The sequence below is a fragment of the Yersinia thracica genome, from assembly GCF_902170565.1.
Classification (GTDB): domain Bacteria; phylum Pseudomonadota; class Gammaproteobacteria; order Enterobacterales; family Enterobacteriaceae; genus Yersinia; species Yersinia thracica.
The window spans coordinates 1-82,610 of sequence record NZ_CABHXX010000008.1 but is presented as its reverse complement, the minus strand read 5'-3'; the positions used below and the strand labels follow the sequence as shown (position 1 = coordinate 82,610).

Sequence of the window (82,610 nt, the reverse complement as noted above, 5' to 3'; positions counted from 1 at the left end):
CTTTTAGCGCTTTTTCAAAATCGAAAGATTGAGTCATATGTCATTCCTCTTTTTAAATACTTTAGCGGAATGACACAGAATTTCTAATACTCCCAAGAGCAATTCAAATGCTACATAGATAATTATCTACTTGTTTATTTAATCGATATTAATGGGTTACCCATAGCCGTCATAACGCAACATAAAAACATCTCAATAAGTCCCCTATTGGATTCGCTTCTTGGCAATATCATAAGCTTTTTCAGCTTCCCGTTTACCAACAGCAACGATCCAAATCACAATCTCCTCATCGATAACTTGGTAAATTAACCGAAAGCCAGATGCGCGTAATTTTATTTTGAAACAACCAGCCAGATCACCGTGCAAACGTGCTGACTCAATATAGGGATTTTCCTGTAATTTTCTTAGTTTCTTTTTAAATTGCTCTCGGATAGTTTTATCTAGTTTGTGCCATTCTTTTAATGCCCGTTCGTCAAAGTCGATATTAAAGGTCATCAATATTTACTCTGATACGCTTTGCAGGATTTTTCAAACGTTCACGGACAACAGCCAAAATATCAGCATCCTCATCTTGATTACTGACCATGACGGATACTTCTGAAAAAGGCAGCTTTTCGTTCTCTGCAACATAACGTAGGAACAGGCGTAATGCATCAGAAGGCGAAAGATTCAGTTTTTCAAACGCCTGATATGCACTTTTCTTCAGTTCATCATCCACACGAATTTGGATAGTACCCATTTTAAAAATCTCCTGTAATGACATTTGTAATGCAGTATAGCGCATTACAAATGTAGTGCAATAGATGAGGCTACACCCAATATTGTTCATACTTATTACTCGGGCGATATCCGTGTGTTAAACATAATAGTGAACACCACACCTGTAACGCCTTTATAAACATTAATATATTATCATTCCGGAGAATCCTTTCCGCTGAAATGATAAGGCACCACATACCCATCGCGGCACCTATCCAAATAATCCGCCCACCATTGCACCATGAGTCTTCTTTCATCCATATGTTCGGCTTTGTGGATATAGGCCGCACGGACATTGTTACGTTCCTGATGGCTCATCTGCCGTTCTACTGCATCACGTGACCACATACCTGATTCAACCAAAGCACTACAGGCCATTGTTCTGAAGCCATGACCGCAAACTTCTGTTTTGGTATCGTATCCCATACGGCGTAACGCATTATTAATGGTATTTTCACTCATGGGTCGGTTGGGATAGTGATCACCAGGGAACACCAGATTTTCATCTTGGGTTAATGTCTTAATTTTCTCAAGAACGGCAATAGCTTGCCTGGATAATGGCACCAAGTGAGGAGTTTTCATTTTTGAGCCTCGGTGCGAGTATCTAACCTTATCGATAACTTCCCTCTCTGCCGGTAGTGTCCATAAGGCTCTTTCCAAATCGATTTCATCCCATCTGGCAAACCGCAGTTCACTTGAACGAATAAATACCAACAGACATAGCTTTACCGCCATCCGGGTCAATGGCCTGCCACAGTAGTAATCCATGCGTAATAACAACTCAGGGAGACGTTCTAGCGGGAGCTCCGCACGGTGAGTTGCCTTACGGGTAACTAAAGCACCTGCGAGGTCTTGTGCCGGGTTATATTCGATTAAACCGTTCTGGACAGCGTAGCGCATCACACAGGTAATCCGTTGTTGCAGTCGTGCGGCCACATCTAATTTTCTCGTCTGCTCAACCACTCTTAAAGGGGCAAGTAGATCACGGATTTTTAGCTCATCGATATTTCGCTGACCAATAGCAGGAAACAAATACATCTCGAAGTAGCGCAGAACGCGCTCAGAATGCTGTGCAGACCATTTCTTGTTACTGGCATGCCAGTCGCGTGCAACCAACTCAAAGGTATGCGTATTTTGTATAATATCTTTTTCTTGTTCACGCTTGTTTGTCGGGCTAATGCCTTGCGCGATCAGTGCTTTCGCTTTATCACACTCAGCTCGAGCCTGCCCTAAGCTGATGGCAGGATAACCACCAAAAGCAATGCGGCTTTCCTTTCCATTGATACGGAATTTAAGGTACCAGAGCTTAGTTCCACGAGGTTGTATCTGTAGATAGAGTCCTTGAGCATCAGTGAGTTTATAAGCTTTATCGCGAGGTTTGGCATTTCGAATTGCGGCATCAGTCAGCGCCATTGGGGGTCACATCCATATAGAACCCAGAAAGCGCTCACTATGCTATTGGAGTGTTATGGCTGTCAACGGGTGATAAAGGCAAAATTTAAACTGACTTTCCTACAAAAAAATTATGTTAATCAATGATATTACTAAAAACGATAGTGCCTAATTATCTCTGCACAAAGGACACCCCAAAAATGTCCTTTGTAAAGAGATACTCCCCGATGCTACAACCTACCCCGCTAAGATCTTCACAAAGGCTGATACCACCTATATCTGACGCATATTTGGGGGTCACAAATTTTCCGAACCGAGCTGACCCCCATTTTGACCCCCAGTGATGATGGCTGCTAATGGACGTAGAAATACCAGAATGGAGAAGTGGCAAAAATCACCAGAATGTTAGATGCTGTTTTATATAGACTTTTACGGAAGATAATGGACTTTGCTGAACGACAGGCAAAAAAAAGCCACCTTGCGGTGACTTGATTTTCATACTAATGGTGCCGAAGGCCGGAATCGAACCGGCATGCCTCGCGGCGGTTGATTTTGAGTCAACTGCGTCTACCGATTTCGCCACTTCGGCACTGAAGTAGTATGCGGAGAACGAGGTGAATTATACCTACCCGAAGTCCGCATGCAACTGTTATCCCACCAAGTTTAGTCTAAGTGTTGAAAAAACCACCATCAACGCCGTTTTAGCAGCAAATAAACACTGATTAGGAGGAAAAGTATACTCGGTAACAGCGCGCCGATGACCGGAGGGATGCTGTAAACTAAGCTAAGTGGGCCGAAAATTTGATCCAATACATAGAAAACAAAACCAAAGAAGATACCGGTAACCACCCGAACCCCCATTGGCACACTGCGTAATGGACCAAAAATAAATGACAGCGCCATCAGCATCATCACGGCAACCGAGAATGGCGCAAATATCTTGCCCCACATATTTAGTTCATATCGGCTCGACTCTTGCCCACTTTGTCGCAGGTATTTGCTGTAATCATGCAATCCGCTGATAGAAAGCGAATCCGGATTCATAGCGACCACCCCCAACTTCTCTGGTGTTAGGTTAGTTTTCCACTCACCGGTTAGTGTCTGTGAGCCAGTCACTTTATTTGGATTGCTTAAATCAGATTCATCAACCTGCGATAAGCGCCACAGATTGTCTTCAAACGTTGCCGTGGCGGCATAACGAACCGAAAGCAGACGATCCTGTTGATCAAAATGATAAATATTGACCCCTGTTAGCTCGTTATCACCCGACACTCGCTGGATATAAATAAAGTCGGAACCGTCTTTCGCCCATAAACCAGTTTGCGTCGATAATAATGACCCCCCGTACATCTGCTGTGCACGGAAGTTACGCGCCATCTGCTCACCTTGCGGGGCAACCCATTCACCAATAGCCATAGTCAGTAACACTAATGGAATCGCGGTCTTCATTACCGAAGCGGCGATTTGCATGCGGGTAAAACCTGATGCTTGCATCACCACCAATTCACTGCGCGTAGCTAAAGTGCCCAGGCCCAACAATGCACCTAACAGCGCCGCCATCGGGAAGAATATCTCGATATCCTTAGGGATACTTAGCAAAGTGTACATGCCCGCAGAAACCGCAGAGTAATCGCCCTGCCCGACTTTGCGTAACTGATCGACAAACTTGATAATGCCGGACAACGATACCAGCATGAATAAGGTCATCAGGATGGTATTGAGGATAGTCCGTCCGATATAGCGGTCTAATACACCAAACATCAGGCAGCACCTCTCAATCGAGCACGTAACTTACGAGCCGGCAGGCCATCCCACAGGTTCAATATCACCGCCACCGCAAAGTACACACCGTTCACAGTCCACATCCAAATCAAGGGGTCCAACTTGCCACCACTTGCATTAGAGCGCAGGGAGCTTTGTAACAAGAAGAAAATCAAATAGAGCAGCATGGCGGGCAACATACTCAGAACACGGCCCTGACGCGGGTTGACTACACTGAGCGGCACCACCAGCAATGCCATAATGATCACCGATACAATAAGCGTCAGACGCCAATGAAACTCCGCACGCGCATCAAGTTTGCTCGAGTCCCACAGCTGTTTCATGGTCATCTGCTCAGCGACATTATTGTTTTGCTGTACTTCCTGATGACCAATAATAGCCTGGTAATCGACAAAATCGGTGATACGGAAGTCGCGCAACAATGCCGTGCCTTCATAGCGGGTGCCTTTGTTTAGGATAACCACTTGTGAGCCGTCCGGCCGTTCGGTCATATGGCCGCTGTCTGCTACCACGACAGAGGGGCGTTGATTACCGTTTGGCCGCAATTGTGCCAAAAATACACGGTTAAACTCTTTGCCCGTCACATTACCGATAAATAAGGCTGAATTGCCATCTGTTGAAGACTTAAACTGCCCACCAGCCAGAGCAGCCAGGCTAGGGTTAGCTCTGGCGTCATTCAGTACTTCGTCTTGATGTTTAGAAGACCAAGGGCCAAGCCAGATAGTGTTGACCGCTGCCAGCGCTGAAGTTATCAGTGCCAGAATTAATGCAGCCATAATCAAGGATTTTTTGCCCATGCCGCAGGCATGCATTACGGTGATTTCACTCTCCGTGTACAATTTACCTAGCGTCATCAATAAGCCAAGGAATAAGCTTAATGGTAGGATAAGTTGTGCCATTTCCGGCACACCGAGCCCTAAAAGGGATAAAACCAAGTTTGTGGGGATTTCACCGTCGACCGCAGCGCCCAATATCCGTACTAACTTCTGGCTAAAGAAGATTAATAGCAGGATGAACAGAATCGCAATTTGGCTCTTAAGTGTTTCCCGTACCAGATATCTAATGATGATCACGCTAATACGCCTGTGAAAACTTGTCTTTTTGCAGGAAAATCGATAGTTTCATCGTTAATCCGCCATTTATTCTCATCATATGGCAACCTTCACAGCTAAAATAGTATTACAGCATCTAGCGTTTAGGTGTCCTATAGGAACATGCTTATAGTCGCCAAAACAAAACAACTTATGCCGTTAAGGTTAACACACGTCGTTAACACAACGGAGAGAGATCGTTGCGGAGTGCTACATTCTAGCGGTAGCTCCCGCCTTTGTCTTTAAGATTCAGGAGAGTGCATGGAGTTCAGTGTAAAGAGCGGCAGCCCGGAAAAACAGCGCAGTGCCTGTATTGTAGTCGGCGTTTTCGAACCCCGCCGTCTATCTCCCATTGCCGAACAACTCGACAAAATTAGTGATGGCTACATCAGCGCTTTACTGCGCCGTGGTGAACTTGAAGGCAAAGTCGGGCAGACGCTGTTACTGCACCATGTGCCGAATATTCTCTCCGAGCGCATCTTGTTAATTGGCTGTGGCAAAGAGCGAGAGCTTGATGAGCGCCAGTACAAGCAAGTGATCCAGAAGACCATCAATACCCTTAATGACACCGGCTCAATGGAGGCTGTTTGCTTCCTCACTGAACTGCATGTTAAAGGCCGCAATACTTACTGGAAAGTGCGCCAAGCGGTAGAAACAGCGAAAGAAACGCTTTATACCTTTGATCAGCTTAAAAGCAATAAAACCGAGCCTCGTCGTCCGTTGCGCAAAATGGTGTTCAATGTGCCAACCCGCCGCGAACTGACCAGCGGTGAGCGCGCCATCCAGCATGGTCTGGCAGTGGCATCTGGCATTAAAGCGGCTAAAGATTTGGGTAATATGCCACCCAATATTTGTAATGCCGCCTATCTGGCCTCGCAAGCGCGCCAGTTGGCCGATGCATTCAGCACCAACATCATCACCCGCGTGATTGGTGAGCAGCAAATGAAAGAGCTGGGAATGCACTCTTATCTCGCTGTTGGCCATGGTTCGCAGAATGAATCATTGATGTCAGTGATAGAATATAAAGGTAATCCAAACCCGGACGCTAAGCCAATTGTGCTGGTGGGCAAAGGGTTGACCTTCGACTCCGGCGGTATTTCGATTAAACCTGCCGAAGGTATGGACGAAATGAAATACGACATGTGCGGCGCGGCAACTGTCTATGGCGTGATGCGCGTGGTGGCTGAGCTGCAATTGCCATTGAATGTCATTGGTGTGCTGGCGGGCTGTGAAAACATGCCGGGTGGCCGTGCTTATCGCCCAGGTGATATCCTCACCACCATGTCTGGCCAGACTGTTGAAGTGTTGAATACTGATGCCGAAGGCCGCCTGGTGCTGTGTGATGCATTGACCTATGTCGAGCGTTTCGATCCAGAACTGGTGATTGATATCGCGACACTGACGGGTGCTTGTGTTGTGGCATTAGGCCATCACATCACCGGTTTGATGTCGAATCACAATCCATTGGCTCACGAACTGATTGGGGCGTCTGAACAGGCCGGTGACCGCGCATGGCGCTTGCCGCTGGGTGATGAGTTCTATGAGCAGTTGGATTCCAATTTTGCCGACATGGCGAATATTGGTGGCCGTGCTGGTGGCGCCATTACCGCGGGCTGTTTCTTGTCGCGCTTTACTCGTAAATATAGCTGGGCGCATCTGGATATCGCGGGTACAGCATGGCGTTCGGGCAAGAACAAAGGCGCAACTGGCCGGCCGGTCGCGTTGTTATCCCAGTTCTTGCTTAACCGCGCAGGGCTAAACGGCGACGATTAATCGTTTGATGTATTCCATTTGATATACACCCAAAGTAATTGGGGTTGCAGGTAGGCGGCAAACGAACTCATCCCGATGAGCTTACATCAGTAAGTGATTCGGGTGAGTGAGTGCAGCCAACACCCCTGCGGCGTCAAGGACGAAGGGTGCTGAGAACCTATGAAGAACGCCACCTTTTATCTGCTTGAACACGACACGCCCGCGGGTGAGCTGCGCGCTCATGAAGCGTTGGCCTGCGAGATCGCGGCTGAACGTTGGCGGGCAGGCAAACGGGTGCTGATCGCCTGTGAAAATCAGGAGCAAGCCCAACGGCTAGATGAAGCCCTGTGGCAACGGGCACCTGAGCAATTTGTGCCCCATAATCTGGCCGGTGAAGGGCCAAAGTATGGTGCGCCAGTCGAACTGGCGTGGCCGGAACGACGCGGAAATTCTCCTCGCGACCTCCTGATTAGCCTGCTGCCTGAGTTCGCAGGTTTTGCCACCGCTTTCCATGAAGTGGTAGACTTCGTTCCTTACGAAGAAAATTTGAAACAGTTGGCGCGCGACCGATATAAGTCTTATCGCAGCGTCGGCTTCCACTTGACCACGGCAACGCCGCCAACTAATTGAAATAAAAAGAAAATGGAAAACACACCTTCTAATATCGACAAAACTGAGCCGTCCCTCGATAAAACATACAGCCCACAGGAAATCGAACAGCCGCTGTATGAACACTGGGAAAAACAGGGTTATTTCAAGCCGAACGGCGATACCAGCAAAGAAAGCTACTGCATCATGATCCCGCCGCCGAACGTCACCGGCAGTCTGCATATGGGCCATGCGTTCCAACAAACCATCATGGATACCTTGATTCGCTACCAACGCATGCAGGGCAAAAATACCTTGTGGCAAGCCGGAACCGACCATGCCGGTATCGCGACCCAAATGGTGGTTGAGCGCAAAATTGCTGCTGAAGAAGGCAAAACTCGCCACGATTACGGCCGTGAAGCGTTTATCGACAAAATTTGGCAGTGGAAAGGCGAATCTGGCGGCACCATTACTCGCCAAATGCGCCGTCTGGGTAACTCTGTGGATTGGGAGCGCGAGCGTTTCACCATGGATGATGGCCTGTCCAATGCGGTTAAAGAAGTGTTTGTCCGCCTGCATAAAGAAGATCTGATTTACCGTGGCAAGCGCCTGGTGAATTGGGATCCGAAACTGCGCACCGCTATTTCTGATTTGGAAGTGGAAAACCGCGAATCCAAAGGCTCTATGTGGCATCTGCGTTATCCGCTGGCCGATGGTGCCAAAACAGCCGAAGGCAAAGATTATCTGGTGGTCGCCACCACCCGTCCGGAAACGGTGCTGGGTGATACCGGCGTGGCGGTAAACCCAGAAGATCCGCGTTATAAAGATCTGATCGGCAAAGAAGTGATCCTGCCACTGGTGGGCCGCCGCATTCCGATCCTCGGTGATGAACACGCCGATATGGAAAAAGGCACCGGCTGTGTGAAAATCACGCCAGCGCATGACTTTAATGACTATGAAGTGGGTAAGCGCCACGCGCTGCCGATGATCAACATTCTGACTTTCGACGGCGATATCCGTACAGAAGCCGAAGTCTTTGATACCAATGGCGAAGCGTCCGATGCTTGCAGCGGCGCAATTCCAGAACAGTTCCAAGGTTTGGAGCGCTTTGCTGCCCGTAAAGCCGTGGTGGCTGAATTCGATAAACTCGGCCTGCTGGAAGAAGTTAAAGCGCACGACCTGACGGTGCCTTATGGCGACCGTGGCGGCGTAGTTATTGAGCCGATGCTGACCGACCAATGGTATGTTCGCACCGCTCCACTGGCTAAAGTGGCCATCGAAGCTGTCGAAAACGGCGAGATCCAATTCGTACCGAAACAGTACGAAAATATGTATTACTCATGGATGCGCGACATTCAGGATTGGTGTATTTCCCGCCAATTGTGGTGGGGTCACCGCATTCCGGCCTGGTATGACGAGCAGGGTAAAGTTTACGTCGGCCGCGATGAAGCCGAAGTGCGCCGCGAAAATAATCTGGGCGCCGATGTGGCCTTGCGTCAAGATGAAGATGTACTGGATACCTGGTTCTCATCTGGCCTGTGGACTTTCTCCACACTGGGCTGGCCAGAGCAAACCGAAGCACTGAAAACTTTCCACCCGACCAGTGTTGTGGTCAGTGGCTTCGACATTATTTTCTTCTGGATTGCCCGCATGATCATGCTGACCATGCACTTTATGAAGGATGAAAATGGTAAGCCGCAGGTGCCGTTTAAAACCGTGTATATGACCGGCCTTATCCGCGATGACGAAGGGCAGAAAATGTCCAAGTCGAAAGGTAACGTTATCGACCCACTGGATATGGTTGACGGCATATCACTGGAAGAGTTGCTGGAAAAACGTACCGGCAACATGATGCAGCCGCAACTGGCAGAGAAAATCCGCAAGCGCACCGAGAAGCAGTTCCCGAACGGCATTGAGCCGCACGGTACTGACGCCCTGCGCTTTACGCTGGCAGCTTTGGCCTCGACTGGCCGTGATATCAACTGGGATATGAAGCGCCTGGAAGGTTATCGCAACTTCTGCAACAAGCTGTGGAACGCCAGCCGTTTCGTGCTGATGAACACCGAAGGGCAAGATTGCGGGCAGAATGGCGGCGAGATGGTGCTGTCACTGGCTGACCGTTGGATTCTGGCCGAATTTAATCAGACGATCAAAGCCTACCGCGAAGCAATGGACACTTACCGCTTCGATTTGGCGGCCGGTATTCTGTATGAATTTACCTGGAATCAGTTCTGTGACTGGTATTTGGAACTGACCAAGCCGGTGATGAACAGCGGTTCTGAAGCTGAACTGCGTGGAACTCGCCATACTCTGATTGAAGTTCTGGAAGCCCTGCTGCGTCTGGCACACCCAATCATTCCTTACATCACAGAGACTATTTGGCAGCGGGTTAAAACCCTGAAAGGCATTACTGCGGATACTATTATGTTGCAGCCTTTCCCGGAATATGACGCCAGCCAGGTGGATGAAAAAGCCCTAAGCGATTTGGAATGGATCAAGCAAACCATTATTGCGGTGCGTAATATCCGGGCTGAAATGAACATCGCGCCAGGTAAACCGCTGGAAGTGATGCTGCGCGGAGCCAGTGCTGAAGCTCAGCGCCGTGTGCTGGAAAACCAGAGTTTCATCCAGTCGCTAGCCCGTTTGTCTTCTCTCACTCTGTTAGCTGACGGTGATAAAGGCCCGGTATCTGTGACCAAATTGGTTGAAGGTGCAGAGGTGTTGATCCCAATGGCTGGCCTGATTGATAAGGCCACCGAACTGGAGAGGCTGGCAAAAGAAGTGGCGAAGCTGGAAGCCGAGATTGAGCGCATCGAAAGTAAATTGAGTAATGAAGGTTTTGTGGCGCGCGCGCCAGAAGCCGTGGTTGCCAAAGAGCGCGAAAGAATGGCGGCCTGTGCTGAAGCCAAGCAGAAGTTAATTGAACAACAGGCGACTATCGCCGCACTGTAATTCAATCTGACATGAAGTAAGCACTCACTGGGGGCCATAATCATTTGGTCTCCAGTTTTTTTTACCATTGCATTTAATTCGAGTTGTCGGAAGGCGGCCAATGCACATACAGCTTGAAGTATGGCGGGTATAGATGGTATTACAGATTATAACTAAGTTATTACCTTTGGGTTTATAGAGCATGACCACAGCCACACCTATCCGCCTGTTGGTGCGCCCCATCCTCGCCGCAGACAATCTCGCTATCGCCAATGTCATCCGCGAAGTTTCAGCTGAGTTCGGCTTAACCGCCGATAAAGGCTATACCGTGTCGGACCCTAATTTGGATCACTTGTATGAGCTGTACAGCCAGCCACGCAGTGCTTACTGGGTGATTGAAGTGGATGGAAATATTGCGGGCGGCGGTGGCGTGGCACCTTTGTCTGGTGGCGAAGCTTCCCTTTGTGAGTTGCAGAAAATGTATTTTCTACCCATATTGCGCGGTAAAGGGTTAGCAAAACAATTGGCATTACAAGCGCTTGAGTTTGCCCGCCAGCAGGATTTTAGTCACTGCTATCTGGAAACGACAGCGAGCCTGACCAGTGCTGTAGGTTTATACGAAAGATTAGGTTTTGAGCATATCAATGGCCCGATGGGAAACACCGGTCATGTTGATTGCGAAGTCACGATGTTGAAAACATTATGATAATTCAGGGCGCATTAAGCGCCCTGATAATATTAACTGGCAAATGCCGCTAACACAGCTATAGCGCCGACAACAAAAGGGATTCCTCAACGTCATTGGCGCTACAGCAAGGCAGCAAACGAGCAAATCCCGATGAGCTGACTCAAGTCAGTGACTCGGGTGAGTGAGAGCAGCTAACACAGCTATAGTGTCAAGGACGAAGAGGAATTTAGTGGCGCTTGCCGTCGTCATCTTCATCCACTAAGTCTTCGTCGTCAAACTCGCCGTCTTCATCATCTTCGCCGTTTGGATCTTCGTAGTAAGTGCCCCAACCGTCGTAATTCACACCACAAGTTTCAGCCAAAGCAATCAGCTGTTCAACCTGCGCATCAATAATTTCAGCATTGAGAGCAACTTCGCTGATCACATCACAGCACATCACCATTGAGCCGTCTTCTATTTCCAGCTCTTCAGCATCGGTCACTTCATAACCCAGCTTGAATGCTTCAACAGCCGCTTTCTCCAGAACTTCGAATTTCTCAGCAGAAAGATGGTGTTCAATGGTGTACAGCGCATCAGGATCACTGCCATCGTCCAGCAGTTCTTCGATGATCAGGCGGGTCTCGTCACGTTGTTCGTCCAGCATTTCGCGGTTTGCCATGCCTTTATCCTCAGTCAATGGGCTTAGTATGGCGCTATTTTCCCACACCCACGCTATTGCCTCCACTATAAACGAGAAAGATTTATTGATTAGGGTTGTATTTGAATATTTATACGTATAAATTGAATTTAAATTCAGATTAACCCTTCGGGATGAAAAAGATGAACACGATAAGTCAGTTCTATAAACGTCACTTTCTAAGGTTATTAGATTTTACTCCCACCGAGATTATAGCTCTGCTCGATTTGGCCGTTGAGCTGAAGAAAGCCAAGAAATCCGGCTGTGAGCAACAAAAACTGGTCGGTAAGAATATCGCGCTCATCTTCGAAAAAGACTCGACTCGTACTCGATGCTCTTTCGAAGTTGCCGCATATGATCAAGGTGCGCGCGTGACTTACCTCGGCCCGGGGGGAAGCCAAATTGGGCATAAAGAATCAATTAAAGATACTGCCCGAGTATTAGGCCGCATGTATGACGGCATTCAGTATCGTGGTCACGGCCAAAAGGTGGTTGAAACACTGGCAGAATTTGCGGGCGTACCGGTATGGAATGGCCTGACAAATGAATTTCACCCAACCCAATTACTGGCCGACTTGCTGACCATGCAGGAGCACTTACCGGGTAAGCCATTGAGTGAAATGACATTTACTTACTTGGGTGATGCCCGCAACAATATGGGTAACACGATGTTGGAAGCTGCTGCACTGGTCGGGATGGATTTGCGGTTAGTCGCGCCAAAAGCATGTTGGCCGGAGGCCGAGCTGGTGGCGGTTTGTCAGGAACAGGCCAAAAAGACTGGCGGTAAAATCACACTGACAGAAGATATTGCCGAGGGCGTAAAAGGTGCCGACTTCCTGTATACCGATGTTTGGGTCTCGATGGGCGAACCGAAAGAAGTGTGGCAAGAGCGTGTTGCCCTCTTAAAACCTTACCAAATCAATATGAATGTAGTGAAACTGACCGGCAATCCGCAGGTTAAATTCCTGCACTGCTTACCCGCATTTCACGATGACCAAACCACCGTCGGCAAACAAATGGCGGAACTTTATGACTTACCGGGCGGCATGGAAGTCACTAACGAAGTGTTTGAATCCGCGCATAGTATTGTGTTCTCTCAAGCAGAAAACCGCCTGCACACCATCAAAGCCGTGATGGTCGCGACATTGGGCAAGGCATAAAAACACTCAATTTTTTGCTGATGAATCGCTCCATCAATAGGCGTTATTGGCGCAGATAGTTTGGGCGCAACCAGCGCGGAGAAAACGGAGCGTACACGTAGTACGTGAGTATTTCGAGCACTGCTTGCGTCCAAAATAGCAAGTAAAATAGCCTATTTTACAGATACCTTCACAACAGCTTTGCGCACGTTTGCAGGCTCACCCACCGCACATAATGGCTTATGCACTTCGCCTGGGTAAAACACCACAAAATCACCGGTTTTCATCACAAACTGCTTCTCATCAACCCCCGCCGGTAAAAAGGCGATATCTTTATCTGCTAACCAGTCGGTGTCGGGTTTGCCAGCAGGTAAGTTACTGAAAGTCATCCCCTCGACACCCGCCAGGATTATCTGAATATCCAGATACTTAGCATGATATTCCGCCCGGCGATTTTCCAGATAGTCGGTGCAGTCATTGGAAATCAATACAAACATATTATTACCATCAATATCGTGTTTGCCCAATGGGGTTTCTGCGGTGATGTGGCTTTTCACATATTCAATAGCTTCTTTTAATTGCGCAGGTAAATAAGGCACTAATTCCAAATGATGAATGTTTCCGGTGATCATGCTGTTCCCTTTCTTATAAATTAAATGAAATGACGTTTCATTATAACCATTTCATTCTTTATTGAGTGAGAAGTCTCTGACATTTATTCATACCGACCACGGGTTTAAATCACCTCAGAATCATTACTTTTTTATAAAGTTTTTTTATCACTAATTGTTATAACAAATAACTGTTGAGACTTTGACCACAGACAGCAAAGCTATTATCGTGAGAAAATGCGATGAAATAGTTTTAAAAACAATAATTTCCGCGCAATGTTTACAATTTTAACCCGCTATCCATACTCAATATATCGATAGTCATGATCCATTTCAGGGAGTCCCAATGAAAGCTAAAATTCTGTCATTATTGGTTTTGACAGCACTATCTGGCAGTGCCTTTGCGGCAACACCGCCAGATACGCTGGTTGTCGTGCAATCCCTGGATGATATCGTTAGCCTTGATCCGGCTGAAAGTAATGAACTCTCCAGTATTCAGACCGTGCCAAGTCTCTACCAACGCCTGGTACAGGCCGATCGTGATAATCCGGCAAAAGTCGTGCCTATTCTTGCTGAAAGTTGGCAGGGTGATGCCGCCGCCAAAACTCTTACAGTGAAATTGCGTCCAGACGCGGTATTCTCATCCGGTAATCCGGTGAAAGCGGATGACGTGATTTTCTCCTTTACTCGCGCGGTCAAAATGAACCGTTCACCTGCCTTTATCCTGAATGTATTGGGCTGGGATCCGAGTAATATCGATCAACACGTGAAAAAGATCGATAACAATACCGTGCAACTGAGCTGGGGCGCAGATGTCAGCCCTGCGGTGGCACTGAATATTTTATCAACGCCGATCGCCTCCATTGTTGATAAAAAAGCCGTGACCGCTAATGTTAAAGATGACGATTACGGCAATGCCTGGTTGAAAATGCATTCAGCCGGTAGTGGCCCATTCAAAATGCGTGTTTATCAGCCGCATCAGGCCATCGTACTGGATGCTAACCCGACGTCACCTGGCGATAAGCCACTGATTAAAAATATCATTATTAAAAACGTGCCCGATCCAAGTGCTCGCCGTTTGCTGATTCAGCAAGGTGATGCTGATATCGCCCGTGAATTAGGGCCAGACCAAACTGCGGCACTGAAAACTCAGGCGGGTGTTAAAGTTGTCGAAATCCCGTCTGCCGAACAAAACTATTTGGTCTTTAACACCGCCAACCAAGCGAATCCGCTGTTAAGTAGACCTGAATTCTGGCAGGCTGCCCGCTATTTGGTTGATTATCAAGGCATTACCAAAGATTTGCTGAAAGGCCAGTATTTCGTGCATCAAAGCTTCCTGCCGGTCGGTTTGCCGGGCGCGTTGGAAAGCAATCCGTACACCTTTGACCCGGCTAAAGCCAAAGATATTCTGACAAAAGCCGGAATTAAAGATGCCACGCTGACTCTGGATGTGGAGAACAAACCGCCATTCATTACCATTGCACAGTCGTTGCAAGCCAGCTTTGCTCAAGGTGGTGTGAAATTGGTATTACTGCCAGCCGCAGGTAGCCAGGTTTATGGCCGCGTGCGTGCCAAACAGCATCAGTCGGCTATCCGTCTGTGGATCCCAGATTATTTTGATGCGCACTCTAACGCCAGCGCCTTTGCCTATAATGACGGCAAGAGCAGCACTGTGGCCGGTTTGAATGGCTGGGTTATTCCTGAGCTGAATAAACAAACACTGGCGGCAGTCGCTGAGTCCGATCCGGCCAAACGCATCGAGCTTTACACTCAGTTGCAGGAAGAACTGCAAAAGAACTCGCCATATATCTTTATTGATCAAGCCAAAGCACAAGTTGTGCTGCGAGATAATGTAAAAGGCTACCAACAAGGTCTAAATGCCGATATGGTCTATTATGATCGAGTGAGCAAATAGTCCTGATATATCGATAAATATATTTATAAATAGTGAGTTGCTCGTTAATGTCTGTAGCACTAAATCAAACGCCGGGAACCTTATCTCGGCGTCGTCTTTGGGGGTTTTTACAGGGATTATTGACCCTGGCCCTGACCTTGTTCGGTCTACTGGTTATCACCTTTTTCCTGTCGGCGCTGTCGCCGGTGGACCGGGTGTTGCAAATCGTGGGCGACCACGCCAGTGAGGCCACTTATCAACAAGTTAAACAACAACTTGGGCTGGATAAATCTTTGCCAGTGCAGTTCTGGCATTATCTGGAGCGGCTGGCCCATGGTGATCTGGGTATCGCCAGCGCCAGCGGTCAGCCGGTATTGCAAGATCTGCTAACGGTTTTCCCGGCCTCATTGGAACTGGCAACATTATCGCTGGTGATTGGCGCGGCACTGGGGGTTATCCTCGGCTTGTTGTGCGCCCGCTGGGCCGGTAGCAAACTGGATGCCACGATCCGCTTTATCACATTGCTGGGGAACTCGGTGCCTATCTTCTGGCTCGGTCTGTTGATGCTGTTGCTGTTTTATGCACGGCTGCAATGGAGCCCCGGCCCTGGCCGCCTCGATGATATTTATCAATATACCGTGGAAGCCAAAACCGGTTTTGCCCTGATTGATACCTGGCGCTCCGGTGATGCCGGTGCCTTTGGCAATGCCGTCGCCCATTTGATCTTGCCGGTTGCCCTGCTCTCTTACTACGCGCTTGCCAGTATTACTCGCCTGACGCGCTCGGCCTGTCTGAGTGAGTTGAATAAAGAATACATCACGCTGGCAAGAGCCAAAGGCGCGGGTGAGATGCGTATTTTACTCACCCACGTGCTGCCGAATATCCGCGGCACTTTGCTGACAGTGATTGCGCTGGCCTATACCAGCATGTTGGAGGGTGCAGTGTTAACCGAAACTGTCTTTGCCTGGCCGGGCATTGGCCGCTACCTCACCAGCGCGCTGTTTGCCGGCGATACCACCGCCATTATGGGCGGGACACTGCTGCTCGGTATGTGCTTTATTTTGATTAACAATGTAACGGATCTGCTGGTCCGCTTGCTGGATCCGAGAACGCGCTGATATGCCAATGACAAAATTCTTCCATGCGCTGAAACGTTCGCCCTCCACCAGCATCGGGCTGTTTATTCTCTCCTTGCTGGTGTTCATCGCGATTTTCGCCCCGTGGCTGGCGCCCTTTGATCCCAACTGGCAAAACGCGGCTGACCGCCTGCTAGCGCCGGGTCGCGGCCATTGGTTGGGGACTGACAGCTATGGCCGCGATATGCTGTCGCGCCTGATTTACGGCACGCGCCCAACCTTGGGGCTAGTGCTGCTGGTGACCGTGATAACCCTGCCGCTGGGTTTGCTGGTCGGAGTGCTTTCCGGCTATTACGGCGGCTGGCTCGAACGTATTCTGATGCGCGTCACTGATGTGGTGATGTCGATGCCGCGTCTGATTCTGGCTTTTGCTTTCGTCGCCATGCTCGGCCCCGGTTTAATTAACGGCGCACTGGCATTGGCGCTGACCACCTGGCCGGCCTATGCCCGTCAGGCCAGAGCCGAGATTCAATTACTGCGTAAAAGTGATTATCTGGCCGCCGCTGAAATGATGGGAATCAAAGGGTTGCGGCTGCTGTGGGGCCATATTCTGCCGATGTGCCTCCCCTCGGCGGTGGTGCGGCTGGCATTGGATTTAGCGGGTATTATCCTGGCTGCGGCAGGTCTTGGCTTCCTCGGGTTAGGTGCTCGCCCGCCCATGTCAGAATGGGGATCTATGGTCGCCGATGGCATGCAGGTTATTTTTGACCAATGGTGGATTGCCGCTATTCCGGGCTGCGCTATCTTACTGAGCAGTATGGCATTTAATCTGTTAGGCGACGGCCTGCGCGATATTTTGGACCCTCACCATGACTGATAAAATTTTTGCCGTCGACAACCTCTGTGTCGATTTCCAACAACAGCGGGTGGTGGATAATATTTCATTCCATCTCGGCCACGAGCGGGTTGCGCTGGTGGGTGAGTCCGGTTCGGGCAAATCCATTACCGCCCGAGCTTTGATGGGGTTAGTGCGCGCGCCGGGCAAAGTCAGTGCCAAAAAGCTGAGTTATTATGCGGATAATACCGACGAACAAGGCAATTCTGGTCAAGTTATTGAACACGATTTATTGCAGTTGAAACCGAAGCAATGGGGCGCATTACGTGGCAGTGAAATTGCCATGGTGCTGCAAGACCCGCGCTATGCACTGAATCCGGTACGCACCGTGGGGAAACAAATTGAAGAATCTCTGCTGCTGCATAATGCGCTTTCTGGTGCGGATACGCGCGAGCGGGTGTTAAATGCGCTCGCCTCGGTCGGGCTAAATGCCAGTGCCTGGCACAGTTATCCCGGCCAACTTTCGGGTGGCATGGGCCAACGCGCGATGTTAGCCATCGCTTTGGTGAATAACCCACGGGTATTGATTGCTGATGAACCCACCTCCGCATTGGATGCCAAACTGCGCAACCAAATATTGGAGTTAATTGTCGAGCAAACTGAGCAGCGCAATATGAGTTTGTTGCTAATCAGCCACGATCTTCCGCTCGTTGCCGAGCATTGCCATCGGGTGTTGGTGATGTATCAGGGGAAACTGGTGGATCAAGGCGCGGCGGCTGACTTACCCCATTCAACTCACCCTTATACCCATACTTTGTGGGCTTGCCGCCCGAATGCCAGCACCTATGGCACTGATTTGCCAGTATTAGATCGCAGCGCTGATTTCTCTGGAGGTTCCCGTGGCACTGATTGAAGTCAAAAATTTACAGGTCAGTTTTGCCCAAAAAAATCAGTTGAAAACGGCGGTTGAGTCGGTCAGTTTTACCGTTGAAGAGGGTGAGACTTTCAGTCTGATTGGCGCATCTGGCTGTGGTAAATCCACCGTGTTACGCACTCTGGCGGGTTTGCAGCGCGAGTGGCAAGGCGAGATAACCTTGCTGGGCCAACCTTTGCAACCAGGGCATCGTTTTACCGGCCAACTGCGCAAAGAGGTGCAGATGGTGTTCCAAGACCCTTATGCTTCTCTCCATCCCCAGCATAATATTCAGCGTACACTGGGTGAGCCGCTAAAGATTCATGGCGAGCAACATATTCAGCAGCGAATTGATCAAGCTTTAGAGCTAGTGGGCCTACCGGCTTCGGCGGCACAGCGCTACCCTCATCAATTCTCCGGCGGCCAGCGCCAGCGGATTGCCATCGCCCGCGCCCTGTTATTGCGGCCCAAGCTGCTGTTGCTGGATGAGCCGACCTCAGCATTAGATATGTCAGTTCAGGCGGAAATTCTCAACCTACTCAATCACTTGAAACGCGAACACGGCATGACTTATTTGTTGGTCAGCCACGACAGTGATGTGGTCGCACATATGTCCGAGCGCGCAGCCATGATGGAAAGTGGGAAGATTGTGAGGGAGTTTACGCGGCGGGATCTTGAGTTAGCGGAACATTTTATGGGGTAGCACTTTATAGGACAACAAAGGTCATTCAGTCCCCGGCAAAACCGGGTGCAGAATGCTATCGAAACATAAGATAGCGGTAAAGAACCCGTTCCAAATCTTGTTTCATACTGACAAAAGCCAGTATTTCCACTGTTTGCCCGTCATAGTCATAGATGACGCGGTACTCACTGTCGGGATCCAGCCGCTCACGCAATTGCACACCGCTATCTGATAGCATTGAGTTAAAACGATAGCGGGCCGGATCTTCATTGATTGCTGTTATTGACGATATCAATAAATTATCAACAAACTCCCCAGCCTCGACGGCCCCCATAGTGCCGCTTTTAAAAGATTCGATGTCCTTAAGAGTCCATTCTGCTGCCGGTGATATAATTATTTGGGGCATTCCTAACCTCAATATTATTTACTTGCGCGCAGCACACAGCTTTCTTAGCGTTTCTTCCGGTGACATCCCTTGCTGGTTTTTAATATCCTGTTTAGCCAACATAACCAGCTTCAGCAGGGCATTTGATTGGCGCTCAAGATGACGTTCCCTCATCTCCGCCTCCCTTTCTGCTGCGGGTTGGACAAACAGCTCAGCAACGCCATTTTTTGTGACGAAAACGCCACCGTCAAAAAGTTCAGGCGATCCCAGCCCCTCTCTCGCTGCTTTTTGAGACATTGTGGTGGCCATAGTCATTTCTCCTTCAATTGCCAATCATGCTTCAAGCAAGCTAACATCCGCTCAGCGAAATATCAAATTTATACTAAATTTGTACACGCACAATACCATCAACTAAAACCCTTTAATCACCGCCACCACATCCTGAACATAGCGATCCAGAGTTTCCTCCTCCATGGCATTGGCTCCTTGCACCAACAATGGCGGGAGGAAATCCATGCCCGTCATATTGGCCATTGCGTGGAAGGGCAATAACAAATCCAAGGCCGGGTAACGGTTATAACCCTGTGAGCTGTAAGCCTGTTCATTGCCACCGGTCGACACCACCAGTTGCAATGGCTTGCCGCGCAATTTGTCCCCGCTACTGCCATAAGCAAAGCCGTAAGTTAACACCGCGTCCTGCCATTCACTTAAAATGGCCGGTGAGCTATACCAGTAAAACGGAAACATCATCACAATCACATCATGGGATTCCAGTAGTTGCTGTTCACGCGCCACATCAATGTGAAAATCCGGATACTCACGAATCAGCTCATGCACAGTGAGATTCGGTAGCGGGCGAAGGGTCTCTATTAACCGGTGGTTGATACGGGATTCATCCGGCTTACGATGGGCTGTCAACACTAAAATACGCGGCATAACACATTCTCCAACAGGTTTAATAACGCTATCTTTTCATTTTCAGTGCCGTCAGTGTAGGCTGTTATCTGTCACATCAATTTCAATCTAAGGTATCAACCCATGTCGCTGCCTGTTGATATTCACCGTTTATTGCCCGCATTTCTAAGCGCCGCCCAAAGCGAGAATTTTTCTGTCGCCGCCCGCCAATTAGGAGTCACCCCCGCCGCTGTCAGTAAGAATATCCGCGTGCTAGAAGAAAAATTGGCGCTGCGCCTGTTTCAACGCAATACCCATAGCGTGGTGCTGACTGATGAGGGTAAAACCTTATTAGCGCGGGTTGCCCCCCTTTGGCAGGCGCTTTCACACACTCTGGACACAGCACGCAATGATGAACAACATCCCAGCGGCACGGTTCGGGTCAGTTTAATCCCCGGTTTTGGCCGCCAACGATTAATGCCGCTGATTCCCGAATTTATGGCGCGCTATCCGCTGATTGATTTAGATCTCTCACTGGAGGCCAGAGTGGTTAATTTGGTCGGAGAAGGATTTGATGTGGGGATCGGCACCCATATTGATCCCGATAGTCGCTTGATTGCCCGTCAGTTTTACCCAATGCAAATGGTGCTGGCAGCCAGCCCCGCTTATCTGGCGCGCTATGGCACCCCCAGCAGCCCGCAGGATCTCTATCAACATCAGTGTTTGCTACACCGCAACCCATCAACAGGCCGAATAGTTAAATGGCTGCTGCAACACAATAATGAAGTGCAGTCTATTGAGCCATCGGGCCGTTTGGTGATTTCACAACCCGAGGTATTAATGAATGCTGCGCTGGCCGATATGGGAATAACCTATGTGGCACAGTGGCATGCAGAACCCCATTTTGCCGACGGTAGTTTGGTGCCAGTGTTAGCTAATGACTGGCCCGCGCCGGTTCCCCTGTGGCTTTATTATGCCTCTGCTGATTTACCTTCGCGGGTGCGAGTTTGGGTCGATTTTCTGCTTGAGCATTTCCGCCCACAGAATCTCTGACTCATGTCGTTTTGTGCAAGAAATCGGCATAAAAATGCCTATTTTTAAGTGCTATGAACAGGGAGTAACCTAACGCCGCTTTCCTTGTCCTAAGTCAAACTTGTTTACCACCACCTATATATAGTGCTTATGTTGAGTGAAACACCTATATGTAGTAGTTATCCACAAAATCATCCACACCCCCTCGCAGCCCTTATGTGCTGCGGGTTGCCTTGTGGATAAGATTGTATTGTTGATAATCCTACGCGGCAGGATACAGGAGCGACATCGTGAAAACAGTAGTGATTAAACGGGACGGTTGTCAGGTACCTTTTGATGAGGTGCGAATCAAGGAAGCGGTCGAGCGCGCAGCGCTGGCGGTTGGCGTGGTAGACGTAGATTATTGTGCAACTGTTGCTCGTGTGGTCGCTCAGACGATGGAGAACCAGCCGAAAGTTGATATCCGCGACATCCAAACTGCGGTAGAAAACCAACTGATGGCCGGTCAATATAAGCAACTCGCCCGAGCTTATATCGAGTATCGCCATGACCGGGATATCTCGCGCGAACTACGTGGTCGCCTAAATCAGGAAATTCGCGGTCTGGTAGAGCAAAGTAACCAAGCGCTGCTGAACGAAAATGCCAATAAAGACAGCAAAGTCATCCCCACTCAGCGGGATCTGCTGGCCGGTATTGTCGCGAAACATTACGCCAAACAACATATTTTGCCACGGGATGTGGTCTTGGCTCATGAACGGGGTGAAATTCACTATCATGACCTGGATTACGCGCCATTCTTCCCAATGTTTAACTGCATGCTGATTGACCTTGATGGCATGCTGACACAGGGCTTTAAAATGGGTAACGCGGAAATTGAGCCGCCAAAATCCATTTCTACCGCCACCGCTGTGACCGCTCAGATTATTGCGCAGGTCGCCAGCCATATTTATGGCGGCACAACCATCAACCGTATTGATGAAGTCCTTGCGCCATTTGTCACTGAAAGCTTTAACAAACATAAGGCTGTCGCCGAAGAGTGGCAGATCCCCGATGCCGCCGGTTATGCTATGTCGCGCACTGAAAAAGAGTGCTATGACGCATTCCAATCACTGGAATATGAAGTCAATACCCTGCATACCGCCAATGGTCAGACGCCGTTTGTCACTTTCGGCTTCGGGCTGGGCACTAGCTGGCAATCGCGCATGATTCAGCAGGCGATTCTGCGTAATCGCATTGCCGGTTTGGGCAAAAATCGCAAAACCGCGGTGTTCCCGAAACTGGTTTTTGCTATCCGTGATGGTCTGAACCATAAATTTGGCGATGCCAACTACGATATCAAACAGTTGGCGCTGGAGTGCGCAACCAAGCGCATGTATCCGGACATTCTCAATTATGATCAAGTGGTTAAAGTTACTGGCTCTTTCAAAACGCCCATGGGTTGCCGCAGCTTCTTGGGGGTGTATGAAGAAGATGGCAAGCAAATCCACGATGGCCGCAACAATCTTGGAGTGATTAGTCTTAACCTGCCGCGTATTGCATTGGAAGCCCAGGGCGATGAAGAAAAATTCTGGCAATTGCTGGATGAGCGCCTGTTGTTAGCCAAGAAAGCCCTGATGACCCGCATTGCACGTCTGGAAGGGATCAAAGCCCGCGTGGCACCTATCCTCTATATGGAGGGAGCCTGTGGGGTGCGCTTGCAAGCGGATGATAATATTTCAGAAATCTTTAAAAATGGCCGTGCATCTATCTCTCTGGGCTTTATTGGTATTCATGAAACAGTTAATGCCCTGTTTGGTCATCAGGCACATGTCTTTGATGACGAAAAATTACGTGAAAAAGGCGTGGCTATCGTCGAACGCATGAGACAAGCCACTGATAACTGGAAAGAAGAAACCGGCTACGCCTTTAGTTTGTACAGCACGCCAAGTGAAAACCTGTGTGACCGCTTCTGCCGCCTGGATACCGCAGAATTTGGCGTAGTCGAGGGTGTCACCGACAAAGGCTATTACACCAACAGCTTCCATCTGGATGTTGAAAAGAAAGTTAACCCGTATGACAAGCTGGACTTCGAAGCACCTTATCCACCATTGGCTAACGGCGGTTTCATTTGTTACGGCGAATACCCGAACTTGCAGCACAACCTCAGAGCGCTGGAGGATGTCTGGGATTACAGCTACAGCCGAGTGCCTTATTACGGCACCAATACGCCGATTGATGAATGTTATGAATGCGGTTTTACCGGCGAATTCTCCTGCACCAGCAAGGGTTTCACTTGCCCGAAATGTGGTAATCATGAGCCGTCGAAAGTGTCGGTCACCCGCCGGGTGTGCGGTTATTTGGGCAGCCCGGATGCGCGGCCCTTTAACGCCGGTAAGCAGGAAGAAGTGAAGCGCCGCGTTAAGCATTTGGCGAACGGACAACTGGGCTGATTACTCTATTAGGTTTATTAACACATTGAATTATCATCAATATTATAGTGTCGATGTCATCAACGGCCCTGGCACCCGCTGCACGCTGTTTGTCTCCGGCTGTGTGCACGAGTGTGTGGGCTGTTATAACAAAAGCACCTGGCGACTGAATTCGGGTAAACCCTTTACCCAAGAAATGGAAGATCGGATTGTTGTGGATCTGAATGACTCGCGCATCCGTCGGCAAGGGCTATCCCTCTCCGGCGGTGATCCGCTACATCCGCAAAATCTGCCCGCCATTCTGCAACTGGTAAAACGTGTGCGCCAAGAGTGCGACGGCAAAGATATTTGGGTCTGGACCGGCTATACACTGGCTGAACTGACCACCGAACAGCAGCAAGTGGTTGATTTAATTAATGTGCTGGTCGATGGTAAATTTGTGCAAGATCTCAAAGACCCTTCACTTATCTGGCGCGGCAGCGGTAATCAGGTTATTCATCATTTACGGTAATGTATTTTCGCCATTCTGCGCACTGCCCGAGTCCAGAATGGCGACCCATCTTTCCTCTTAATATCCGCCCAAAATACACTTCCCCTGCGAAAACCGCGTTATCAACCCGGTAAAACTTCATCATTCCGCCATCTCAGCTTAACCCTACTGTCATTAAAAACCGCCAGCATAGCGGTGAGAAAACTTACGGGCTATCACCATGACACTCCGCCACCTGCTCATCAATATTGTGACTTTTGTTGTTTCAGTGTGGATGGCTGACGGGAGTGTTGATACACAGAGAAGGGTTATCTGCCATGTACTTATCTAGACCACCGACCAGCTATCCCACCCGCTATCAACAAATTGCGGCCCAGTTAGAGCAAGAGTTGCGCGGCGCTTATCGCTGTGGCGACTATCTGCCTTCCGAGCAACAATTGGCCGAGCGCTATCAGGTGAATCGCCATACTCTGCGCCGCGCCGTCGATGAACTGGTCGAGCGCGGCTGGCTGCAACGCCGGCAGGGCATCGGCATTCTGGTGTTGATGCGCCCTTATGATTATCCGCTGCATGCCAATGCGCGCTTTAGCCAAAACTTATTGGATCAGGGCAGTGACCCCACCAGTGAGCGCTTACTCGCAGTTTTACGCCCCTGTATTGAGCATGTCGCCAAAGCGCTGTCTTTGGATGAAGGGACGACAGTGATTCATTTGCGCACCTTACGCCGAGTCAATGGGGTCCCAGTCTGTGTTATTGATCACTACCTGCCAGACCTGAATTGGTGGCCCGCATTACAGCAGTTTAACTCTGGCTCACTGCATCAATTCATCAGCCAGCATCTGCAACAGCCATTAAGCCGTAGCCAAACTCGCATTAGCGCCCGCCGTGCTCAAGCCAAAGAGAGCCGCTTGCTGGAAATTGCTACCCACGCCCCATTGCTCTGTGTGCGCACCTTGAATATTGGTGTTGCTAGCCGGCAGGTGGCGGAGTACTCCGTCAGTCTGACCCGCGCTGACATGATTGAACTGACTATGGAGCACTAAATGGAAAGTACCTCGAGCACGCGGCAGGGCTGGATGTCAGTGTTGGCCCACAGCCAACCGGCGCAATTGCTTGCCCATTGGCAACCTTTGAATCTGTCGCCGCAATATCAAGTGATTCGCGCCCCCGAGATGGGTTTAAACCAATTGCAGGCGCGGATGGGCGGCACTGGCCGCCGGTTTATTCTGGGCGATATGACCATCACCCGCGCGGTTATCAAACTCGATGATAGCGCGGACACCTACGGCTACAGCTACATTGCCGGGCGCAATAAGCCCCATGCAGAACTTTGCGCCCTGCTGGATGCGTTATTACAGCTTTCAAGGGTTAACGGCAAACCGGCTGGCCTGAGTGAATTGCTACTCAAAACCGTTATTCACCCGCTGGCGGCGATACAGCAAGAACGGCGGGAATTACGCGCCCAAGCTATCGCCACCAGCAAAGTTGATTTCTTCACCTTAGTGCGAGGAGAGGATTAATGAGTTTATTAACCCATTTCGACCAGCCGGTTGATGATGCCCAGCACGCTTTTCGCCGTATTCTCAAAGCGTTAAGTGAGCCTGGGGTCTTGATTTCGCTACCCCATAGTCGCGGCTGGTCACCATTAAATCCCGCCACCACCAGTATTTTGCTGACTCTGGCGGATCAGGAAACGCCGCTCTATTTAGCACCAGCACTTAACAGTGATGCCGTGCAGCAGAATGTACGCTTTCATTGCGGAGCACCCCTGACGGCTAGCATCAATGCTGCCAGTTTTGCCTTATTTGACCATGAGATAACAGAAGATTTGCTGGCTAACTGCCCAGCGGGTAACGAACTTTCGCCGGAGCACTCCACCACGGTCATTCTTCAGGTAGCAAACCTGCATCACGGCGTACCTCTGCGCCTACGCGGACCGGGAATTGAACACTACCGCAGGGTCGCGCCGCAATTACCCTCTGCCGTGCTGAATGACTTGCTTAACCGCCCCGCCGCCTTCCCCGCGGGCCTCGATTTTCTACTCACCTGTGGCGAGAACCTGATGGCAATCCCACGCACTACCCATGTGGAGGTGTGCTGATGTACGTTGCCGTCAAAGGGGGCGAAAAAGCCATTGCCGCCGCCCATCAATTACTGGAACACCAGCGCCGTGGCGCTACACAAATCCCGGCGGTCGATTGCGAACAAATTGAGCAACAGCTCGGGCTGGCGGTGGATCGGGTGATGACTGAGGGCGGTATTTATGACAGGGAATTGGCCGCATTGGCCATCAAACAGGCCAGCGGTGATTTGGTGGAGGCGATTTTCCTGCTGCGCGCCTACCGCACCACCTTACCGCGTCTGGCAGTCAGCCAACCGCTGACCACTGGCAATATGCGGCTGGAGCGGCGTATCTCCGCCATTTACAAAGATTTGCCCGGCGGGCAAGTGCTTGGCCCGACTTACGATTACACCCACCGGCTACTGGATTTCACCCTGCTGGCCGCAGGAGATGCGCCGCGCACCCCCAATGGCAGGGCAGCATCGTTAGAAGATTTATCGCCAAATAATTGCGCCCATGTATTTGATTTATTGGCCCAAGAGCAATTAGCAAAAGTTGAGCAAGATGACGAGACCCCGCCGGAAGATATCACCCGCCATCCGCCGGTTTACCCGTGCAATCGCTCGGCACGGCTGCAACAACTGGTGCGTGGTGATGAGGGTTTCCTGCTGGCGCTAGGATATTCCACCCAGCGCGGTTATGGCCGCACTCACCCATTCGCCGCTGAGATCCGCACGGGCTACCTGACAATTTCCATTGAGCCGGAAGAACTGGGATTTGCCATTGATATCGGCGAAATCCTGCTGACCGAATGTGAAATGGTGAATGGTTTTGTCAGTCCAGAGTCAGAACCGCCGCACTTTACCCGCGGTTATGGGCTGGTGTTTGGCCGTGGAGAGCGCAAAGCCATGTCGATGGCTCTGATGGACCGCGCCCTGCAAAGCCGGGAATATGCCGAAGAGGTCGCCAGCCCGGCGCAGGATGAAGAATTTGTATTATCCCACGCCGATAATGTCGAAGCCGCCGGTTTTGTCTCTCACCTCAAACTGCCCCATTACGTGGATTTCCAGGCCGAACTCGAGTTACTCAAGCGCCTGCGGCGTGAGCATTTATCCGCAGCTACAGAACAACAGGAGCCGCGCCATGACTGAAATCCTCGCCGGTTATAATCTGGGCTATCTGGATGAGCAAACCAAACGCACCCTGCGCCGCGCACTACTGAAAGCCGTGGCCATTCCCGGCTATCAGGTGCCATTTGGCGGGCGCGAGATGCCGATGCCCTATGGCTGGGGCACTGGTGGCATTCAGCTAACCGCCTGTTTGATTGGCCGCTATGACGTGCTGAAAGTGATCGACCAAGGGGCCGATGACACCACCAACGCGGTGTCGATCCGCCGCTTCTTCCAGCGGGTCAGCGGGGTCGCCACCACGGAAAAAACCACTGACGCCACCTTGATCCAGACCCGGCACCGCATTCCAGAAACAGCGCTGACTGAAGATCAAATTATTATCTATCAAGTACCTATCCCTGAGCCGCTACGCTTTATTGAACCGCGCGAAACTGAAACCCGCAAAATGCATGCTTTGGAGGAGTATGGCGTGATGCAGGTAAAGCTGTATGAAGATATCGCCCGCTACGGCCATATCGCCACCACCTATGCCTATCCGGTGAAAGTGAATGACCGCTACGTGATGGACCCGTCGCCAATCCCGAAATTTGATAACCCCAAGATGCACATGATGCCCGCACTGCAACTGTTTGGCGCCGGTCGGGAAAAGCGCCTTTATGCCCTGCCGCCCTTTACCAAGGTAGAAAGTCTGGATTTCGACGACCACCCGTTTACCGTGCAGCAATGGGATGAGCCTTGCGCCCTGTGCGGCTCGCGCCACAGTTATCTTGATGAAGTGGTGATGGATGATAAAGGCAGCCGGATGTTTGTTTGCTCGGATACTGATTATTGCCAGCAGCAATTGGCTCAGGCCGCTGCACCAGAGGTGAATATCCCATGATTTCACAAGCCGCTATTTTAACCTCCACCGCCGCCCATCCGCTGCTGTCGGTGGAGAATCTCACCCATTTGTATGCGCCGGGTAAGGGGTTCAGCGAGGTCTCTTTCCAACTGTATCCCGGCGAAGTATTAGGGATTGTTGGCGAATCTGGCTCGGGGAAAACCACTTTGCTGAAATCCATTTCAGCCCGCCTGACGCCGCAACAGGGACAAATTATTTACCGCCCAGATGCACAGCAAGCGCTTGATTTATATCAGATGGCAGAAAGCCAACGCCGCCGCTTACTGCGCACTGAATGGGGCGTGGTTCATCAGCATCCGCTGGATGGATTGCGGCCACAAGTCTCGGCGGGCGGCAATATCGGCGAACGGCTGATGGCTATCGGACAGCGCCATTATGGCGAAATTCGCCAACAAGCAGGCCGCTGGCTGGAAGATGTTGAGATCCCCTTATCCCGTCTGGATGACCTGCCCACCACCTTCTCCGGCGGGATGCAACAGCGATTGCAAATTGCTCGCAATCTGGTGACTCATCCAAAGCTGGTGTTTATGGACGAACCGACTGGCGGTCTGGATGTGTCAGTGCAAGCACGGTTACTGGATTTACTGCGCAATCTGGTGGTGGAAATGCAACTGGCGGTGGTGATTGTCACCCATGACTTGGGGGTCGCCCGCCTATTGGCTAACCGCCTGCTGGTGATGAAAGAGGGCCGGGTTATCGAAAGCGGCCTCACTGACCGGGTGCTGGATGATCCTCACCATCCTTATACCCAATTACTGGTTTCATCCGTGCTGCAAAACTGATTGAGAGCTGACTATGAACTCCCTGCAACTGTCCATCAAACCCTTAAAACTGTCTATCAAACCCCTACAGCTGCCTATGAAATCCTTACAACTCAAAGTTGAAAATCTCAGTAAAACCTTTGTATTACACCACCAGCACGGCATTCGTCTGCCGGTGCTGCATCAAACTTCGCTGGAAGTCAGCAGTGGAGAATGTGTGGTGCTACACGGCCATTCCGGCAGCGGAAAATCGACCTTACTGCGCTCTTTATATGCCAATTATTTACCCGACAGCGGCCATATCTGGGTGAAACATCAGGGCGAATGGCTGGATATGGTGAGCGCCGAAGCCCGGCAGATTATGGCGGTGCGCCGCCATACCGTGGGTTGGGTCAGCCAATTTTTGCGGGTGATCCCGCGGATCAGTGCATTAAATGTGGTGATGCAGCCCTTGCTGGAGCTGGGGTTTGATCGGCAAATCTGCCAACAGCGGGCGCAAGACTTGCTAACTCGCCTCAATGTGCCGCCGAGATTGTGGGATTTGGCCCCCTCCACCTTTTCCGGCGGCGAACAACAGCGGGTCAATATCGCCCGTGGTTTTATCGTCGATTACCCTATTTTACTGCTGGATGAGCCGACCGCCTCACTGGACAGCACCAATAGCGCGGCGGTGGTTAGCTTGATTGATGAAGCCAAACAGCGCGGAGCGGCGATTGTCGGGATTTTCCACGATGAAAATGTGCGCAATCATGTCAGTGACCGCCTACTTACCATGACCCCACCGCCGTCTAATGTCAGCACGGAGATCCCATCATGATCCTCAATAACATTAATCTTATTCTTGAGGATCAAGTGGTCAGCGGATCGCTAGAAATCCACCAGGGCGTGATCCGCAGTTTCAGTGATCGCCCGACGCAACTTTCAGCGGCTCTTGATGGACAAAATAGCTGGTTATTGCCGGGGTTGATCGAGCTGCATACTGATAATCTCGACAAGTTTTTCACCCCGCGCCCCAATGTGGATTGGCCCGCACATTCAGCAATGAGCAGCCACGATGCGCTGATGGTGGCCAGCGGCATCACCACGGTGTTAGATGCCGTGGCTGTCGGCGATGTGCGCGATGGCGGTCATCGGCTGGATAATCTGCAAAAAATGATTAATGCGGTGGTCGAGAGTCAGCGGGCGGGATTAAATCGAGCTGAACACCGGATTCATTTACGCTGTGAATTACCCCATGACAGCACCTTGCCACTGTTTGAAGAACTGATGATGCAGCCAGAGCTTTCATTGGTTTCTTTGATGGATCACTCGCCGGGCCAGCGCCAGTTTGCTTCACGGGCCAAGTATCGTGAATATTATCAGGGGAAATATCACCTTAACGACCGGCAGATGGCGGAATTTGAAGAAGAGCAAATCAGCCTTTCAGCCCGCTGGTCAGGGCAAAACCGGCAGGCTATCGCCGCACACTGCCGCCAACGAGGCATTGCGCTAGCCAGCCATGACGATGCCACCGCCGAACATGTGGCGGAATCACAACAATTGGGCAGTGTGATTGCCGAATTTCCCACCACCGAAGTGGCGGCCAGGGCTTCGCACCAGCATGGGTTACAGGTTTTGATGGGCGCGCCCAATATTGTGCGCGGTGGCTCCCATTCCGGTAATGTGGCGGCACACCAACTGGCGACACTGGGCGTATTGGATATTTTGTCTTCCGACTATTACCCCGCCAGCTTGCTGGATGCGGCATTTCGTATCGCGCAGGACTCGACCAACAGTTTTACTTTGCCGCAAGCGGTCAATCTGGTGACACGCAATCCCGCCCGGGCCTTGGGGCTGGAGGATCGCGGTGTGATTGCCGAGGGAAAACGCGCGGATTTGATCTTAGCTCGCACCCATGATGGCCCGCAGGGTCAACATGTTTACGTGCAAAATGTCTGGCGGCAAGGAATACAGGTATTTTGATGGCGCGCTTAATCTATCTGATGGGCGCTTCCGGTGCCGGTAAGGATTGCCTGCTGTCTGCGCTACGGGCGGCCATGCCCGCCAATATGCTGGTCGCGCACCGCTATATTACCCGCGAGGCCCACGCGGGCGCTGAAAATCATATCGCGCTGAGTGAACAGGAGTTTTTATTGCGCGCCGAACAGGGGTTATTTGCGCTGTTTTGGCAAGCACATCAGCATCATTATGGGGTGGGAATTGAGATTGATATCTGGCTGCAACGCGGGCTGGATGTGGTGGTGAATGGCTCCCGCGCTTATTTACCCGAGGCCGAACGGCGCTATCACCACCAATTACTGCCGCTGTGTCTGACTGTTTCGCCCGCCATTTTAGCCCAGCGTTTACAGCAACGTGGCCGTGAAAACAGTGAGCAAATCGCGGCGCGTTTACAGCGGGCGCAACATTATCAGCAACAACTGCCGGTTAACTGCCTGCAACTTTGCAATGACGGCGAACTGCACCACACACTGGGGCAATTACAGCAATTACTGGCAATTGGCCCGTCATCAGACCACACCAAAGAGAGTCAATCATGGAACTGACATTGTTAGGAACCGGATGCGCCCAACTGGTGCCGGTGTTTGGCTGTGAGTGTGTGGTTTGCGTCAAAGCCAGAGTGCAACCCGCGCTGCGCCGTAAATCTTGCAGTGCAATGTTGCGTTATCAGGGGGAAACGACCTTGATTGATGCGGGGTTGCCGACACTGGATCAACAATTTGCGGCGGGGGAAATTCAGCGTTTTTTGCTTACACATTACCACATGGATCACGTTCAGGGGTTATTTCCGTTACGTTGGGGATGCGGAAATACGATCCCGGTGTACGGGCCGCCAGATCCTGATGGCTGCGACGATCTGTATAAGCACCCGGGAATACTGGCTTTTCAGCCGCCATTAAGGGCATTTCACCCGATTCAATTTGGCAATTTGCGGGTCACACCCATCCCCTTAAATCACTCAAAAATCACTTTCGGCTATCTGCTGCAAAGCCCTAACCGGACTATCGCCTATCTCACCGACACCATTGGGTTACCGGCTGATAGCGCGCTGTTTTTAGCCAGTAAAAACATTGATTTGCTGGTGCAAGATTGCAGCCATCCGCCACAGGATCTTTCACAACATAATCCACCGCCACGTAATCATAATGATGTGACCATGGCGCTCGCCATCAGTGAGCTATTGCAGCCCACAGCCACTTTACTGACCCACATCAGTCACCAGTTGGATGTCTGGGCGCTCGACAACACACTGCCCGCTGGTGTCACTATTGCCCAAGATAATCAGATAATTAGCTTATAATAATTGCTCCCCAAAGTAATTGGAATCGCAGGTAGGCAGCCAGTAAACGGCAAATCGGTCGGGAACCGATTTGAACAGTATTTATACTAGCCCGCAGGGTGAGCCTCAAGGATGAGGCTCATTAATTCCGATGAGCTTACACCAGTAAGCGATTCGGGTGAGTGGGTGCAGCTAACACCCCTGCGGCTTCAAGTACGAAGGGGATGTTGCATTTGGGCAGAGGTTAAGATTGTCACGCCCTCTTGCGGCGGAGCAAAAGCGTGATCCAGCAGCGCCTGCGCCACATCTTTGGCTTTAATTAAGCGCCATTTATCAGGCAATAAGGCAAACAAAGGTGCGCTGAGACTTTCCATTAATCGCGGTGTCGGGCGTTGCCCCGCCAGCATCGAAGGCCGGGCGAAAGTGAGTTGTGGCCAGCCCTGAGTTTGTAAATCCCGCTCAGCCTCGCCTTTGGTGCGGTTATAAAACAGCCACGAATTTGGATTGGCCCCCACCGCGCTCACCAAGAGGAAATGCCGCGCACCAAGGCGTAAACCGGTTTCACCCGCTGCCAGCACCAGCCGATAATCCACCTGCCGAAACGCCGCCTGACTCCCCGCTTGCTTGCGGGTGGTGCCCAGACAGCAAAAGACCAAATCCACCGGCTCATTAAGCGTTTTTAGCAACTCGCCGATATTCTCACCTTGCGGATTAATCAGTTTATTCATAGCAGGCAATGGCTTACGGGTTGGCGCAATAATAGATGTCACGCGGGCATCCAAACGTAGCAAGCGCAGTAATTCACCCCCTACCAAACCACTTGCCCCCAGTAATAATACCTTCGCCATTTGACCCTCCCGATAAAAAGCTAGCGCCCCCCAACATGGAGACAATTATTGAAATCAATTGTTATGAATAATACATACCAGAAACACAATACCCTAAATAATTCATATGGCAGGAAGGTTAGCGCTGGGAGGTAAGCCATTGGGTCGACAGGTATTCAGTGAGGTCGTCAACAACATTCCCCTATGTGGCCTGATAACGGTCATCAAGTGACAGACCTAATGCGGCGCTGCAAGCTACCGTCAGTCATATCAGCGTAATCACCACATATATCTTACAGTCATAGAGTGATGCACACTGTTTTATGTGGAATACTGGTAAATAAATTTTTTAATTGCGACAGTTTTTAATTACGACAGATAGTTAGGAAAAGAAAATGCCATAAGATGTTGATAGTGACCATAGATATATAAATTCACCCTGTTTTTTAAATGATTGGTAATAATAAACCCATTGTGAAATATATTAAATTTATTCGTACATTTTAAAAATGACAAACAAAATAACCCCATTAACCAACACACTGGTTATAAATGACTCTCTGAATATTTAACTTAATCAATCAAAGCCTCATGATGACATGAGGCTTTCCAATATTCATTATAAATATAGTGAAATTTATCATGATCCATTATAGAAAATCACAATAGAAAATTAAATATTTATTCACTATAGTTGGCTCGTGCATTGGAGTTTTAAATTCAATTATGGCCTACCCTTTTTAATGTTCCACTTTCCGTCTTTGGTATAAGTTACCGTTACTGCAAATCCTGAGAAATCAGATAGGTTAACGATTTGAGCACTATTTGATACCGTAGAATAATCGGCCAGTTGATTACTTGAATATTCACCCGTCGTTACAAAGAATGTTAATTTTGGAGCAATTGCGACTGTTTTAGCTGGCCGAGCTTCCCAAGTCATACCTACAAATCCATTTTCAGTCTGTATGCCAAACGTTTGACTGGGATACCATGAATTTTGAATAACTCTATCAGGATCAAATGAGTTATCCGTATAATTTATTTCATCTTTATTTGCCACACCATCCGCTTTATCGAGGTCAGGAGCTTGATGTTCAGGCCCATCATAAAAGGTTGCTTTCCAAACATCCTGGATATTTACATCCTTTAATTGCGAAGTTGCAACTTTCACGTTTAGTCCAACAGCATTATTTGACGATTTCGCCCCGAGCTTATACTGAATAGGAATACCAAAGGTCGCTTCTGGGGAGGAGCCGGAAGCTATTGTTAGATTGGCAGCTGAGTTTGCATATATAGTAGAACCGACAGCTAATTTATCGGGTTTATCAAGGAATAACCAAAATGTTTCGGTATTGGCAGACTCACTGACTATATATATCGTGTATAAGTCTCCTTGCAATTGGCTCATCGAGTATTCTAATGGATTATTGACTACTGCACATGTAAGAATATCAACTTTTTTACAAAACTCACTCGATGATGTTGCTAATGATTTTTTGTTAAGCCATGAATTAAATAATGTTTTAAAATCATCGGCAGCATTTACACAATCACTTTCAATACCAAATCCGAACTCTATTGAGTCACCATTAACTTTTGGTAAATAGAATTTAAAGCGTGTTGTACATGTCACCATTTTATTTTTAACTAAATCAGCACTTTCTTTAGAATCGAATGTTGCTTTGGCCGAGCCTTTTTTAGGTTCTGAATTCATGATAGTTACCTTAAATAGAATAGAGTTGAACTCGATATTTAATCAAGTCGTAAGATATTACTACATTGAAATATATATTTTGTGGGGCAATAAATATGGGGGTTTTATGCCCACCTAATATTTATAGATGTGAATCATAAGAAGTGTTACTGCTTTTTTTGTTTATTAACAAAATGTGATATATATCACTAAAATATGAAGTTAATTACACGCCTTACAAAAAAATACATATCGCATTGATTTACAACACTATATTAAATAGTGTTGTGTGGCAAATTTCATATCTTATTAATCTGTGGGGACTTTAATTTGCAGAAAATCCGACATTAATACCATTTATAGTAAATGATATGTTAATAAATAATTATATATACTAATTATTAGAGTCACTAATTATAGGGGTTTATCCACGTTTGCATTGTGTAAACTAACTGACAATATAAATATTCTAAGTATTTTTAACGACAAAACCCTCACAGACGAAACGAATGACAAAAAACAGTAGATCACTGCGGCTCAATACGAGACCAATACAGTTTTTTGCCAAAGCCAAGGGTATTATTGGTCATCTTGATTTCCAGCAAATTAAGCTGCCAGAGGGGAGCGGAGGCAACTTTAGCCACCGGGAAACGGCGGCAATAGCGCTGGCGGGCGAGGTGTTCGGCGTCGCCGGTTAATTCGGTTATTTCGCCGCGATATTGAATACCTTTTATCAAGGCCACAGTACGCGGTTGGGTGGCAATGGTCCCGACAACCTGCGGGTTTACCTGCATCAACTCGCCGTGGCGGGTGTGTTTTTCTGTCATCAGATAAAGCGCCATTTTGGCTTCATCAAAAACATAAAAACAGTTGGCGCACCACATATCCATACCGCTGCCAGCACACAGCGTCAGGACATGTTGCTGGCGCAGGAAGCGGGTAATGGAGATCAGGTCATCGGGGTTATTCACGGCACTCATTCTTCACATCACTTTCCAGCTAAAAACAGCTTTCAGTGTACATCAACTTTGGCTCGATTAGCTTTTGCTTCTATTAGCTTTGCCTCTGCCTCTATCAACTTTGCCACAACAGACGGTCGCGTGAGGTTAAGGTGTCTGCTGGCAAAGTGGCGAGCACCGCTTGATAGCGTTTGGCATCTGTTGGATAGCCCCGAGCCGCCTGTAATAACAGCCGCAAAGCACTGTCATAATCAATGCCGCGCAAATCACGGTAAGGCCACAGCTCAGGTTCAGCAATAAATGGCAGCAAATAATCAATACCTTGCTGCACATTGCGGCCATCTTGTACCCAATCCCAGCGATCAATTTCAACATGTTCGCCGTAACGACACAGCAGCAAATGCGCCTCCATATTGAATAAGGAATAATGGAAAGGCACGGTGCGCTCCAGTTCCATCCATTGCTTACCGTCTTGCGCTATTTGTGCCGCCAGCCGTTGGGTAATCCCCTGGCGAATAATGGTGGAAACCAGCCCACGATCGCCATAGAACATCGCATTTGCCGCGCGCTGCACGTCATACCAGGTGCCGTGGTTGTTGTGCCAGACATATTCCGAGTGACCCACTTCGCTGTGGAACATCCAGTGGTTAAAGTCACGGAACCACTGCTGCAACACCGCGGTATCCTCGGTATCCAGTAGCTTGGCGGGCAATATCAATCCAATAGTGTCAATCACCATCCACATCAGCCGGGTATCGATTAACCCCGTCCCACGGCCAGAAACAATGCCGGGGATGGCCTGACCATAATTCAAGTGCGGATTCATCCGAGTTTTGGCATCTAAAAACCAACAACGGATCTGCTCTGCCGCCACCTGAGCATAGCGGCTATTGCCGGTAAAATAGTAAGCCAGTCCGAGGGTTAGGCAGCGGTCACACATCCGCTCAATCCGCTGAGTATCGGTATCGTCATTCTGACTTTGTGGATTGGTATGCCCATCGCGGCGCACATAGGGCAATCCATTGGGCTTACGCGGATTCGGCCACCAGTAAGTGCCAAAACTGTAATAATCGTGAATGTCGCCACTGACGGGCAGTAGCGTTTTGTGTGTCACACTTTCCGGCGGTTGATCGCGCAATGCATCGGCTTCACTTAATAACCGGCGCAAGGCCGGTTGTAGAGGTGAAAATGGCTGCTGCAATACCGCTTTCGCCTTGGCAAGGCAATCCACATCGAGCGTGTACAATTTCATTGGCGTCACAGACGTTTTCATTGGCGTCATGGGCATGGCTTCCTTTATGCGGCCTGACTGGCAACCCGCACGCCAGTGGCGGCATCAAAAATGTGGATACCGGCCAGCTTAGGCTGCAAATACACGGTCTCCCCTGCATTCACCGCCAAACGCTGTTTGAAGACCGAGGTAAAACGGCCCCCGCCGGTGCTGCAAAATAGCTGCATATCCGAGCCGGTATTTTCAATCGCGGTAATGGTCGCTTTCAGTGCGCTGGCGTGGTGTGTTTCATCCACCACGTTGACCTGCTCTGGACGAATGGCATACACCACATTTTGCCCATCAGTCACTTGCAAACCGGCCGGCAATGTCAGCAAAGAGCCGTCTTCCAGCCGCAGCAGGAATTCGTCGCCTTGTTCTGTCGTCTCTCCAGCATTGAGCACCACGGTGCCTTTCAACTGATTGATCTCCGGTGATCCGATAAAGCCAGCCACAAATAAGTTGGCGGGACGATCGTAAAGATCCAATGGCGAGCCGACTTGCTCAATACGCCCGTCGCGCAGCACCACGATCATCTGCCCCATGGTCATCGCTTCAATCTGATCATGCGTCACATAGACGGAAGTGGTCTTCAGCCGTTGATGCAATTCGCGGATCTCACCACGCACCTGAGTACGCAATTTGGCATCCAAGTTCGACAATGGCTCATCGAACAAGAACACTTGCGGGTTACGCACAATGGCGCGACCCATGGCCACCCGCTGGCGTTGACCACCGGACAAATCTTTCGGCAGCCGCTCCAACAAAGCTTGTAAGCCCAGTAATTCCGCCGTGGACTCCACTTTTTTATTGATCTCGGCTTTGGACATTTTGGCCATTTTCAGCGCAAAACCCATGTTCTCGCGCACCGTCATCTGCGGATAAAGCGCATAACTTTGGAACACCATGGCAATGTCGCGCATCTTGGGTTCAACGTCAGTGACGTCTTTATCATTGATGCCCACCGTGCCGCCGGAGATCTCCTCCAGCCCGGCTATCATGCGCAGTAAGGTGGATTTTCCGCAGCCGCTCGGGCCAACTAACACGCAGAATTCACCGTCAGGGATTTCCAGCGATACATCGCGGATCACATGGGTGTCACCGTAAGATTTACAGACATTTTTAAGTACAACCGATCCCATTTTGTTTCTCCCTAGCCTTTAACCGCGCCAGACATGATCCCGCGATTGAAATGTTTTTGCAGACCCAGATACACGATGATGCTTGGCAACATCGCCAACAGAGTGATGGCAATAAAGATATTTGGTGTGATGGTCTCGTCAGTACGCAATGTGCCGAGGATCACCGGAATAGTGTTCAAACTGTCCTGATTCACCACAATCAGTGGCAACAGGTATTGGTCCCAAATCATGATGAAGCCGAAGGTCACCACGGTGCCCAATGCCGGTTTAACCAGCGGCAGGATGACGTGGAAGAAGATTTGCCATTCGCTGGCACCATCAATGCGCGCCGCTTCCTCCAGCTCTTTCGGGATAGCCGCCATAAACTCGGTCAGCACGAAGATAGAGAAAGCCCAACCCACCACCGGCAGGATCATGCCCAGATAGCTGTTGTACAGCGAGGCATCAATCACCGGCAGTCGCCAGTTGATTATCATATACAGCGGGATGGCGATAACTTCTTCCGGCAGCATCATGGTCGACAGAATAATCAAGCTGGTCAGCGAGACCCCGACAAACTTTTTACGGGCCAGCGCATAGGCCGCCAGAGCACTGACCGACACCTGTAAAATGGTGCCGAAGAACACCACGACGATGGAGTTCAGCAGGTATTGCCAGACGCCGATATCCATCCAGGCGAAGATAAAGTTATCCCACGAGAATTGATTGGGCCAGGCCAACAGCTCCCCCGGTTTTACCGGTGCGCCGCTGAATGCGGTGGCAATGATGCCCCAATAGGGGCCGACAAACACCACCAGCAACAGACCATAAATTACCCAGCGGCCGATACTGTTCCAACTTTTACTTTTCATTCCCAGTCTCCGGCTCGGGTTAGTAACGGGCTATACGCTTTTTCAATGTGAGATGACAAATAGTCAGCACCACAGTGAAAGCGAATAACAGGAAGGACACCGCTGACGCATAACCATAGTCAAACTGCTCAAAGCCCAGTTTGTAGATATGAGTCATGATCATTTCTGTCGCATTAGACGGGCCGCCGCCGGTGGTGGCATAGACTTCAGCAAACACCCGGAAACCACGGATGAATGACAGCATCAGCACCACAGAAAGCGCGGGGATCATGCCCGGCAAAGTAACGTAACGCAGACGGTTCCACCAGTTAGCGCCGTCCACATTCGAGGCGTCGTACAAATCACGGCTAATCCCCACCAGACCCGCAATAAAGATAACCATGTTGTAAGGCACGGCTTTCCAGATATGCAGCAACATCACGGTCCACAGCGCCTGGTCGGTGTCGGCCAGAAAACCCTGCGCTTCAATGCTAAACCACGACAAAATGTGGTTGACGACACCGTTGCTCGTCGGGTTAAACAGAATTCGCCACATTTCGGCGACGATCGCCGCACTGGTCACCGCAGGCAAGAAGATTGCGGTACGGATAAAACGCAAATGCCGCGCCGGCCCTTCCAATAACATCGCTAAGAAGAAGGCGATAAAAGCGGCCACCACCATGGTGACCACCACATATAACAGGGTGTTGAAAACCGCAGAATGCAGTGCTTCATCACCCATCGCGCGGGAAAAGTTGTCAAACCCGACCCACTCATTTGGCTGGTTAAAGTTAACCTTGTAAAAACTCATCACCAGCCCTTGCAGCATCGGGATGAATTTAAACCAGGTGAAGATGACCAGTGCCGGGGCCAAGAACAGCCACGGAACCAGATTACGTTTTAGTCGGGGGGTTAGCGTTATCATGATTTACTCACTGCCCTAAGACATTCTGTTTAGCCAACTCATCATTCACTTTCTGATTCACTGCTTTTAATTCAGCAGGGATATCACCCTCACAGTTGGCTAAGATGCGGTTGAAACCTTCAGCAGTAACCTGACGAATTGGCGTCCAGTTAGGGACTTGCGGAATATAGCGGCCATGTTCGGCGTACAAATCTGCAAACATTGCCCAGCGCGGGTCGTTATAAACGGCTTTGGTATCAACCAGTTTATTAATGGATAAGCGCACGACCGGCATATTGTTGCTGCCCATGCCCATGCCGATTTGTTGCCCTTCAGGTGAAATCATAAATTCTATGAATTTCTGAGCAGCTGCTTTTTTCTCGCTACTTTTCATCATAAATACCGTGGTGCCTTCGGCCAGTGTTGCCTGCCCTTTGGGCCCTTTTGGCGGCGGGATCACTTCAAAAGCATCTTTACCGGGATCTTTATCAAATAGAGCAATATGGTATGGGCCGGTGACGAACATGCCGCTTTGACCGGAACGGAAGGAAGGAATGGCGTCGGCGGTGGTGGCGTTAATTGCGCCCGGCTGTACCGTTTTGTTGCACACCATGCCGCGAATGAAGCTCAGTGTTTCAACCGCTGCGGGTTCTTCCAATGAGCCTTTAAATTTGCCCTCACCGGCCGGGCGAATGAAGTCACCACCGGCTTGCCACAGATAGGAGCTGATAAACCAGCTGGCGTAACCACGAGTGGTGGAGGCGGGCAAAATAAAGCCGTAAGTATCATTTTTGCCATTGCCATCGGGGTCATTAAAGGTAAATGCTTTGGCCAAGGTGCTGATATCTTCCCAGCTTTTCGGTAACTCTAAGCCCAGTTTTTCGCGCCAATCTTTACGGATAAACAAAGCAAAGGTTTGTGCTGAAGTTGGCACGCCATAATATTTACCGTCAATATATTGGGCGCTCTGCCAAGCAGTATCTAAGACATCTGCCCCACCAATGATATTTTTCGGCTCGATCGGCTCAACAATACCGAGCTGAACAAACTGCCCGATAGCCGCCGCATCATTGAAAATCAAGTCCGGCAAAGCGTTACCGGCCGCCGCCCTTGCCAGGCGCTGTTCAAAATCGGTGGTGGCATTGAAATATTCAATTTTGATGCCGGTTTTCTTCTCAAAAGTCTCAGCTTCTGCTTTATAAATATTTTTTGAATCATTACTGGCGCGTATCCACACCTGTAATGTCTCTGCTGCGTGGAGAGAAGGAACCCCCATAGCTAAATAAGTTAACAACAGCAAAGATTTTATTTTTACTTTTGACATTATCATTTTTGTCTTCATCTTAGCGTCCTCGTTGAAATCTAATTTTTATGAATTTACCCAGAAGTTTAAATAACAGAATAAAATCACGAAACACTCGACAACATTAGAACTCAGAGGAAAACAAAAAACTACACCATAAAAAACAAAACTTAATTCCATTTTAATATTTCTGCTTAAGATCACACTTGCAAAATGAGACAAAATAACAATTAAGTTAAATTACCTTTTAAAAACAAAGCTATAATATCTTCATTTTAAAAAATAAAAAAATCGTGTAATTATTTAAATTGCCTAAAAAATGTCTAAAATAGAGATTTAATTTGATGCCAATCACAATTTAAATCATTTATTAACAGATAATTTATAAGATAGATCTAGATCACAAAAGTCCTAAAACTTTACCCTAGAATTAAAATCCATCTTAAATGGAACAGCGTTCCCTTTATTGATAGCGTACCAATAAATTTAATAACCTTGTTTTTTAAAGGTAAGAAAAACTATTCATTAAGAATGGATAAATTAATTAAATCAACCAAAACACTTTATTTTTAATCATGTAAATCATAAAAAATAAGGAAAGTATGATGAAAATGTTGGGTAAAAAAAACCTATTACTGGCTATTCTTCTTAGCTCTTCGCCCTTTATTTACGCGGCAGAAAGCCACCCATTATTATTAAAAATGGATGATATAAACTATAGCATTGACCAAATTAAACAAAACAATCCGCTATATGAAAAATCCTATAAAAATCTGATAGCTAAAGCAGACATTGCCCTGAAAGCGCCGCTCTATTCTGTCATGGATAAAAGTCTGTTGGCCGCCAGTGGTGATAAACATGACTATTACAGCTTCCCACCTTATTGGTGGCCGGACCCAAGTAAGAAAGACGGCATGCCTTATTTGCGTAAAGACGGCGAAACGAATCCTGATGCCAATAGTGACGCGACTGATAAGAAACGCATGAACAGCTTCAGTGCCGATGTCTATTATCTGGCATTAGCTTATAGCTTTACCGGCAAGCCAGAGTATGCCGAAAAAGCGCGCGATTTATTGGTCAATTGGTTCGTCAACCCCAATACCCGAATGAACCCGAATTTACAATATGCTCAAGCTATTCCGGGCATCAATGAAGGCCGAGGTATTGGCTTGATAGATAGCCGGGCACTGGTAGACGTTATTGATGCGGTGGAATTGATAAGGCCCGCGAATGTCCTCAATGACGCCGACTATCAAGCTATCAAACTTTGGTACAAAGATTTTTATCAATGGATGACCACCAGCCAAAATGGTTTCGAAGAGGATAATTGGCATAATAACCACGGCACCTATTTTGATATGCAGGCCGCCTCTTTTGCGTTGTTCAGCGACCAAAAAGCCGCCGCACAAAAGCGCTTAGAAATCACGCAACTGCGCCGAATTCCCTCGCATTTTGATATGCAAGGCCGCCAAAATGCAGAACTGGAACGCACCCGCCCATGGCATTACAGTAATTTCCATCTGGAAGCCTACAACAAGCTGGGCCGCCTGGGTGAAGTGGCCGATAAAGATATCTGGAACTTTAGCCTTGATGAACACAGTTTGAAAAAAGGCTATCAATATGTCGCGGGCTTTATCAATACCGACCAGGTTTGGCCGTACAAAGACTTGGACGGGGTGCAAGATAAAAAAGCCTTGGTCAATATGATAACGGCCGCCCGCGCCTACCCGGCTGACACTGATTTCCAACAAAAAGCGCAATACCTGATTGCCCAATATCCGGATGCCGTTGAAATCCTGCTTTACCCAATAACACAGCCACTGAACACAAAAAAATAAGCACCGCGAGGACACACCAGATATGAAGCAGTTTACGGATCGGCAGATGGCAAAAATCCGCCAGCGCGCTGTGCTATATCAGAAAAATACAGTGCTACATCAGGGAAATCCAGTGCAGCAGCAGCCGGAGATTATTGCCTCGCTGATTGCAGGCAATCAGGTGATTTTGGACTCAGAAACACAAGTCCCGACCACCGGTATCGCCACCTGGAACCATTACTATTATTGCCCTGATCACGGTGTGATGTTGGAGTGGGATCGCCATTCACCGACTCAACACCGTTGCCCGATAGACTCGCATCTGTTTAGCGGAGAACCCTATGACGGTGCCTGGTGGCGGGCGCTTAATGGCCTCAATGCCAAAGCCTGTAATCAGCTCGGTTTGCTGTGGCAGCTCACTGGAGAAAGTCGTTACTTCGAAAAGGTGCGGGATATTCTGATCAATTACGCCCGCTACTATCCTAACTATGAAGTTCACGGGGGGATTCCGTACAACGGGCCGGGCAAAGCCAATGCACAGACATTGTGTGAGGCCAATTGCCTGCTCGATTTTGCATTGGGTTATGACTTTATTGCCGACGCGCTCAGTCAGGAACAACGCGACTGCATCGCCGGGCGCTTATTGCGAGAGGGCGCGGATTTCTTAATGCAACACCGCACCCGCCAGTTACATAACCATGAAGTGAAGATCAGCAGCGCTATCGCGGTGATCGGCTTGATCCTCGAAGATGAACACTATGTTGAGTTTGCGGTGAATGCCGAATATGGCCTGCGTTATCAGCTAGAACATGGGTTGTTCAATGAGGGATTATGGTTTGAAGGCTCGGTGCATTATCACTTTTATGCGCTGCAAGGCTTCTGGTCATTTGAAAAACTGGCCGCCGGTAGCCGCTACAGTCTGCTGGCGTTGCCTTATTACCGCGATATGCTCAGTTTCCCTTTAAAACTGCTGATGCCCGATGGCACATTCCCGCGCATCAATGATTGTACTGCGGGCCAAGAGCAGCTCAATCATGCCCATTTGTATGAATTTGCTTTTAAAACCTATGGTAATGATGAATATGCTGCCGCCCTACAGCATATTTATCGCCATGAGCCGCGCCTAAATTTGGATGCTCTGCTGTATGGCGTTGAAGAATTACCACCACAAATGATTGATGTCATTCCAACCGATACACTGCATGCACCGGATTGCGGGCTGACCATCTTGCGCCAACCGCAGTCTGGCCGGGCTTTGTTGGTAAAACACAGCCCTTACGGAGGTGAACACGATCATTATGATCGGCTAAATTTAATTTTGTTTGAGCAAGGGCACGAAATCCTGCCGGATTTAGGCACCACAGGTTATGGCGCGCAGCTACATTATGGATACTACAAAAATAGCGCCACTCACAATACGCTGAGTATTAACCAGGCAAATCAGCCGCCCGCAGTGCCGGTGATTCATAACTGGCATCAATCGGCAAAATTTAGTTGCTTGGATACAGAGGTAGATTGGAGTAAAAAAGCGCCCGAGTTAGACAGTCATACTCGTGTTCAATGGGATTGCGAAGCTTATCGCGATGTCAAATTCCGTCGCCGTATTTTGTGGTTGGATGACGCCATTATTGACCTCAGCAGTATCGTTAATCCACATCAGCAAGAGTGGAACTGGACACTGCATATTGACGGCACAGCAATGGAATCAGTGGGGGAAAGTGCCACTTTTAGCAGCAATGGGCCGATGCAATATTTACATCAGGTGACCGCCCAACCACTCAATGGCGTGATTCAGTGCCGCTATCAAACAGCGGCACGCCCGTTATCACTTTGGCTCGCAGCGGATGCCACCCTATTTCAGGGGTTGGCACCGGCAAATCCGTCGGTGCGTGATATCAGTTATCTGATTTTGCGTCATCATCAACCTGAGTCACTGGTCACTTGCGTGTTTGATATGAATAACCACGACCCCCTGTTGGATGTTCAAGTGGACAATAATGGCGAGATATTATCCATCACATTAACGCGTCAACAGCAGGTTATACAGGTAAAAATTCCCTTTACCGACAGTAGCCTACCGCTATTCAGTTAGTCTTATTTAGGATGGGGCAATCATTGCCCCTCTTTCTCGACACTTATATCCCTCAAAGAAAGAGTTTTCAGCATATCCTCCCAGAGAAAAGGATTTATGGCGAAAAACCGCCTGATAACGTGATTTAGCTAGCATTTACTGCATAAGATGCATATGAATTTATATGCAAAATAAGCGTATAAGTTTGGATGTAACAAATAATTATGGATTAACAAATAAAATACAAAATCTATTAAGAAGCCGCACTCATTGCTAATATCGCATAATAATAAACCCGCCAATGTATCCGCCGTGTTAAATATAATCTTACTGTATTGCATAACATCCAGTACAGTTTTGAATAAATACCGTTAAAAATGAATAAAAATAGTTATTTATTCATTTATTAGTCAAAAGGCATTTTAAAATCGGATAAAAACGTGACTTAAGTCACAGAATGAATGAGTGTTATGACTAGAATAACCGCCATCAGTTCGTTTTTGAAAGTTTTGTTTAAAACGGCAACCTTGTTTAATGTTTAAAAAACCAGAGACCTTACACAAATGGAAAATAACAACAAGAAAATGGCACATATAAGGCGAACAACGCATTTAATGATGCCCGCACACCGTAGTTATTTTAACTTTTCTTATTACCATTATAGATAATCTCCCTCCTGCGATGACATCCATTTTTATTGGATAGTCATTGTCTATGCTCAATATTTAACAGCGACGAAAAGTGCTTTCTTGCCTTTACGTGATGTTAACTATTGTCTGCGTCATTCGAAAAGACGAACACTCGTAATATTTTCAAGCCTAACAGATGGGTGCCAGTGCACTTTCTGGATATTGGTGCGATGTTTACGTCTTTCAGCAGAAACATAGCTATCTCGTAAAAAATTAATGTCACCTTTGTCATTAATGCTAAATGACATATGGATCACTGCGTCTGAAATTCAGCCGTGGTGTTACGCAGCAAAGATATAAAGCAGCCCAGATTATTAATGAATATTAATTCATTGATACGGATTGCTATACGCAGAATTTATTAAACGACTAAATCCAACTTGCAAAAATGTTGGACGGGTTCATATACCCTAAATAAAATAAGAGAGAAAAATAAATGAAGAAGTTAAATATCGCAGCAAGTACTTCAGCAATACCCTGCTTTGAAACCCAACGCGAAGTCGTGGATGTTTTACACACAGATTTTACTGATGTTGCTGCCGTGGTACTTTCTGTTCAGGATATTAATAATAATGTCATTGAAAGCATTCATTCATTAGGTTTGGATATCCCTATTTTTGCGGCGGTTTGTTGTGAAGAAGAACTGAATACTGATGTATTACCGTCTTTAAATGGGGTATTTGAGCTGTGCGGTGACAATACTGATTTTTACGGTAAACAACTGGAATCCGCCGCTGAAAAATATGAGAAAGAATTGCTGCCCCCCTTCTTCAATACATTAAAAAAATATGTAGAAATGGGAAACTCCACGTTTGCCTGCCCAGGACACCAAGGGGGGCAATTCTTCCGTAAACATCCGGCTGGCCGTCAATTCTTTGACTTCTACGGCGAAACTATTTTCCGTTCTGATATGTGTAATGCTGACGTCAAATTAGGTGATTTGCTTATTCATGAAGGCGCGCCTTGTGATGCTCAAAAACATGCAGCAAAAGTATTTAATGCCGATAAAACTTATTTCGTCCTGAACGGGACTTCTGCCTCTAATAAAGTGGCCACTAATGCTCTGTTAGCCCGTGGTGATTTGGTGCTATTTGACCGTAATAATCACAAATCCAACCACCATGGCGCACTGATTCAAGCTGGGGCAACACCGGTATATCTGGAGACTGCCCGTAACCCGTTCGGCTTTATCGGCGGTATTGATGCCCACTGCTTCGAAGAAAAATACCTGCGCGAACAAATACGTGGCGTAGCGCCTGACCGCGCCAATGAAGCTCGCCCATTCCGCCTGGCGATTATTCAATTGGGGACTTATGACGGCACTATTTATAATGCTCGTCAGGTCGTGGATAAAATTGGTCACCTTTGCGATTATATTCTGTTCGACTCCGCTTGGGTGGGCTACGAACAATTTATTCCGATGATGAAAGATTGTTCACCATTATTACTTGAGCTGAATGAAAACGATCCGGGGATTATCGTTACGCAATCAGTACATAAACAACAAGCTGGTTTCTCACAAACTTCGCAAATTCATAAGAAAGACAAACATATTAAAGGCCAGGATCGTTATTGTAACCATAAACGTTTTAATAATGCCTTTATGTTGCATGCATCCACTAGCCCATTTTATCCATTATTCGCAGCATTAGATGTTAATGCGAAAATGCATGAAGGAAAAAGTGGCCAGCGTATGTGGTTAGATTGTGTTAAGACCGGTATTGAAGCCCGTAAAATGATTTTAAATACCTGTAATATGATTAAACCTTTTGTTCCGGTAGAGGTTGATGGCAAACCTTGGCAACAATATGACACCGATGCCATGGCACAAGATTTACGTTTCTTTAATTTTATTCCTGGCGAAAAATGGCATGCTTTTGAAGGTTACGAAGAGTCACAATATTTTGTTGACCCATGTAAACTATTATTAACCACACCAGGGATTGATACCAATACTGGCGAATATACTGCATCAGGTATTCCAGCGACCATTCTGGCTAATTTCCTGCGTGAAAATGGTATCGTGCCAGAAAAATGTGACCTTAATTCCATTCTGTTCTTATTAACGCCAGCTGAAGACTTGGCGAAAATGCAACATTTGGTAGCACAAATTGCTCGTTTTGAACGTTTCATTGAAGAAGATGCATTGTTAAGTGAGGTATTACCAACGGTTTATCGTAATAACGAAACTCGTTATAAAGGATATACCATCGGTAAATTATGTCAGGAAATGCATGATCTTTATGTCAGCTATGATGTTAAACAGCTACAAAAAGAAATGTTCCGTAAACAATACTTCCCTAAAGTCGTGATGAATCCTCAGGATGCCAATATTGAATTCGTCCGTGGACATGCTGAATTAGTGCCACTGTGCAAAGCAGAAGGTCGAATTGCCGCTGAAGGTGCACTTCCTTACCCACCGGGAGTATTGTGTGTTGTCCCTGGTGAAGTTTGGGGTGGCGCGGCTCAACGTTATTTCCTGGCACTTGAAGAAAGTATTAATTTATTGCCAGGCTTTGCACCTGAATTACAGGGTGTTTATTTACAAGTCGATGAAGATGGATGGAACCGCGCATACGGCTACATGATGAAAAATAAGTAAAATAAAAAGTATCTATTAAAAACAATCAATAACTCAAACCTGCGGGAAACTATTCTCGCAGTCTCTGAAATTTTAAAAGAGATAATAAAAATGAGTAAAACAAATAATAAGATGGGAGTCGTCCAGCTAACTATTCTGACCGCCGTCAATATGATGGGGTCCGGCATAATTATGCTGCCAACCAAACTCGCCGAAGTTGGGACGATTTCTATCATTTCATGGTTAGTTACCGCCGTGGGTTCTATGGCACTGGCTTATGCCTTTGCTCAGTGCGGGATGTTCAGCCGAAAATCAGGGGGGATGGGCGGTTATGCAGAATACGCTTTTGGCAAATCCGGCAACTTTATGGCCAACTATACCTATGGCGCATCCCTGCTGATTGCCAATATCGCCATTGCGATATCAGCAGTCGGTTATGGCACAGAATTACTGGGTACCACCTTAACGCCATTCGGTATTTGTATCGCCACCATCGGCGTACTGTGGTTGGCAACCGTTGCTAACTTCGGTGGCGCACGTATTACCGGGCAAATCAGTAGTGTCACCATCTGGGGGGTGATTATCCCCGTCGTGGGGATTTCGATTATTGGGTGGTTCTGGTTTAGCGGCTCAGCTTACGCGGCGGCATGGAACCCACATGGTGTACCAACTTTTGAAGCTATCGGCTCTTCTATCTCTATGACATTATGGGCTTTCCTGGGGCTGGAATCTGCCTGTGCCAACACCGATGCGGTAGAAAACCCTGAACGTAACGTTCCGATCGCGGTATTGGGCGGGACTTTAGGTGCAGCGGTTATCTACATTATTTCGACCAACGTCATCGCCGGTATTGTGCCGAATATGGATTTGGCGAACTCAACTGCGCCGTTTGGCCTGGCATTCGCTTATATGTTCACCCCAGCCGTGGGTAAAATCATCATGGCATTGATGATTATGTCTTGTGTCGGTTCATTGCTCGGCTGGCAGTTCACCATTGCTCAGGTATTTAAATCCTCTGCTGATGAAGGCTTTTTCCCGAAAATCTTCTCAAAAGTCAGTAAAGCTGATGCGCCAATCAAAGGGATGCTGACCATTGTTGTCATCCAGAGTGTCTTGTCGCTGATGACCATTAGCCCGTCATTGAATAAACAATTCAATGTGCTGGTCAATCTGGCGGTCGTGACCAATATCATCCCATACATTCTATCTATGGCAGCATTGGTAATTATTCAGAAAACCGCCAATGTTCCACCAGCCAAAGCGCGCAAAGCCAATATCATTGCCTTTATTGGTGCGATGTACAGCTTCTATGCACTTTACAGTTCAGGTCAGGAAGCCATGACGTGGGGCGCGATTGTGACTTTCCTTGGTTGGACACTGTACGGCTTAGTTTCACCGCGCTTTGAGTTTGCAGCAAAGACTAAATAAGCAACAGAATGGCTCATATCGAGCAAAATAGAGCCGATTTAAACTGATTAGGTGCCAGCAGATAAAAAAGTCAGAATGCAATAGGAAATTCCGGTAATAATGTTCCGAACCGCTACCCCCGGACTGGAATAAAATTATGTCGGACAGCCTTTGGCATCTCTATCTGCTGCGCACCACCAGCGGCATGCTGTATACCGGCATTACCACTGACGTAGCGAGAAGACTCACACAACATCAGGCCGGAAAAGGCGCAAAAGCGCTGCGGGGTAAGGGGGAGTTAGTGTTGGTATTTCATTGTGAAGCAGGGGATCGCTCAACTGCGTTGAAACTGGAATATCGGGTGAAACAACTTAGTAAGCAGCAAAAAGAAAAGCTGGTGATGAACCAGCCCTCTTCATTGATATCATTGCTAGACGTTAGAACCGATTAAACGGCGCAGAAAACACCACTTCGCCATCCGCATCAGTCAATGCATCTTCTGCTAACGCATACACCTGAAAGGCCTCTTCGGTATCAGGCCAACGGCAGGTTAATTGATGGCGGGCCGCCGGAACAAAGCCAAAACGCTGATAATAGGCGGGATCGCCTAACACCACGACAGCGGCATAGCCGAACTCATTCAGAGAGTCGAGACCTTCATAGACTAGTTTCTCCGCCAGACCTTGCCGACGCAAGCTTTCTTGCACCGCCAGCGGGGCCAACGCAACCCATTGACGGTCTTCACCGCCCACATCCACTGGGCTGAATGCGACATAACCAACCACACCGCCCTCGTCGTCCGTCGCCACAATACCCAGCGTCAGTAAGCCGTCTTCGCGCAATTGTTGCACTAATTCAGCTTCATCATCACCCTTGAATGCCTGGCGCAATAAGGCGTCAATCCCCGGTGCATCCACTGGAATTTCAACCCGGATCAGCATGATGCTAATGTACGGGAAGTACTCGCCGCACCCTCTTGCTGACCAGCTTCAATAAATTCAGCCAATTGTTGCAGACCCACTCGCAGTAGCGTCGGCATGGATTCCAATTCAATGGCATCCATCAGATTTTTCACATACAGGCCCAATTCGGTATCCCCCTCAATTCGCAACCGGCGCTGGAAAAACAGTGTGTCCGGATCTTCTTTACGGGCAGCGATCAAAATCAGATCGTTGGCATCACCACTGAAGCTAACATCCGCTTCAGCCTGTTGGCTGACCACCAGCCTACCGCTTTCTACCGTCATAAACCATTGCAATGCGAGGTCGCGCACTTCAATTTTTAACCAGCGAGACTCCAGAAACTCCAAATCACCGTCCAGCAGTGCCTGACGGAATTGCCAACCCAGCAGCTGTTCTAGTACCTGCCGCTGTAAGACGAATGGTGTCAATTTTAACGGCCCCCGCAGCAGCGCCGGCCCTTGGCGCACAAGGCGCGCTCGTAGTTCTCCCAACACAGGCTGACTCCTTCTAAATCCAGATAAATATGTTATATCGATAAATTTTGCACCAAGTTGTCTCTGAAAGTCTTGCTAAATATCAGAAGAATGGCACCAATGCCAAAGAAACTGCCCTAAATCAAGGTCAGTTCACAGCAGGTTAACTAAAATCGCCCTTCGCTATATTTTAATATCATCTTCGGATAGGGAAAATTCTATGGAGCTGCTTTGTCCTGCCGGCAATTTACCCGCATTAAAGGCCGCAATCGATAATGGTGCCGACGCAGTTTATATCGGCTTGAAAGATGATACTAACGCCCGCCATTTTGCCGGACTGAATTTCACCGAGAAAAAACTACAGGAAGCGGTCAATTACGTTCACAGCCGCAAGCGCAAATTACATATCGCTATTAATACTTTCGCCCACCCCGACGGCTATTCCCGCTGGCAGCGAGCGGTGGATATGGCGGCGCAACTGGGGGCCGATGCACTGATTCTGGCGGATTTGGCCATGTTGGAATATGCCGCTGAACGCTATCCAGAGGTGGAGCGCCATGTATCGGTGCAAGCATCCGCAACCAATGATGAAGCTATCCGTTTCTATCAACGCCATTTTGATGTCGCACGGGTGGTTTTACCGCGCGTGCTGTCCATGCATCAGGTTAAGCAATTATCCCGCACCAGCCCGGTACCGCTGGAAGTTTTCGCTTTTGGCAGCTTGTGCATTATGGCCGAAGGCCGCTGTTATCTTTCATCCTATTTGACTGGTGAATCCCCCAATACCGTGGGTGCCTGTTCACCAGCACGCTTTGTTCGCTGGCAGCAAACCCCGCAAGGGATGGAATCTCGCCTCAATGAGGTGCTGATCGACCGTTATGAAGATAACGAAAATGCCGGTTATCCGACCCTGTGTAAAGGGCGCTATCTGGTGGATGGGCAGCGCTATCATGCACTGGAAGAGCCGACCAGCCTGAATACCCTTGAACTGCTGCCAGAATTATTTGCCGCCAATATTGCCTCAGTGAAAATTGAAGGGCGTCAGCGCAGCCCAGCTTATGTCAGCCAGGTTGCCAAAGTGTGGCGGCAGGCAATTGACCGCTATCAGGCCAATCCTGCGCAATTTTCTGCTAAAGCAGAATGGATGGAACAACTGGGCGCAATGTCCGAAGGCACCCAAACCACCTTGGGCGCTTATCACCGTAAGTGGCAGTAGCCGGAGGAAGTATGAAGTACGCCTTAGGCGCAGTGCTCTATTACTGGCCAAAAACCGATATTGAAGCTTTTTATCAGGCCGCAGTCAGCAGCAGCGCCGATATCATTTATCTTGGTGAGAATGTCTGCACCAAGCGCCGCGAAATGAAAGTCGGTGATTGGTTAGCTTTAGCCAAAGAAGTTGCCGCCAGCGGCAAGCAGGTGGTGATTTCCACTCTCGCCCTGTTGCAAGCGCCATCAGAGTTAAATGAATTAAAGCGCTATGTGGAAAACGGCGAATTCTTGCTGGAAGCGAATGATTTGGGTGCGGTGAATATGGCGGCCGAACGCGGTTTGCCATTTGTGGCCGGTCATGCGCTCAATTGCTACAACGCCTATACCCTGCGGATTTTACATCGCCAGGGCATGATGCGCTGGTGCATGCCGGTTGAGCTATCTCGCGATTGGCTGGCTAATGTGCTGCAACAGTGTGAAGAGCTGGGGTTCCGCCATCAGTTTGAAGTCGAAGTGTTGAGCTACGGCCATCTGCCACTGGCTTATTCTGCCCGCTGTTTTACTGCGCGTTCAGAAAATCTGGCCAAAGACCAATGTGAAACTTGCTGCATTAAGTACCCGCAAGGGCGGCCAGTGCTGTCACAAGAAGAGCAGCAGGTGTTTATTCTCAATGGCATTCAAACTCAGAGTGGCTACTGCTATAACCTCGGTAATGATTTGATTTCCATGCAAGGTTTAGTGGATATCGTCCGTCTTTCGCCACAAGGTATTGAGACGCTGAATGTCATCGACCAGTTCCGCGCCAACGAGCAAGGTTTGGTTCCGCTGGCGTTAACCAATAAAGCCGATTGTAACGGCTACTGGCGGCGATTAGCCGGGCTAGAATTGGTATCCTAATAGATTAGGCGGGGGGGCCACGGTTCCCCATTTATTCACACTGATTATTCACACAAACAATTGTGTCCCCTTTCAGGCCGCATTTATTCCCCTCCCGAAAGACACTATTTCGATTATGCTCTTATTCATGAATGGCTGTTATTGCTGTGATTTATTCACATAGTGAATATGGTAATCCGTAGTTATCTCTTTAAAATCAATGCGTTTATCAATAAACGCGCTCGCCCTTCAAGCGACTCGACTAAGGTTAAGATGGACGATTCTATGACTGACAAAAAGGCCGTGCCACTTTCAGTACTCGATTTATCACCAATAGCGCAGGGCAAGACCCCACGAGATGCATTTCATGCCTCGTTGGACTTAGCTCAACATACTGAAAAATGGGGATATCACCGCTACTGGCTGGCCGAACACCATAATATGACCGGCATTGCCAGCGCCGCGACCTCCGTGCTCATTGGCTATATTGCCGGTGGCACCAGCACCATCCGCGTCGGTTCAGGCGGTGTTATGCTGCCAAACCATTCACCGCTGGTGATAGCTGAACAGTTTGGTACCCTTGCCTCGCTGTATCCTGACCGCATCGACCTCGGCCTTGGCCGGGCCCCCGGCAGTGATCAGCGCACTATGATGGCGCTACGCCGCCATCTCTCTGGTGAGGTTGATAATTTCCCGTCCGATGTACGCGAACTGCAAAACTATTTTGCCGATGTGCAACCTGGGCAAGCGGTACAAGCCGTCCCCGGCCAGGGTTTGCATGTCCCTCTGTGGCTGCTGGGCTCTAGCTTGTATAGCGCGCAATTAGCAGCTGCCATGGGCCTGCCCTTTGCTTTCGCCTCGCATTTTGCACCAGACATGCTATTCCAGGCGCTCAAACTGTATCGGGAGAATTTCAAACCTTCCGCTCAGTGGCCAAAACCTTATGCGATTGTGTGTGTGAATGTCGTGGCCGCAGATACTGAGCGTGATGCCCGTTTCCTGTTTACTTCGATGCAGCAGCAGTTTGTCAATCTGCGCCGTGGTACACCGGGCCAATTACCACCGCCCGTCGACGATATGGAGAAAATCTGTTCTCCGGCAGAGCAGTTTGGTGTCGACCAAGCGCTGCGCCTGTCTATCATTGGCGATAAAAGTAAAGTCCGGCACGGGCTTCAGTCACTATTGCGGGAAACTCAGGCCGATGAATTGATGGTCAATGGCCAGATTTTTGATCACCAAGCACGATTGTATTCATTTGAAATAGTTGCCAGTTTGCAACAAGACTTGCAACCCGCCGAGCGCCTGTAGTTCATTCACAAGTTGAATATCGCAGACATAAAAAAACCAGCCCGAGGGCTGGTTTTGTTTTAATCATCAGAGATGAACTAAGGCTTATGCATCACCGAAACGACGGCGAGCAGGTGCGGCTGGCGCTGCGGCATCATCGCGACGTGGTGCAGGTGCAGCTGAGCGCTGACCATCACGATTACCACGACGTTGTTCGCCACCACCCGCTGGAGCACGGTCGCTGCCGAATGAACGACGAGGAGGAGCACCTGCGCCTTCACGACGTTCGCCACCGGCTGAACGGCCAGCACCACCACGGCGCTCACCACCACCATTACCACCTGCTGGGCGCTCACGGCGCTCATGCGGCTGTGCATCACCCAACAGCTGCATGTTCAGCGGCTTGTTCAGGATACGGGTACGAGTGAAGTGAGATAACATTTCACCCGGCATGCCTTTTGGCAGCTCGATAGTTGAATGCGAAGCAAACAGCTTGATGTTGCCGATATAACGGCTGCTGATATCACCTTCGTTAGCGATAGCGCCAACGATATGACGAACTTCAACACCATCATCACGGCCCACTTCAATGCGGTACAGTTCCATCTCGCCAACATCACGACGTTCGCGACGTGCTGGACGCTCGCCACCGTCGCGGCTGTCAGAACGAGGTTCACGACGGCTGTCATTACGATCACGGCCGCGATCGCTACCACGGTCATCGCGAGAATTGAATTCACGCTGTGGACGACGCGGTGCTTCCGGTGGCAGGATCAAAGGACGTTCGCCTTGTGCCATTTTCAGCAGTGCGGCAGCCAGAGTTTCGAGATCAAACTCTTCTTCTGGTTGCAGCTTCGCCAGCAACGCGCGGTACATATCCAAATCACTGCTTTCCAGCTGTTGGCCCACTTTCGCTGCGAATTTAGCTAAGCGGCGCTCGCCCAGCAATTCTGCGTTTGGCAACTGAACTTCAGGGATAGTCAGCTTCATGGTACGTTCAACGTTCTGTAACAGACGACGTTCACGGTTCTCTACGAACAGTAATGCACGGCCTGCACGACCCGCACGGCCAGTACGGCCGATACGGTGAACATAAGACTCTGAATCCATAGGGATATCATAGTTTACAACTAAGCTGATACGTTCAACATCCAGCCCACGAGCAGCAACGTCAGTCGCAATCAGGATATCCAGACGGCCATCTTTCAGGCGATCCAGTGTCTGCTCACGCAGCGCCTGGTTCATGTCGCCGTTCAATGCTGCGCTGTTGTAACCACTACGTTCCAGAGCTTCTGCAACTTCCAGCGTCGCATTTTTGGTGCGCACGAAGATGATGGCTGCATCGAAATCTTCAGATTCCAGGAAGCGAACCAACGCTTCTTTCTTGTTATAACCACCACCGACTCTCCAGAAACTCTGGCTAATGTCAGGGCGGGTCGTCACGCTAGATTGAATGCGGACTTCCTGTGGTTCTTTCATAAAGCGACGGGTGATACGACGAATCGCTTCTGGCATGGTAGCAGAGAACAGAGCAGTCTGATGTTCCGCTGGGATCTGCGCCATGATAGTTTCGACGTCTTCGATAAAGCCCATACGCAGCATTTCATCTGCTTCATCCAACACTAAACCGCTCAGGTTGGACAGGTTAAGAGTACCGCGTTTCAGGTGGTCTAACAGACGACCTGGGGTGCCGACAACAACTTGTGGCCCTTGGCGCAAAGCGCGTAATTGAACGTCATAACGCTGACCGCCGTACAGGGCCACCACGTTAACGCCGTTCATGTGTTTTGAAAAATCGGTCAGTGCCTGTGCAACCTGGATAGCCAACTCACGGGTCGGTGCTAACACCAGTACCTGTGGCGCTTTCAATGTCGGGTCAATGTTGTGCAACAGCGGCAGACCAAATGCGGCTGTTTTACCACTACCAGTTTGTGCCATGCCGAGAACATCACGGCCGTTCAACAGGTGTGGAATACATTCCAACTGAATAGGAGATGGTTTTTCATAACCAAGATCAGTCAGAGCGGAAAGAATTGGAGCGGACAGCCCCAGATCAGCAAAAGAGGTTTCAAGCTCAGTAGTCATGTACACGTGCCTCATTAATAATGGCAGCCAGTCTACATAACTCGTCGAGAAAATTTTCAGTCATTTTCATTGAAAAGTGTGAACCGGCTCAAATTAGATTATAAAACGAACAAAAAGGCCATCACCTGTTAGGGTGATTAACGTTGGTAAAAACCAAGGTATATCAGGCTAATAATTGTTCGTCAGCTATTGCTGGTCCGATTCCGATAGGTCGTCTTGTTCTTGGCCCAAAAGCGCCAATTCCAACAATGCATAGCGGTGCTCAACAAAGTTATGAACGTTGTTAGCTACCGTCAGTTTGAACAGCGCCGAAGCAGTGTTCTTGTCCCCCAGACTTAGGTAATGTTTACCTAAATAGAAGTCAGTTTCACTGAGATGCTCAGCGAGCGAAGTGTTATCCATTGCATCTGCCTTGAGCCGTTCCATCAGCGTTTTTTCGCTGATTGTGCCCAAGTAGAATTCGACAATATTCCATCCCCATTGCCCTCTGTCCGATTTTTCATAGCGCTGTTGTAACGCTACTGCAGCTGTCTTAGGATCGATTTCTCTTTCCACCAGATACAGCCATAACGAACGGAAGGGATCATTTGGATCGTCTTGATAAAACGCCTGCAGATCATCCTGCGCTAACGGGAATCGACCGCCATAATACAGAGCGATACCCCGGTTTAAACGCGCGTAATTGTAAGTTGGATCAAGCTCTAGTACAGAATCAAACGCTTCATAGGCAGCATCAAAATTGCCTGCCTGCGTTAAATAAATGCCCAGATAGTTAAAAACTTCTGGCATATCAGGACGAATAGCTAACGCTTGCGAAAAATCATTTCGCGCTAGTGCCCGTAGCCCGAGGCTATCATACAGCACTCCGCGCTCATATAAAAGCTGCGCGCGCTCATCATCCGTAAGTGCCCGACTTGCAAGGATTTGTTCCATGCGCGCCAGAATCACTTCCTGCTGCAACGTAGGTTGCAACGGAATTGCCAATACCTCGTCTTTACGCCAATCATGGTTGCTGCATCCTGCCAGCATCAGTGCTGTCACAACGTAACACCAGCGCAAGAAAGGCTTCATTTCCTACTCCCGAAGACAAACATTGGATAAATATCCTTTCATCCATTTGTTTAATACAAGAGCATCCTGCCCTCGAGATAACACAGCTCCTCACTCATCAGTAAGGAGCTGTGGAATACTAATTACTCTGCTGCTTCTGGTGCTGGTGCTTCTGCGTCAGGAGTAGTGGCTTCTTTGATGCTCAGGCGGATACGGCCCTGACGATCAACTTCCATTACTTTCACTGGGACTTCTTGGCCCATTTGCAGATAGTCAGTCACTTTCTCTACGCGCTTGTCAGCGATTTGAGAAATATGAACCAGACCTTCTTTACCGCCGCCGATTGCTACAAATGCACCGAAATCAACAATACGAGTCACTTTACCCGCATAGATACGGTTCACTTCGATTTCAGCAGTAATTTCTTCGATACGGCGAATCGCATGTTTCGCTTTGTCGCCGTCAGTTGCTGCAATCTTAATGGTGCCATCATCTTCGATTTCAATGGTGGTGCCAGTTTCATCAGTCAGCGCACGGATCACAGAACCACCTTTACCAATCACATCCTTGATTTTCTCAGGATTGATTTTCATGGTGTAGATACGTGGAGCAAATTCAGAGATATCGCCGCGCGGAGTGCTGATAGCCTGTTCCATAACGCCCAGAATGTGCAGACGCGCACCCTTAGCTTGGTTCAGAGCCACCTGCATGATTTCGCGGGTGATGCCTTCGATTTTAATATCCATTTGCAGTGCGGTGATACCGTCACGGCTGCCGGCTACTTTAAAGTCCATGTCGCCCAAGTGATCTTCGTCACCCAGAATATCAGACAGAACAACAAAGTTTTCATCTTCTTTAACCAGACCCATTGCGATACCAGCAACAGCGGCTTTAATCGGTACACCTGCATCCATCAGGGCCAGAGAAGCACCACAAACAGAAGCCATTGAAGAAGAACCATTAGACTCGGTGATTTCAGAAACCACACGGACAGTGTAAGGGAACTCACTTGGGCTTGGCATCACTGCCAACACACCACGTTTCGCCAAACGGCCATGGCCAATTTCACGACGTTTCGGTGAGCCAACCATACCGGTTTCACCAACACAATATGGAGGGAAATTATAGTGTAGCAGGAATGAGTCAGTACGCTCACCCATCAGCTCATCAATATTTTGTGCATCACGTGCAGTACCCAGTGTTGCGGTAACCAGCGCCTGAGTTTCGCCACGGGTGAACAACGCAGAACCATGAGTACGTGGCAATACGCCGGTACGCACATCCAGACCACGGATCATGTCTTTTTCGCGGCCATCAATACGCGGTTCGCCAGCTAATACACGGCTACGCACGACGTTTTTCTCAACGCTGCCCAAGATATCCTGAATTTCAGAAGCATCTAAAGTATCGTCTTGCGCTAACAGCGCTTCAGTCACGTCAGCTTTGATAGCATCAACTTGTGTATAACGCTCTTGTTTCTCGGTGATACGGTATGCGTCACCCAGACGAGCAGCAGCCAACTCAGCAACGCGCGCGTGCAGCGCTTCGTTCACTGGCTCTGCATGCCAATCCCACTTCGGTTTGCCCGCTTCAGCAACCAGAGCATTGATATTTTCAATCACAATTTGTTGTTGTTCGTGGCCGAAGACAACCGCGCCCAACATTTGATCTTCAGACAGAATTTGTGCTTCTGATTCAACCATCAATACCGCAGCAGCAGTACCGGCAACCACCAAGTCCAGGCGGCTTTCTTTCAGCTCGTCAGTGGTTGGGTTCAGCACGTACTGGTTGTTGATAAAACCAACACGCGCAGCACCGATTGGGCCGTTGAATGGAATACCTGACAAGCTCAGCGCAGCTGATGCACCAATTAATGCCACGATATCTGGGTTAATTTGTGGGTTAACCGAAACAACAGTCGCAATAACCTGAACTTCATTCAGGAAGCTGTCTGGGAACAGTGGGCGAATCGGACGGTCAATCAGACGTGAAGTCAGCGTTTCGCCTTCACTTGGGCGGCCTTCACGACGGAAGAAGCTGCCTGGGATACGGCCAGCAGCGTAAGTACGCTCCTGATAGTTAACTGTCAGAGGGAAGAAACTCTGGCCTGGTTTAGCTTTCTTTTGGCCAACAACAGTGACGAATACTGCGGTGTCATCCATGCTTACCATTACAGCAGCAGTTGCCTGGCGGGCCATCATGCCAGTTTCGATGGTGACGGTATGTTGGCCGTACTGGAATTTACGAATAATCGGAGTCAGCAAAATAGTATCCTTATACTATGCGGTGCCGGATCGTATTGACTCTCCATCCACCTGTTACTAATACCTTCACACTGCATCCTCGCGACTAATGACAACCCTTAACTCCCATTGAGTTAAAGTCTCTCATTAGCCGCGCGAACCTCTGCACCGGAAGATCCTTTTTTAAAAATATAGAACAACAACAATATACTAGCGTATTTTATCATTGCTTCTTAGAAAAAAGGGGCCAATTTGGCCCCTTTCTCCCGAAACTCGCAGACTTAGCGACGCAGACCCAGACGCTCGATCAGGGAAGCATAACGCGATATGTCTTCACGCTTCAGGTAATCCAGCAGCTTACGACGCGTGGATACCATACGCAGCAGACCACGACGACTGTGGTGATCTTTTTTGTGCTCGGAGAAGTGACTTTGCAAATGGTTAATTTGAGCAGTCAACAGAGCAACTTGAACTTCGCTTGAACCGGTGTCATTGGCACCGCGACCGAAGTCAGCAACGATTTTAGCTTTCGCTTCAACACTTAGAGACATGATACAACTCCAAATATATAGATAAATTAAGACAGGCGCCGATCTCTAATTCAGCAACCCAATATGTAAGCCGCACTATTCTACTCTTTGAACCGCGGGATCGCAAGGTAGGCCGCTAGGCCCTACTCAGCATATTCCACAACCAAGCGCTTAGGAGCCACACGGCCATCTTCTGCAATGGTGCCAATACCAATGAAATTACGCTCTTCGCCTTCAGTGATACGAACCATTCCTTCGCCTGGCGCACCGGCTACATGCACTGGCTGCCCTTGTTTTACATAAGCAGCAACAGCAGGTAACAGATTGACTTCAGGGAAATTTAATACTGCACTGTCCATCGGCAATAGCAGCGCATCCAGTTCCGCATTTGGCGAACGCTCTTCTGCTTGTGCCGCTTCAACCATCGCAGTTAACTGCTCTAAAGTCACCATGCGATCACTGGGATAAGTCGCTACCTGCAAACGGCGCAAATAACTGACATGCGCGCCGCAACCCAATAATTCACCCAAATCATCAACAATGGTGCGAATGTAAGTCCCTTTAGAGCAATGAATTTCCAGCTCCAGGTCATTACCTTCCCAGCGGATAAAGAGCAGCTCGTACACAGTAATACTGCGCGCTTCACGTTCTACTTCAATCCCCTGACGGGCATATTCATACAACGGCTTGCCTTGATGCTTCAACGCAGAATACATCGATGGCACTTGCTGGCTGTCACCACGGAAACTGTCCAGAGCGGCATCCATCTGCGCCTGCGTGACATTAACTTCCCGCTCGCTGATTAATGCGCCTTCGGCATCCGAGGTATCAGTCCGTTGACCTAAACGGGCCACAACACGGTAGCGTTTATCTGAATCTAGCAAAAATTGGGAAAACTTGGTCGCTTCGCCCAGACAGATAGGCAACATACCGGTCGCCAAAGGATCAAGTGCACCAGTATGGCCTGCGCGGTTTGCGCTAAAGAGGCGTTTTACCTTTTGTAAAACGTCATTGGAGGAGAGGCCCAGCGGCTTATCCAATAACAGAACGCCGTTAATGTCACGGCCGCGACGACGTGGACGACCCATTACTTCTCCTCGTCGTTTCCTGGATTAACCTGACGTTCTGCATCATTTTTGATGACGTTAGTCACCAGGTTAGACATCCGCATCCCTTCAATCAGAGAGTTGTCATAGGCGAAAGTCAGTTCTGGCACGATACGCAAGCGCATTGCTTTACCCAGCAGAGTGCGGATATAACCGGAGGCATCTTGCAGTGCTTTAATGCCATTTTTTACTGTATCCGGTGAGGCATTATCGGTTAACACGTTCAGGAAGGTCACAAAGACTTTAGCGTAAGCCAAATCACGAGATAGCTCGATACCTGACACGGTCGCCATGCCAACACGAGGGTCTTTGATTTCGCGCTGTAAGATGAGTGCGATCTCTTTTTGCATTTCTTGTGAAACACGCTGAGAACGGCTGAATTCTTTTGCCATTTGGATTCTCCAGACAAATTGGGGGGCCAAGGCCCCCCAAATGGATATAAGCAGATCTGAGGCGATTAATCGATAGTACGTTTGATTTCGATAATTTCGAAGACTTCGATCACATCGCCCGTACGGACGTCATTGTAGTTCTTAACGCCGATACCACATTCCATACCATTACGAACTTCGTTGACGTCATCTTTGAAGCGGCGCAGAGATTCCAGCTCGCCTTCATAGATAACCACGTTGTCGCGCAGAACACGGATTGGATTATTACGCTTAATCACACCCTCAGTAACCATACAACCAGCAATGGCGCCAAATTTCGGTGATTTAAATACATCACGAACTTCAGCCAAACCAATGATTTGTTGTTTGTACTCAGGTGCCAGCATACCACTCATCGCCTGCTTAACTTCATCAATCAAGCTATAAATGACTGAGTAGTAACGCAGATCCAAGCCTTCAGTTTCTACTACACGACGCGCTGAAGCATCAGCACGAACGTTAAAGCCAAGGATGATTGCGCCAGAAGCTGCGGCCAGTGTTGCGTCAGTTTCGGTGATACCACCAACGCCTGAACCCACAATGCGGACTTTTACTTCATCGGTAGACAGTTTTTCCAGTGAATCACAGATAGCTTCACAAGAACCCTGTACGTCAGATTTGATGACGATGTTCAGTTCAGAAACTTCACCTTCAGTCATGTTAGCAAACATGTTTTCCAGTTTAGATTTCTGCTGACGAGCCAGCTTAACTTCACGGAATTTGCCCTGACGATACAGTGCAACTTCACGAGCTTTCTTCTCGTCACGAACAACGGTAACTTCATCACCAGCAGCAGGAACACTGGATAAGCCAAGGATCTCAACCGGAATAGACGGACCAGCAGACGTGATATCACGGCCCAGCTCGTCACGCATCGCACGTACACGGCCATACTCGAAGCCACACAGTACGATATCACCTTTGTTCAGCGTACCTTGTTGAACCAGCACGGTAGCAACTGGGCCACGGCCTTTATCCAAGAAGGATTCGATGACAACACCACTTGCCATGCCAGTACGAACGGCTTTCAGTTCCATGACTTCAGCTTGCAGCAGAATTGCTTGCAGCAAATTATCAATACCGGTACCGACTTTCGCAGATACTTCGATGAATGGAACATCGCCGCCAAAATCTTCGGATATAATACCGTATTGAATCAATTCAGTTTTAACACGGCTTGGGTCAGCGGCTGGCTTATCGACTTTATTCACTGCAACCACAACTGGCACGTTCGCCGCTTTGGCATGCTGAATAGCTTCGATAGTCTGTGGCATCACGCCATCGTCGGCTGCGACAACCAGCACCACGATATCAGTCGCCTGAGCACCACGGGCACGCATTGAAGTAAACGCGGCGTGTCCTGGTGTATCCAGGAAAGTGATCATGCCGTTTTCAGTTTCAACGTGATAAGCACCGATGTGCTGTGTAATACCGCCGGCTTCACCTGACGCCACTTTCGTGGAGCGGATGTAATCCAGCAGAGAAGTTTTACCGTGGTCAACGTGGCCCATAATGGTCACAACGGGAGCGCGATGCTCAGCTGCAGCTTCAGCGCCGGTATCACGGTCGCTCATCAGCGCTTCTTCCAGCTCGTTTTCACGACGCAGGATAACTTTGTGGCCCATCTCTTCAGCAACCAGCTGTGCTGTTTCCTGATCGATAACCTGGTTAATGGTTGCCATTGCACCCAGTTTCATCATTGCTTTGATGACCTGAGAACCTTTAACAGCCATTTTGTTTGCCAGTTCAGCAACAGTTACCGTCTCGCCAATCACTACATCGCGGTTAACGGCAACAACAGGCTTGTTGAAGCTCTGTTGTAATGTGCTTGGTTTACGTTTGCCTTTACGGCCAACAGCACGTGCTTCTTCGCGATCAGCTTTAGACTCGGAGAGTTTATTGCCTTTCTTCTGTTTAGTTGCTTTACCACCACGAGTGCGGCTGCGGCGATCACCTTCAACTTTGGCGTCGTTTTCATCTTCCGCGGCGCGCGCATGTTGTGAGGTGGTTACGTGGTAATCGGCAGATTCAGTCTGCTCAGCCACAGGTGCTGGCCATTTACCTTCATTTTCGGCTGCCATTTTACGGGCTTCCTCAGCAACGCGTTTAGCGTCTTCCTCGACCTTACGGCGTGTTTCTTCTTCTACAGAGCGTTTCAGCTCGGCAGCTTCAGCTTCACGGCGTGCTTTATCAGTCTGAGCTGGCTTGGTTTTTTCGTCGGTTTGTTGATTCGTCACTTTTTCTTTTTCCGCTGCTTGGCGTTTAGCTTTTTCAGCGGCCTCACGTTTGGCTTGTTCTTCGGCCGCTCGTTTAGCTTTTTCTTCAGCGATTTTCTGCGCTGCTGCTTCCGCTTCACGTTGTGCCTGCTCTTCCGCTTCACGCTGTGCCTGCTCTTCCGCTTTTGCTTGTTCAGCTTCCGGCGTATTTACATAAGTGCGTTTCTTGCGGACCTCGATTTGCACCGATTTACTTTTTCCGCCGGTGCTCGGAATATTCAAGGTGCTACGCGTTTTGCGTTGCAGCGTGAGTTTATTAGGCGCACTACCGTGTTCACGGTTTAAGTGCGCCAGCAATGTTTCTTTTTCTTGCTGGGTAACTGAGTCTACTTCAGACTTCTTGATCCCTGCATCAGCAAATTGCTGTACCAGGCGATCAACTGGGGTCTGAATCTCAGCTGCCAGCGATTTTACGGTTACATCTGTCATGCTGTTCCTTCCTGCTACAGTTTATTACGCGTTATCGCCAAACCAACAGATATTACGTGCAGCCATTATCAGCTCGCCGGCTTGCTCATCGCTAAGCCCTTCAATATCTGCCAGATCATCGATACCCTGCTCGGCAAGATCTTCCAGCGTACACACACCGCGCGCAGCCAATTTAAATGCCATGCTACGTTCCAGACCAGCCAGATTCAGCAGATCATCAGCGGGTTTTTGGTCGCCAAGACTTTCTTCTTGTGCCAGGGCCTGCGTGGTCAATGCAGCTTTGGCGCGGTCACGCAGCGCTTCAACCGTATCTTCGTCAAGACCATCGATTTCCAGAAGTTCTTTCATTGGCACGTAAGCCAATTCTTCCAGAGAAGAGAAACCTTCCTCTACCAAGATGGTGGCAAAGTCTTCATCGATATCAAGATATTTGGTGAAGGTATCAATAGCGGCATGAGCCTCGGCCTGATGCTTGGCCTGAAGATCGTCCGCTGTCATTACGTTCAGTTCCCAGCCACTCAGCTGTGCCGCTAAACGTACATTCTGGCCATTACGGCCAATTGCCTGTGCCAGGTTACTGGCTTCAACGGCAACATCCATTGTGTGTTTGTCTTCATCAACCACAATTGACGCAACATCAGCTGGCGCCATGGCATTAATAACAAACTGGGCTGGATTATCATCCCACAATACAATATCAATGCGCTCGCCGCCAAGTTCGCTAGAAACAGCCTGAACACGGGCACCACGCATACCAACACAAGCACCGACCGGGTCGATACGTTTGTCGTTGGTTTTAACCGCAATTTTAGCACGCGAACCAGGATCACGGGCAGCGGCTTTAATTTCGATCAATTCTTCGCCGATTTCTGGCACTTCAATGCGGAACAGTTCAATCAGCATCTCAGGGCGTGAACGGCTGACAAACAGCTGAGCACCGCGAGCTTCTGGACGAACATCGTACAAAACACCACGGATACGGTCGCCTGGACGGAAGTTTTCACGCGGTAACATGTCTTCGCGGTTAATAACAGCTTCGGCATTATGACCCAGATCCAGTGCAATACTGTCGCGGTTAACTTTCTTAACCGTACCAGTAACAATCTCACCTAAATATTGGCGGAATTGTTCAACCACCATAGCCCGCTCAGCTTCACGCACTTTTTGTACGATAACTTGCTTGGCAGTTTGGGTTGTAATGCGGTCAAAAGTGACAGATTCAATCTGATCTTCAACATAATCGCCCAACTGGAGCGATGGATCTTCATACTGAGCCGCGTCTAACGTAATTTCGCGAGTTGGCATCGTGACTTCGTCAACGGCAACCCAACGACGGAAGGTGTCGAAATCACCGGTTTTACGGTCGATACTGACGCGAACTTCAATTTCTTGTTCGTATTTTTTCTTGGTCGCTGTCGCTAGAGCGGTTTCCAACGCCTCAAAAATCTTCTCGCGCGGAAGGGATTTCTCATTGGAAACTGCTTCTACAACAGCCAGAATCTCTTTGTTCATCCTAGTTGCCTCATCCAAACTTTAAAAGTGGGGTACCAGGTTCGCTTTCTGGATGTTGCTCAGCGCGAACACTTCATCTTTTCCATCCACAGTAACCGTGATCATTTCACCATCAACGGCTTTGATAATGCCCTGCCATTTACGGCGGTTCTGCATAGCCATACGCAAGACCAAAGTAACTTCTTCACCAAGGTAACGAGTATAGTGTTCAGCAGTGAACATTGGGCGTTCAAGGCCCGGAGAGGAAACTTCTAAGTTGTAAGCGACCGTAATGGGATCTTCGACATCCAAGACAGCGCTGACCTGGTGGCTGACATCAGCACAAGCATCAACAGTGATTCCGTCGTCACTATCAATATAGATTCGTAGCGTCGATTGGCGCCCCCGGATGAACTCGATGCCGACTAATTCATAGCCTAAGGCCTCTACCGGTGCTGAAATTATCTCTGTTAACTTTTGTTCTAATGTGGACAAGCCCACCCCCAAGACATAAAAAAAGGGCCTAATAGCCCAGTGATTCTGCTGTCAAATAACAAAAAACCCCGAAATTCGGGGCTTTATGCAACTGGACCCTGTTTGCCGCAAAGCGGCTTCGGTACAACTTTCTGACAAGTATTTTTTTCAAATTGAAATCGAAAGTATCTGAGGTCTACCGAATACAACATTTGAAAAAAAACACTTTAGGAAAGTGGTTGCGGGGGCCGGATTTGAACCGACGACCTTCGGGTTATGAGCCCGACGAGCTACCAGGCTGCTCCACCCCGCGTCCGAAAACGTGGCAAATATTACGTTGATAACGACAAAAAAGCAAGTTATCTGTCTGATTTGGTACCGAGGACGGGACTTGAACCCGTAAGCCCAATCGGGCACTACCACCTCAAGGTAGCGTGTCTACCAATTCCACCACCCCGGCACTGATTCAAATGGTTGTTTTTACTGATTAAGTCGTCACAACCACTTTAAAACTTTCTTTCTATTTCTGACTACTAACTGCTTTTGAAACATTACTGCGGGATATCACTACTCGGCTTAGTCGGCGCTACGGGTGCTGTAGTCTGCTCAGATTTTGCTGGCTGACCCAGATTTTCCCACTCGCTGCCTTTATTGCCCTGGTTGGTGCTCATATTGCCCAAAATCAAGCTAATGACGAAAAACAGCGCCGCCAATACAGCCGTCATGCGGGTCATAAAGTTACCGGAACCATTCGAACCGAACAGAGTTGCAGAAGCACCTGCTCCGAATGAGGCTCCCATATCCGCGCCTTTACCTTGCTGCAACATGATCAGAGCAACTAGCCCAATCGAAATCAGCAAGAAAATAACCAGAAGAGCTTCGTACATAGTTGTACCTGTATCCTTGCGGGTTCACCGCATGCCAAATGCTTCTCACCCATCAAGCGGGGGACTTATTCACCCACTTAAGCGGGTGTGAATACTAACCAAAGCGTCTAGTACACGCAAGGGCAATTTCATTACATAGGTTTATTTGCGGAAAAAAACGTCAAGTTATTCAACTTCAGCATAATTTACAGGGGAGAGTACCCCCCTCCCCCGCTAAAAAATCATTATCCTGCCGCTTTTACCGCATCAGCAATCCGATTCGCCATTTCAGAAATCAGTGCCTCTTCAGCATCACCTTCAACCATCACTCGGATTAATGGTTCAGTACCTGACTTACGCAACAGAACTCGGCCACGGTCGCCCAATTCTTTTTCAACCTGGCGGGTCACTTCTTCAACTGAGTCTGATTTCAGTGGATTATGATCACCAGAGAAACGCACATTGACCAGAATTTGTGGCAATAACTTCATACCGCTGCACAAATCGTGCAAGCTCATATGGTTACGCACCATCGCAGTCAGCACCTGTAAACCAGCCACAATACCATCACCAGTGGTGGTTTTATCCAACAGGATTACGTGGCCTGAGTTTTCAGCACCAATTCTCCAGCCTTTTTCCTGCATAGCTTCCAGCACGTAGCGGTCACCTACTTTAGCGCGAACAAACGGAATGCCCAGCTCTTTCAATGCCAGTTGCAACCCCATATTGCTCATCAGAGTACCGACAGCACCGCCTTTCAATTGGCCTTGACGTAAACCTTCACGAGCAATGATATAGAGGATTTGGTCGCCATCAACCTTATTACCCAAGTGATCGACCATCATCAGCCGGTCACCGTCGCCGTCAAATGCCAGCCCAACATGCGCTTTTTCAGCAAGAACACGTTCTTGCAGCAAGCGAACATCTGTGGCACCACATTTTTCGTTAATATTCATACCATCCGGCTCACAGCCGATAGTAATGACGGTTGCACCTAGCTCGCGCAATACGCTTGGCGCAATGTGATAAGTTGCGCCATTAGCGCAATCAACCACAATTTTCAGCTCATTCAAGCTGAGTTCGCTCGGGAATGTCCCTTTGCAAAACTCAATGTAACGACCCGCAGCATCCACGATACGGTTGGCTTTGCCCAGTTCCGCAGATTCTACACAAGTTAATGGTTTTTCCATCTCGGCTTCAATCGCCTCTTCCACATCATCAGGCAATTTAGTGCCGTCAATTGAGAAGAATTTAATGCCATTATCATAGAAAGGATTATGGGATGCCGAAATAACGATGCCCGCTTCTGCACGGAAAGTTCGCGTCAAATAAGCGACGGCAGGGGTCGGCATCGGACCGGTAAATGAGGCTGATAGCCCCGCAGCAGCCAGGCCTGCTTCGAGTGCTGATTCCAGCATATAGCCAGAAATGCGCGTATCTTTACCGATGATAATTTTACGAGAACCATGTCGAGCCAGAACTTTACCGGCAGCCCAGCCGAGCTTTAATACAAAATCTGGCGTAATCGGGCTGTCACCCACTTTGCCGCGAATGCCATCTGTACCAAAGTATTTACGGTTACTCATAATTTTTATTTATCCCTTCGCTGAAAGTGTTGCCTCGACGATACGCATCGCCTCGACAGTTTCTTTGACATCATGCACCCTGACAATCTGCGCGCCTTGCATTGCGGCAATGACAGCGCAAGCGACACTCCCGATAACCCGTTGTTGTGGCGGGACATTTAATAGCTGCCCAACCATAGATTTTCGTGACATCCCGACTAATAATGGCAGATCAAAATGGTGAAGCTCGGCCAACCGTGCCAGTAGTTGATAATTATGCGCCAGATTTTTACCGAAACCGAAGCCTGGGTCGAGTAACAATTTACTTTTTGCGATACCGCCCGCAACACAACGGTCAATATGGTGCTTAAAAAACTGATTTATATCAGTCATAAGATCATCGTAATGAGGGGACTGCTGCATACTTTGTGGCTGCCCTTGCATATGCATCAGGCACACCGGCAAGCCGGTTTTTGCCACAGCTTCAAGCGCACCGGGTTCTTGCAACGAACGAATATCATTGATTAGGTGAGCGCCGACACGAGCTGATTCAGTGATTACCGCCGCTTTGGATGTATCTACAGATAACCAAACATCAAAACGTTTCGCCAATGCTTCCACGACAGGCACGACTCGATCAAGCTCTTCTTGCTCACTAACTTCAGCCGCACCGGGGCGAGTGGACTCACCACCAATATCAATTAGAGTAGCACCCGCTGATAACATCAGTTGGGCGTGTTGTAATGCTTTATCAAGATTATTGTGATGCCCACCATCTGAAAATGAATCTGGTGTGACATTCAGGATACCCATAACCTGTGGGCGAGTGAGGTCCAACGTCAGACCTCTGGCCGTTAAATGCATACTATTGCGCCTTAAAAAAAGAAAAACCCCGAGCAAGCCCGAGGTTTATATTAATCACAACGCTTTATACTCGGTATACTTCAAGCTACATGTGCGTTGGCTGCTATCTCTCACCCGAATCATTGACTGGCGTCAACTCATCGGGATTATGAGCCTCATCAGAGGCTCACCCTGCGGGCCAGCGCAAGCGCCGTTCAAAATGGTTTGCAACCAATTTGTCATTCACTTGCCGCCTTCCCGCAACTCGAATTATTTAGAGTATAGATACCAACAGTAGACTTACTTATCGCCCAACTGCTCTGACATAGTATTGCCCGGCGTTGGTGTATGTGGCTCATCAACCGGCGTTGGTGCCTTTGGCGTACTATCGTTGTCAGATGATTTAGTCTTGTTCGCATCATCCCAACCCGCTGGCGGGCGGACTTCTTTGCGATTCATCAAGTCATCAATCTGTGGCGCATCAATAGTTTCATACTTCATCAAAGCATCTTTCATGGTATGCAGAACATCCATGTTTTCCATCAGCAAAGTACGTGCGCGCTGATAGTTACGCTCGACAAGTAATTTAACTTCCTGATCAATAATACGCGCTGTTTCATCGGACATGTGCTTGGCTTTCGCAACAGAACGGCCAAGGAACACTTCGCCCTCTTCTTCAGCATACAACAACGGCCCCAGTTTCTCGGAGAAGCCCCACTGCGTTACCATGTTACGCGCGATAGACGTGGCAACTTTGATATCATTCGATGCACCGGTAGATACTTTTTCCGGGCCATAAATGATTTCTTCAGCAAGACGACCACCATACAAAGTCGAGATCTGGCTTTCCAGTTTCTGACGGCTGGCACTGATGGCATCACCTTCCGGCAAGAAGAATGTTACACCCAATGCACGACCACGTGGAATAATGGTCACTTTATGTACTGGGTCATGCTCAGGTACCAAGCGACCGATAATCGCATGCCCTGCTTCATGGTATGCCGTTGATTCTTTCTGCGCTTCTGTCATTACCATGGAGCGACGTTCCGCACCCATCATAATTTTGTCTTTCGCTTTCTCAAACTCAGACATTGAAACGACACGTTTGTTACCGCGAGCGGCAAACAATGCGGCTTCGTTGACCAGGTTAGCCAAGTCAGCACCAGAGAAGCCTGGTGTACCACGAGCGATTACGGAAGCATCAATATCGGTATCTAATGGCACGCGACGCATGTGGACTTTCAAAATCTGTTCACGACCGCGAACATCCGGTAAACCCACCACAACCTGACGGTCAAAACGGCCTGGACGCAGTAACGCCGGGTCAAGCACGTCTGGACGGTTAGTTGCCGCGATGACGATGATGCCTTCATTACCTTCAAAGCCATCCATCTCAACCAGCATTTGGTTCAGAGTCTGTTCACGTTCGTCGTGACCGCCACCCAGACCTGCGCCACGCTGACGGCCTACCGCATCAATTTCATCGATAAAGATGATACAAGGCGCGGCTTTCTTAGCCTGTTCAAACATGTCACGGACACGGGATGCACCCACACCAACAAACATTTCTACGAAGTCAGAACCCGAAATGGTGAAGAATGGCACTTTAGCTTCACCTGCAATGGCTTTCGCCAACAAGGTTTTACCCGTCCCCGGAGGGCCGACCATCAATACGCCTTTCGGAATTTTACCGCCCAATTTCTGGAAACGGCTTGGCTCGCGTAGGTATTCAACCAGTTCACTGACTTCTTCTTTTGCTTCGTCACAACCGGCGACATCAGCAAAAGAAGTTTTTATCTGATCTTCTGTCAGCATTCGGGCTTTGCTCTTGCCAAAGGACATTGCCCCTTTGCCGCCGCCGCCCTGCATTTGACGCATAAAGAAGATCCAGACCCCAATCAGCAACAGCATTGGGAACCAGGAAATAAAGATAGAGGCCAGCAAGCTCGGCTCTTCCGGTGGCTCACCAACAACTTTCACATTTTTAGTCAATAAGACATCTAACAGCTTTGGATCGTTGACCGGAATGAAAGTCGTATATTTGCTGTTATCTTTCTTACTGACGTTAATTTCACGTCCATTGATACGTGCTTCACGAACCTGATCTTGGGTTACGTCGGACATGAAAGTAGAGTAATCCACTCTACGACCATTCGATTCGCTGGGTCCAAAGCTCTGGAATACAGACATCAATACGACTGCAATAACTAACCAGAGTATTAGGTTTTTCGCCATGTCACTCAAGGGATTAACCTCATATTACAACTGTGTTAACAAACAGCGTTAGGGTACTACAGTTTCCGCCCTGTCGCTACAATGTACACTTCACGCGATCGCGCACGAGAAGCGTCTGGCTTACGAATCTTAACTTTCGTAAACAGGGAGCGAATTTCCCGTAGGTATTCATCAAAGCCATCTCCCTGGAACACTTTCACCAAGAAACTTCCGCCTGGTGCAAGTACATCACGACACATTTCCAAAGCTAATTCAACCAGATACATTGATTTAGGTATATCAACTGCCGGAGTACCACTCATATTCGGGGCCATATCAGACATGACCACCTGAACCTTTTTATCCCCAACACGCTCAAGTAAAGCTTTCAGAACCAGTTCATCACGAAAGTCGCCCTGAAGGAAATCGACACCAACGATAGGATCCATTGGTAGAAGATCACATGCGATGACTCGCCCTTTACCGCCGATCTGGGTTACAACATATTGAGACCAACCTCCGGGTGCAGCGCCTAAATCGACAACTGTCATACCGGGTTTAAAAAGTTTATCGTTTTGTTGTATTTCATCAAGTTTAAACCAGGCACGGGAGCGAAGCCCCTTTTTCTGTGCCTGAATGACATATTTATCGCTAAAGTGTTCTTGTAACCAGCGACTCGAGCTACCTGAACGCTTTTTATTAGACATCTCTTTTTCCAACTATCTTAATTAAGAGTCCGCGCATCTATTGCTTAGCTCGCGTAAACTCCCTCTCGGCGTAGACCGATTTGGTGATACACATGAGATGGCGGTAGAATGAACCGTTTTCAATCCCAACTTAAGCAAAAAAGACGATGAATCTGAATAACAAACAAAAACAGCACCTGAAAAGCTTGGCCCATCCATTAAAGCCAGTAGTCATGTTAGGCAATAACGGATTAACCGAAGGGGTGCTGGCTGAAATCGAACAAACGCTGGAACATCATGAACTTATTAAGGTGAAGATCACTGCTGAAGAGCGTGAAACCAAAGCCCTAATTGCTGATGCCATCGTGCGTGAGACCGGTGCCGTTAACGTCCAAATCATCGGTAATATTTTAGTGCTCTATCGTCCAGCAAAAGAGCGCAAAATTATTTTACCGCGTTAATGACGCTTGTTTTAGAGAAAAGGTGCCATGCACTTTGTTCTGATAAAAGGCCGCAAGCGGCCTTTTACTTTTCTTTACAACTTCATTTTTTATAAATAATGCATGCTTACTGTTCAGTTGAACAAGTATTACACATAATCTACGGTAAGAATTTCATATTCTACTTCGCCACCTGGAGTACGGATAACCACCACGTCATCGACTTCTTTACCAATCAGGCCACGAGCAATGGGTGAGTTAACTGAAATAAGATTTTGTTTAAAATCAGCTTCGTCATCACCCACAATCCGGTATTGCTGCTCTTCTTCAGAAACCACATTTAATACACGCACAGTGGAACCAAAAATAACGCGGCCATTATTTGGCATTTTGGTGATATCAATCACCTGCGCATTAGAGAGCTTCGCTTCTATTTCTTGAATGCGACCCTCACAGAACCCTTGCTGCTCGCGGGCTGCGTGATATTCCGCATTTTCTTTTAAGTCGCCATGTTCACGGGCAGTAGCGATATCAGCAATAATTTTAGGGCGACGAACGCCTTTTAAAAAATCCAGCTCTTCGCGCAATTTTTCTGCGCCATTTACCGTCATCGGAATCTGTTTCATCTTTTAAATACCTCTAAATCTATCCTGTTCAAAAAACCGTCATCCTAACGTTTTCGAATGAAAATGCGGCAAGCCTGATACTTTACCCGCCTCCGGGCGATAAACAAAAAAATCACCCCCGGAGCTAAAACCCCAAGTCAGGATCAATTTTGCATTTTGATATGCATTTTAACGTAGAGTTCCTTTAGGGTCATCGTTTACTTTCGCCCTCGTTGCACCGTAGTATGGCAACACGTTATTCAGCAGTTATATCGAAATTATGCATTTTTCACGAATTGTCAGTGGATTGGCCTGTGCTATTGCGATCAATATCAGCATATCTAATGCCAATGCGGCTCAAGTTGAGAATTACACACAATATCTGCCTGATGGGGCAAATCTTGCGTTAGTCGTGCAAAAAATCGGGGCCACAACCCCGGCAATAGACTATCACGCCCAGCAGATGGCATTACCTGCCAGTACGCAAAAGGTCCTGACCGCGCTGGCGGCATTGCTGCAACTTGGCCCAGATTTTCGCTTTAATACCACATTGGAAAGCCACGCCACAATCACGGACGGTGTATTACGCGGCAATTTAATTGCTCGTTTTGACGGAGATCCCACCTTAACACGCCAACAGTTGCGTAATATGGTGGCGACACTCAGAAAATCGGGCGTAAAACAAATCGCCGGTGATTTGATTATCGATACGTCGGTTTTTGCCAGCCATGATAAAGCCCCAGGTTGGCCGTGGAACGACATGACGCAATGCTTTAGCGCCCCGCCAGCTGCGGCGATTGTCGACCGGAATTGTTTTTCAGTCTCCCTTTACAGCGCCCCGAACCCGGGCGACATGGCATTTATCCGAGTCGCATCTTATTACCCGGTGCAGATGTTCAGTGAAGTCCGCACCTTAGCCAAAGGTTCGCCTGATGCGCAATATTGCGAATTAGATGTGGTGCCCGGTGAGTTAAACCGGTTCACACTGACGGGTTGCCTGACACAACGCAGTGAGCCGCTGCCCTTGGCTTTCGCAATACAAAATGGTGCCAGCTATGCCGGGGCTATTTTGAAGGATGAATTGAAGAAAGCTGACATCCAAATTGATGGCAGCTTGCGCCGTCAAACTACGCCAAATCCAGCGGGTACCCTGTTAGCTCAAGCGCAATCAGCGCCGCTACATGACTTATTGAAAATCATGTTGAAAAAGTCTGACAACATGATTGCGGACACGGTATTTAGAACTATTGGTCATCAGCGGTTTGGGGTGCCAGGGACATGGCGCGCTGGTGCTGATGCTGTACGCCAAGTATTGCGCCAAAAAGCGGGTGTAGACCTCGGAAATAGTATTGTCGTGGATGGGTCTGGCTTATCACGGCATAACCTTATTTCACCGGCAACCATGATGCAGGCGTTGCAATATATTGCTCAGCACGATCAAGAACTTAACTTTATTTCGATGCTACCATTATCAGGCTACGACGGCACATTACGTTATCGTGGCGGGCTACACGAAGCCGGGGTTGACGGCAAGGTTTCAGCGAAAACAGGTGCCTTGCAAGGTGTGTACAATCTGGCCGGATTTATGACTACCGCCAGTGGGCAGCGTATGGCCTTTGTACAATTTTTATCTGGCTACGCGGTCCCACCTGAAGACCAAAAAAATCGTCGGGCGCCATTAGTTCGTTTCGAAAGTCGCCTGTATAAAGACATTTATCAGAATAACTAAAACTCTTATTAGAGCAGCTAAAAATCATGAAACTACTGATTGTTGAAGATGATGAACTGCTACAACGAGGGATCGCCATGGCGCTGACTGGCGCGGGCTATCCCTGTGACTGCGCGGGTACCGCCGCAGAGGCGCACAGTTTGTTGCTCACCAGTCAATACAGCATGGTGATTCTTGACCTCGGTTTACCGGATCAAGACGGTGCCGTATTACTTCGTCAATGGCGGCGCGAGCAGGTCACGCTACCGGTGCTTATCCTGACAGCGCGAGATGCACTTGAGGACAGAGTTGACGGGCTGGATGCCGGTGCTGACGATTATCTGATAAAACCTTTCGCCCTCGCAGAGTTACTGGCCCGTGTTCGCGCGTTGATCCGCCGCTATCAAGGGCAAAGTGACAATCTGGTCCAGCAAGATGACCTGAGTCTTAATCTGTCTACCCAGCAAGTGTGTTTGCAGGGCCAACCGCTGGAAGTCACACCCAAAGAATTTGCGATTCTCACACGCTTAATTATGCGAGCCGGCCAAACAGTCAATCGTGAATTGTTGCAACAAGATCTGTATACCTGGAATGACGATCTCGGCTCCAATACGCTGGAAGTGCATATTCACAATCTGCGGCGTAAATTGGGTAAAGACAGGATCCGGACAGTCCGGGGCATTGGCTATCGACTGGAAGCACTATGATGATCAGTATGCGCCGCCGTCTCATTTTAATGCTGGCGTTAATATTACTGATTACTCAGTTGATCAGCGCGTTTTGGTTATGGCATGAAAGCCAAGAGCAAATCAGCTTTCTGGTCGATGAAACCCTAAGTGCCAAAGTGCGCAATGAGCGGGTTGATACCGAAATCGCCGAAGCCATTGCCTCACTGCTTGCGCCGTCACTCATCATGATGGCTATCACCCTGCTGCTCTCTTTTTGGGCAATCAGTTGGATTATTCGGCCACTGGACCAATTACAGCAGAAACTGGCCGAGCGCTCCGCCGATAATCTGACGCCCGTCATTGTTAACAGTGATATGCAAGAAATTGTCTCGGTCACCTCGACCCTTAATCAGCTGCTATCCCGGCTCTCTAATACTATTCAACAGGAGCGCCTATTCACCGCCGATGCTGCGCACGAGCTGCGCACTCCGCTTGCCGGTATTCGGCTGCATCTTGAATTGATGGAACAACAAGGTATTGCTGAAAGCAAACCGCTTATCAGCCGGATTGATTTATTAATACATACCATTGAGCAATTATTGATGTTGTCGAGGGCTGGGCAGAATTTTGCCAGCGGCCTTTATCAAACTCTCGATTGGATAGAAAACGTGGTGCAGCCACTGAAAGAAGAACTGGAGGAAATGTGTGCTCAGCGCCAGCAAACCCTACACTGGTCACTTCCCCCAGATGCTCAGACTCAGGGCGACGCTACATTGCTGCGTTTGATGCTGCGTAATTTGGTTGAGAATGCACATCGTTACAGCCCGGTCGGCAGCCAAATATCAGTCAAACTCGCGACCGAAGCACAGGGCATCCTGTTGCAAGTCATTGATGAGGGGCCGGGAATAAAGCAGGAACAAGCAGGGGAACTGACTCAGGCGTTTCGCCGTATGGATCAGCGCTATGGCGGCAGCGGCTTAGGGTTGAATATTGTGATCCGAATTGCCCAACTGCACCAAGGCCGCCTAACGCTGGAAAATCGCACTGACCGCTCCGGGTTAAAAGCACAATGTTGGATACCGACGACCACCCATAGCTAAAGTCAGCAATTCAAATATCAACTTTGTCATCGTCTGTTTTATCAACAAAAAGGCCACCATGAAAGGTAGCCTTTGTTTCAATTATGCTTTACTAACAAACTACAACGGGCAAATTAGCGTTCGTAGATAAACTCTATGCCGTCATCGTCTTCTTCATCCCAATCATCGTCTTCATCTTCTGCTTCAGCTTCCACTTCAGCCAGTTGCTCACGGTGATAGTCATCCCACATGAATTCAACTTTTTCTGGCGCGCTTTCAGCAATAGCCATCTCTTTGGGTTGCGAGTTAATGAAGTTCATTACATCCCAGCACAGCGCATTCACGTTGTCGCGATTGGCAGCCGAGATCATATAATACTTATCTTCCCATCCCAGAGCTTCTACAATGGCCTTAGCGCGTGCTTCAGCTTCTTCAGGGTCTAGCAGGTCAATCTTATTGAAAACAAGCCAGCGTGGCTTCTTAGCCAGATTTTCACTGTATTGCTGCAACTCATTAATAATGACTTTGGCATTTTGAACCGGATCAGATTCATCAATGGGTGCCAAATCAACTAAGTGCAGCAGCACGCGGCAACGTTCCAAATGTTTTAGGAAACGGATACCCAAGCCAGCACCTTCTGAAGCGCCTTCAATCAAACCAGGAATATCGGCAACCACAAAGCTCTGCTCGTAATCCATACGCACCACACCCAAGCTTGGGATTAGAGTGGTAAATGGATAATCAGCAACTTTTGGTTTAGCAGCAGAAACCGCGCGGATAAAGGTTGATTTACCAGCATTCGGTAACCCCAGCATCCCAACATCAGCCAGCAGCAACAGCTCTAACGTCAAATCACGGGTCTCGCCTTCAGTCCCCATAGTTTTCTGGCGCGGAGCACGGTTAACTGAGGATTTGAAACGGGCATTACCTAATCCGTGGAAACCGCCTTTTGCGACCATCTGGCGCTGACCATGGCGGGTCATATCGCCGACAATCTCACCGGTTCCCTGATCCAGTATGCGGGTACCCACCGGGACTTTAATGGTGATGTCTTTACCCCGTTTACCGGTACAGTCACGGCTCTGACCATTCTGCCCACGTTCAGCACGGAAAGATTTCACAAAATGGTAATCAATCAGTGTGTTGAGGTTTTCATCAGCCAGCAGGTAAATGTCGCCACCGTCGCCACCATCGCCACCATCAGGGCCACCATTAGGGATATATTTTTCGCGACGGAAACTGACACAACCGTTACCACCGTCACCGGCTACAACCAAAATCGTAGCTTCATCAACAAACTTCATTTACTTTCTCCGTAAATCATTCACCAGGCTGCTATTTTTGCGCAGCAACCGGGTTTATCTCTGTCCGACGTGGCCACCAACGGTGCCCAATTGCGGAAAACATTGCACCTGCCACTACCACGAATGCGCCTACATATCCCACAAAGTTGAGAGAGGGTGCGGCGAACATATCTGGCCAGGCCAGCGCCAATAAAATTGAAAAAAACAAGGTAAATAGCGGCGTCAATGTGACGAGCGCACTTACCTGCGCTGCCTGCCAGCGCGCCATGGCCTCAGCCAAAGCACCATAACCAATCAGGGTATTAACCCCACAAAATAGTAAACAGGCAAACTGCCACCCATTTAGCTGAAAAATAACGGCTGGCTTTGCTAATGGGAATAATGCAATTGCACATAAAGTGTACAACAATAATAAGATTTGTTGCGATGCCATACGCCTTAATAGCACCTTCTGGGCAACACCATAACTCACCCAGACAACCGCTGCACAAACACCCAATGCCACGCCAAGAGTGTAATCAGTCAAACGGGTAAAAATTTCATGCAAACTGGTGTTAAAAAATAACATCAGGCCACAAATCAGCATAATCGCACCAATAACCTGATTGATGCGCATCCGCTCTTTTAAAATCAGCACACTGGCAACCATCATCCCAACGGGGGAAAGTTGCCCGATGACCTGAGATGTGGTCGGGCTGAGATATTGTAATGATGAACTGAAGAAGATGAAATTCCCCAGCAAGCCACAGGTCGCAATAATCAGTAATACCAGCCAGCGACGTTGGCGAAAAAGTTTAAGAGAGGGCAACTGACGGCGTGAAGCCAGAATAATCCCCAAGCCGATAGCCGCCATCATAAAACGATACCAAACAATGGTATAAGGCTCCATGACCTCGAGCACTTGCTTCATTGCAATCGGCAAGGCACCCCAGAATACGGCAGTGGTCAGTGCCAAAAAAATACCTAAACCAGCCTGCTGCTTCGTATCCATTTTTTACCAGGGGGGTTAACCCAGAAATGTAAAAAGCCCCGCAACGAAATTGCAGGGCTTACATCTATTTACAGGACGCGAAAAACTTATTCAGCTTCGATGCTGATAAATTTACGGTTTTTCGGACCTTTAACTTCGAACTTGACTTTACCGTCAGCCAAAGCAAACAGAGTATGGTCTTTGCCGCAACCAACGTTGATGCCTGCATGGAACTTAGTGCCACGCTGACGAACGATGATGCTGCCTGCCAGAACTGCTTCGCCGCCAAAACGTTTTACGCCAAGACGTTTACTTTCGGAGTCACGACCGTTACGAGTCGAGCCACCAGCCTTTTTATGTGCCATTTATCCGCTCTCCTAAATCTTAAGCGCTGATGCCGGTGATTTTGACATCAGTGAACCACTGACGATGACCTTGCTGCTTACGGTAATGCTTACGACGACGGAATTTAACAATCTTAATCTTCTCGCCACGACCGTGAGCAACTACTTCAGCCTTGATCTTGCCACCATCGACTAAAGGAGCGCCGATACTGATTTCTTCACCGTTAGCAATCATCAGAACTTGGTCAAACTCAACAGTTTCACCAGTTGCGATGTCCAGCTTTTCCAGGCGAATGGTCTGACCTTCGCTTACTCGGTGTTGTTTACCACCACTTTGGAAAACCGCGTACATATAAAACTCCGCTTTCCGCGCACTCCACTTTTGTAGTCCAGAGCGCACTATAAATATTCACAATAGGGCGCGAATTCTACGCAAAAATGTAGTGAATGACAAGTATATAATCAGCTCAAGAGAAGAAAAAAAGCACAGTTTCTTACATCTCGTTTATTTGATGGATTTTTCAAGTACAATCATAGTCTCAGGGAACGTCATGTAATAATGTGGGCGGTAATCTCATCGCAGTTAAAGAGAAAAACAGCTGAATATAACAATGAACCTAGAAAAAATTATCGACTTAACCGCGCCAGATATGGCGGCTGTAAACACAACCATTCTCGACCAATTGAACTCTGATGTTGTTCTCATCAATCAATTGGGCCATTACATTATCAGTGGCGGCGGCAAACGCATTCGCCCTATGATCGCTATTTTGGTGGCTCGAGCGCTCGGCTATCAAGGAACTAAACATATCACGGTCGCAGCATTGATTGAATTTATTCATACGGCCACTCTGCTGCATGATGATGTCGTCGATGAATCTGATATGCGTCGAGGTAAAGCGACGGCCAATGCCGCCTTTGGTAATGCTGCCAGCGTATTGGTGGGCGATTATATCTATACGCGCTCATTCCAGATGATGACCAGCCTTGAATCACTGCGGGTGCTGACATTGATGTCAGCAGCCACGAACGTGATTGCTGAGGGTGAGGTTTTGCAGTTAATGAACTGCAACAATCCTGACATCACTGAAGAAAACTATATGCAGGTCATCTATAGCAAGACAGCGCGCTTGTTCGAAGCGGCTTCACAGTCTGCGGCTATATTGTCTGATGCCGCACAAGAGCAGGAGCTCGCATTACAGAATTATGGCCGCTATCTGGGCACCGCTTTTCAGCTTATTGACGATTTGCTGGATTACAGCTCCGATGGCACCACTTTGGGTAAAAATACCGGTGATGACCTCAATGAAGGCAAGCCGACACTCCCCTTACTGCATGCCATGCGTAATGGGACGCCAGAGCAAGCCGTAATGATTCGGCAAGCCATTAAAGAAGGGAATGGCCGCCATTTACTCGAACCGGTATTGCTTGCCATGCAGCAGTGCGGCTCACTGGACTACACCCGCCAGCGTGCCGAAGAAGAAGCCGATAAAGCCATTGCTGCTTTGCAGGTCCTTCCTGAAAGCGAATATCGACTGGCATTGGAAGGGTTGGCTCACATTTCTGTACAACGCTCATTTTAAGAAATTATTAGGAAACTCTGGCGCCTTGCCGGAGTTTTCCTTTTGTTGGTCACCAAAACCTTGAAATACACATCAATATATTGATATTAAAAGAGTTAAATAGCCTAAACCTGTTGTATTTCATTCATGACAAAAGCTGCACCTCGCCCGCCATTATCCACACTCATCTGTCGTCAGCCGCTCTATTAAGCTTTTAGCGCCCTCACGAAAAATAAATGTGATAACTTGCTCACGCTCGGCCTCTGTAAAACGATAATAGGCTTCAACCCATAGTGCCAGCGGGTCCTGTCGCGTTGCCGTATATTGGGCAGGCTCCTCTCTTAACTGTAATGAATTCAATATGGTGACAGGTAAGCTCTCAATGTGATACTCGACAGCTTTACCCTGAACGCCACGACGGCGGCGCTGCTCCCATCCCTCACGTTTAGCCATGAGGTTGACTCCTTGTGGCGATGACGGTAACCCATCAAGACCTGCCAATTCCTTAGCGGCAAACCACTCTTTTTTCATGGTGTTGCTTCCTAATATGCGTTATGACACAAAAAAGGAATATTTAGAAAACATTTAAAATCTTTCAGAAAATAAATGTTAGTATACTTCTAAATGATTACTTTCTGTTCACCGTACGATTAACAATGTACCGTTATTTATATCACTAACACGTCAGCGGCTTAGAAAAAAAAAGGATTAAAGATGATTTTAAGGAAATCTGATTGGCACCCTGCCGACATCATTGCTGCACTACGTAAGAAAGACACCACTCTGGCGGCGGTCTCTCGAAAAGCAGGTTTAAGTTCATCCACACTTGCTAATGCATTAACACGCCCTTGGCCCAAGGGAGAATGGTTGATCGCAGAATGCCTGGACATTCATCCTTCCGAAATTTGGCCAACACGCTATTTTGATTCAAAAACCGGTGCCCTTATCGACCGAAAAGTGAGGATTCGCCAGCCTGTTGTCCAGGCATAAAATCTATGGTCACCCCCGTTTTTGCAACACCGATTTTGATTTATGATGGGCTTGCTTAAATCTATTCGGCGTCTGGTGGACAAGGATGTCCGCGCCATGATGAGTTCCGCGCCTGATGAACCTTAGGCTTCAAAGAGCCATTTTTTGTGTCAGGTTTATCATCAGGCCGCTGTGCCGTTCATGTCATCAATAATCAGTCGTC

The 82,610-nt window shown here is 48.6% G+C and carries 79 protein-coding genes and 3 tRNA genes; 38 read left to right on the top strand and 44 right to left on the bottom strand.

Features of this window, described 5'->3' with window-relative positions; translation table 11 throughout:
• Positions 1-204: 204 nt before the first annotated feature.
• The 6 genes from FTA91_RS01265 to lptF form a co-directional block, all read right to left on the bottom strand.
• On the bottom strand, positions 205-495 hold the full coding sequence (locus FTA91_RS01265) for a type II toxin-antitoxin system RelE family toxin (RefSeq protein WP_145582797.1): 291 nt from the start codon (positions 493-495) through the stop codon (positions 205-207).
• The gene (locus tag FTA91_RS01260; protein ID WP_145582795.1) at positions 485-739 is read right to left on the bottom strand and encodes a type II toxin-antitoxin system RelB/DinJ family antitoxin; all 255 of its coding nucleotides are present in this window, start codon (positions 737-739) and stop codon (positions 485-487) included. Before FTA91_RS01260 ends, FTA91_RS01265 begins: the two co-directional genes overlap by 11 nt.
• 173 nt (positions 740-912) lie before the next feature.
• Positions 913-2,172: a tyrosine-type recombinase/integrase gene (locus FTA91_RS01255; protein ID WP_145582794.1), complete on the bottom strand. Its 1,260-nt coding sequence runs from the start codon at positions 2,170-2,172 to the stop codon at positions 913-915.
• A gap of 483 nt (positions 2,173-2,655) precedes the next feature.
• Positions 2,656-2,740: transfer RNA gene (locus tag FTA91_RS01250), tRNA-Leu, on the bottom strand.
• Positions 2,741-2,841: 101 nt separating this feature from the next.
• Positions 2,842-3,912 (bottom strand): LPS export ABC transporter permease LptG, encoded by a 1,071-nt coding sequence (lptG, locus tag FTA91_RS01245; protein ID WP_050114436.1) that lies wholly within the window; start codon positions 3,910-3,912, stop codon positions 2,842-2,844.
• Positions 3,912-5,006: an LPS export ABC transporter permease LptF gene (gene lptF, locus FTA91_RS01240; protein ID WP_050114437.1), complete on the bottom strand. Its 1,095-nt coding sequence runs from the start codon at positions 5,004-5,006 to the stop codon at positions 3,912-3,914. Before lptF ends, lptG begins: the two co-directional genes overlap by 1 nt.
• Positions 5,007-5,285: 279 nt before the next feature.
• On the opposite strand from lptF, the gene pepA reads away from it, so the two are divergent.
• The 4 genes from pepA to FTA91_RS01215 all read left to right on the top strand — a co-directional run bounded on the left by pepA (position 5,286) and on the right by FTA91_RS01215 (position 11,001).
• Positions 5,286-6,797: a leucyl aminopeptidase gene (gene pepA / locus FTA91_RS01235; protein WP_004389286.1), complete on the top strand. Its 1,512-nt coding sequence runs from the start codon at positions 5,286-5,288 to the stop codon at positions 6,795-6,797.
• 159 nt (positions 6,798-6,956) lie between these two features.
• The gene (locus tag FTA91_RS01225; protein WP_005186594.1) at positions 6,957-7,406 is read left to right on the top strand and encodes a DNA polymerase III subunit chi; all 450 of its coding nucleotides are present in this window, start codon (positions 6,957-6,959) and stop codon (positions 7,404-7,406) included.
• Between the two features lie 12 nt (positions 7,407-7,418).
• On the top strand, positions 7,419-10,316 hold the full coding sequence (locus FTA91_RS01220; RefSeq protein WP_050114438.1) for a valine--tRNA ligase: 2,898 nt from the start codon (positions 7,419-7,421) through the stop codon (positions 10,314-10,316).
• A 181-nt stretch (positions 10,317-10,497) separates the two neighbouring features.
• On the top strand, positions 10,498-11,001 hold the full coding sequence (locus FTA91_RS01215) for a GNAT family N-acetyltransferase (protein WP_050114439.1): 504 nt from the start codon (positions 10,498-10,500) through the stop codon (positions 10,999-11,001).
• Positions 11,002-11,209: 208 nt separating this feature from the next.
• Here the strand turns inward: FTA91_RS01215 and rraB are convergent, their stop codons facing one another.
• Complete coding sequence (gene rraB, locus FTA91_RS01210) at positions 11,210-11,641, bottom strand: ribonuclease E inhibitor RraB (RefSeq protein WP_050114440.1); 432 nt, start codon at positions 11,639-11,641, stop codon at positions 11,210-11,212.
• Between the two features lie 170 nt (positions 11,642-11,811).
• Between rraB and argF the strand changes: the two genes are divergently transcribed.
• Entirely contained in the window at positions 11,812-12,819 is a 1,008-nt protein-coding gene (gene argF, locus FTA91_RS01205; RefSeq protein ID WP_072082609.1) for an ornithine carbamoyltransferase, read from the top strand.
• A gap of 152 nt (positions 12,820-12,971) precedes the next feature.
• Here argF and FTA91_RS01200 read toward each other — a convergent pair whose 3' ends face one another.
• Complete coding sequence (locus tag FTA91_RS01200; RefSeq protein WP_050114442.1) at positions 12,972-13,430, bottom strand: NanQ anomerase/TabA/YiaL family protein; 459 nt, start codon at positions 13,428-13,430, stop codon at positions 12,972-12,974.
• Between the two features lie 325 nt (positions 13,431-13,755).
• Between FTA91_RS01200 and FTA91_RS01195 the strand changes: the two genes are divergently transcribed.
• Genes FTA91_RS01195 through FTA91_RS01175 form a run of 5 tightly spaced genes read left to right on the top strand, consistent with a single transcriptional unit; the run spans position 13,756 to position 18,830 of the window.
• Complete coding sequence (locus tag FTA91_RS01195) at positions 13,756-15,324, top strand: ABC transporter substrate-binding protein (RefSeq protein ID WP_050114443.1); 1,569 nt, start codon at positions 13,756-13,758, stop codon at positions 15,322-15,324.
• Between the two features lie 47 nt (positions 15,325-15,371).
• Positions 15,372-16,421 (top strand): ABC transporter permease, encoded by a 1,050-nt coding sequence (locus FTA91_RS01190; RefSeq protein WP_145582792.1) that lies wholly within the window; start codon positions 15,372-15,374, stop codon positions 16,419-16,421.
• Position 16,422: 1 nt separating this feature from the next.
• Positions 16,423-17,256, top strand: coding sequence for an ABC transporter permease (locus tag FTA91_RS01185; RefSeq protein ID WP_050114445.1), 834 nt, complete (start codon positions 16,423-16,425; stop codon positions 17,254-17,256).
• Positions 17,249-18,127, top strand: a complete 879-nt coding sequence (locus FTA91_RS01180; RefSeq protein WP_050114446.1) for an ABC transporter ATP-binding protein — start codon at positions 17,249-17,251, stop codon at positions 18,125-18,127. Before FTA91_RS01185 ends, FTA91_RS01180 begins: the two co-directional genes overlap by 8 nt.
• Positions 18,114-18,830: an ABC transporter ATP-binding protein gene (locus FTA91_RS01175; RefSeq protein ID WP_050114447.1), complete on the top strand. Its 717-nt coding sequence runs from the start codon at positions 18,114-18,116 to the stop codon at positions 18,828-18,830. The genes FTA91_RS01180 and FTA91_RS01175 overlap by 14 nt, the downstream gene beginning before the upstream one ends.
• Positions 18,831-18,885: 55 nt before the next feature.
• On the opposite strand, the gene FTA91_RS01170 is transcribed toward FTA91_RS01175, so the two are convergent.
• The 3 genes from FTA91_RS01170 to FTA91_RS01160 all read right to left on the bottom strand — a co-directional run bounded on the left by FTA91_RS01170 (position 18,886) and on the right by FTA91_RS01160 (position 20,130).
• Positions 18,886-19,215 (bottom strand): type II toxin-antitoxin system RelE/ParE family toxin, encoded by a 330-nt coding sequence (locus FTA91_RS01170; protein WP_050114448.1) that lies wholly within the window; start codon positions 19,213-19,215, stop codon positions 18,886-18,888.
• 18 nt (positions 19,216-19,233) lie between these two features.
• Positions 19,234-19,503, bottom strand: coding sequence for a hypothetical protein (locus FTA91_RS01165; RefSeq protein ID WP_145582790.1), 270 nt, complete (start codon positions 19,501-19,503; stop codon positions 19,234-19,236).
• Positions 19,504-19,605: 102 nt separating this feature from the next.
• Positions 19,606-20,130: an NAD(P)H-dependent oxidoreductase gene (locus FTA91_RS01160; RefSeq protein ID WP_145535175.1), complete on the bottom strand. Its 525-nt coding sequence runs from the start codon at positions 20,128-20,130 to the stop codon at positions 19,606-19,608.
• Positions 20,131-20,232: 102 nt separating this feature from the next.
• Between FTA91_RS01160 and FTA91_RS01155 the strand changes: the two genes are divergently transcribed.
• The 13 genes from FTA91_RS01155 to phnP all read left to right on the top strand — a co-directional run bounded on the left by FTA91_RS01155 (position 20,233) and on the right by phnP (position 32,170).
• Positions 20,233-21,141, top strand: coding sequence for a LysR family transcriptional regulator (locus FTA91_RS01155; protein ID WP_145535178.1), 909 nt, complete (start codon positions 20,233-20,235; stop codon positions 21,139-21,141).
• 269 nt (positions 21,142-21,410) lie between these two features.
• Positions 21,411-23,549: an anaerobic ribonucleoside-triphosphate reductase gene (gene nrdD, locus FTA91_RS01150; protein WP_050114452.1), complete on the top strand. Its 2,139-nt coding sequence runs from the start codon at positions 21,411-21,413 to the stop codon at positions 23,547-23,549.
• A gap of 25 nt (positions 23,550-23,574) precedes the next feature.
• On the top strand, positions 23,575-24,039 hold the full coding sequence (nrdG, locus tag FTA91_RS01145; RefSeq protein ID WP_050114453.1) for an anaerobic ribonucleoside-triphosphate reductase-activating protein: 465 nt from the start codon (positions 23,575-23,577) through the stop codon (positions 24,037-24,039).
• A 296-nt stretch (positions 24,040-24,335) separates the two neighbouring features.
• Entirely contained in the window at positions 24,336-25,061 is a 726-nt protein-coding gene (gene phnF, locus FTA91_RS01140) for a phosphonate metabolism transcriptional regulator PhnF (RefSeq protein WP_145535181.1), read from the top strand.
• The gene (phnG, locus tag FTA91_RS01135; protein WP_050114454.1) at positions 25,062-25,538 is read left to right on the top strand and encodes a phosphonate C-P lyase system protein PhnG; all 477 of its coding nucleotides are present in this window, start codon (positions 25,062-25,064) and stop codon (positions 25,536-25,538) included. It begins immediately after the preceding gene.
• The gene (gene phnH / locus FTA91_RS01130) at positions 25,538-26,119 is read left to right on the top strand and encodes a phosphonate C-P lyase system protein PhnH (protein WP_145535184.1); all 582 of its coding nucleotides are present in this window, start codon (positions 25,538-25,540) and stop codon (positions 26,117-26,119) included. The genes phnG and phnH overlap by 1 nt, the downstream gene beginning before the upstream one ends.
• The gene (locus tag FTA91_RS01125) at positions 26,119-27,231 is read left to right on the top strand and encodes a carbon-phosphorus lyase complex subunit (protein ID WP_145535186.1); all 1,113 of its coding nucleotides are present in this window, start codon (positions 26,119-26,121) and stop codon (positions 27,229-27,231) included. The genes phnH and FTA91_RS01125 overlap by 1 nt, the downstream gene beginning before the upstream one ends.
• Positions 27,224-28,090 carry an alpha-D-ribose 1-methylphosphonate 5-phosphate C-P-lyase PhnJ gene (locus tag FTA91_RS01120; RefSeq protein WP_050114457.1) on the top strand — a complete coding sequence of 289 codons (867 nt, stop codon included), beginning with the start codon at positions 27,224-27,226 and terminating at the stop codon, positions 28,088-28,090. The genes FTA91_RS01125 and FTA91_RS01120 overlap by 8 nt, the downstream gene beginning before the upstream one ends.
• Positions 28,087-28,893 carry a phosphonate C-P lyase system protein PhnK gene (gene phnK, locus FTA91_RS01115; protein WP_050114458.1) on the top strand — a complete coding sequence of 269 codons (807 nt, stop codon included), beginning with the start codon at positions 28,087-28,089 and terminating at the stop codon, positions 28,891-28,893. The genes FTA91_RS01120 and phnK overlap by 4 nt, the downstream gene beginning before the upstream one ends.
• A 76-nt stretch (positions 28,894-28,969) precedes the next feature.
• Positions 28,970-29,689, top strand: a complete 720-nt coding sequence (gene phnL / locus FTA91_RS01110; protein WP_050114494.1) for a phosphonate C-P lyase system protein PhnL — start codon at positions 28,970-28,972, stop codon at positions 29,687-29,689.
• Positions 29,686-30,834, top strand: coding sequence for an alpha-D-ribose 1-methylphosphonate 5-triphosphate diphosphatase (phnM, locus tag FTA91_RS01105; RefSeq protein ID WP_050114459.1), 1,149 nt, complete (start codon positions 29,686-29,688; stop codon positions 30,832-30,834). Before phnL ends, phnM begins: the two co-directional genes overlap by 4 nt.
• A complete protein-coding gene (gene phnN, locus FTA91_RS01100) occupies positions 30,834-31,415 on the top strand; it encodes a ribose 1,5-bisphosphokinase (protein ID WP_050114460.1) in 582 nt (193 codons plus the stop codon). Before phnM ends, phnN begins: the two co-directional genes overlap by 1 nt.
• A complete protein-coding gene (gene phnP, locus FTA91_RS01095; RefSeq protein ID WP_145535188.1) occupies positions 31,406-32,170 on the top strand; it encodes a phosphonate metabolism protein PhnP in 765 nt (254 codons plus the stop codon). The genes phnN and phnP overlap by 10 nt, the downstream gene beginning before the upstream one ends.
• Before the next feature lie 188 nt (positions 32,171-32,358).
• Here phnP and FTA91_RS01090 read toward each other — a convergent pair whose 3' ends face one another.
• The 8 genes from FTA91_RS01090 to FTA91_RS01055 form a co-directional block, all read right to left on the bottom strand.
• A complete protein-coding gene (locus FTA91_RS01090; protein ID WP_145535191.1) occupies positions 32,359-32,997 on the bottom strand; it encodes a Rossmann-fold NAD(P)-binding domain-containing protein in 639 nt (212 codons plus the stop codon).
• 703 nt (positions 32,998-33,700) lie between these two features.
• Complete coding sequence (locus FTA91_RS01085) at positions 33,701-34,690, bottom strand: hypothetical protein (RefSeq protein ID WP_050114463.1); 990 nt, start codon at positions 34,688-34,690, stop codon at positions 33,701-33,703.
• A 506-nt stretch (positions 34,691-35,196) separates the two neighbouring features.
• Positions 35,197-35,649 carry a YhbP family protein gene (locus FTA91_RS01080; protein WP_050114464.1) on the bottom strand — a complete coding sequence of 151 codons (453 nt, stop codon included), beginning with the start codon at positions 35,647-35,649 and terminating at the stop codon, positions 35,197-35,199.
• Positions 35,650-35,743: 94 nt separating this feature from the next.
• Complete coding sequence (locus tag FTA91_RS01075; RefSeq protein WP_050114465.1) at positions 35,744-36,910, bottom strand: alginate lyase family protein; 1,167 nt, start codon at positions 36,908-36,910, stop codon at positions 35,744-35,746.
• A 14-nt stretch (positions 36,911-36,924) separates the two neighbouring features.
• Positions 36,925-38,040 (bottom strand): ABC transporter ATP-binding protein, encoded by a 1,116-nt coding sequence (locus tag FTA91_RS01070; RefSeq protein ID WP_050114466.1) that lies wholly within the window; start codon positions 38,038-38,040, stop codon positions 36,925-36,927.
• An 11-nt stretch (positions 38,041-38,051) separates the two neighbouring features.
• Positions 38,052-38,891 carry a carbohydrate ABC transporter permease gene (locus FTA91_RS01065; protein ID WP_038636754.1) on the bottom strand — a complete coding sequence of 280 codons (840 nt, stop codon included), beginning with the start codon at positions 38,889-38,891 and terminating at the stop codon, positions 38,052-38,054.
• A 19-nt stretch (positions 38,892-38,910) separates the two neighbouring features.
• Positions 38,911-39,795, bottom strand: a complete 885-nt coding sequence (locus FTA91_RS01060; RefSeq protein WP_005156239.1) for a carbohydrate ABC transporter permease — start codon at positions 39,793-39,795, stop codon at positions 38,911-38,913.
• 7 nt (positions 39,796-39,802) lie between these two features.
• Positions 39,803-41,116 carry an ABC transporter substrate-binding protein gene (locus tag FTA91_RS01055; RefSeq protein WP_050114467.1) on the bottom strand — a complete coding sequence of 438 codons (1,314 nt, stop codon included), beginning with the start codon at positions 41,114-41,116 and terminating at the stop codon, positions 39,803-39,805.
• Between the two features lie 563 nt (positions 41,117-41,679).
• Here FTA91_RS01055 and FTA91_RS01050 point away from each other — a divergent pair.
• The 6 genes from FTA91_RS01050 to FTA91_RS01025 all read left to right on the top strand — a co-directional run bounded on the left by FTA91_RS01050 (position 41,680) and on the right by FTA91_RS01025 (position 50,093).
• Positions 41,680-42,915 carry an alginate lyase family protein gene (locus FTA91_RS01050; protein WP_050114468.1) on the top strand — a complete coding sequence of 412 codons (1,236 nt, stop codon included), beginning with the start codon at positions 41,680-41,682 and terminating at the stop codon, positions 42,913-42,915.
• Positions 42,916-42,937: 22 nt separating this feature from the next.
• Positions 42,938-44,986 (top strand): heparinase II/III domain-containing protein, encoded by a 2,049-nt coding sequence (locus FTA91_RS01045; RefSeq protein WP_145536263.1) that lies wholly within the window; start codon positions 42,938-42,940, stop codon positions 44,984-44,986.
• A 542-nt stretch (positions 44,987-45,528) separates the two neighbouring features.
• Positions 45,529-45,633 carry a leader peptide SpeFL gene (gene speFL, locus FTA91_RS20385; RefSeq protein ID WP_105877053.1) on the top strand — a complete coding sequence of 35 codons (105 nt, stop codon included), beginning with the start codon at positions 45,529-45,531 and terminating at the stop codon, positions 45,631-45,633.
• A gap of 457 nt (positions 45,634-46,090) precedes the next feature.
• The gene (speF, locus tag FTA91_RS01035; RefSeq protein WP_145582788.1) at positions 46,091-48,256 is read left to right on the top strand and encodes an ornithine decarboxylase SpeF; all 2,166 of its coding nucleotides are present in this window, start codon (positions 46,091-46,093) and stop codon (positions 48,254-48,256) included.
• Positions 48,257-48,346: 90 nt separating this feature from the next.
• On the top strand, positions 48,347-49,663 hold the full coding sequence (gene potE, locus FTA91_RS01030) for a putrescine-ornithine antiporter (protein WP_145582786.1): 1,317 nt from the start codon (positions 48,347-48,349) through the stop codon (positions 49,661-49,663).
• A gap of 136 nt (positions 49,664-49,799) precedes the next feature.
• A complete protein-coding gene (locus FTA91_RS01025; RefSeq protein ID WP_050114472.1) occupies positions 49,800-50,093 on the top strand; it encodes a GIY-YIG nuclease family protein in 294 nt (97 codons plus the stop codon).
• On the opposite strand, the gene FTA91_RS01020 is transcribed toward FTA91_RS01025, so the two are convergent.
• Both FTA91_RS01020 and ubiT read right to left on the bottom strand, forming a co-directional pair.
• Positions 50,080-50,583, bottom strand: coding sequence for a GNAT family N-acetyltransferase (locus tag FTA91_RS01020; protein WP_050114473.1), 504 nt, complete (start codon positions 50,581-50,583; stop codon positions 50,080-50,082). The genes FTA91_RS01025 and FTA91_RS01020 overlap by 14 nt on opposite strands.
• Positions 50,577-51,098, bottom strand: a complete 522-nt coding sequence (gene ubiT / locus FTA91_RS01015) for a ubiquinone anaerobic biosynthesis accessory factor UbiT (protein WP_050114474.1) — start codon at positions 51,096-51,098, stop codon at positions 50,577-50,579. The genes FTA91_RS01020 and ubiT overlap by 7 nt, the downstream gene beginning before the upstream one ends.
• 199 nt (positions 51,099-51,297) lie before the next feature.
• On the opposite strand from ubiT, the gene ubiU reads away from it, so the two are divergent.
• From ubiU to FTA91_RS01000, 3 genes are all read left to right on the top strand, one after another.
• The gene (gene ubiU, locus FTA91_RS01010; protein ID WP_038636779.1) at positions 51,298-52,293 is read left to right on the top strand and encodes a ubiquinone anaerobic biosynthesis protein UbiU; all 996 of its coding nucleotides are present in this window, start codon (positions 51,298-51,300) and stop codon (positions 52,291-52,293) included.
• Positions 52,294-52,304: 11 nt separating this feature from the next.
• Positions 52,305-53,183: a U32 family peptidase gene (locus tag FTA91_RS01005; RefSeq protein ID WP_050114475.1), complete on the top strand. Its 879-nt coding sequence runs from the start codon at positions 52,305-52,307 to the stop codon at positions 53,181-53,183.
• Between the two features lie 264 nt (positions 53,184-53,447).
• Positions 53,448-54,470, top strand: a complete 1,023-nt coding sequence (locus FTA91_RS01000) for a luciferase-like monooxygenase (RefSeq protein WP_050114476.1) — start codon at positions 53,448-53,450, stop codon at positions 54,468-54,470.
• A gap of 84 nt (positions 54,471-54,554) precedes the next feature.
• Here FTA91_RS01000 and FTA91_RS00995 read toward each other — a convergent pair whose 3' ends face one another.
• The 17 genes from FTA91_RS00995 to rlmE all read right to left on the bottom strand — a co-directional run bounded on the left by FTA91_RS00995 (position 54,555) and on the right by rlmE (position 72,759).
• On the bottom strand, positions 54,555-56,534 hold the full coding sequence (locus FTA91_RS00995) for a DEAD/DEAH family ATP-dependent RNA helicase (protein ID WP_050114477.1): 1,980 nt from the start codon (positions 56,532-56,534) through the stop codon (positions 54,555-54,557).
• On the bottom strand, positions 56,524-56,598 hold the full coding sequence (gene yrbN / locus FTA91_RS20515; protein ID WP_223499600.1) for a protein YrbN: 75 nt from the start codon (positions 56,596-56,598) through the stop codon (positions 56,524-56,526). The genes FTA91_RS00995 and yrbN overlap by 11 nt, the downstream gene beginning before the upstream one ends.
• A 122-nt stretch (positions 56,599-56,720) precedes the next feature.
• Positions 56,721-57,605 (bottom strand): lipoprotein NlpI, encoded by an 885-nt coding sequence (gene nlpI, locus FTA91_RS00985; protein WP_050114478.1) that lies wholly within the window; start codon positions 57,603-57,605, stop codon positions 56,721-56,723.
• 122 nt (positions 57,606-57,727) lie between these two features.
• Complete coding sequence (gene pnp, locus FTA91_RS00980) at positions 57,728-59,848, bottom strand: polyribonucleotide nucleotidyltransferase (RefSeq protein ID WP_050114479.1); 2,121 nt, start codon at positions 59,846-59,848, stop codon at positions 57,728-57,730.
• Positions 59,849-60,108: 260 nt separating this feature from the next.
• Positions 60,109-60,378 (bottom strand): 30S ribosomal protein S15, encoded by a 270-nt coding sequence (gene rpsO / locus FTA91_RS00975; RefSeq protein ID WP_038636793.1) that lies wholly within the window; start codon positions 60,376-60,378, stop codon positions 60,109-60,111.
• 122 nt (positions 60,379-60,500) lie between these two features.
• Complete coding sequence (gene truB / locus FTA91_RS00970; protein ID WP_050114480.1) at positions 60,501-61,445, bottom strand: tRNA pseudouridine(55) synthase TruB; 945 nt, start codon at positions 61,443-61,445, stop codon at positions 60,501-60,503.
• Complete coding sequence (gene rbfA / locus FTA91_RS00965; RefSeq protein WP_050114481.1) at positions 61,445-61,855, bottom strand: 30S ribosome-binding factor RbfA; 411 nt, start codon at positions 61,853-61,855, stop codon at positions 61,445-61,447. The genes truB and rbfA overlap by 1 nt, the downstream gene beginning before the upstream one ends.
• 65 nt (positions 61,856-61,920) lie before the next feature.
• The gene (gene infB, locus FTA91_RS00960; RefSeq protein WP_050114482.1) at positions 61,921-64,599 is read right to left on the bottom strand and encodes a translation initiation factor IF-2; all 2,679 of its coding nucleotides are present in this window, start codon (positions 64,597-64,599) and stop codon (positions 61,921-61,923) included.
• A 24-nt stretch (positions 64,600-64,623) separates the two neighbouring features.
• Complete coding sequence (gene nusA / locus FTA91_RS00955; RefSeq protein WP_145536264.1) at positions 64,624-66,111, bottom strand: transcription termination factor NusA; 1,488 nt, start codon at positions 66,109-66,111, stop codon at positions 64,624-64,626.
• Positions 66,112-66,132: 21 nt separating this feature from the next.
• Complete coding sequence (rimP, locus tag FTA91_RS00950) at positions 66,133-66,585, bottom strand: ribosome maturation factor RimP (RefSeq protein WP_005156279.1); 453 nt, start codon at positions 66,583-66,585, stop codon at positions 66,133-66,135.
• A gap of 215 nt (positions 66,586-66,800) precedes the next feature.
• Positions 66,801-66,877 (bottom strand) — tRNA-Met (locus tag FTA91_RS00945).
• 60 nt (positions 66,878-66,937) lie between these two features.
• Positions 66,938-67,024: transfer RNA gene (locus FTA91_RS00940), tRNA-Leu, on the bottom strand.
• Positions 67,025-67,115: 91 nt separating this feature from the next.
• Positions 67,116-67,451 carry a preprotein translocase subunit SecG gene (secG, locus tag FTA91_RS00935; protein ID WP_050114484.1) on the bottom strand — a complete coding sequence of 112 codons (336 nt, stop codon included), beginning with the start codon at positions 67,449-67,451 and terminating at the stop codon, positions 67,116-67,118.
• Between the two features lie 224 nt (positions 67,452-67,675).
• Complete coding sequence (gene glmM / locus FTA91_RS00930; protein ID WP_050114485.1) at positions 67,676-69,016, bottom strand: phosphoglucosamine mutase; 1,341 nt, start codon at positions 69,014-69,016, stop codon at positions 67,676-67,678.
• Positions 69,017-69,025: 9 nt separating this feature from the next.
• Positions 69,026-69,859, bottom strand: coding sequence for a dihydropteroate synthase (folP, locus tag FTA91_RS00925; RefSeq protein WP_050114486.1), 834 nt, complete (start codon positions 69,857-69,859; stop codon positions 69,026-69,028).
• 279 nt (positions 69,860-70,138) lie between these two features.
• The gene (ftsH, locus tag FTA91_RS00915; protein WP_050114487.1) at positions 70,139-72,073 is read right to left on the bottom strand and encodes an ATP-dependent zinc metalloprotease FtsH; all 1,935 of its coding nucleotides are present in this window, start codon (positions 72,071-72,073) and stop codon (positions 70,139-70,141) included.
• 56 nt (positions 72,074-72,129) lie between these two features.
• Positions 72,130-72,759 (bottom strand): 23S rRNA (uridine(2552)-2'-O)-methyltransferase RlmE, encoded by a 630-nt coding sequence (gene rlmE, locus FTA91_RS00910; protein ID WP_032819268.1) that lies wholly within the window; start codon positions 72,757-72,759, stop codon positions 72,130-72,132.
• 146 nt (positions 72,760-72,905) lie between these two features.
• Here rlmE and yhbY point away from each other — a divergent pair, with 146 nt between their 5' ends.
• Entirely contained in the window at positions 72,906-73,199 is a 294-nt protein-coding gene (gene yhbY / locus FTA91_RS00905) for a ribosome assembly RNA-binding protein YhbY (protein ID WP_004389225.1), read from the top strand.
• A gap of 128 nt (positions 73,200-73,327) precedes the next feature.
• Here yhbY and greA read toward each other — a convergent pair whose 3' ends face one another.
• On the bottom strand, positions 73,328-73,804 hold the full coding sequence (gene greA / locus FTA91_RS00900) for a transcription elongation factor GreA (RefSeq protein ID WP_038636813.1): 477 nt from the start codon (positions 73,802-73,804) through the stop codon (positions 73,328-73,330).
• 259 nt (positions 73,805-74,063) lie between these two features.
• Here greA and dacB point away from each other — a divergent pair, with 259 nt between their 5' ends.
• The 3 genes from dacB to pmrB are packed head-to-tail and all read left to right on the top strand — an operon-like array spanning position 74,064 to position 77,259.
• Positions 74,064-75,512, top strand: coding sequence for a serine-type D-Ala-D-Ala carboxypeptidase (gene dacB / locus FTA91_RS00895; protein ID WP_050114489.1), 1,449 nt, complete (start codon positions 74,064-74,066; stop codon positions 75,510-75,512).
• Positions 75,513-75,538: 26 nt separating this feature from the next.
• The gene (pmrA, locus tag FTA91_RS00890; RefSeq protein WP_050114490.1) at positions 75,539-76,198 is read left to right on the top strand and encodes a two-component system response regulator PmrA; all 660 of its coding nucleotides are present in this window, start codon (positions 75,539-75,541) and stop codon (positions 76,196-76,198) included.
• Entirely contained in the window at positions 76,198-77,259 is a 1,062-nt protein-coding gene (pmrB, locus tag FTA91_RS00885; RefSeq protein ID WP_050114495.1) for a two-component system sensor histidine kinase PmrB, read from the top strand. The genes pmrA and pmrB overlap by 1 nt, the downstream gene beginning before the upstream one ends.
• 113 nt (positions 77,260-77,372) lie before the next feature.
• On the opposite strand, the gene cgtA is transcribed toward pmrB, so the two are convergent.
• The 4 genes from cgtA to rplU all read right to left on the bottom strand — a co-directional run bounded on the left by cgtA (position 77,373) and on the right by rplU (position 80,208).
• A complete protein-coding gene (cgtA, locus tag FTA91_RS00880; protein WP_004389218.1) occupies positions 77,373-78,542 on the bottom strand; it encodes an Obg family GTPase CgtA in 1,170 nt (389 codons plus the stop codon).
• Between the two features lie 31 nt (positions 78,543-78,573).
• Entirely contained in the window at positions 78,574-79,533 is a 960-nt protein-coding gene (locus FTA91_RS00875) for a DMT family transporter (RefSeq protein WP_050116531.1), read from the bottom strand.
• An 86-nt stretch (positions 79,534-79,619) separates the two neighbouring features.
• Positions 79,620-79,877, bottom strand: a complete 258-nt coding sequence (rpmA, locus tag FTA91_RS00870; protein ID WP_002210179.1) for a 50S ribosomal protein L27 — start codon at positions 79,875-79,877, stop codon at positions 79,620-79,622.
• A 19-nt stretch (positions 79,878-79,896) separates the two neighbouring features.
• Entirely contained in the window at positions 79,897-80,208 is a 312-nt protein-coding gene (gene rplU / locus FTA91_RS00865) for a 50S ribosomal protein L21 (RefSeq protein ID WP_038636827.1), read from the bottom strand.
• Positions 80,209-80,467: 259 nt separating this feature from the next.
• On the opposite strand from rplU, the gene ispB reads away from it, so the two are divergent.
• Positions 80,468-81,439 (top strand): octaprenyl diphosphate synthase, encoded by a 972-nt coding sequence (gene ispB, locus FTA91_RS00860; RefSeq protein ID WP_050116530.1) that lies wholly within the window; start codon positions 80,468-80,470, stop codon positions 81,437-81,439.
• 153 nt (positions 81,440-81,592) lie between these two features.
• On the opposite strand, the gene FTA91_RS00855 is transcribed toward ispB, so the two are convergent.
• Positions 81,593-81,949 (bottom strand): DNA-binding protein, encoded by a 357-nt coding sequence (locus FTA91_RS00855; RefSeq protein WP_050116529.1) that lies wholly within the window; start codon positions 81,947-81,949, stop codon positions 81,593-81,595.
• A 183-nt stretch (positions 81,950-82,132) separates the two neighbouring features.
• Here FTA91_RS00855 and FTA91_RS00850 point away from each other — a divergent pair, with 183 nt between their 5' ends.
• A complete protein-coding gene (locus tag FTA91_RS00850) occupies positions 82,133-82,408 on the top strand; it encodes a helix-turn-helix domain-containing protein (protein ID WP_050116528.1) in 276 nt (91 codons plus the stop codon).
• Positions 82,409-82,610 lie beyond the last annotated feature (202 nt).

Bases quoted from the DNA above. Each gene is read 5' to 3' on its own strand.
- FTA91_RS00995 (WP_050114477.1), bottom strand. From the start codon at position 56,534: ATGACTACTGAGCTTGAAACCTCTTTTGCTGATCTGGGGCTGTCCGCT.
- ubiU (WP_038636779.1), top strand. From the start codon at position 51,298: ATGGAGCTGCTTTGTCCTGCCGGCAATTTACCCGCATTAAAGGCCGCA.
- FTA91_RS01170 (WP_050114448.1), bottom strand. From the start codon at position 19,215: ATGCCCCAAATAATTATATCACCGGCAGCAGAATGGACTCTTAAGGAC.
- phnN (WP_050114460.1), top strand. From the start codon at position 30,834: ATGGCGCGCTTAATCTATCTGATGGGCGCTTCCGGTGCCGGTAAGGAT.
- FTA91_RS01125 (WP_145535186.1), top strand. From the start codon at position 26,119: ATGTACGTTGCCGTCAAAGGGGGCGAAAAAGCCATTGCCGCCGCCCAT.
- rraB (WP_050114440.1), bottom strand. From the start codon at position 11,641: ATGGCAAACCGCGAAATGCTGGACGAACAACGTGACGAGACCCGCCTG.
- phnF (WP_145535181.1), top strand. From the start codon at position 24,336: ATGTACTTATCTAGACCACCGACCAGCTATCCCACCCGCTATCAACAA.
- FTA91_RS01065 (WP_038636754.1), bottom strand. From the start codon at position 38,891: ATGAAAAGTAAAAGTTGGAACAGTATCGGCCGCTGGGTAATTTATGGT.
- FTA91_RS01190 (WP_145582792.1), top strand. From the start codon at position 15,372: ATGTCTGTAGCACTAAATCAAACGCCGGGAACCTTATCTCGGCGTCGT.
- FTA91_RS01090 (WP_145535191.1), bottom strand. From the start codon at position 32,997: ATGGCGAAGGTATTATTACTGGGGGCAAGTGGTTTGGTAGGGGGTGAA.
- nusA (WP_145536264.1), bottom strand. From the start codon at position 66,111: ATGAACAAAGAGATTCTGGCTGTTGTAGAAGCAGTTTCCAATGAGAAA.
- FTA91_RS01215 (WP_050114439.1), top strand. From the start codon at position 10,498: ATGACCACAGCCACACCTATCCGCCTGTTGGTGCGCCCCATCCTCGCC.
- FTA91_RS01080 (WP_050114464.1), bottom strand. From the start codon at position 35,649: ATGAGTGCCGTGAATAACCCCGATGACCTGATCTCCATTACCCGCTTC.
- FTA91_RS01020 (WP_050114473.1), bottom strand. From the start codon at position 50,583: ATGCTGATCCGGGTTGAAATTCCAGTGGATGCACCGGGGATTGACGCC.
- FTA91_RS01085 (WP_050114463.1), bottom strand. From the start codon at position 34,690: ATGAATTCAGAACCTAAAAAAGGCTCGGCCAAAGCAACATTCGATTCT.
- potE (WP_145582786.1), top strand. From the start codon at position 48,347: ATGAGTAAAACAAATAATAAGATGGGAGTCGTCCAGCTAACTATTCTG.
- FTA91_RS01070 (WP_050114466.1), bottom strand. From the start codon at position 38,040: ATGGGATCGGTTGTACTTAAAAATGTCTGTAAATCTTACGGTGACACC.
- rpmA (WP_002210179.1), bottom strand. From the start codon at position 79,877: ATGGCACATAAAAAGGCTGGTGGCTCGACTCGTAACGGTCGTGACTCC.
- FTA91_RS01075 (WP_050114465.1), bottom strand. From the start codon at position 36,910: ATGACGCCAATGAAAACGTCTGTGACGCCAATGAAATTGTACACGCTC.
- rplU (WP_038636827.1), bottom strand. From the start codon at position 80,208: ATGTACGCGGTTTTCCAAAGTGGTGGTAAACAACACCGAGTAAGCGAA.
- nlpI (WP_050114478.1), bottom strand. From the start codon at position 57,605: ATGAAGCCTTTCTTGCGCTGGTGTTACGTTGTGACAGCACTGATGCTG.
- speFL (WP_105877053.1), top strand. From the start codon at position 45,529: ATGGAAAATAACAACAAGAAAATGGCACATATAAGGCGAACAACGCAT.
- secG (WP_050114484.1), bottom strand. From the start codon at position 67,451: ATGTACGAAGCTCTTCTGGTTATTTTCTTGCTGATTTCGATTGGGCTA.
- folP (WP_050114486.1), bottom strand. From the start codon at position 69,859: ATGCATTTAACGGCCAGAGGTCTGACGTTGGACCTCACTCGCCCACAG.
- pmrB (WP_050114495.1), top strand. From the start codon at position 76,198: ATGATCAGTATGCGCCGCCGTCTCATTTTAATGCTGGCGTTAATATTA.
- phnK (WP_050114458.1), top strand. From the start codon at position 28,087: ATGATTTCACAAGCCGCTATTTTAACCTCCACCGCCGCCCATCCGCTG.
- FTA91_RS00850 (WP_050116528.1), top strand. From the start codon at position 82,133: ATGATTTTAAGGAAATCTGATTGGCACCCTGCCGACATCATTGCTGCA.
- lptG (WP_050114436.1), bottom strand. From the start codon at position 3,912: ATGTTTGGTGTATTAGACCGCTATATCGGACGGACTATCCTCAATACC.
- FTA91_RS01160 (WP_145535175.1), bottom strand. From the start codon at position 20,130: ATGCCGCGTATTTTAGTGTTGACAGCCCATCGTAAGCCGGATGAATCC.
- FTA91_RS01120 (WP_050114457.1), top strand. From the start codon at position 27,224: ATGACTGAAATCCTCGCCGGTTATAATCTGGGCTATCTGGATGAGCAA.
- FTA91_RS01180 (WP_050114446.1), top strand. From the start codon at position 17,249: ATGACTGATAAAATTTTTGCCGTCGACAACCTCTGTGTCGATTTCCAA.
- FTA91_RS01060 (WP_005156239.1), bottom strand. From the start codon at position 39,795: ATGATAACGCTAACCCCCCGACTAAAACGTAATCTGGTTCCGTGGCTG.
- FTA91_RS01165 (WP_145582790.1), bottom strand. From the start codon at position 19,503: ATGGCCACCACAATGTCTCAAAAAGCAGCGAGAGAGGGGCTGGGATCG.
- FTA91_RS01255 (WP_145582794.1), bottom strand. From the start codon at position 2,172: ATGGCGCTGACTGATGCCGCAATTCGAAATGCCAAACCTCGCGATAAA.
- phnG (WP_050114454.1), top strand. From the start codon at position 25,062: ATGGAAAGTACCTCGAGCACGCGGCAGGGCTGGATGTCAGTGTTGGCC.
- phnH (WP_145535184.1), top strand. From the start codon at position 25,538: ATGAGTTTATTAACCCATTTCGACCAGCCGGTTGATGATGCCCAGCAC.
- phnL (WP_050114494.1), top strand. From the start codon at position 28,970: ATGAAATCCTTACAACTCAAAGTTGAAAATCTCAGTAAAACCTTTGTA.
- truB (WP_050114480.1), bottom strand. From the start codon at position 61,445: ATGGGTCGTCCACGTCGTCGCGGCCGTGACATTAACGGCGTTCTGTTA.
- dacB (WP_050114489.1), top strand. From the start codon at position 74,064: ATGCATTTTTCACGAATTGTCAGTGGATTGGCCTGTGCTATTGCGATC.
- FTA91_RS01045 (WP_145536263.1), top strand. From the start codon at position 42,938: ATGAAGCAGTTTACGGATCGGCAGATGGCAAAAATCCGCCAGCGCGCT.
- FTA91_RS01260 (WP_145582795.1), bottom strand. From the start codon at position 739: ATGGGTACTATCCAAATTCGTGTGGATGATGAACTGAAGAAAAGTGCA.
- ispB (WP_050116530.1), top strand. From the start codon at position 80,468: ATGAACCTAGAAAAAATTATCGACTTAACCGCGCCAGATATGGCGGCT.
- rlmE (WP_032819268.1), bottom strand. From the start codon at position 72,759: ATGTCTAATAAAAAGCGTTCAGGTAGCTCGAGTCGCTGGTTACAAGAA.
- FTA91_RS01025 (WP_050114472.1), top strand. From the start codon at position 49,800: ATGTCGGACAGCCTTTGGCATCTCTATCTGCTGCGCACCACCAGCGGC.
- glmM (WP_050114485.1), bottom strand. From the start codon at position 69,016: ATGAGTAACCGTAAATACTTTGGTACAGATGGCATTCGCGGCAAAGTG.
- rbfA (WP_050114481.1), bottom strand. From the start codon at position 61,855: ATGGCAAAAGAATTCAGCCGTTCTCAGCGTGTTTCACAAGAAATGCAA.
- FTA91_RS01050 (WP_050114468.1), top strand. From the start codon at position 41,680: ATGATGAAAATGTTGGGTAAAAAAAACCTATTACTGGCTATTCTTCTT.
- phnP (WP_145535188.1), top strand. From the start codon at position 31,406: ATGGAACTGACATTGTTAGGAACCGGATGCGCCCAACTGGTGCCGGTG.
- FTA91_RS00875 (WP_050116531.1), bottom strand. From the start codon at position 79,533: ATGGATACGAAGCAGCAGGCTGGTTTAGGTATTTTTTTGGCACTGACC.
- yhbY (WP_004389225.1), top strand. From the start codon at position 72,906: ATGAATCTGAATAACAAACAAAAACAGCACCTGAAAAGCTTGGCCCAT.
- pepA (WP_004389286.1), top strand. From the start codon at position 5,286: ATGGAGTTCAGTGTAAAGAGCGGCAGCCCGGAAAAACAGCGCAGTGCC.
- FTA91_RS01000 (WP_050114476.1), top strand. From the start codon at position 53,448: ATGACTGACAAAAAGGCCGTGCCACTTTCAGTACTCGATTTATCACCA.
- FTA91_RS01265 (WP_145582797.1), bottom strand. From the start codon at position 495: ATGACCTTTAATATCGACTTTGACGAACGGGCATTAAAAGAATGGCAC.
- pmrA (WP_050114490.1), top strand. From the start codon at position 75,539: ATGAAACTACTGATTGTTGAAGATGATGAACTGCTACAACGAGGGATC.
- ftsH (WP_050114487.1), bottom strand. From the start codon at position 72,073: ATGGCGAAAAACCTAATACTCTGGTTAGTTATTGCAGTCGTATTGATG.
- FTA91_RS01055 (WP_050114467.1), bottom strand. From the start codon at position 41,116: ATGAAGACAAAAATGATAATGTCAAAAGTAAAAATAAAATCTTTGCTG.
- FTA91_RS01200 (WP_050114442.1), bottom strand. From the start codon at position 13,430: ATGATCACCGGAAACATTCATCATTTGGAATTAGTGCCTTATTTACCT.
- infB (WP_050114482.1), bottom strand. From the start codon at position 64,599: ATGACAGATGTAACCGTAAAATCGCTGGCAGCTGAGATTCAGACCCCA.
- FTA91_RS01155 (WP_145535178.1), top strand. From the start codon at position 20,233: ATGTCGCTGCCTGTTGATATTCACCGTTTATTGCCCGCATTTCTAAGC.
- FTA91_RS01220 (WP_050114438.1), top strand. From the start codon at position 7,419: ATGGAAAACACACCTTCTAATATCGACAAAACTGAGCCGTCCCTCGAT.
- phnM (WP_050114459.1), top strand. From the start codon at position 29,686: ATGATCCTCAATAACATTAATCTTATTCTTGAGGATCAAGTGGTCAGC.
- FTA91_RS01185 (WP_050114445.1), top strand. From the start codon at position 16,423: ATGCCAATGACAAAATTCTTCCATGCGCTGAAACGTTCGCCCTCCACC.
- FTA91_RS01225 (WP_005186594.1), top strand. From the start codon at position 6,957: ATGAAGAACGCCACCTTTTATCTGCTTGAACACGACACGCCCGCGGGT.
- greA (WP_038636813.1), bottom strand. From the start codon at position 73,804: ATGAAACAGATTCCGATGACGGTAAATGGCGCAGAAAAATTGCGCGAA.
- speF (WP_145582788.1), top strand. From the start codon at position 46,091: ATGAAGAAGTTAAATATCGCAGCAAGTACTTCAGCAATACCCTGCTTT.
- cgtA (WP_004389218.1), bottom strand. From the start codon at position 78,542: ATGAAGTTTGTTGATGAAGCTACGATTTTGGTTGTAGCCGGTGACGGT.
- FTA91_RS01005 (WP_050114475.1), top strand. From the start codon at position 52,305: ATGAAGTACGCCTTAGGCGCAGTGCTCTATTACTGGCCAAAAACCGAT.
- rpsO (WP_038636793.1), bottom strand. From the start codon at position 60,378: ATGTCTCTAAGTGTTGAAGCGAAAGCTAAAATCGTTGCTGACTTCGGT.
- FTA91_RS01195 (WP_050114443.1), top strand. From the start codon at position 13,756: ATGAAAGCTAAAATTCTGTCATTATTGGTTTTGACAGCACTATCTGGC.
- FTA91_RS00855 (WP_050116529.1), bottom strand. From the start codon at position 81,949: ATGAAAAAAGAGTGGTTTGCCGCTAAGGAATTGGCAGGTCTTGATGGG.